Source organism: Planktothrix sp. PLAVEN19ND, assembly GCF_057220675.1.
Genome location: NZ_CM170132.1, coordinates 4288332 through 4403674, shown reverse-complemented (window position 1 = coordinate 4403674; position 115343 = coordinate 4288332). Strand labels below are relative to the sequence as shown.

Annotated in this window: 98 protein-coding genes, 1 tRNA gene, 2 rRNA genes and 4 pseudogenes (2 of these 105 cut by a window edge); 34 read left to right on the top strand and 71 right to left on the bottom strand. The window is 40.9% G+C overall.

Annotated features, from left to right (window positions below; translation table 11 throughout):
• The 3 genes in view from AC2D3N_RS18760 to yidD are tightly spaced (at most 44 nt apart) and all read left to right on the top strand, a layout consistent with a single transcriptional unit that may run on beyond the window.
• Window positions 1-595, top strand: the 3' portion of a protein-coding gene (locus AC2D3N_RS18760) for a calcium-binding protein (protein WP_484691781.1). It extends 257 nt beyond the left edge of the window; only the last 595 of its 852 coding nucleotides appear in the window; its start codon lies beyond the left edge, outside the window; the stop codon is at window positions 593-595.
• Window positions 596-639: 44 nt separating this feature from the next.
• Complete coding sequence (gene truB / locus AC2D3N_RS18755) at window positions 640-1533, top strand: tRNA pseudouridine(55) synthase TruB (RefSeq protein ID WP_484691780.1); 894 nt, start codon at window positions 640-642, stop codon at window positions 1531-1533.
• A gap of 13 nt (window positions 1534-1546) precedes the next feature.
• Window positions 1547-1774 (top strand): membrane protein insertion efficiency factor YidD, encoded by a 228-nt coding sequence (gene yidD / locus AC2D3N_RS18750; protein WP_369821821.1) that lies wholly within the window; start codon window positions 1547-1549, stop codon window positions 1772-1774.
• Window positions 1775-1844: 70 nt separating this feature from the next.
• Here the strand turns inward: yidD and AC2D3N_RS18745 are convergent, their stop codons facing one another.
• Window positions 1845-2750 carry a calcium-binding protein gene (locus tag AC2D3N_RS18745; protein WP_484691779.1) on the bottom strand — a complete coding sequence of 302 codons (906 nt, stop codon included), beginning with the start codon at window positions 2748-2750 and terminating at the stop codon, window positions 1845-1847.
• A gap of 688 nt (window positions 2751-3438) precedes the next feature.
• Here AC2D3N_RS18745 and AC2D3N_RS18740 point away from each other — a divergent pair.
• Window positions 3439-4503, top strand: a complete 1065-nt coding sequence (locus tag AC2D3N_RS18740) for a DUF1565 domain-containing protein (protein ID WP_200816676.1) — start codon at window positions 3439-3441, stop codon at window positions 4501-4503.
• A gap of 264 nt (window positions 4504-4767) precedes the next feature.
• On the opposite strand, the gene AC2D3N_RS18735 is transcribed toward AC2D3N_RS18740, so the two are convergent.
• The 7 genes and pseudogenes from AC2D3N_RS18735 to AC2D3N_RS18705 form a co-directional block, all read right to left on the bottom strand.
• A complete protein-coding gene (locus AC2D3N_RS18735) occupies window positions 4768-5064 on the bottom strand; it encodes a DUF3493 domain-containing protein (RefSeq protein ID WP_079676797.1) in 297 nt (98 codons plus the stop codon).
• A gap of 37 nt (window positions 5065-5101) precedes the next feature.
• Window positions 5102-6334 (bottom strand): DUF445 domain-containing protein, encoded by a 1233-nt coding sequence (locus tag AC2D3N_RS18730; protein ID WP_079676761.1) that lies wholly within the window; start codon window positions 6332-6334, stop codon window positions 5102-5104.
• A complete protein-coding gene (gene ubiE / locus AC2D3N_RS18725) occupies window positions 6318-7094 on the bottom strand; it encodes a bifunctional demethylmenaquinone methyltransferase/2-methoxy-6-polyprenyl-1,4-benzoquinol methylase UbiE (RefSeq protein WP_079676762.1) in 777 nt (258 codons plus the stop codon). Before ubiE ends, AC2D3N_RS18730 begins: the two co-directional genes overlap by 17 nt.
• 72 nt (window positions 7095-7166) lie before the next feature.
• A complete protein-coding gene (locus AC2D3N_RS18720) occupies window positions 7167-8108 on the bottom strand; it encodes a response regulator (protein WP_079676763.1) in 942 nt (313 codons plus the stop codon).
• Between the two features lie 222 nt (window positions 8109-8330).
• Window positions 8331-8858 carry a hypothetical protein gene (locus AC2D3N_RS18715; protein WP_484691778.1) on the bottom strand — a complete coding sequence of 176 codons (528 nt, stop codon included), beginning with the start codon at window positions 8856-8858 and terminating at the stop codon, window positions 8331-8333.
• Between the two features lie 12 nt (window positions 8859-8870).
• Window positions 8871-9167, bottom strand: a pseudogene (ssb, locus tag AC2D3N_RS18710) (single-stranded DNA-binding protein); the annotation flags it as partial.
• A gap of 108 nt (window positions 9168-9275) precedes the next feature.
• Window positions 9276-10703, bottom strand: coding sequence for a reverse transcriptase N-terminal domain-containing protein (locus AC2D3N_RS18705; RefSeq protein WP_484691777.1), 1428 nt, complete (start codon window positions 10701-10703; stop codon window positions 9276-9278).
• Window positions 10704-11688: 985 nt separating this feature from the next.
• Between AC2D3N_RS18705 and AC2D3N_RS18700 the strand changes: the two genes are divergently transcribed.
• Window positions 11689-13725, top strand: a complete 2037-nt coding sequence (locus AC2D3N_RS18700; RefSeq protein WP_079676767.1) for a serine/threonine-protein kinase — start codon at window positions 11689-11691, stop codon at window positions 13723-13725.
• 111 nt (window positions 13726-13836) lie between these two features.
• Here the strand turns inward: AC2D3N_RS18700 and AC2D3N_RS18695 are convergent, their stop codons facing one another.
• Window positions 13837-15783 carry an iron uptake porin gene (locus tag AC2D3N_RS18695; protein WP_484693775.1) on the bottom strand — a complete coding sequence of 649 codons (1947 nt, stop codon included), beginning with the start codon at window positions 15781-15783 and terminating at the stop codon, window positions 13837-13839.
• A 163-nt stretch (window positions 15784-15946) separates the two neighbouring features.
• Window positions 15947-16345, bottom strand: a pseudogene (locus tag AC2D3N_RS18690) (phosphatase); the annotation flags it as partial.
• Between AC2D3N_RS18690 and AC2D3N_RS18685 the strand changes: the two are divergent.
• Both AC2D3N_RS18685 and AC2D3N_RS18680 read left to right on the top strand, forming a co-directional pair.
• Window positions 16345-16482, top strand: a pseudogene (locus AC2D3N_RS18685) (IS701 family transposase); the annotation flags it as partial. The pseudogenes AC2D3N_RS18690 and AC2D3N_RS18685 overlap by 1 nt on opposite strands.
• 170 nt (window positions 16483-16652) lie before the next feature.
• Complete coding sequence (locus tag AC2D3N_RS18680) at window positions 16653-17114, top strand: pentapeptide repeat-containing protein (protein WP_484691776.1); 462 nt, start codon at window positions 16653-16655, stop codon at window positions 17112-17114.
• Between the two features lie 157 nt (window positions 17115-17271).
• On the opposite strand, the gene AC2D3N_RS18675 is transcribed toward AC2D3N_RS18680, so the two are convergent.
• The 12 genes from AC2D3N_RS18675 to AC2D3N_RS18620 all read right to left on the bottom strand — a co-directional run bounded on the left by AC2D3N_RS18675 (window position 17272) and on the right by AC2D3N_RS18620 (window position 30385).
• Window positions 17272-17625, bottom strand: a complete 354-nt coding sequence (locus tag AC2D3N_RS18675; RefSeq protein WP_484691775.1) for a hypothetical protein — start codon at window positions 17623-17625, stop codon at window positions 17272-17274.
• Between the two features lie 88 nt (window positions 17626-17713).
• Window positions 17714-18205, bottom strand: a complete 492-nt coding sequence (locus tag AC2D3N_RS18670) for a phosphoribulokinase (protein ID WP_484691774.1) — start codon at window positions 18203-18205, stop codon at window positions 17714-17716.
• A 139-nt stretch (window positions 18206-18344) separates the two neighbouring features.
• Window positions 18345-20138, bottom strand: a complete 1794-nt coding sequence (locus AC2D3N_RS18665; protein ID WP_484691773.1) for a sensor histidine kinase — start codon at window positions 20136-20138, stop codon at window positions 18345-18347.
• A 482-nt stretch (window positions 20139-20620) separates the two neighbouring features.
• On the bottom strand, window positions 20621-21880 hold the full coding sequence (metK, locus tag AC2D3N_RS18660) for a methionine adenosyltransferase (RefSeq protein ID WP_484691772.1): 1260 nt from the start codon (window positions 21878-21880) through the stop codon (window positions 20621-20623).
• 303 nt (window positions 21881-22183) lie between these two features.
• Complete coding sequence (locus AC2D3N_RS18655; protein ID WP_484691771.1) at window positions 22184-22513, bottom strand: hypothetical protein; 330 nt, start codon at window positions 22511-22513, stop codon at window positions 22184-22186.
• A gap of 235 nt (window positions 22514-22748) precedes the next feature.
• On the bottom strand, window positions 22749-23708 hold the full coding sequence (locus AC2D3N_RS18650; protein ID WP_079676778.1) for an orange carotenoid-binding protein: 960 nt from the start codon (window positions 23706-23708) through the stop codon (window positions 22749-22751).
• A 256-nt stretch (window positions 23709-23964) separates the two neighbouring features.
• Window positions 23965-24732, bottom strand: a complete 768-nt coding sequence (locus tag AC2D3N_RS18645) for an HAD family hydrolase (RefSeq protein WP_079676779.1) — start codon at window positions 24730-24732, stop codon at window positions 23965-23967.
• 202 nt (window positions 24733-24934) lie between these two features.
• On the bottom strand, window positions 24935-25981 hold the full coding sequence (locus AC2D3N_RS18640; protein WP_079676780.1) for a 30S ribosomal protein S1: 1047 nt from the start codon (window positions 25979-25981) through the stop codon (window positions 24935-24937).
• Window positions 25982-26739: 758 nt separating this feature from the next.
• Window positions 26740-27312 carry a transcriptional regulator NrdR gene (nrdR, locus tag AC2D3N_RS18635; protein ID WP_079676781.1) on the bottom strand — a complete coding sequence of 191 codons (573 nt, stop codon included), beginning with the start codon at window positions 27310-27312 and terminating at the stop codon, window positions 26740-26742.
• A 250-nt stretch (window positions 27313-27562) separates the two neighbouring features.
• Window positions 27563-27658, bottom strand: coding sequence for a photosystem II reaction center protein T (locus AC2D3N_RS18630; RefSeq protein WP_006619121.1), 96 nt, complete (start codon window positions 27656-27658; stop codon window positions 27563-27565).
• 228 nt (window positions 27659-27886) lie between these two features.
• Window positions 27887-29416 carry a photosystem II chlorophyll-binding protein CP47 gene (psbB, locus tag AC2D3N_RS18625; protein ID WP_079676782.1) on the bottom strand — a complete coding sequence of 510 codons (1530 nt, stop codon included), beginning with the start codon at window positions 29414-29416 and terminating at the stop codon, window positions 27887-27889.
• Between the two features lie 642 nt (window positions 29417-30058).
• On the bottom strand, window positions 30059-30385 hold the full coding sequence (locus tag AC2D3N_RS18620; RefSeq protein WP_079676784.1) for a hypothetical protein: 327 nt from the start codon (window positions 30383-30385) through the stop codon (window positions 30059-30061).
• A gap of 239 nt (window positions 30386-30624) precedes the next feature.
• Here AC2D3N_RS18620 and AC2D3N_RS18615 point away from each other — a divergent pair, with 239 nt between their 5' ends.
• Window positions 30625-31296 carry a retropepsin-like aspartic protease family protein gene (locus AC2D3N_RS18615; protein ID WP_234996586.1) on the top strand — a complete coding sequence of 224 codons (672 nt, stop codon included), beginning with the start codon at window positions 30625-30627 and terminating at the stop codon, window positions 31294-31296.
• Between the two features lie 112 nt (window positions 31297-31408).
• On the opposite strand, the gene AC2D3N_RS18610 is transcribed toward AC2D3N_RS18615, so the two are convergent.
• On the bottom strand, window positions 31409-32152 hold the full coding sequence (locus AC2D3N_RS18610; protein WP_484691770.1) for a creatininase family protein: 744 nt from the start codon (window positions 32150-32152) through the stop codon (window positions 31409-31411).
• A gap of 514 nt (window positions 32153-32666) precedes the next feature.
• Here AC2D3N_RS18610 and AC2D3N_RS18605 point away from each other — a divergent pair.
• On the top strand, window positions 32667-33407 hold the full coding sequence (locus AC2D3N_RS18605; RefSeq protein ID WP_079676787.1) for a winged helix-turn-helix domain-containing protein: 741 nt from the start codon (window positions 32667-32669) through the stop codon (window positions 33405-33407).
• A gap of 458 nt (window positions 33408-33865) precedes the next feature.
• Complete coding sequence (locus AC2D3N_RS18600) at window positions 33866-34225, top strand: phage holin family protein (protein WP_484691769.1); 360 nt, start codon at window positions 33866-33868, stop codon at window positions 34223-34225.
• 147 nt (window positions 34226-34372) lie between these two features.
• Here the strand turns inward: AC2D3N_RS18600 and AC2D3N_RS18595 are convergent.
• A tRNA-His gene (locus AC2D3N_RS18595) sits at window positions 34373-34445 on the bottom strand.
• Window positions 34446-34542: 97 nt separating this feature from the next.
• The gene (locus AC2D3N_RS18590) at window positions 34543-35136 is read right to left on the bottom strand and encodes a BAR domain-containing protein (RefSeq protein WP_484691768.1); all 594 of its coding nucleotides are present in this window, start codon (window positions 35134-35136) and stop codon (window positions 34543-34545) included.
• A 556-nt stretch (window positions 35137-35692) separates the two neighbouring features.
• On the opposite strand from AC2D3N_RS18590, the gene AC2D3N_RS18585 reads away from it, so the two are divergent.
• Together AC2D3N_RS18585 and AC2D3N_RS18580 are read left to right on the top strand one after the other, a co-directional pair.
• Window positions 35693-37183 (top strand): 16S ribosomal RNA (locus AC2D3N_RS18585).
• 331 nt (window positions 37184-37514) lie between these two features.
• A 23S ribosomal RNA gene (locus AC2D3N_RS18580) occupies window positions 37515-40401 on the top strand.
• The 16S and 23S rRNA genes sit together here, the layout of an rRNA operon.
• 256 nt (window positions 40402-40657) lie before the next feature.
• Here AC2D3N_RS18580 and AC2D3N_RS18575 read toward each other — a convergent pair.
• Complete coding sequence (locus AC2D3N_RS18575; protein WP_079680858.1) at window positions 40658-41413, bottom strand: ABC transporter ATP-binding protein; 756 nt, start codon at window positions 41411-41413, stop codon at window positions 40658-40660.
• Between the two features lie 220 nt (window positions 41414-41633).
• Window positions 41634-42887: an FtsX-like permease family protein gene (locus AC2D3N_RS18570; protein ID WP_079680859.1), complete on the bottom strand. Its 1254-nt coding sequence runs from the start codon at window positions 42885-42887 to the stop codon at window positions 41634-41636.
• A gap of 195 nt (window positions 42888-43082) precedes the next feature.
• Between AC2D3N_RS18570 and AC2D3N_RS18565 the strand changes: the two genes are divergently transcribed.
• Window positions 43083-45314, top strand: coding sequence for an AAA family ATPase (locus AC2D3N_RS18565; RefSeq protein WP_484691767.1), 2232 nt, complete (start codon window positions 43083-43085; stop codon window positions 45312-45314).
• A gap of 83 nt (window positions 45315-45397) precedes the next feature.
• On the opposite strand, the gene AC2D3N_RS18560 is transcribed toward AC2D3N_RS18565, so the two are convergent.
• Window positions 45398-47245 (bottom strand): ABC transporter ATP-binding protein, encoded by a 1848-nt coding sequence (locus AC2D3N_RS18560; protein WP_484691766.1) that lies wholly within the window; start codon window positions 47243-47245, stop codon window positions 45398-45400.
• Window positions 47246-47815: 570 nt separating this feature from the next.
• Here AC2D3N_RS18560 and AC2D3N_RS18555 point away from each other — a divergent pair.
• On the top strand, window positions 47816-49564 hold the full coding sequence (locus tag AC2D3N_RS18555) for a two-component system response regulator (RefSeq protein ID WP_484691765.1): 1749 nt from the start codon (window positions 47816-47818) through the stop codon (window positions 49562-49564).
• An 11-nt stretch (window positions 49565-49575) separates the two neighbouring features.
• Here AC2D3N_RS18555 and hisG read toward each other — a convergent pair whose 3' ends face one another.
• Complete coding sequence (gene hisG, locus AC2D3N_RS18550; RefSeq protein ID WP_079680863.1) at window positions 49576-50220, bottom strand: ATP phosphoribosyltransferase; 645 nt, start codon at window positions 50218-50220, stop codon at window positions 49576-49578.
• Window positions 50221-50254: 34 nt separating this feature from the next.
• Here hisG and AC2D3N_RS18545 point away from each other — a divergent pair, with 34 nt between their 5' ends.
• On the top strand, window positions 50255-50965 hold the full coding sequence (locus AC2D3N_RS18545) for a glutathione S-transferase family protein (RefSeq protein ID WP_234996793.1): 711 nt from the start codon (window positions 50255-50257) through the stop codon (window positions 50963-50965).
• Window positions 50966-51209: 244 nt separating this feature from the next.
• Window positions 51210-51890 carry a two-component system response regulator RppA gene (rppA, locus tag AC2D3N_RS18540; protein ID WP_484691764.1) on the top strand — a complete coding sequence of 227 codons (681 nt, stop codon included), beginning with the start codon at window positions 51210-51212 and terminating at the stop codon, window positions 51888-51890.
• 152 nt (window positions 51891-52042) lie between these two features.
• Here rppA and AC2D3N_RS18535 read toward each other — a convergent pair whose 3' ends face one another.
• The 16 genes from AC2D3N_RS18535 to AC2D3N_RS18460 form a co-directional block, all read right to left on the bottom strand.
• The gene (locus AC2D3N_RS18535; RefSeq protein ID WP_484693774.1) at window positions 52043-52345 is read right to left on the bottom strand and encodes a PIN domain-containing protein; all 303 of its coding nucleotides are present in this window, start codon (window positions 52343-52345) and stop codon (window positions 52043-52045) included.
• A 105-nt stretch (window positions 52346-52450) separates the two neighbouring features.
• Window positions 52451-52690 carry a ribbon-helix-helix domain-containing protein gene (locus tag AC2D3N_RS18530; RefSeq protein ID WP_079680865.1) on the bottom strand — a complete coding sequence of 80 codons (240 nt, stop codon included), beginning with the start codon at window positions 52688-52690 and terminating at the stop codon, window positions 52451-52453.
• A gap of 43 nt (window positions 52691-52733) precedes the next feature.
• Window positions 52734-52988 (bottom strand): addiction module protein, encoded by a 255-nt coding sequence (locus AC2D3N_RS18525; protein WP_079680866.1) that lies wholly within the window; start codon window positions 52986-52988, stop codon window positions 52734-52736.
• Window positions 52967-53272 (bottom strand): hypothetical protein, encoded by a 306-nt coding sequence (locus tag AC2D3N_RS18520; RefSeq protein ID WP_079680867.1) that lies wholly within the window; start codon window positions 53270-53272, stop codon window positions 52967-52969. The genes AC2D3N_RS18525 and AC2D3N_RS18520 overlap by 22 nt, the downstream gene beginning before the upstream one ends.
• 77 nt (window positions 53273-53349) lie before the next feature.
• Complete coding sequence (locus AC2D3N_RS18515) at window positions 53350-53685, bottom strand: GIY-YIG nuclease family protein (RefSeq protein ID WP_079680868.1); 336 nt, start codon at window positions 53683-53685, stop codon at window positions 53350-53352.
• 3 nt (window positions 53686-53688) lie between these two features.
• Window positions 53689-54603: a hypothetical protein gene (locus AC2D3N_RS18510; protein ID WP_079680869.1), complete on the bottom strand. Its 915-nt coding sequence runs from the start codon at window positions 54601-54603 to the stop codon at window positions 53689-53691.
• A gap of 181 nt (window positions 54604-54784) precedes the next feature.
• Complete coding sequence (locus AC2D3N_RS18505; protein ID WP_159451567.1) at window positions 54785-54961, bottom strand: hypothetical protein; 177 nt, start codon at window positions 54959-54961, stop codon at window positions 54785-54787.
• A 138-nt stretch (window positions 54962-55099) separates the two neighbouring features.
• The gene (locus AC2D3N_RS18500) at window positions 55100-56335 is read right to left on the bottom strand and encodes an LL-diaminopimelate aminotransferase (RefSeq protein ID WP_484691763.1); all 1236 of its coding nucleotides are present in this window, start codon (window positions 56333-56335) and stop codon (window positions 55100-55102) included.
• A gap of 89 nt (window positions 56336-56424) precedes the next feature.
• Window positions 56425-57039, bottom strand: a complete 615-nt coding sequence (locus AC2D3N_RS18495) for a hypothetical protein (protein WP_484691762.1) — start codon at window positions 57037-57039, stop codon at window positions 56425-56427.
• 58 nt (window positions 57040-57097) lie between these two features.
• Entirely contained in the window at window positions 57098-58576 is a 1479-nt protein-coding gene (locus AC2D3N_RS18490; RefSeq protein ID WP_484691761.1) for an MFS transporter, read from the bottom strand.
• Window positions 58577-58681: 105 nt separating this feature from the next.
• Window positions 58682-59614, bottom strand: coding sequence for a DNA repair protein RecO (gene recO, locus AC2D3N_RS18485; RefSeq protein ID WP_484691760.1), 933 nt, complete (start codon window positions 59612-59614; stop codon window positions 58682-58684).
• 13 nt (window positions 59615-59627) lie between these two features.
• Window positions 59628-60308: a deoxyribose-phosphate aldolase gene (gene deoC / locus AC2D3N_RS18480; RefSeq protein ID WP_484691759.1), complete on the bottom strand. Its 681-nt coding sequence runs from the start codon at window positions 60306-60308 to the stop codon at window positions 59628-59630.
• A gap of 72 nt (window positions 60309-60380) precedes the next feature.
• Complete coding sequence (locus AC2D3N_RS18475) at window positions 60381-61184, bottom strand: endonuclease (RefSeq protein WP_484691758.1); 804 nt, start codon at window positions 61182-61184, stop codon at window positions 60381-60383.
• Between the two features lie 3 nt (window positions 61185-61187).
• Entirely contained in the window at window positions 61188-62486 is a 1299-nt protein-coding gene (locus tag AC2D3N_RS18470; protein ID WP_484691757.1) for a DNA cytosine methyltransferase, read from the bottom strand.
• 68 nt (window positions 62487-62554) lie between these two features.
• A complete protein-coding gene (locus AC2D3N_RS18465; RefSeq protein ID WP_484691756.1) occupies window positions 62555-63901 on the bottom strand; it encodes a dihydroorotase in 1347 nt (448 codons plus the stop codon).
• A 243-nt stretch (window positions 63902-64144) separates the two neighbouring features.
• The gene (locus AC2D3N_RS18460) at window positions 64145-65503 is read right to left on the bottom strand and encodes a histidine phosphatase family protein (protein ID WP_484691755.1); all 1359 of its coding nucleotides are present in this window, start codon (window positions 65501-65503) and stop codon (window positions 64145-64147) included.
• Window positions 65504-65650: 147 nt separating this feature from the next.
• Here AC2D3N_RS18460 and AC2D3N_RS18455 point away from each other — a divergent pair, with 147 nt between their 5' ends.
• A complete protein-coding gene (locus AC2D3N_RS18455) occupies window positions 65651-67153 on the top strand; it encodes a CPBP family intramembrane glutamic endopeptidase (RefSeq protein ID WP_079681060.1) in 1503 nt (500 codons plus the stop codon).
• A 137-nt stretch (window positions 67154-67290) separates the two neighbouring features.
• On the opposite strand, the gene AC2D3N_RS18450 is transcribed toward AC2D3N_RS18455, so the two are convergent.
• The 4 genes from AC2D3N_RS18450 to AC2D3N_RS18435 form a co-directional block, all read right to left on the bottom strand.
• Window positions 67291-68487, bottom strand: coding sequence for a hypothetical protein (locus tag AC2D3N_RS18450; protein ID WP_484691754.1), 1197 nt, complete (start codon window positions 68485-68487; stop codon window positions 67291-67293).
• Between the two features lie 159 nt (window positions 68488-68646).
• On the bottom strand, window positions 68647-69270 hold the full coding sequence (locus AC2D3N_RS18445) for a cytochrome c oxidase subunit 3 (protein WP_484691753.1): 624 nt from the start codon (window positions 69268-69270) through the stop codon (window positions 68647-68649).
• Window positions 69271-69366: 96 nt separating this feature from the next.
• Window positions 69367-71136: a cytochrome c oxidase subunit I gene (gene ctaD / locus AC2D3N_RS18440; RefSeq protein ID WP_484691752.1), complete on the bottom strand. Its 1770-nt coding sequence runs from the start codon at window positions 71134-71136 to the stop codon at window positions 69367-69369.
• Between the two features lie 189 nt (window positions 71137-71325).
• Window positions 71326-72309: a cytochrome c oxidase subunit II gene (locus tag AC2D3N_RS18435; RefSeq protein ID WP_484691751.1), complete on the bottom strand. Its 984-nt coding sequence runs from the start codon at window positions 72307-72309 to the stop codon at window positions 71326-71328.
• A 358-nt stretch (window positions 72310-72667) separates the two neighbouring features.
• Here AC2D3N_RS18435 and AC2D3N_RS18430 point away from each other — a divergent pair, with 358 nt between their 5' ends.
• From AC2D3N_RS18430 to AC2D3N_RS18420, 3 genes and pseudogenes are all read left to right on the top strand, one after another.
• On the top strand, window positions 72668-73594 hold the full coding sequence (locus tag AC2D3N_RS18430; protein ID WP_079680882.1) for a COX15/CtaA family protein: 927 nt from the start codon (window positions 72668-72670) through the stop codon (window positions 73592-73594).
• 99 nt (window positions 73595-73693) lie between these two features.
• Window positions 73694-74660: pseudogene (locus tag AC2D3N_RS18425) on the top strand (heme o synthase).
• A 281-nt stretch (window positions 74661-74941) separates the two neighbouring features.
• Window positions 74942-75487 (top strand): DUF456 domain-containing protein, encoded by a 546-nt coding sequence (locus AC2D3N_RS18420; RefSeq protein ID WP_079680884.1) that lies wholly within the window; start codon window positions 74942-74944, stop codon window positions 75485-75487.
• A gap of 54 nt (window positions 75488-75541) precedes the next feature.
• Here AC2D3N_RS18420 and AC2D3N_RS18415 read toward each other — a convergent pair whose 3' ends face one another.
• Window positions 75542-76300: an LmeA family phospholipid-binding protein gene (locus AC2D3N_RS18415; protein WP_484691750.1), complete on the bottom strand. Its 759-nt coding sequence runs from the start codon at window positions 76298-76300 to the stop codon at window positions 75542-75544.
• Window positions 76301-76464: 164 nt separating this feature from the next.
• Between AC2D3N_RS18415 and AC2D3N_RS18410 the strand changes: the two genes are divergently transcribed.
• Window positions 76465-77259, top strand: coding sequence for a pseudouridine synthase (locus AC2D3N_RS18410; RefSeq protein WP_079681061.1), 795 nt, complete (start codon window positions 76465-76467; stop codon window positions 77257-77259).
• A gap of 6 nt (window positions 77260-77265) precedes the next feature.
• Window positions 77266-78183, top strand: a complete 918-nt coding sequence (locus tag AC2D3N_RS18405) for a helix-turn-helix domain-containing protein (protein WP_079681062.1) — start codon at window positions 77266-77268, stop codon at window positions 78181-78183.
• Between the two features lie 126 nt (window positions 78184-78309).
• Here the strand turns inward: AC2D3N_RS18405 and malQ are convergent, their stop codons facing one another.
• Window positions 78310-79806, bottom strand: a complete 1497-nt coding sequence (gene malQ / locus AC2D3N_RS18400) for a 4-alpha-glucanotransferase (RefSeq protein ID WP_484691749.1) — start codon at window positions 79804-79806, stop codon at window positions 78310-78312.
• Window positions 79807-79986: 180 nt separating this feature from the next.
• On the opposite strand from malQ, the gene AC2D3N_RS18395 reads away from it, so the two are divergent.
• Together AC2D3N_RS18395 and AC2D3N_RS18390 are read left to right on the top strand one after the other, a co-directional pair.
• Entirely contained in the window at window positions 79987-81198 is a 1212-nt protein-coding gene (locus AC2D3N_RS18395) for an RNA-guided endonuclease TnpB family protein (RefSeq protein ID WP_079681063.1), read from the top strand.
• A gap of 429 nt (window positions 81199-81627) precedes the next feature.
• On the top strand, window positions 81628-82263 hold the full coding sequence (locus tag AC2D3N_RS18390) for a TMEM165/GDT1 family protein (protein ID WP_079680887.1): 636 nt from the start codon (window positions 81628-81630) through the stop codon (window positions 82261-82263).
• A gap of 115 nt (window positions 82264-82378) precedes the next feature.
• On the opposite strand, the gene AC2D3N_RS18385 is transcribed toward AC2D3N_RS18390, so the two are convergent.
• Both AC2D3N_RS18385 and AC2D3N_RS18380 read right to left on the bottom strand, forming a co-directional pair.
• Window positions 82379-83593 carry a hypothetical protein gene (locus tag AC2D3N_RS18385; RefSeq protein WP_484691748.1) on the bottom strand — a complete coding sequence of 405 codons (1215 nt, stop codon included), beginning with the start codon at window positions 83591-83593 and terminating at the stop codon, window positions 82379-82381.
• Window positions 83594-83651: 58 nt separating this feature from the next.
• The gene (locus AC2D3N_RS18380) at window positions 83652-84575 is read right to left on the bottom strand and encodes a restriction endonuclease (RefSeq protein ID WP_484691747.1); all 924 of its coding nucleotides are present in this window, start codon (window positions 84573-84575) and stop codon (window positions 83652-83654) included.
• A gap of 120 nt (window positions 84576-84695) precedes the next feature.
• Between AC2D3N_RS18380 and AC2D3N_RS18375 the strand changes: the two genes are divergently transcribed.
• Window positions 84696-86645: an ATP-dependent nuclease gene (locus AC2D3N_RS18375; RefSeq protein WP_079680889.1), complete on the top strand. Its 1950-nt coding sequence runs from the start codon at window positions 84696-84698 to the stop codon at window positions 86643-86645.
• Between the two features lie 212 nt (window positions 86646-86857).
• Here AC2D3N_RS18375 and gcvP read toward each other — a convergent pair whose 3' ends face one another.
• Window positions 86858-89776: an aminomethyl-transferring glycine dehydrogenase gene (gene gcvP, locus AC2D3N_RS18370; protein WP_484691746.1), complete on the bottom strand. Its 2919-nt coding sequence runs from the start codon at window positions 89774-89776 to the stop codon at window positions 86858-86860.
• A 186-nt stretch (window positions 89777-89962) separates the two neighbouring features.
• The gene (locus AC2D3N_RS18365) at window positions 89963-90457 is read right to left on the bottom strand and encodes a DUF29 domain-containing protein (RefSeq protein WP_484691745.1); all 495 of its coding nucleotides are present in this window, start codon (window positions 90455-90457) and stop codon (window positions 89963-89965) included.
• A 186-nt stretch (window positions 90458-90643) separates the two neighbouring features.
• Here AC2D3N_RS18365 and AC2D3N_RS18360 point away from each other — a divergent pair, with 186 nt between their 5' ends.
• Both AC2D3N_RS18360 and AC2D3N_RS18355 read left to right on the top strand, forming a co-directional pair.
• Window positions 90644-90874, top strand: a complete 231-nt coding sequence (locus AC2D3N_RS18360; protein WP_234996795.1) for a type II toxin-antitoxin system Phd/YefM family antitoxin — start codon at window positions 90644-90646, stop codon at window positions 90872-90874.
• A 2-nt stretch (window positions 90875-90876) separates the two neighbouring features.
• Window positions 90877-91263, top strand: coding sequence for a type II toxin-antitoxin system VapC family toxin (locus AC2D3N_RS18355; protein WP_079680892.1), 387 nt, complete (start codon window positions 90877-90879; stop codon window positions 91261-91263).
• A 179-nt stretch (window positions 91264-91442) separates the two neighbouring features.
• On the opposite strand, the gene AC2D3N_RS18350 is transcribed toward AC2D3N_RS18355, so the two are convergent.
• Window positions 91443-93044, bottom strand: a complete 1602-nt coding sequence (locus tag AC2D3N_RS18350; protein WP_484691744.1) for a tetratricopeptide repeat protein — start codon at window positions 93042-93044, stop codon at window positions 91443-91445.
• 83 nt (window positions 93045-93127) lie between these two features.
• Window positions 93128-93724 carry a hypothetical protein gene (locus tag AC2D3N_RS18345; protein ID WP_079680894.1) on the bottom strand — a complete coding sequence of 199 codons (597 nt, stop codon included), beginning with the start codon at window positions 93722-93724 and terminating at the stop codon, window positions 93128-93130.
• 626 nt (window positions 93725-94350) lie between these two features.
• Here AC2D3N_RS18345 and AC2D3N_RS18340 point away from each other — a divergent pair.
• On the top strand, window positions 94351-94620 hold the full coding sequence (locus AC2D3N_RS18340) for an FmdB family zinc ribbon protein (RefSeq protein ID WP_484691743.1): 270 nt from the start codon (window positions 94351-94353) through the stop codon (window positions 94618-94620).
• On the opposite strand, the gene AC2D3N_RS18335 is transcribed toward AC2D3N_RS18340, so the two are convergent.
• The 6 genes from AC2D3N_RS18335 to AC2D3N_RS18310 form a co-directional block, all read right to left on the bottom strand.
• A complete protein-coding gene (locus tag AC2D3N_RS18335) occupies window positions 94604-95098 on the bottom strand; it encodes a hypothetical protein (RefSeq protein ID WP_484691742.1) in 495 nt (164 codons plus the stop codon). The genes AC2D3N_RS18340 and AC2D3N_RS18335 overlap by 17 nt on opposite strands.
• A gap of 161 nt (window positions 95099-95259) precedes the next feature.
• Window positions 95260-95484 (bottom strand): type II toxin-antitoxin system HicA family toxin, encoded by a 225-nt coding sequence (locus AC2D3N_RS18330; RefSeq protein ID WP_484691741.1) that lies wholly within the window; start codon window positions 95482-95484, stop codon window positions 95260-95262.
• The gene (locus AC2D3N_RS18325) at window positions 95481-95684 is read right to left on the bottom strand and encodes a type II toxin-antitoxin system HicB family antitoxin (RefSeq protein WP_484691740.1); all 204 of its coding nucleotides are present in this window, start codon (window positions 95682-95684) and stop codon (window positions 95481-95483) included. Before AC2D3N_RS18325 ends, AC2D3N_RS18330 begins: the two co-directional genes overlap by 4 nt.
• Before the next feature lie 101 nt (window positions 95685-95785).
• Complete coding sequence (locus AC2D3N_RS18320; RefSeq protein WP_484691739.1) at window positions 95786-97036, bottom strand: type ISP restriction/modification enzyme; 1251 nt, start codon at window positions 97034-97036, stop codon at window positions 95786-95788.
• A gap of 9 nt (window positions 97037-97045) precedes the next feature.
• Window positions 97046-97240, bottom strand: a complete 195-nt coding sequence (locus tag AC2D3N_RS18315) for a type II toxin-antitoxin system HicB family antitoxin (RefSeq protein ID WP_484691738.1) — start codon at window positions 97238-97240, stop codon at window positions 97046-97048.
• Complete coding sequence (locus tag AC2D3N_RS18310; protein WP_484691737.1) at window positions 97237-99087, bottom strand: N-6 DNA methylase; 1851 nt, start codon at window positions 99085-99087, stop codon at window positions 97237-97239. Before AC2D3N_RS18310 ends, AC2D3N_RS18315 begins: the two co-directional genes overlap by 4 nt.
• A gap of 388 nt (window positions 99088-99475) precedes the next feature.
• On the opposite strand from AC2D3N_RS18310, the gene AC2D3N_RS18305 reads away from it, so the two are divergent.
• Complete coding sequence (locus tag AC2D3N_RS18305; RefSeq protein ID WP_484691736.1) at window positions 99476-100360, top strand: M10 family metallopeptidase C-terminal domain-containing protein; 885 nt, start codon at window positions 99476-99478, stop codon at window positions 100358-100360.
• A gap of 185 nt (window positions 100361-100545) precedes the next feature.
• On the opposite strand, the gene cpcF is transcribed toward AC2D3N_RS18305, so the two are convergent.
• The 7 genes from cpcF to cpcB form a co-directional block, all read right to left on the bottom strand.
• Window positions 100546-101172, bottom strand: coding sequence for a C-phycocyanin alpha-cysteine-84 phycocyanobilin lyase subunit CpcF (cpcF, locus tag AC2D3N_RS18300; RefSeq protein WP_079680901.1), 627 nt, complete (start codon window positions 101170-101172; stop codon window positions 100546-100548).
• Between the two features lie 24 nt (window positions 101173-101196).
• Complete coding sequence (cpcE, locus tag AC2D3N_RS18295) at window positions 101197-102033, bottom strand: C-phycocyanin alpha-cysteine-84 phycocyanobilin lyase subunit CpcE (RefSeq protein WP_484691735.1); 837 nt, start codon at window positions 102031-102033, stop codon at window positions 101197-101199.
• A gap of 174 nt (window positions 102034-102207) precedes the next feature.
• Entirely contained in the window at window positions 102208-102453 is a 246-nt protein-coding gene (gene cpcD, locus AC2D3N_RS18290; RefSeq protein ID WP_484691734.1) for a rod-capping linker protein CpcD, read from the bottom strand.
• 81 nt (window positions 102454-102534) lie between these two features.
• Complete coding sequence (locus tag AC2D3N_RS18285; protein WP_079680904.1) at window positions 102535-103404, bottom strand: phycobilisome linker polypeptide; 870 nt, start codon at window positions 103402-103404, stop codon at window positions 102535-102537.
• Between the two features lie 182 nt (window positions 103405-103586).
• Window positions 103587-104402, bottom strand: a complete 816-nt coding sequence (locus AC2D3N_RS18280; RefSeq protein WP_484691733.1) for a phycobilisome rod-core linker polypeptide — start codon at window positions 104400-104402, stop codon at window positions 103587-103589.
• A 162-nt stretch (window positions 104403-104564) separates the two neighbouring features.
• On the bottom strand, window positions 104565-105053 hold the full coding sequence (cpcA, locus tag AC2D3N_RS18275) for a C-phycocyanin subunit alpha (RefSeq protein WP_484691732.1): 489 nt from the start codon (window positions 105051-105053) through the stop codon (window positions 104565-104567).
• 99 nt (window positions 105054-105152) lie between these two features.
• Window positions 105153-105671 (bottom strand): C-phycocyanin subunit beta, encoded by a 519-nt coding sequence (cpcB, locus tag AC2D3N_RS18270; protein ID WP_079680907.1) that lies wholly within the window; start codon window positions 105669-105671, stop codon window positions 105153-105155.
• A gap of 800 nt (window positions 105672-106471) precedes the next feature.
• Here cpcB and smc point away from each other — a divergent pair.
• From smc to AC2D3N_RS18245, 5 genes are all read left to right on the top strand, one after another.
• Window positions 106472-110125 carry a chromosome segregation protein SMC gene (gene smc, locus AC2D3N_RS18265; RefSeq protein ID WP_484691731.1) on the top strand — a complete coding sequence of 1218 codons (3654 nt, stop codon included), beginning with the start codon at window positions 106472-106474 and terminating at the stop codon, window positions 110123-110125.
• Between the two features lie 211 nt (window positions 110126-110336).
• Complete coding sequence (locus AC2D3N_RS18260; protein ID WP_484691730.1) at window positions 110337-111728, top strand: PIN domain-containing protein; 1392 nt, start codon at window positions 110337-110339, stop codon at window positions 111726-111728.
• Between the two features lie 219 nt (window positions 111729-111947).
• Window positions 111948-112655 carry an SDR family oxidoreductase gene (locus tag AC2D3N_RS18255; protein WP_484691729.1) on the top strand — a complete coding sequence of 236 codons (708 nt, stop codon included), beginning with the start codon at window positions 111948-111950 and terminating at the stop codon, window positions 112653-112655.
• A 36-nt stretch (window positions 112656-112691) separates the two neighbouring features.
• Complete coding sequence (gene hppD / locus AC2D3N_RS18250) at window positions 112692-113780, top strand: 4-hydroxyphenylpyruvate dioxygenase (RefSeq protein ID WP_079680911.1); 1089 nt, start codon at window positions 112692-112694, stop codon at window positions 113778-113780.
• A 248-nt stretch (window positions 113781-114028) separates the two neighbouring features.
• A complete protein-coding gene (locus AC2D3N_RS18245; RefSeq protein ID WP_484691728.1) occupies window positions 114029-114625 on the top strand; it encodes a CHAP domain-containing protein in 597 nt (198 codons plus the stop codon).
• A gap of 99 nt (window positions 114626-114724) precedes the next feature.
• Here AC2D3N_RS18245 and queA read toward each other — a convergent pair whose 3' ends face one another.
• Window positions 114725-115343, bottom strand: the 3' portion of a protein-coding gene (gene queA, locus AC2D3N_RS18240; RefSeq protein WP_079680913.1) for a tRNA preQ1(34) S-adenosylmethionine ribosyltransferase-isomerase QueA. It continues 509 nt past the right edge of the window; 619 of the gene's 1128 nt are visible here — the last part of the coding sequence; its start codon lies beyond the right edge, outside the window; the stop codon is at window positions 114725-114727.

Genomic DNA, 115343 nt, shown 5'->3' with positions numbered 1-115343 from the left:
TGGAGACACAATTTTTGGTGATGACGGCGAAGATTTAATCGATGGGGAAGCTGGAAATGATTATATTAATGGGAATCAAGGTCGGGATTCTATTCTCGGTAGTGATGGGGATGATACCCTGTTTGGAGGGAGAGGAGCAGATACTTTAGAAGGTGGCAATGGCAAAGATTTACTATCGGGAAATAACGATAATGATCTGTTGACCGGAGGGGATGATAATAATAATACCCTGTATGGTGGAGCCGGAGATGATTGTCTGGTTGGAGGAAATAAAGATGATTTTTTATCCGGCGATCGCGGTCAAGATATTTTAGTCGGGGGTGACGGAAAAGATACTTTCTTTATTTCGGTTAATTCTGGCAGTGGAAATCCGGCTTTAGCTGATATTATTTTAGACTATAATCAAAATGATGATGTCATTTTACTACCCAACGATTTGACCTTTAGTAAATTAAAATTTGAAACAGACAGCTTGAATGGAGTTAACGGTTTATTAATTCGGACAGATGATCGAGATAACCCTACTTACCTAGCGTTTATTCCTGGTTTTACAGGCAATTTAACATCGGGAAATTTTAAATCTCTACCGCAATAAATCCCAGGATAAAACCACCTTTTAGGACAGGAAATTTAATAACAATGTACGGGTTTCTCAACCTTAATAAATCTGCCGGATTCACCTCCCATGACTGTGTGGCGCGAGTGCGTCGAATCTTAAAATTAAAACGGGTCGGACACGCGGGAACCCTCGATCCCGCAGCTACAGGAGTATTACCAATAGCCCTGGGAAAAGCCACTCGTTTATTACAATTTCTCCCCTCTAATAAGGCCTATCACGCTAAAATTAAATTCGGTGTCACAACAACCACCGATGACTTAGAAGGAGAAACCTTAACCGTTCAATCTGTACCCGATTTACAACTTGAACAAATTCAAGCAATTCTCCCTCAATTTATTGGTAAAATTGAACAGATTCCCCCTATTTACAGTGCAATTCAGGTTCAAGGAAAACGCCTATATGATTTAGCTAGAAAAGGAGAAATTATTGAAGTTCCCAGTCGAACAGTAGAAGTTTTTGATCTGAAAATTCTTAACTGGTATCCGGGAGAATTTCCCGAATTAGAAATTGCGATCGCCTGTGGTTCAGGAACCTATATTCGCTCCATCGCTCGGGATTTAGGAGCTATACTTAATACCGGAGCCACCTTAGCTAATTTAATTAGAACCCAAAGCAGTGGTTTTGATTTAGAAAATAGTCTAACCTTGGAAACCTTAGAAACTCAGGTTCAGGAGCAAACTTTTTCTCCCCTATCCCCCACAATTGCCTTAAATCATTTAACAACAATTATCCTCAGTTCTGAATCAACAAAACGTTGGTTTCAAGGACAATCTATTGTTATGGATAATTATATAATAGAAGACCATCCCGTAAGTGTCTATGATCAAAATAACCAACTCTTAGGAATAGGAAAATTAATCGAAACTTCTGATCAAATTCTCCTGGCTCCTCAAGTTGTTCTCACTGAAAACTAACCATTTTTTTAATATGATTAAAACCCTATTTATTACCCTAATTAGAGGCTACAAACTTTTAATTTCTCCCCTATTTCCCCCCGCTTGTCGCTTCCACCCCACCTGTTCCCAATATGCCATTGAAGCCATAGAAACCTTTGGAGTTATTCCAGGAAGTTGGTTAGCTCTCAAGCGAATTTTACGCTGTCATCCCTACCATCCAGGGGGGTATGATCCCATTCCTCCTAAACCCGAAGATTAGATTAGGCCGTTAAATAAATAAAAAAAGGGTAGTTGTCTACCCCTAATTCTGAATTACTACAAGTCAAGACTTAGAATAGTTCAAAGTCACTGGCTTTCAGAGCAGGATTATTGACAAATGTAGCTACTTCTTGTGCAACACCACCAGTGACGAAGTATAACTTTCCGGTGTTGGTGTCATACTGCAGTTTAGTTGCACTGCCAGGATTAGCAGGATTGAAGCCAGGAAGGGTGTCGAATTCAGTGGCTTCTACAGTGACACCCAGGGCAGAGAACACACTAGAAGATAAGGCAATCTTGTCTGATCCCGATACGAAATCAACCACTACGTCAGCATTAGCACTGCCAACTTGAGTAAAGGCGAAGGTATCACTTCCGGCATTACCAGATAGGTTGTCATTGCCTTTGTCTCCAGTAATGAAGTCATTACCGTCTCCACCAGCAATTACATCATTTCCTTGACCACCATAGATGGTATCGTTTCCGGCACCACCATAGAGGCTGTCATTACCCTCTTCACCCCAGATGATATCATTGCCTTCACCACCATCAATTAGGTCATTGCCTTCACCACCACCAAGGATATCATTGCCAGCACCACCGGAAATCGTATCGCTTCCTAGGTCACCAAAGACGGTATCATCTCCATCACCACCATAGATCAGGTCATTGCCAGCACCTCCAGCAATGAAGTCTTTGCCTCCTAGACCATAGATGGTGTCATTTCCTGGGTTCCCGTAAAGTTCATCGGTATCGGTGTTGCTACCATAGATTAGGTCATCGCCATCGAAACCATAAATAACAACAGGAGCTGCGGCTCCAGCCGATAGAGTATCGCTAAGGCCAGCACCTTGAATTAACTTGGTGTCAGCCGTACCTGAAATGCTATTAGCCTTACCTGGTACACCATTTTGGGCAACTCCGCCCCCTGCTAGTGTTACTGATGTTACGCCGCTGGATGTTACTACTTCAGACATTTAAGTGCTCCTCACTTGAGTTAAATAATGTTAGCGTTTTGATTTTTTGGGGATTCTACAATAGGAACTTAGTTACTGGTAGCTTTAGAATTAAACTTCAAATTACCAGAGATTCCAGTCGTTCAATGAACACCACGCTCAGTTTATCCTAAAGAGAACAAACAATCCAGTGCATTTTAACAGAAAAAGGGACGATGTTGGAAATTGAACAAAGTCCATCTCTTGTAGGTGCAAACAATGGTTTGACACCACCGACTAGAACCCATTGGAGTGAAGCCAAGCACCCGTCAGTAATGAGTAAAAAAATATCGTATCAGCTTAACAGAAGTGTCAAGAAAATAGCAAGAGATTGAAAAATTTCTATTTTGGCGTTAAATGCACACAACCGGAATATGCCCTGATCTCACATCCGTTCTTGGGTTCGGCTAAACTACCTATCGCTTGATGTGAAATGATTGACCGCCCGACGGTAGCAAAGGAGTCGTGGATACAAGGGTTTTTTGACACCCCTGTTTAGAACTGTCTTCCTGGCACCGACCTAGAACCGGACGTAAGAACAATCTGGCTTCTCTGACTCACCTGGCGATTGAGAAGTTCCCAACAGAATCACCATTTTATTTAGGAAAACCGAATTGATTGATCTGAATCGGCTAAAATGCTTGAAGTTAAACGAATCCCAGCGATATCTATGTCACATCAACAGGAGCCGATGCAACGATTAATTTTACTCTACCAAGGGAATCGACACCCCAGCCCCCAGGGGTTAAGAGGATGGGCAACGATCATTTTAGGATTAGGGCTGATATCAGGAATGGGAAGTCCTGTTTTGGCTCATATCCCAGGGACTAGGCCCAATCCCCCATTAATGTCCCAAAATTTGGCTCAAAATTCAATTATTTATATCGATCCCAATACTGGACGTGATAGCGAAACTTCTACGGGAAGTCAAACTGGCCCCTATCGTTCGATTACCTATGCGCTGCAAAGGGTTCAATCAGGTACAGTGATTCAACTTAACCCAGGTACCTACAGTCAGGAAACCGGAGAAGTGTTTCCGATATCCCTGAAAGATGGGGTGACATTGCAAGGAGATGAAGCCACCAATGGACAAAATACGGTGATTATGGGTGGAGGAAATTTCGTTAGCCCTACTTTTGCACGACAAAATGCTACAATTAAAACCCAAGGAAATAGTCAAATTATCGGGGTCACAGTTACTAATCCCAATACTAGAGGAACGGGTTTATGGATAGAATCTTCTAGTCCTGTAGTCAGTGGCTGTACGTTTATTGAGAGTAAGCGGGATGGGATTTTTATTACTTCTGAAAGTAATCCTAAAATCCAGAGTAATATATTCACTCAAAATGCTGGAAATGGGATTTCAATTGCCCGTTCAGGAGCGGGAGAAATTCGGAATAATGTTTTTCAAAATACCGGATTTGGGATTTCAATTAATGATGATGCTTCTCCTACTATTATCGAAAATAAAATTATCGAAAATCGAGATGGAATTGTGATTTCTCACCAGGCTAAACCTATTTTACGAAATAATTTAATTGAAAATAATGAACGAGATGGAGTGGTTGCGATCTCTCAAGCTCAACCAGATTTAGGCACAACCGCCAGTCCTGGTCAAAATATTATTCGGACTAATGGTCGCTATGATGTCTATAATGCCACCCGCGGTTATACTATCACCGTGATTGGAAATGAAATCGATCAAACCCGGGTCTCCGGTGCAGTAGAGTTCTGAAAACAAAAAGCCAGCTTCCAACTGAGGGAAGCTGACCTTCATATTTTTATATGTAGATTTGTTATGTTTAGGGTCTTTATAAAAGCTGACCCCATTTGAGCGATTAAATCGGATTTATGCTTAAGGTCTGATAAAAGCTGACCTCAATTGATTAACTATATATAATCATGCCAGGGATCAAGGCAAAACCTTGATTTCTTAATATTTTTTTTATTTTCTTTTGTTTGCGTCTTGTGTCGGTAGATTGAGAAATATGTAGTTGTGTTACTTTGGGCCTGATGGACGGCGACTGGCCTTTTGTTCCCAACGAAATAAGCCCACCATCAGGGCTACCACTCCCACCTGTAGGGCCAGGTTTGGTAAGGCCGAGGCAACATTCCGTCCGGCTAACAGTTGGGCGAAAAACACCACCGCACCAATAACACCCGAGGCTCCAAAACCAATATAAATAAATTGTCGTAAACCCCGATAAGGAGCCACGGCTTCCGCCTTCAAACGGGCATATTGTTCAGGACTCAGTTGGGAGTTTTGTTGAGAAGGATTTGATTTAGGAGTTGTCATATCAGTTGTCAGTTTATTACCCATTACCTATTTTTATCTATCTTAATATTAACAAAATTGTCTGAAATAACCCGATTATAACACCTAAAATTCCCCCTAAATTAACAATCGCCTGTAATTCACTTTTGACGATACCATTAATAGCAGCTTCCATATTTTCAGGAGAAGTTTCCTTGACTCGATTAATAATCACCTGATCGATGTTCAAAATCGGAATAACTTGAGCCATAATTTTTTCTATATCTCGTTCTAAATACCGTTCTAAAATTAAAGCTAATTCCTGACTGACTAATTCTAAAGATGTATTCATCACGGGAGAACTTTGTAGCCGTTTTAAAATCCAATTTGAAACATTATCCCAATCGATCGATTGACTTAACTCTTGAATCACATCAATACCTTGTTCTTGAATATAGGTTCTCACGGCATCTCCCATAGTTTTTCTTAACTGTTTGACGGTGGAAACAGGTAAATTTTGTAACGATATATTTTGTAACCACTCTTGTAGTCTTCCTCGTAATCCTAACGATTTAATTAATTCGGTTAATCGTCGATTAGTTTCCTCCTTTTCATCTAAACAAAAAGTTCTTAAACGAGTTAAACTATTTCTTAATCCCAATAAATTTGCTACCACCCAATAGGTGCCAGTGCTTTGTTCACGGAATCCTTCATCAATAATTGAAATATTTTTATCCGTGAGGAAATCAATTAAAGCCTGTCGCAATATTTCTGGAGTTAATACCACCTCTAAAAGCCATTTAGATAACTGTTGTGATTGTTGATCATTTAATTGAAATTCTAATAAAACTTGGTCAAAAATTTGATTAATTTGAGGAGCTAAAAAGTCATCTTTTCTGGCTAAAACCCTTAAAATTCTAGGTAAAGACTCTCCAATAAAATCGCGTAAAATTCCCGCTAAAATTTTAGCGGTTTTGGGTTCTGTATCCGCTTTAATTTGATCTAAAGCCAGTCTCAGAAACCAACTAATAGCGGCTTGCATCCGTTCAGTTTCGAGCAAACGACGCGCTAATTTTTGCAATTCTTCGGGAGTCAATAAAGACCCCATAATGGTATCAGAAATTCGTTTAGCTAAACGCTCTTGATTTCTAGGGATCAAACCGGGTGTAAACGGAACCCTTCGGCCATAAATCTGTATAGATCGATAGGGACGAAATAACATTTTAATGGCTAAATCATTGGTAAAATAGCCAATAATTCCACCCACTATTGGAGGCGTAATTAAAACCCACTGTTCAGAAAAATTGACCATTCTTATCGTAGCAGCCCACTAGGAAACCATTTGGCGCATTATTGCCTATTGCAGTGTTCCCTTTAGTTATTACTAATACCCCCATCATACCGCTTGCAATTGGGTAATGTGTTGCGGTTGAAAAGCCTGCTTGCTGTGCTAACCGAACTTGTTCTGTGCCGATCGGAAATTGATCTAAACTGGGGTTAATATAAGCATATTCTTCTCGAAGCCCGAATTGTTCAGCCGTCCGAACCACAAACTGCTGTAAATACCAATGTTGAAAAGTACGCAAGAGGGAACCCGCAGGGCGGTGAAAATCCAAAATCGCAGCTTTTGCCCCGGGTTTGAGTACCCGATGGAGTTCTTGAAGACTGCGGGGAATATCTACAACATTCCTTAAACCGTACCCCATGGTGGCACAGTCAAAGGTGTTGTCTGGAAACGGCAATCCCAATACATCCGCTTCTATCCAGGAAATCCCAGCTGTTGGAATGGTAAAAGGTCGGGGTCGATGCTGGGCAATTTCCAATTGACAACTGGAAAAATCGATCCCAAACACCTGTCCCGGCTCTCCCACCTGTTGTGCTAATAACAGCGCTAAATCTCCACTTCCACAACATAAATCCAAAGCGGTGTCTCCGGGTTTAGCCCCACTCCAGCCCACGGCCATTTTTTTCCAGATCCGATGTTGGCCTAAACTTAACCAATCATTTAACTGATCATAGACCGGGGCGATGCGATTAAAAATCTCTTGAATCGGGTTATTTTCCTGAACCATTCCTCTAGTTACCTGTTACCTGATGCCACAATTGGCCATTGTCTGTTCCCTGCTTCAAATTGAGTTTAGAGATTAATGTCCTAGGCTAATTAAAGCCAAAGCGATTTGTTGAGCCACTAAATGAACCGTTATCAAATCATCAGGACTCATCTGACAAGGCTGTTTCCATTGTACTGATAATAGACCGATTAGTTGTTCCCGATAGGTAATGGGAATATTGATATGGGCTTGAATTCCCGAACTTTGATAGTGAGCCAGAGTAGCTAAGGCGGGATCGATTGTAATATTAATCGATGCTTGTACCGTTCCGGTGGTTATGGTTTCCTGAACTAAAGGATCAATCTCTAACCAGTTTTCCACAACACCCGTGGAACTATAATGACCTTCTGTAGAAGTTAAGCGATTGTCTTTAATTTGTTGCAAAATACAAACATCGGCTCGGAACTGGGATGCGACGGCTGTACATAAGGTAGTGAATAAACTTTCTAAGGTCGTCGCCACTTGGGCAGCTGCCATAATCGTTGCTAACAGTTGGGTTTGAGCCTGAGCACGATTGAGTTCGGCGGTGCGTTGGTTCAGCAATTCATAGGTTTGGGCTGCTCTTTCTACAACGGCTTTGAGTTCATTGGGATCCCAGGGCTTGGTAATATATTTGTAGACCTGTCCCGAATTGATGGCATCCACCAAGTCCTCAATATCTGTAAATCCGGTCAAAATAATTCGCACGGTATTGGGGAACTCCGGTACAGTTTTGCTAAGAAACTCCGTACCTTTCATTTCTGGCATTCGCTGGTCGGAGATAATCACCGCCACTTCGCCTTCGGCCGCCAAAATTTCTAAAGCCTGACCCCCGCTTTCCGCCTTAAATACATTAAAGTTACGTCGAAATGTACGATAGAGCAGATCTAAATTATCCGGCTCATCGTCAACAACCAACATCTTAGGCTTTTTGGGTCTCTGATGGTTCATGAGTTGGCGCTTAACACTTTCTAGTTGGGGAATTTCAACTTCCATCTATACCGATACTTTTTGAAGAACGTTTAATAAATGTCAGACACAAAGCCCCATTACTTTAGGGGCAACGGTGCTACCTGCCTATTTTTCAAGTGTGTTCGGGTGCAGACCGATAAATTTGCCCCCTTTTCTAAGTGGGATATCAGGTTGGTTAATCCATTTTTTGTAAGAGCGAGGCACGCCTCGCCCCCACAGAGTTTATAGCAGGGGAAGACATTCTGGTTATAAAGAACCGAACCACACTAACCCGCCACTGATTAACAGTACGATGATTAAAGCAATCTCCAAAAATTGATTGTCCTGGCTCTTGACTCCATCCAAGTTATTTATAACCGGCGGAACCGAGGACTTGGGAATAGACCGAACGGTCGCAGGCGAATTGTTTTGAGATCGGGAATCTCCTTGGACATCCAGATGATCCAAATCAGGAATTTTTACAAATCCCTCTGGATCAATATAGAGTTTAGGAGCTTCTAGGACTTCGAGTAAACGACGAGCCTGTTGACGAGTGCCAGTATTCGGATGACGAGTCAACTGTTTGCATAGAGCAATCGCATCTTGCCTAAGACCCGAGGCTTCCAAGGCGGTGACTAACCACATTTGGATCTCTCCACCCAGACGGGAATTGGGTTCCACAGCCCGACTAGCCTGTTCTAAATATTGAACTGACTCTCGATAACGCCCCCGTTCAAAGGCAAACTGACCCGCTTGATATGCAATTTTAACCTGGTCTAAGGGTTCTTGAGCCACGGTTTTCCTTACTTAAAACTCATCATAGGTATTCCGAGGTGCGCCCTCATCCGAATCGCGCTTAGAACCCAATAAATCCAACTCATCAACCCGAATGACGGGTTTTGATCGTTGAGTTCCGGTATTACGATCTTGCCAATACTCAAACTTTAACACCCCTTTAATCCCAATTAAACTACCCTTACGGACATAGTTCGCTGCAACTTCTGCTGTTTTTCCCCAAATTTCCAAGTTAAACCAATCGGGCTGATCCGTTTTTCTCGTCCGACGGTTAACCGCCAAAGTTAAATTACAGACAACACTACCGGACTATTACAGTCGATAGAAACGTCACCGTTTCCACCTCTGGTTCAGAACCGTGCGTGAAAGTTTCCCCTCACACGGCTCCTCAATGACTTGGCTAGTTACAGTACCTATTTATGTGTTCAATGTCGCAACAGTTTTGATTTTACTTTTTTGGTGTTTCTCCAGAATAGACTTGTTATCCTGGGTACAGAATATCCAGCCTAATCCTCTGTTGACCCCCCAGTATTTCGAGACGACTTCGGTGTTATTTTGTCCGCGCCCCCTTCTGCTTTTTGCCCATCCTAATAATTTATGAAAGATGATGCTATCTATTTTATTGAAAGTTTCCTTGCTTGTTACCGTTGAGTAATATGCTGCCCATTCCCTGATTAGAGGATTGAGTGCGTTAATTACTTGTTCTTGGCTTGAAGTATGGTTCCTTTCCAATAAGTCATCAATCTTCCGTAGATGTTTTTGAATAGCTTCTTTACTGGGTTTTATGAGCGTTTTATATCCCCTTTTTCCTTCAGTCTCACCAACTGACCCACTTTGTTTATCACTACATGGGTATTGTCGGATATTAAAACCGAGGAAATCAAATCCCGTATTTCCTTCATGTGATTTGAAGGTGTGAGTAATTCGGGTTTTACTGGCGGTTATTCCCATTTCAGACAACCATTCTTCTATAACTGTTTTGGCTTCTAAAATTACTTCCAAGTCTTCATCCATGATCACAAAATCGTTAGCGTACCTGACAAAACTGATTGCTCGTTTTTGACTGGTTTTTCCGATTCTTCTGGAGAATTTGTTAGTAAGAATTTCTTCTAGGCCATGTAGGGCAATATTGGCTAATAATGGCGATATTACCCGATCTTGGGGAGTTCCTTCTTCCGTCGGAAATAGGTTATTACCGTCCATTACTCCAGATTTTAACCAGGCTTTCACCTGTCTTCTGAAGGTTGAGGAGGTTTGTAATTTCTCCAACAGTTTTGAATGGTTGATTGGGTCTGAACACTTTTCAATATCAGCATCTAGCACATACTTGGGTTTTTGTGCGATGTCATTGAAAATTGTCGCTATAGCGTCGCGTGCCGACCAACGGGGTCTGAATCCATAAGAGTTTGGCTCAAATTTTGCTTCCCACTCTGGTTCTAGTGCCAGTTTCATTAGGGCTTGTTTTGCTCTTTCTTTCATCGTAGGTATGCCCAGAGGTCTTTTTTCCTCTTTGCCCGGTTTTGGTATCCTTACCCGGTTTTTGGGTTGGGATGCGTCATTAAATCGCAACTCCTGGGCTAATTTTGTTTTCTGGTAATTACGAAGACGTTTTACCCCGTCTGCCCCAGATTTATTGTTACCCTGATTATCTTGAGTTACTTTTCTGACAGCCAAAATTTTGCCATACCACGAATGGGTCAACAGCCTTTGTAACCTATGGACTGCTTTGACATCACCACGTTCAGAGGCTTGATAGATTCTCTTTTGGAGCTTGAAAACGGATCTCTTGGCTTTTGCCCAGTTTATCGTTTCCCATTCATACATCGGTTGATTAACCGTGTCCATGACTTTTGTACCCTGACTTGATTGTCTATCTCCAAATCATTGTGATTCCGTCAGCATATCCTTTAGCTTTCCTAAAGGCGTTAGCTTCTGAATCAATCTCCCTTCTCGGTATCATGCGGCTGACTACCTGCTCAACCTTCGACCTTCGGTGAGAGATTACCGAGAAGTTATCTCGTTCCTAATTCCTGCTTTGCGATGAGGTTAGAGTCCTGCTATCCATCGGGTTTCTGTGGGGATGCCTCTGGGTCAAATTTCGAGTTGCCCAGCCCAAATCCCTTGCCTTTTGGCCCAGCCGATAACCTATGTAGGCTGTTATCAATAACGGTGGTTCAGTCACAGGTTCAGTTCCCTTACTCATGCTCATCTGGGCTAGAAGGGATTCCCTAATAGGTTTAGAGTTACCTCCGTTATGCCCCGCTTCACCAGTTTGGTAGTCATCCTCCCCAGTGGGGGCATTGCTTCGTCTTGCATCTAAACGGTGGGAATTGAATTGGTGAAGATTTTGTTAAGATTTGGATTGTACTTAACATTTCTTCAATATCTCACCCACTCAGGAATTAAGTTGTCAAGGTTCTGTAGTTACCTACGTTTCCTTGCAAGCGTCACACCATCAGGGTTTGATGGCTTTCCCACTTAACGAGTCGCACCGAAATATTTGACTTCTGGGTCGCCACCAGCGCGACCAACCAATGAAACAATATTTAGGCTCATAAGACAATGATCATGGAATAGTGGAAACTGAAGGTCTTCAGACCTTGGATGAAACCCAGGAATTAATGGAAGTAAATTCCTAGTATCTTTAAATTAATAACACAGTTGCCTACACCCAAGCACCGAATATTACTGAAGCTTTTTGGGTAGGGAGACCCCGCCCCTACAGGGATTTTATTTTTATGAGCCTCTATTTTTGTTGCTTTCGTGTCTGGAGTGCTATTATTATCACAGGTTTTCAAATTTTCAACCTAGATCTGGGTTCTCGATCAATGTGAGTTATTGCCTTAATCCTAAGTGTCCAAATCCAACTGATCCGGCAAACGAGAATCGGCGCACTTGCTGTCAATGTGGCTCAGAACTTTTGCTGGAAGGACGGTATCGTGTGATCAAACAACTGGGAGGAGGAGGTTTTGGCAAAACATTTGAAATTGATGATCAAGGCAAATGTAAGGTTGTAAAAGTTTTATTAAAAAACCATCCTAAAGCTGTCGCTTTGTTCAAACAAGAAGCGAAAGTTTTGAGTCAGCTTAATCATCCAGGAATTCCTAAAGTTGATCCCGATGGCTATTTTACCTATCTTCCCAAAGGGAGTGACGAAGCCCTTCACTGTTTAGTGATGGAGAAAATTGAAGGGCTAAATTTACAGGACTGGATGAAGGAACGAAAAAAAGAACCCATCAGTCAAGAACACGCTTTGGAATGGTTAAGACAACTAACTGAGATCCTGGAGCAAGTTCATAATTTGCAATACTTCCATCGGGATATTAAGCCTCAGAATATTATGCGGAAACCCAATGGACAATTAGTATTGATTGATTTTGGAACCGCCAGGGAAGTTTCGGGAACCTATATCGCTAAGGTAGAACAGGGGCAAAATGTAACTGGGATTGTTTCCCCTGGATATACACCCCCAGAACAAACGAATGGGAAAGCTGTTCCTCAATCCGATTTTTTTGCCCTGGGACGAACTTTTATTTATTTATTAACGGGAAAACCTCCCACTGCTTATCCAGAAAATCCTCGAACTGGAAAGTTATTATGGCGAAAGGGCGCGCCCAATCTTTCTGATCAATTTGCGGGAACTATTGATTTTTTGATGGCTCCTTTTCCGGGTAATCGCCCTCAGACTCCACAAGCAATCTTGAAATGTTTAGAAGATATTAGACCTCTAGGTGAGGAAAAAGAAGTTCCCCCGTCTTCCCCCACGGGCAAAAAGCAAGTCGAGCAAAACTGGAATAGTTGGTTTAATTTTTCTATTCCTAGACTGACATTTCCTAAAATTCAGCTTAAATATTTCTGGGTTTTGGGAACATCCTTAATGGTATTAACCGGAATTTATACACAGGTTGATGGTTATATCCGTTATGGATTTATTCCGGCTAATCCAATTTTAATTTTGAAAGGGTTGCCAGGCAGTATTTTTTTAGAGAGCTACGAACGAGCCGTTGGTGAAATTTATGCTATTGTCATTAGCCCCGATAATAAAACCCTGGCTGTGGGGAGTTTTGGGGCAATTAAAATTTGGGATTTAACAACAGATGTCAAACCACGAACAATTCCAGCCCATTCCAGTTGGGTCAAAGCCTTGGCTATTAGTCCCGACGGTAAAATTATAGCCAGTGGTAGTAATGATAAAACGATTCGTCTGTGGGGTTTGAAGAATGGAAATAGAATCCGAACGATTGAAGGACATACTGAAGGTGTAAATATAGTTATTTTTAGTCCTGACGGTCAGACCTTAGCTAGTGGCAGTGACGATAAAACGATTCTCCTTTCGCCTTTAAACACAGGATCTCGACAATTCAAATTTGCGGGTCATGAAGGCGCAATTCAGGCCCTGGCATTTAGTCCCGATGGTCAAACCCTAGCCAGTGGAGGTTCAGACCAAACAATTCGGTTATGGAATTTGGAAACAGGAACTCGCAAGCGGAGTATCTCAGGTCATGAAGGTACTGTTAATGCCCTGGTTTATCATCCAGACGGTAAAACCCTAATCAGCGCTGGTGATGATGGCACTATTCGGCTATGGAAACCAGATACGGGGGAACAAAAACAGGTCTGGAGAGCTAATAATAATCCTGTGAAGTCATTGGCGATCACCAAGGATGGTAAAACTTTGGTTAGTGGAGGTGATAGTGTGATTATTTGGGATCTAAAAACGGGCAAAAAACTGGCAACCCTATGGGGTCATGACAAGCCAATTAATGCTTTAGCAGTCAGTTCAAATGGCGAAGTTGTTGTTAGTGGCAGTGAAGATAAAACTATTAAAATTTGGCGCATGCCTCAGTCAGTTATTAGTAAAAAGTAACCCGCGTAAGAGTTTATATGATTATTAACCAATATATGCAATAAAAAAAATAGAGAGAAAACCAGAGTTTCTCCCTATTTTTGGTTGATGAATCGATTAAGTTATAACCTTTTAGAAACGGAATTGAGTCCGCAAAGTTCCGACCACGATTGTATTGTTGTTGCTATTGTGATCGGGGTTGGTTACGACATAAAAACCAGGAGTAATGGCGATGTAGTCGTTGATGGGATAGCGGTAGAAACCTTCAATGTGAATGGAGGTATCTTTATCTTCCAAAGCACTGATATCATGGCTGGTTACTTGAGGAGGCATACCGACAATTAAGCCACCTAAGCCACCTTCTTTCAGGATATCAGGGAATGCCAAAGAAACGGCCCAGTTAATAATGGTCGCACTGTCATTACCACCATTCTTTTGGTTAGCCCAGGTGGAACCAAACCAGCCACCCAACTCAAAGTTTTTGGAAATCCGCCAGTTGCCTTGTAACCCTACGTTTTCGCTGGTTGTAGCATTCTCACCAAAAGGTTTATTGGCAATCCAACTTCCTGTGCCTCCAGAGACAAACACACTACCATTGGTGAAGTAGCGGTGGTTATACTCTAAACCGATACCAATATTAGGATTGGGTTTAAACACCAATTGCAGACCTGTGGTATAGCCACCATTGAAGACACCATTTCCTTGGCTGGCAAACTCGGCTCGATCCGTGAGGTAGCCTAAATTGACTTTAAACTGATCACTGAAGGCATATTTCAGACCAACCCCAGTTCCATCTGGGCCACGGAAGGTTGTCGGGTTATACCGACCAAAGCGGGAAAGCGCCCCATCCCCAGAACCACCAAAAGGTGTTATGGAGTCATAGATATCATCACCGTTAAGACCCTTAGCTCCAATAAAGACATTGCCTTTACCATTACTGATAGGGTAGCGGTAGTACAATTCATCCAATACGACACCATTGTCGACACCATCGATGGCGGTACGACTCATCAAGGTATTGGTGATGTTGAAAGCAGACAGGTTAGGAATAGATTGAGCCTGTAAACGAGTTCTCAACAAATCCTGACCCGTGAAGCTGGTATCAAAGTTTAAACGAGCGCGGTAGCCAAAATAGGCTTCCGTTGGATCACTATCCTGGTGAGCGAACTGACCCACTACGTTATAAGTAGCCCGATCTCCGGCGGCGTCTCCACCCCAGAAGATGACTTCTCCACGCAGTTTAGTAGTGGTAGAGAATTGATTAGCTTCTAATTCGGCGGTTCTAGCTTCTAAGGCATAAACACGACCGCGCAGAGTGGCTAATTCCGCCGCAAATTCTTCTTGTAACCGTTGCAGAACGGCTAAATCTTCCCGGGTGACTAAATTGGCTACAGACGCCGCAATTAGTTCGTTAACCCGTTCTAAACAGGCATTTAAACCCGCCGCAAACTCAAAACGAGTCATGGCCCGGTTGCCTTTGAAGGTTCCATCGGGATAACCCGCGATACAACCATAGCGTTCAACCAAGGATTGCAAAGCCTGGAATGCCCAGTCTGTGGGTTGAACGTCCGATAATTGAGAAACTGAAGTGACTTGCTCTAGGGCATCGGCAGCTTCAGAATATTCGTTAATTTTTTCTAAGCCTGAGACGCTGGTTTCGCTCGGCTCGGTCGATGACATCTGAGCCACTTGGAACTCAGAAGCTTGAGCAGTTTGTAGTGGGGCCGAAGCCTCTGAAGTTGAGCTGTTTAACTGTTGAGCCGTGGCAACAGTCTGCGGTTTGTTTTCGTTTGTAGCCTCACCATTGACTAAATTGGTGGCTTCAACCGGAACATCAGGGGTCAAAGACAGGGCGAGTTGCTCTGTCTTTGACTCGGAATTGGCTTGATCTTGCAACTGAGTATCATGTCCAGAGGTCGAAACTGCACGGGCAGCTTCGACGGTGACGGTTGCCATATCTGTAGCATTTGCCAATTTCTCCGATGGAGCCTCAGTTGCTAAGGCTGCATTAGTTAAGAGAATAGCCGCTCCCAGAATGCCTGGACTATGCTTTAGAGTGTTCAATAAAACTTTGTTCATCATCTCAATTCTCACACCGACACTTAAAATACCACAAAGCAAGGGAGTCCCCAGCTCGACTGAACCAATAGTATCATATCTTAACTAGAGTTTTTCCAGAGTCAAGTGGGGGAACAAAAGTTAAGACTGGTTTTTTACCGGATTCAATCGGTATAACCCAGACTTAGAGAGGGTTTGGCTTTTCCAAAATAGGTTGATAATTTATCCGTCGAATTGCGACTAATGAGGGTTTAGGGGGATCGTTGGGTTGCTTACCGGGCCAGTTTGAACCCAAAGGAACTTGACGAGTTTGGATAAATTCTTCCCTTTGGGTGGTTTGTACAGCAAAGGAGAAACCAAAGGGAATTATTGCCATACAGACCCAATAAATCTGTGCCATCTAAGGGTTGTTGGTTGTCGCTTAGACGGCCTGGGGCAACGGGCTGATGCTGTTGGCTGGTGGCAATATCCGAACCATCCATAAATTCCCGAGCGCATCAAGGGCTAAATTATCGGGGTTGGAAAATCCTAAACCCCCTTGGGTGACTTCTCCTCCGGTGGCGACCATTTCCCATCGAAAGGTCATCAATCGAACAAAAACCGGGAAAGCTAATCAAAATAAATAAATTTCCCTCCTATAAAAAGGTCAAACTATTTCGGGTTACTGTTTCTGCCAACAGAACGGAATATGTAGCCACAAATGCTTTAAATCAGTCTTCAATAGATGAAGTCATCTTTCACTTGATTACTTCTTTGATATACACTGAAAATTAGAATAAAAAGCCGTCGCTCAACGACGGGGTTTTAAACCCATTTTTCTGATAAAGGATTTGATTGTAAAGTGGAGCGGTAAACAGATGATCAGACTTGGGAAATTCATGGTTTTAATAGTGGCTACAGTGCTATTGGCTTTTCCTGTTCCCTCCTGGGCGACAAACAATCCAGCCCATCTGTTTTTTAGTCATAGTTTGCTACAGGGACGAGATTTTTCTAATCAGTCTTTACCTGCGGCTGAATTCGCTAATTCCAATATGGAGTTAGCTAAATTTGATCATTCAGATTTAGAAGGTGCTATTTTTAGTAAAGGGCTTCTAACGAAAGCCAGCTTAAAACAAGCAAATTTAACTTATGCAATGTTAGATCAAGCTGATTTTACCGAAGCTGATTTAAGTGATGCGGTATTAGTTGAAGCATTATTTTTAGGATCAACCTTTCGTCATACAAAAATTACGGGCGCTGATTTTAGCGATGCCATACTAGATCGAGAACAAATTCGACAATTGTGTGAAGTTGCCAGTGGGGTAAACTCAACTACTGGGGTAGCAACTCGTTCCTCTTTGGGATGTCGATAAACCTGATAAAACTCAGGGAAATAATCCTATTGTGATTAAGAATTTTTGGGTTATTTCCCCTAATTTCAAACTCAATATAAACTCACTGTATTTTGATATAATCAATAATAATTTCTCCTGTTAAAGAAATTTTACTCAACTCAAAATTACAGTTTAACTAAACTAATTTAGTCGCTTTAATCATGTGATAGGCAATTAATAATTGGGTTAAAGCTAGGGGATAACTTTGTATGATTTCTCCGGTTGTACCCGCTAAAATTCCCAAATTTTGATTACCTCCAGAACTACAGAAATTTTTCAAACTTGGTAATTCATTACAAAGCATCATTTCTAATGCGTTGACTTGTTCTAGGGTGGCGTGACTATCAATTTCTAGGACATCTACTGGTTTACCCATATCTCGATCTAATCCCAGACGCACAGTTTCAATATGATGACCACTTTGTTGATCTAAAATTTCACTAAAATCTGGATGGGGAATGGTCGGACGCAAAACTAAACGCACGTTCAAATTAATTCCATTTTCATCACCATCTGGATGATAAAAGGTAACAACTACATCGGCTGATTTTCGTTGAGGACGAATAAATGCTTCTGAGTCAGGTTTCTCTTTGTTTTAAGGCAAGAATTACATCTTCTTCGCTGTAACCCCGTTTCATTGTATCTCGTTTAATTTTCCATTGAGATCGTAGGGATTCAGGAGGAGCTAAATAGACTTTAACATCATAATTATCCCGAATTCCACGGGTAGAATAACCCAGTAAACCTTCCACGATTACAAACCGATTGGGTTTAATATATTCAGGAGGTTCAAAAGTTCCATGATGATGATTATAAATCGGTTTTAGAATCGGTTGTCCTGTTCTTAATAAAGTTAGATGTTGCTGCATAATATCCAGATAGTTACAATCTGGATTTAAAGCCGTGATATCCATTTCGGCACGTTGTTTACGATCATAACGATGATAGTCGTCAGTACAAATTACCGTTACATTTTCTTCACCCAAGACTTGAGCAATTCCTCGTGTCAAGGTTGTTTTTCCGGCGGCACTGTCTCCAACAATACCTAAAATAATCGGGCGATGTGTCATCTCAAACCTCATGCAAAAATTGACGGCAGAAACTCGACTCAAAGTTTTAAACTACTTCCCAAAAAATGGGAATTAATATAAATTAGACTCATACTAACATGATAGATGCGACTTGATAAAATCGGGTGTCTTGATTTCTCTATATTTTCTCAGGGGATATTTCTGGTGATGAGCCTAGGTCAACGGTCAGTGAAGATCGCAAAGAAGCATTAAAAGTTGACCCATATCCAACCTGACTTTTCAGTAATTTTAAATCCCCTCCCATCATTTTGCAAAAATGACGACTAATGGCTAAACCTAATCCCGTCCCTCCGTATCTGCGGGCTGTTGAATTATCCGCTTGAATAAAAGCCTCAAAAACATATTTTTGTTGCTCTTCAGGAATCCCAATCCCCGTATCTTGAATACAAAAATTAATCTGATAATGTTGTAAAGAATTAGAAGTTAAATCTCCGGGATTTAAATAATCTAAAGGGGGATCAATTACTTCACGGGTTATAGTTAATGTAATTTGACCTTGCTGTGTAAATTTTGCCGCATTGCTAAGTAAATTAAATAAAACTTGCCTCACCTTTGTTGAGTCAGAATAAATAAGATTTAAACCAGGATCGTAATTGAGAATTAAAACATTATCATTCTGATTAACTAAGGGTTTAACCGTAGAAACAACACTTTCAATTAAATCTTTTAGATCAAAAGTTTCTAAATACAATTCCATGCGTCCGGCTTCAATTTTTGATAAATCCAAAATATCATTAATTAAAGACAGTAAATGTTTCCCTGCTGTATTGATCATTTCTAAATCCGTGACGAATTCATCCTGACCTAAATCTTTTGCGTCTTCAGCCAGCATTTCACTATAGCCTAAAATAGCGTTTAAAGGTGTTCTTAACTCATGACTCATATTAGCTAAGAATTGGCTTTTTGCCAGGTTAGCAGATTCGGCTGAATTCTTTGATTGTTCTAACTGCTGAGTGCGTTGGTCAACTTGTTCAATTAAGTAGTTAACTGAGTTAGCTAAGGAATAGATTTCATGAATATTAGTCTGGGAAGAAACTCGAAGATTATAGTTAGACTCCTGGGCAACTTGTTCCGCTACTTGCTGTGTCAAACTTAAAGGCTGAGTAATTGAATGGGTGGTTTTTATAGCTGTGAGTACAGAAATCAAAACTGATAAAAATGCACTAATTACAATAATTAAATTTTGTAAATTTCGAGCATTTTTCATCGAAATTTCACTCATTTTTTCCTGTTTTTGAGCTTCTTTTAACCAATCTTTTAGCTGATTATTTAGCTTTTCCAAAGTTTGAATAGATTGCTGATTAGATAATAATTTTAATGATTCATAAACTCCTTGATTTTTTGAATTTTCCGATAAATTAGGTGAAATTTGTTTTAAGGTATTAACGGTTTTAACATAAGTTTTTAAACTATCTTTATAGGTTATGAAAAATGATTTTACAACCGTTGGTTTCGCCACTAACCAGCTGGGATTTTGATCGATAAAATCTTCAATTTGAACCACAAGCTGTTCAATTTCAGTTAAGTTATGGCGGATATTTTTTTGCTCCTGATTCCAAATTTTAGCCTGATCTGCAGAAGATATTAAGTGATAACTTTGCAATTGTATATTGAGAACTGCTGTATTAAAGTGATTGAAAAGTTGTGCTTGTCGGTGAGCATCAGATAATTGGTAGTAGGCTTGTTTTTGGTAAATATCCGCTAGTAGTAATCCCGTAATTGAACCGATAAAACCAATAGCAATGGCTAAAAAATAGCCATACCCAATTTTTTGATAAATAAACCAACGATACCCCGAATGCTTATTCCATCGAAAGGGATTATGTTGTCTGATATAATCCTTGAAAGAATTGGCTACAAAGATTTTAGTATCTTGGTTCGTTGCGTTAGATTTTAAGTCTTCAGATGGCATCAGCCTATACTCCCATTCCCTCCCATGTTACGTTTGACTAAAGAACATTTTCTTGGTTCATCTTGTTAAACCTTAACCCTTAGATTTTCAAGTCATATAACCTTATCTGGGTTTGACAGAACCCATTTTGAGTTTAGGGTTTGACCCCCTAACTACAATTGTGACATGGGTTTGTTATTGTTACTACTGTTCTCAGTCATTAAATATAGCAACCGTCAAGGTAGTTAGGACAATTTAGAAGCTGTCATCCAGCCAGAAAGCAGCGAATCCATATCCTAAGTGTGATGGCGACTGCTTTAATTCAATAAAAATGTGAAAAACCCTCCAGATTTTACTGAAGGGTGATAAGACAGCAATATTAAATACTTTAGTGGGTTTAAAAATCAGTAGCGGTTTTCCCGAACCCGACGGGGGCAATTTTTTTGGCAAACCGACCCCTGGCTGTCACCATCATTAACCTCAGCCACAAAAAATGGTAACTACTATCCAAGGGCAGCAACAGGTTGCAGTAAGGCTGCTTTGAGTAATTCCGCCTTATCGGTTTTCTCCCAGGGTAAATCTAAGTCTATCCGACCTAAATGACCATAAGCAGCCAAATCTTGAAAGAAACGACCCTTCCGCAGACCAGGTAATTTTTGTAAATTAAACTCTTGAATCATTCCCGCCGGACGAAGTTCAAAGTTGGCTTGTACAGCTTCAAGCAATTTGTTTTCATCCACCTTAGAAGTTCCAAAGGTTTCAATCAAAATGCTCACCGGTCGAGCCACCCCAATTGCATAGCTCAACTGAACTTCACACTTATCAGCTAACCCCGCAGCCACAATATTTTTCGCCACATAACGGCAAGCATAAGCCGCGCTGCGGTCTACTTTCGTGGGATCTTTACCTGAAAACGCGCCACCACCATGACGGGAATAGCCACCATAGGTATCGACAATAATTTTGCGACCCGTTAACCCAGAGTCCCCTTGAGGGCCACCAATTACAAATTTACCCGTTGGGTTCACCAAAAAGCGAGTTTGGTCATCGGGTTTGACGGCAATATCCTCAAATACAGGTTGAACAACAGCAGACCAGAGATCGGCTTTGATTTTTTCTTGTACTGCCGCTGCATCGGTAATATCCCCAATCGTCTCGGTATGTTGAGTCGAGACTAGAATAGTATCAATTCCCACGGGACGATCATCTTCATAGATCACGGTCACTTGGGTTTTACCATCAGGACGTAAATAGGGAAGTGTCCCGTTTTTCCGTACCGCTGCCAATTGCCGAGCAATCCGATGGGCTAAACTGATCGGCATGGGCATCAGTTCTGGGGTTTCATTGCAGGCAAAACCGAACATAATCCCCTGATCCCCGGCACCAATCGCATCAAGTTCTTGGTCGCTTAACAGTTCTCTGGCTTCGTGGGCTTGGTTTACCCCCTGGGCAATATCGGGAGACTGTTTATCTAGGGCAATTAGAACGGAGCAGCTACTCGCAGAAAAGCCGTTATCTGCATCAACATAACCAATTTCCGCAATTTTTTTCCGAGCTAAATCAATATAGTTAATTTGCGCGTTGGTGGTAATTTCACCGGTGATCAACACTAAGCCCGTATTGACAACCACTTCTGCGGCCACACGGCTTTTAGGATCGACCGTTAATAAGGCATCTAAAATCGTATCGGAAATTTGATCGCAGATTTTATCGGGATGGCCTTCAGTAACGGATTCAGACGTAAACAGGTAACGGCGAGACAATAATCATTCCTCCTTATCTTCGAGTGAGATTGATTCAGTAGAACCGGATTGAAATTACACTACTACAGGATCATCTCTTAATTCTCATCAAATCCGCAATTTCACTTTCACCGATCAGACGGATTATATTATAGAAAGTTGCGACGATCAGCAAGTATACAGGGGTTATTCCCAATTTACCGAAAATTATGGGTTTAAAGCCCCGCCCTTTAGCCGAGCGGAGGGCAGCTTTGGTAGCCAGATTGTCAATGTTAAAACTCAAATTGTTTTAAGAATCCCCGCCGCGATATTTGCTCTTGTGTATCAAATACGGGAAATCGCGGCTATCTTAGTTAGCTTATTTGTGTTGAGTCCATCTAGTTCATTAAGATGTAGCCAACCCTCTTTAACCAAACTGGCAAAAATAAAAATTAGTCCTGAATATTCATAATCATATTTGCCATCTATATTGTGTCTTCTAGCACTTAAAAAGTCGTGCAAACGCCAGATATCATCAATTTCTACAATCGCACTTGATTGTTGACGAACTTCGTCTATCAAAGCCTTTATTTCTCGTTTATAAGCCGTATCAAAGGCGGCTTTAGCTACTTCTTTTTCTGCCTCAGACCATTCAATCTCATTTACTTGCATCATTACTAAAGTTAAAAGGTTTATTAATCAGAACTTACACAGCCACAATTAGGCTTATGTTTGTTAAATCGCACCAACAGGGAAAATAAAAACTATTTATTATCTTCCACTTTAAACCACAAGTTAAAATATACTATTTATTAAAAAATAGACTCTAAAAAAACCACACAATTAGGGTTCTGTCTGGGTGGCAACGGGTTTAAACCCGTTGCTATATTAAATCAGATTCGTTTATTAATTAACGAACTAAATTTAACAACTCTTTAGGTGATGCTAACAAGTCAATTGCCACAAAGAAAATTTTATTTTCAGGACTTAGCAAAAATCTCCAAGCCATATTCATGCCCACACCAGCACCAAACCAAGGAGTTTGCACTTTACCAGTTACTTTGATTTGGGTATAACCACCATCTGCGGGTTCTGTTACGCCTCGCTCTGGAATCAACTTGAGATTCTGACACTCTTCTCGGAAAAATCGAAGAACAGCATCTTTCCCCACAATTGGTTTCTGAAAAGGAGGTTGAAGCGCGCCATCGGGGGTGAATAACTCAATCAGCACCTCAAAGTCATTGGCGTTCATGTTATTCATGTAGTTGAGAACCGTGGGATTATCAACGCCTTCGATAGTAACTTGAGTCCGTTGTGCCATATCTTTAGGAACAACCACAGGTTCAGAAACTCTCTGAAAACTATCAGACTTACTTGTATCAAATCCCATGTCAACAACGCAATTGCGTAAAACAGTGATTTGTTGACCTGATTCTAGTGCTTGAATTGCTTGCAGTACAGAAGCTGCATTAGCTGATAGCTTATATCCTGATGGAATTGGAGCGACAATTCCTTGAGCCATCCATTCCCCAAGCTGATACCAAAAACCTAGCTTAATGTTGGCAGTCCAACTACCGTAAGCCCGTGAAATTGGTGTATCGGTTCGGTTTGCCAAATCACACATGACCTGTGTTTGTTCTTGGAAAGACATTTGCCGAATTTGATTCATCGTTATTTCAGCAAACTGCATATTAGCCGCGCCTAAAGCAGCAACGGTAATTGTTTTACCCATTTCCAGGTAAGCAAACCAGATTAATGCCAGTTGATCTTCAGCATTAAGTTGATTGAAGCGGGCGATGGTAGCGGGTACTACGTCAGCAGTTAAAGTATTTGGAAAAATCCCACGGGCTGAATCGACTGTAAATGACATAAAGTAAATTCCAGACTAAAATTTGGACAAAAACCAATTCTGAGTTTCAAAACAGGGGATGAACTTTAACAGAACATGATCTTAAAATTGCTCATGTTTTGACTATAGCACACAAATCTTAAAGAAAGTACAAAAATCTTTACATAAATTTTCAGACAACATTACGATCTTTGCGAAAAGTAGTCGCAAAATTAGGGTTAGATCCTAGTCGAGTGGGTAGAGGCGTTTTGATATCGCCGTTAAAAGTCCAATTGTTTTAAGAATCCCCGAATACTCCTGGGAATGTCAAGCTCTTAATTTTCAATTGATCCCAATCGGAGATCACCACCGTCGCCCGATTTAGGTGTTTAGGGTTGGATTGGTTCCAAAAAACCCCGACACAACCCGCAGCCCCAGCCCCGAGCGCCATATCAATATCTCCTTGAGCATCCCCGACCATTAAAGTATGGGCGGGATCAACCCCAAGGGCTTGACAAGCATTCAGGAATAAAATCGGATCGGGTTTTGTCGGGCCGCCATCTACCCCCTGATGAAATTTAATATAGGGTTCTAGCTGATGGTGGGTGACAAATTTTTGGACTTCAGCCGTTGGAGCCGCCGACACAATGCCTAGCTTTAACCCTGCATCGGATAGGGATTTGAGGGTTTCTAAACCCCCGACAAATAAGGTCGAAGGGGGGCTAGATTTCAAATATTGATCCGCATCGGCAAAAGCACGATGGGCAATATTGACCGACTCTAACCATCCTCGTCCAGTTTCCGCAATATAGGCCGCCGCCGCAATTTCATTTTCCCGTCGGCTACCCACGGCCATTAATCCTGTAGGGTCAAGGGTATCTCCTTGAACACCAAACGCCATTAATAAAGGTTCTCCGACGCCTGGAATTTGAGCATCAATTAAACGTGATCGCTTTTGAGCTAAATTTCTTAAGAAATCCGCAGAATCCTCTAAGGTTCCATCCTTATCGAAAATAACTGCTTCAATATTCTTAAAGGTAATATTCTGAACTTCTAGGGTGACCAAACTCAAAAACTCCTGATTCAATTTTTATAGCAAGAGGCAATAGGGAATGGGCAATGGGCAATAGGTAAATACTTACTATAAGTAGCTTTTAGCTTTCAAGAATGTCCTAATAGATGTGGCAACTGCTATAATAGGATTTCTAATTTGTTTATGATAAAAAAAAAGAGGGATAATCCCCCTTTTTGTCTTGATGGGTTGAAACCTATACCCCGTCAGCCACAGGTTCAACATCTTCTTCAATCGCAGAAGGAATATCTTCTTCAATCGCAGAAGGAATATCTTCCTCAATCGCAGAAGGAATATCAGCTTCATCGAGTTCCGTTGAAACTTCTTCCGTCGTGGCTCCCTGGCCCGCCGCCAAAAGTTTTTCCCGGAATTTGGCTGCCATTTCCTCGGCTTTCTCATAAACAAGCTGAGGGTTTTTAACCATAGCTCCTGGTTCGGGTTCCAGTTGTTTTGTCGAAAGGGAAATCCGACCTCGATCTGCATCTAGGTCAATAATCATGACTTTGACTTCATCGTTGACATTGAAAACACTATGGGGTGTGTCAATGTGATCGTGAGAAATCTCTGAGATGTGGAGCAGACCACTCACGCCACCAATATCAATAAACGCCCCGTAAGGTTTAATTCCTCTAACGGTTCCTGTTACCACTTCACCCACTTCTAAGCGGTTCATCTTCCGCTCAACTAAAGCCCGACGATGGCTTAAGACAAGACGATTGCGATCCTCATCAACCTCTAGGAATTTTAAGGGTAATTCTTCAGCAACGAGTTCTTCTTTAGGTTTGCGCGTACTAATATGGGAGCCTGGAATAAAGCCCCGCAATCCTTCAATGCGAACTAAAGCGCCGCCTCGGTTTGTGGCAAAGACTTGAGAACGGACGGTAGCATCTTCGGCTTGCAGTTGGCGAACACGCTCCCAAGCCCGCATATACTCAATGCGACGAATGGAAAGAGTTAATTGCCCATCTTCGTTTTCATCGGTGAGGATGAAAAACTCACGGGTCTCATTAGACTGTAATACTTCATCAGGACTTTCCACCCGATTAATTGACATTTCTTGTAGTGGAATGTATGCTGCGGTCTTAGCGCCAATGTCAATCAGAGCGCCCCTTGGCTCCAGACTAAAAACTGTCCCCGCCACTACGTCACCGGGACTAAAGTGATAGTCGTATTTATCGAGTAAGGCGGCAAAATCTTCGTGGGTGAAGCCCACATCTTTTGGTTTTGTTTTCTGATTGATCATGCGAGTTTTATCCTAAAGTTGCTCCTATTAAATGGTTGTTTTGCAGTAAGCGCTCTTGTTTTTGATCATGACCGATAGGGTCAATATTTCGCTTTTTCGATCAAAACTACTGCTGACTCGACATCGTTAGTACCACTGAATACCTGTCCAAGACAGAAAAAACGAGCATTACCACGTCCAGTCAATTTTACACTCCCACTCTTACATCGCGATTGACGCAAAAGGAGAGTCTTGTTTCAAAGGGTCTGTCTAGTCTTAGATCATCTCTGCCCTAAAAACCGCATCCAGATTCTTTTACACAAGCATTTGTCTAAAGCCCACTGACTGTCCGACAGCAGACCCAAAAACCTTAACTATACTCCGACTTCTCGTTTATCAATTGTGTCGCCCCTGTGATCAGGTATTTATATTTCGGCTGGACATTTTTTGAATACCGAGAATCGCTAATCTTGCCGATCTTGGCACAGTTTGGTAGATTAGCTTTCCTATCCTATCATTTTTTTTCGATTTTGGATCATTTTTTAGGTCGCAACGCACCTGCCGTTAAGTCGATCAACTGCAACGGGAGTCAGGAAAGCTCCGACCGAAACAAAATTAGTGCTGATCTCTAGGTCATTAACTGGATATCAGACGAATGCCGATACTTCTTCGTTAACTTTTGTTTTTTTGTTTTGATATGTAGGCAATATATATAATACCGTCCCTGAGTTATAGCATAAACTAGAGACTGTTAGCAAACTAACGACAGGTGATTGATCTTAATGTTGAGATCCGAGTAGGGATGCAGAACACAGAGAAGCGGAGGCATCCATTGATGAATTCTCACAGGCACAGACAGAATCTTCTTCTGCAACGAGTTCTAACTCTTGAGCATGATCATTACCCGTTTCAAAGTGATTCAAAGCTTCTGCAAAGTCTCGAATCCCTTGAAATTGTCGATAAACCGAAGCAAATCGGACATAAGCCACTTCACTCAAGGATTTAAGTCGGTGCAAAACCAATTCTCCAATTTCCTGGGTGGGAATTTCTCGTTGGGAACGTTGTTGCAGTTCCGCTTCAATTTCATCAATAATTGATTCTAAATCCGTAGCAGAAAGTCCTGTTTTTTCACAAGCTCGAACCATTCCTCGCAATAACTTGGAACGGTCAAAGGACTCCCGTTTTCCATCCCGCTTCATCACCGTAATCGGAACAAATTCAATCCGTTCATAGGTGGTGAAGCGATGCTGACACTGAAGACATTCTCGCCGTCGCCGAATGCTTTTACCCGATTCAGCAGCACGGGACTCAAGAACTCGACTATTCGTATATTGGCAAACTGGACACTGCATAATTAACGTCCTTTGAGCGGTTGTTTCACTGAACAGTTGTTTTCCGATCAGCGATTACAAAGCACAGCCTTTAACTCTTTAACATTCCAATACCGAGTTATGGGTACTCAGGGTTTTTATTTAAACTGATGAACACCCGAATCCCTGGGAAAAATTTAGGGGTATCTGGTTTCCCCCTGTGTAAAAAGCATTAAACCAACCTTAAACCCCATAACTCAGTATTGGAGTGGACGAAGATGCTCTAATTTAGTTATTTACCAATCCGAGGCGGTTCCCGGAAGGCAATTGCAAAAAAGAGAACTCCCAAAGCCAATGTCAAAACTAAGATGTAAGCAACACTTTCCATGTCAATTTTCCCTAAACCTATTGTTTTATAACAGTCTACCATTGAGAGAGTGAACTACCCACTGGATTTAAACCCACATTACCAGTTTTAGAACTTAGAAAAAAATGATCAACTTCGATCAATCAATTCCACATAAAGAAAGAGTTGGAAACTTCATGAATTAAAGTTCCAACTCTGTTGAAAATTAGGGTTTACAAAAATACCCCACAAGCTCGAACTAGAAATATCCTAGACGGTCTTTTTAACACGAGTGGTTTTGTCACCCACTTTCTGGAATAGACCCCACTCCACTTGTTCTTCGAGATCGGCTTCTACCCCAGCAAACACATCCCGGAAGATCGTCCGAGAACCGTGCCAAATATGACCAAAGAAGAACAATAATGCAAAGCAAGCGTGAGCGTAGGTGAACCAGCCCCGGGTACTCGTCCGAAACACACCGTCCGATCCCAAGGTTTCCCGATCAAACTCGAAGGGTTCCCCTTGTTGGGCTAAACGAGCGTATTTCTTGACGGTAGGCGAATCCTTAAAGGTTTTGCCATCTAAGTCGCCACCATAGAAACTAACCGTTACCCCAGCTTGTTCAAAGCTGTAGCGAGATTCAGCCCGACGGAAGGGAATATCAGCCCGAATCACACCGTCTTTATCCGTGAGAACCACGGGGAAGGTTTCAAAGAAGTTAGGAAGACGACGAACGGATAATTCCCGTCCTTCAGAATCTTTGAATACGGGATGACCCAACCAAGCTTTCGCAATACCATCGCCGTTATTCATCGGGCCGACCCGGAATAAACCGCCTTTAGCGGGGCTATTGCCCACATAGTCATAGAAGGCAAGTTTTTCAGGAATTTTTTCCCAAGCTTGAGCGTAGCTATCCCCACGGGCAACACTAGACTGTACCCGGCGTTGAATTTCCTGTTGGAAATAACCACTATCCCATTGATATCGGGTAGGGCCAAACAGTTCAATGGGGGTAGCAGCAGAACCGTACCACATGGTTCCCGCCACGACAAAAGCCGAGAAGAACACGGCGGCAATACTACTGGATAAGACGGTTTCAATGTTCCCCATCCGCAGGGCTTTGTATAACCTTTGGGGCGGACGAACAGACAGATGGAACAGACCCGCAATAATCCCCACAACTCCAGCTGCAATATGGTGAGCCACAATTCCCCCCGCATTGAACGGGTTAAATCCTTCTGGCCCCCAAGCGGGTGCAACGGGTTGAATACTGCCTGTAATGCCGTAGGGATCGGATACCCACATTCCCGGGCCAAATAAACCCGTTAAGTGGAATGCTCCGAAACCAAAGCAAAGCAGACCAGATAAAAACAGGTGAATCCCAAACATTTTGGGCAAATCCAAAGCGGGTTCGCCTGTTCGGGGGTCGGTAAACAGTTCCAAATCCCAAAAGACCCAATGCCACACGGCAGCGAGGAACAGTAAACCAGACAGAATGATATGAGTAGCTGCTACTCCTTCAAAAGACCAAATCCCCGGGTTAGTTACTGCTTCTCCGGTGAGGCTCCAGCCTCCCCAAGATTGAGTGACTCCTAAGCGGGCCATGAAGGGCATGACGAACATCCCTTGACGCCACATCGGGTTGAGGACGGGATCAGAAGGATCATAAATTGCGAGTTCATAAAGGGCCATAGATCCAGCCCAACCTGCCACCAAAGCGGTGTGCATCAGGTGTACAGAAATCAACCGTCCCGGATCATTGAGAACGACTGTGTGTACACGATACCAGGGTAGTCCCATTGACTACGCTCCTTCTAGTTGATAATGGTTACTTTTTTTGACAATCCCCGCTCTAAAGAGACGAGGATTCTTAATTGAGCGACTGACCTTTAAGCACTATGTCCTTGTGGCAGTTCTTAAACCTCCTAACCGTACTACTGTACTAATTACAAAGTCTAAGTCACAGCTACCCCAGAGGGTCTATCTCTACTCATCTTACTACGATACAAGCCTAGAGTTCGGGCCTGTGTCGCCCTACTAAATTAATTGAACCAAATTATTTATTTTCTGGTATAGAGAATTAAGTTGATTCTCTAGTTGTTTTAAGAGTTTTTGCTCCTCTTTGTCCAGTGCTTTTTGACATTTTCATGTCTAAAGGGACTGAGATTTTCAAGAGAGCAGTAATTTTGACATCCTCACCGTCCTAAAAGTGCGGCGATTCCTAAACCTCACGATTTAGGTTTCTGCTTCTTTGCAACTGCCTCCACCCTCAAAAAGTCTTGGTCTTACGTTCGCTCCACAGACTATCCCCGCAAGTCCTGCGGTTCTTAGTGACCATCTATATTCTAATATGAAAGATGTCCAGGAAGTTAGGGGTTTTAGACCCAATTTTTCGATAATATCACGAACGCTGACTACAATTAATCCCACACGGACTATAGACTATAGGCTTTGGTTGGTTTGACATTCAGTTGTAGCACTGGCTAAACGTTCTAGGACTTGTTCCGCCGTAATTAAGCGGGTGAGAACCACTTGACCAATGGTGTTGGAGGAGTCGGTAATTGTGGCGATGTCTGGCCTAACTTCTAACATCAAGACAGAATCTTCCACCCGATACAGCCACATCTTTTCTTGTTGATTCTGATCCCAAAGACACAGATCCATTCTTTGAATTTCTGGTGGACGGCGACGCAGAGCTTGATCCCACAGACCCCCTACTCCCCAGACTCGTCCAATTGTCCATCCATCGGTTAAAAAAAAGTATTTCACAGACTTCCTTAAACGAACTGACTTTGGTTCCGATTTTTTAGAATACCGCGAAAAGATATATCGTTCTCAATTCAGGGGTAAAATTTTCCTAGGTCAAGATCTTAGATCGGTAGATGCCGAATCAATCAAACAGTTTTTCTGTTTTGACGTTTTTAGTTTGAGGCTGATATTTTTTCTACTAAATTGACAGCTTCAAATATCTCTGTAAGAATTTAATTAACTATTTACCTATTTTAATCATGAAAAATTCCTATTATTTAGTTCGGTTATACCAATTGTCGGGTTCTGCAACTATGATGTCCTATTTTTTGAAGTTTGTTAATCATCAAGTTCCAAATCAAAGTTTATCTCGGTTAATCTTCCTGGTTTCGATTTTATTATCAACCACAGGATTAATATTAATTGATAGTATAGGAGCTTTATCTCAAGAACATCCGGGTTGTTTTCTAAAAACAAAAGCTGGACAGGTTATATCTTTAAATGAAGTTTGTGTTTTTCCGCAAATCGATCCAAAAACTGCGGTCTCTCCCCTGTCAACACCGGGGGTTCATCAGGCCAAAATTATTAGAAGACAAGGTGGAATTCCTGTCATACAAGTAATTTTTAATGATCAAATTCCTTTTGAAATGTTGGTAGATACTGGAGCAAGTGGCACGGTTATTACTTCTGCGATGGCGGAACTCCTAGGGGTGATTCCCATCGGGCGAGGTAAAGCGGATACACCTAGTCAAAAGGGAGTTGAATTTGAAATAGGTTCAATTCAGACTCTTAATGTTGCTGGAGCTATCAAAAATAATCTGACCGTTGCGATCGCTCCAGCTTTGGATGTGGGTTTACTGGGTCAAAATTTCTTGAGTGGATATGATGTGACTATTAAGGAAGACGTTGTTGAATTTCGATCCAGAACTTAATCTATTAGTCATCAGTTATTAGTCATTAATTAATAGTCATTAATTAATAGTTGTCAGTGGCAGAAATAGCCGTCAACTTCTAAACAGTTAACTGATGACTGTTAACTGTTTGCTAATTATTCAGGAAATCTAAATAGGTTTTACTTAATTCCTTGACAGCTAATTCATAAAATTGTTGACCATGTTCCGGGGTAGCTAAGGCGGGGTTAGATCCCATCCGACCATCGGGATAGTGTTGGCGAAAATCCTCTGAGCCATAGATAGGATATCCAGAAGCCACTTCTGGTGTCAGGAAACCCTGTTTAATCGAATCAGGATAAACATATTGTGTCAGAGCTACTTCGCTGGGCGTGGCGTGGGAACCTTCTTGATCGCCATAGAGTTCTTTTGCTAATTTATAAACTGAGCCACACATAAACCAATTGCCGATTTGACATTTGACTTGATGGGCTTTGGGTATATTAATATCAGCTAAATTGCTATAGGTTTCAGAAAAAGCTGCTTTCAGGGTAGCAATATTTCCCCCATGTCCGTTAATAAAAAAGTAGTGAGTGAACCCAACTTTAGCTAAACTTGTGATATAATCATTGATTACCTGAATTAAAGTTGTCGGTCGCAGACTGATAGTACCTGGAAAAGCCGTGTGGTGTAATGCCATGCCAACATTGATAGTCGGGCTAACTAAGGCATTGGTTGCTTCTCCTACTCCCTTGGCGATTGCTTCGGCGCAAATCGCATCAGTGCCGATCAATCCGGTTGGCCCATGTTGTTCTGTGGAACCAATAGGAATGATAATACCGCCGGAGTGGGTTAGGTAAACTTCTACTTCTTGCCAGGTACTCAGATGTAGTAACATTATGTTAAGTTAAGTTAAACAACTTTAAAATTTCAGATTTGCTCTTATTGTATCTGAGTCGTCTGTTCACCAAATAAAAACAAAAGTTAAACCGATTATATAAATTGACCCCTTGGTAACCCAAAAGACGACCCGTTCAAAATTTTGATTTGATTAGAATAATTTAACCATAAGATTACCCTGGCTTTACCTTGTGTTAACCTTCTCCTAATACTATGAAGCTGTCGACCATATTCAGATTTCCAACAACCAGGCAAATTGAGCGTGAACAATGCTTAAAAACCTAGAACCGAGGCTAAATCAGGATGAGTCTAGCGACCCCCCAACAAAATCGGGGGTTGGATTTCCCTTCGCAGTCCGATATCGGTCGTCTCTATGTGAAGGGATTCGTAACGGAGAACATAATTACGTTGGATGGTTGACACTGGACTAACTCCTCAGAATGTCGAGTTGCTCGTGGCGACAATAGCCAGTTTCAACAACTTATACTCATCCAACCCACAAAAAATTTTTTATGTTTTCTCCTGAATTAAGCAAGAGTCCTTACCGTTCTGATGTAAGACAAAATGGCCATATCTTACTTTTGGAAAACGAACAGCCTTGGCGAGAAATGCTTTCCCTAGCTCTGGAAGAACAGGGTTATCGGGTTACGGTGACATCTGATGGGCGGGATGCCCTCCCCTCAATCCAAAACCATAATTATCCCGTCGGTGATTTTCCATTTAACCTTTTAATTATGGACTCGATCAACGGTTTAGATCTGTGTCGTATGTTACGACATCAGGGAAATTCCGTAGCCATTTTAATTATTGGGTTGCGGGAGAGCGCGAATAATTCGGCTTTTTATTTAGAAGCAGGAGCCGACGACTATTTAACTAAACCCTTTGGAATGCGGGAGTTTATGGCGCGTTGTCGGGCTTTAATGCGACGAAGACGCTATTGTCAACTGCCAGAGCCAGTCATGCTGCAATATAAAGAAGTAATTTTGTATCAAGAAGAATGTCGGGTTCTGGTTCGTGGTCAAGAGGTGAAACTATCTCCTAAACAGTTTCGTTTACTAGAGTTATTTCTGAGTTATCCGCGGCGAGTTTGGTCACGGGAACAATTATTAGACATAATTTGGGGACAAGATTTCATCGGGGATAGCAAAACTGTTGATGTTCATATTCGCTGGTTACGCGAAAACCTAGAATTAGATCCTAGCAAACCCGAATATGTGATTACTGTTCGGGGGTTTGGCTATCGATTTGGATAAAGTTGGATGAATTTTTAGACCGTTTAATTTTCCTGATCAATATATTTTGAATATATCCCCTAACCCTCTATACTCTGAGTATAGAGGGAATGTTTTTTGATGTTAAATATATACTCTTTAAACAAAGGCAAAAATCGCTATAGGGTTTAAAAGCAGGGGTATTGATCAAAATTAAATAGCCCTAATCTCAATACCTCAGTCAAGAGCTTAAATATCCATCTTTAAAGCTCAAATTTATTGAGATTTAAACTCATGAATTGAGACTAATTTAATCCGGGTGTCTGACGATTCTCTGGGCTAAATCGCCGAAAATCGCCAGATTTTCTATGCGCTATATATAGCGTAATTGCGTAATTCCTGATAATCATGTAAAATTAATTATCGATACGGGTGTTGTTTTAGAATAACAAGTTTCTAAAAACAACCTAGACCTTAATTCTCATTTTTAGGAAAAATCTATGCTCAATTTTTTTATTACTTGGGTAATCTCGGCAATTTCACTCGGAATAACAGCCTATATTGTTCCTGGTTTTAACATTAGCAGTTGGCAAGCTGCCGCCGTTGCCGTGGTTGTGATGGCTTTAGTAAATGCCATTATTAAACCCATTATTACCATTTTTACTCTGCCTTTAACGATTCTAACTTTAGGTTTGTTTTTATTAGTTGTCAATGCCATTTCTATTTCCTTAGTGGCTTATTTTACTCCCGGATTTTCAATTTCTAGCTTCTGGGCAGCATTATTTGGTTCAATTGTGCTTTCTTTGGTTTCCAGTTTCTTTAATCAAATTTTAGCTCAATCTAACGATTTATTAGATTAAGCTAGATATAACACTTTTGTAGTTTGTTTTTTGTCGCTATCCACCCCGCGCCCCTATCAGGCAGGATGTCGTACTTCCCACTGCGATTGAGTTAAATCGGGAAAAAACCTGTCCTGACCCAGTTTTAACAGATCATATTACTTTAAGGGCGAACGATGGGACTCGAACCCACGAGTGGAGGAACCACAATCCTCTGCCTTAACCACTTGGCTACGCTCGCCGTACAATTTTTAAATTTAGCACAGGATCAGAAAAATGGCTAGGGGGTTGAGCAAAAAAAATAAAATTTGCTGATCCTAAGCTGACCAAGAGCCACCTCAAGAGGCTTCCTGATCAGAAAAAACCCCCAATAAAGCATACCGAGCGATCACCAAGCAAGTTCTGGCTTGTTCAATCTCGGATAACTCAGACCAACTCGCTCCTTCCAGGATAGTCGAATTCGATCCTGCTCCATCCGGTTCTGCTCCTCGCATCGCATAAGCAAAAGGACGGGCTAAAACCTGCAAATCATCTTCTGGCCATTCGGGTAATAGTTCCTGAACACACTCAACTAATTGATCAGCTAGGGACAAACTTTGGGAAGAAACCTGTTCAGTCATACGGGTGACCACTTGTACCAAACGATTTAACAACTCATCAGGTATTTTTTCTGCAAAGCGTTTTAATAAAGATGTTTGTAAATGGGTCGCTGACCACAATTGATTAATTTGGCTCATTAACCGTTGAGATCTTTGCGCCAGTTCCGCTTCAGTAAACACCGCCACAATAGAATTCCCCGCCTCCTGCTCTACAAAATAGGCTTCAGCCTCTATTGTATAAGGATTCCAGGGATATAGTAGATCATGGGGAAATAGATCATTGAGTAAATCCCATTCCGCTTGAATTTCTGGATTGTTAGCATCGTTAATCATAACCGTGGCCTTGATTGATCAAAATATCCGTTAGTTTAGCCTCAATTTTGCCCCGGAGAAATAGAGCATCATCTGCTAAACCTATATATAAGTCCAACACCGATCACCTATTCATCGAAGCCTTTGTCTCAAACGGCTTCTCCCTCAGCAATCAACGCAAAATTGATATCTGCTTCCCCCAGCTACAGTAACACCTATAAAAATTCCGTAAGCCACCAAAAACCCGTAAAAAACCCAATTAGGGATTTATCTTTGACTAATCTCCAGGGAAAAGAGGCTCAAACGCCTAAATAGCAAGGGTATGCAAAGTCGAAAAAAAAATTCCCAAAAAGGGTTGACATCTTGAGAAAAGACTGATAGATTTATAAAAGTGTCGAAAAACAAAGACACACCGAACCTGGACAACTAAAGAGTTTGAAAGCCAAGTTAAAACATTCTTAATCTCGTTATTAAAGAATTGATTCTTAATCAGGGAGTTTAACACAAACTTTCTGAAAAAGCAAAAAATTCTAAAACTTTGAGAAACAAGTTTTAGAGCCAAAACAACAGATTCTTCAAAATGGAGAGTTTGATCCTGGCTCAGGATGAACGCTGGCGGTCTGCTTAACACATGCAAGTCGAACGGAATCCTTCGGGATTTAGTGGCGGACGGGTGAGTAACACGTAAGAACCTGCCTCTAGGACGGGGACAACAGTTGGAAACGACTGCTAAACCCGGATGAGCCGAAAGGTAAAAGATTTATCGCCTAGAGAGGGGCTTGCGTCTGATTAGCTAGTTGGTAAGGTAAAGGCTTACCAAGGCGACGATCAGTAGCTGGTCTGAGAGGATGATCAGCCACACTGGGACTGAGACACGGCCCAGACTCCTACGGGAGGCAGCAGTGGGGAATTTTCCGCAATGGGCGAAAGCCTGACGGAGCAAGACCGCGTGGGGGAGGAAGGTTCTTGGATTGTCAACCCCTTTTCTCAGGGAAGAACACAATGACGGTACCTGAGGAAAAAGCATCGGCTAACTCCGTGCCAGCAGCCGCGGTAATACGGGGGATGCAAGCGTTATCCGGAATGATTGGGCGTAAAGAGTCCGTAGGTAGTCAATCAAGTCTGCTGTTAAAGAGCGAGGCTTAACTTCGTAAAGGCAGTGGAAACTGTAAGACTAGAGTGTAGTAGGGGCAGAGGGAATTCCTGGTGTAGCGGTGAAATGCGTAGAGATCAGGAAGAACACCGGTGGCGAAGGCGCTCTGCTGGGCTATAACTGACACTGAGGGACGAAAGCTAGGGGAGCGAATGGGATTAGATACCCCAGTAGTCCTAGCGGTAAACGATGGAAACTAGGTGTGGCCTGTATCGACCCGGGCCGTGCCGAAGCTAACGCGTTAAGTTTCCCGCCTGGGGAGTACGCACGCAAGTGTGAAACTCAAAGGAATTGACGGGGGCCCGCACAAGCGGTGGAGTATGTGGTTTAATTCGATGCAACGCGAAGAACCTTACCAGGACTTGACATCTCTGGAATCCTGCTGAAAGGTGGGAGTGCCGAAAGGAACCAGAAGACAGGTGCTGCATGGCTGTCGTCAGCTCGTGTCGTGAGATGTTGGGTTAAGTCCCGCAACGAGCGCAACCCTCGTCGTTAGTTGCCATCATTAAGTTGGGAACTCTAGCGAGACTGCCGGTGACAAACCGGAGGAAGGTGAGGATGACGTCAAGTCAGCATGGCCCTTACGTCCTGGGCGACACACGTACTACAATGCGAGGGACAGAGAGCAGCCAACCCGCGAGGGAGAGCGAACCTCTTAAACCCTGGCACAGTTCAGATTGCAGGCTGCAACTCGCCTGCATGAAGGAGGAATCGCTAGTAATCGCAGGTCAGCATACTGCGGTGAATCCGTTCCCGGGCCTTGTACACACCGCCCGTCACACCATGGAAGTGAGCCACGCCCGAAGTCATTACTCTAACCCGTAAGGGGGGAGGGTGCCGAAGGCGGGGTTGATGACTGGGGTGAAGTCGTAACAAGGTAGCCGTACCGGAAGGTGTGGCTGGATCACCTCCTTTTAGGGAGACCTACTTTTGAGTTGAGTGTTGAATCCAACAAATATAGCACCCTCAAAAGTCATCCCAAGGTCGTTACGAGAAGAATGAAAAACAAACAGACGCTTTCAAACTCCGAAGTCCGGTTCCAAACCTAGGACAATTCAGCACCTAGCTTCTCTGAAAAGAAGCCAGAATGCTGGACTACCAAGTCCAGACAGAACCTTGAAAATTGCAGAGAAACAAAAACTGGCAGTAGTTCGTAGTTAGAACTTCCAGCCGAGGGAAAGGAAACTAACCCCAGGTTGAGAGAACTAATCACAAAAGAACAGAAAATCTCTGAAAAAGAGAAAGTGGTCAAGATAGAAAGGGCTGACGGTGGAAACCTTGGCACACAGAGGCGAAGAAGGACGTGGCGACCGACGATAAACTCCGGGGAGCTGGAAGCGAGCAATGAGCCGGAGGTGTCCGAATGGGGCAACCCAAAAACAGCCCACCGAATCAAATAAGTGGGTATGAGCGAACCGGGCGAACTGAAACATCTTAGTAGCCCGAGGAAAAGAAAGCAAAAGCGATTTCCCGAGTAGTGGTGAGCGAAAGGGAAACAGCCTAAACCAACAGGTTTACCTGTTGGGGTAGTGGGACAGCGACACTGGACTTAGAGAGTTAGACAAAGCAGATGAAACCTGCACCAGAGAGGGTGAAAGTCCCGTAGTCGAAAACTCAAAGAGCCTAGCTGAATCCCGAGTAGCACGGAGCCCGTGAAAGTCCGTGTGAATCCGCCTCGACCACGAGGTAAGGCTAAATACTCCTGTGTGACCGATAGAGAAACAGTACCGTGAGGGAAAGGTGAAAAGAACCCCGGAAGGGGAGTGAAATAGAACCTGAAACCGTCAGCTTACAAGCAGTGGGAGTCCGATTTAACGGATGACCGCGTGCCTGTTGAAGCATGAGCCGGCGAGTTAAAGGCAATGGCAGGTTAAGACAGAAAATGTCGCAGCCCAAGCGAAAGCGAGTCTGAAGAGGGCGAAGAAGTCATTGTTTTTAGACCCGAACCCGGGTGATCTAACCATGTCCAGGATGAAGCTTGGGTAAAACCAATTGAAGGTCCGAACCGACCGATGTTGAAAAATCGGCGGATGAGGTGTGGTTAGGGGTGAAATGCCAATCGAACCCGGAGCTAGCTGGTTCTCCCCGAAATGTGTTGAGGCACAGCGGTTGTGGAAAAATCTGGGGGGTAAAGCACTGTTTCGGTGCGGGCTGCGAGAGCGGTACCAAATCGAGACAAACTCTGAATACCCAGAGGAAGAACAACCAGTCAGACGGTGGGGGATAAGCTCCATCGTCAAGAGGGAAACAGCCCAGACCACCAGCTAAGGTCCCCAAATCACCACTAAGTGAGAAAGGAGGTGGGAATGCTTAGACAACCAGGAGGTTTGCCTAGAAGCAGCCAACCTTAAAAGAGTGCGTAATAGCTCACTGGTCAAGCGTTGCCGCGCCGAAAATGAACGGGGCTAAGTGGTGTACCGAAGCTGTGGAATATGATTTATTGTATTGGTAGGGGAGCGTTCTGGCGTAGGGAGAAGCACTAGCGGAAGCAGGTGTGGACGAACCAGAAGTGAGAATGTCGGCTTGAGTAGCGAAAATGTAGGTGAGAATCCTACACCCCGAAACCCTAAGGGTTCCTCCGCACGGCTCGTCCGCGGAGGGTGAGTCAGGGCCTAAGGCGAGGCTGAAGAGCGTAGTCGATGGACAACGGGCGAAGAATCCCGTACCGGTGGTAAATTGGTCAGGGGAACGGAGAAGGTGTGTGCTAGCCGGAAGATGGTTACCGGTGCAACCGTACGAGGTGATGAGGTCTGGAGAAAACAGACTGAGCTAAGGCGGGAGTCCGACCCTTTACGAAGGGGAAGTAGAGAGCATCAAGCTTCCAAGAAAAGCCCTAAAACCGTTAATTTACCAACGCCTGTACCCGAAACCGACACAGGTAGGGAGGTTGAGAAAACTCAGGGGCGCGAGATAACTCTCTCTAAGGAACTCGGCAAAATGGCTCCGTAACTTCGGGAGAAGGAGTGCTTACGCAAGTAAGCCGCAGTGAAGAGGCCCAGGCGACTGTTTACCAAAAACACAGGTCTCCGCCAACTCGTAAGAGGAAGTATGGGGGCTGACGCCTGCCCAGTGCCGGAAGGTTAAGGAAGTCGGTCAGGCGCAAGCTAAAGCTGATGACTGAAGCCCCGGTGAACGGCGGCCGTAACTATAACGGTCCTAAGGTAGCGAAATTCCTTGTCGGGTAAGTTCCGACCCGCACGAAAGGCGTAACGATCTGGGCACTGTCTCGGAGAGAGACTCGGCGAAATAGAATTGTCTGTGAAGATACGGACTACCTGCACCTGGACAGAAAGACCCTATGAAGCTTTACTGTATCCTGGAATTGGGTTCGGGCTTTGCTTGCGCAGAATAGGTGGGAGGCGTGGAAGTCATCCTTGTGGGGATGATGGAGCCATCGGTGAGATACCACTCTAGTAGAGCTAGAATTCTAACTCTGACCCGTGAATCCGGGTCGAAGACAGTTTCAGGGGGGCAGTTTGACTGGGGCGGTCGCCTCCTAAAAGGTAACGGAGGCGCGCAAAGGTTCCCTCAGAATGGTTGGAAATCATTCGCAGAGTGTAAAGGCAGAAGGGAGCTTGACTGTGAGACCTACAAGTCGAACAGGGTGGAAACACGGCCTTAGTGATCCGACGGTACTGTGTGGAAAGGCCGTCGCTCAACGGATAAAAGTTACTCTAGGGATAACAGGCTGATCTCCCCCAAGAGTTCACATCGACGGGGAGGTTTGGCACCTCGATGTCGGCTCATCGCAACCTGGGGCGGAAGTACGTCCCAAGGGTTGGGCTGTTCGCCCATTAAAGCGGTACGTGAGCTGGGTTCAGAACGTCGTGAGACAGTTCGGTCCATATCCGGTGCAGGCGTAAGAGCATTGAGAGGAGCCTTCCCTAGTACGAGAGGACCGGGAAGGACGCACCGCTGGTGTACCTGTTATCGTGCCAACGGTAAACGCAGGGTAGCTATGTGCGGAGTGGATAACCGCTGAAAGCATCTAAGTGGGAAGCCCACCTCAAGATGATTGCTCTCACCACTTTTTGTGGGTAAGGTCACGGGCAGAACACCCGTTGATAGGTGTTAGGTCGAAGTCCAGTGATGGATGTAGCCAAGACACACTAACAGACCGAGGGCTTGACCTCATTATTTACACTACTCCAGTTTCTCTGCAATCTTCAGTGTTTCTGATTTAATATTAAAAGTAAAAGGGCAGTTTATTTATTTAAAAGCTGCTCTTTTTTGGTATTTAGATTAATAATAAATAAGCTGATGTGTTTTTCGGAAGTATCAAGTCTCAAAAACACCCTCTATAACCCCTGTGACAAATGATCAAAAACCTCTTAGCAGATGAGCCACTAAGGGAAAATTAAGTTAATACTACTATATTACCTTTGCATTTTAATTTTTAATCTTGCCATCTTCTAAAGTCAAAATACTATCAGCTACATCCATAATTCGGGGATCATGAGTCACCATTAATACCGTAGTATTTTCTTGTTTTGCTAAGGTTTTTAACAGATCAATAACAGCCCGACCACTGGTAGAATCTAAGGCGGCTGTGGGTTCATCAGCCATAATTAATGGTGGCTCCCCAGCTAAGGCGCGCGCTACTGCTACCCGTTGTTTTTGACCCCCGGATAAATCCTGGGGTAATAAATTTATTTTATCCTGTAAACCAACTTGTTCTAAACGGGTTTTTGCTTCTTCTCTCGCATTTCTTCCCCTAATTCCTTTAAGATGAAGGGCTAATTCCACGTTTTCCAAAGCGGTTAAAGCGGGGAATAAATTAAATCCTTGAAAAATAAACCCAATATTATGTAAACGAAATTCTGCCAACTGAGTCCGAGACAATTTGGTAATTTCTTCGCCCAATAAAAAGACTTGTCCCGCCGTCGGGGTTAAAAGTCCGGCGATAATTGACAGTAATGTGGTTTTACCCGATCCACTTGGCCCCATCAACAGTTGAATATCACCCTGTTCGACTTCTAAATTAATATTTTGCAGGACTTGAACCCTTTGTCGTCCAGATTGATAAGCCATTTCCACACTACAAGTTTGAATTCCAATCGGCTTAACTTTGGCATTGGCTGAATAATATTCAGTCTGATTGGGGAGTATAGTAGATTTTGCCTCGTTAACTTTAGTGGGTATCATCGTTCCAAATTAATTATGATGTGGGCTGATAACGGGAATTGACAGATCTAATGGATTAAATTACAAGGGCTTATTATCAGTTTACTGAAGAAATCAGGGATTGTCCGAGAAGGAATGGGGAACATGAACTATCCTGTACAGTTTAGTATTACCATTCTAAACTCAAACGTTCTCAATTGCTTGTGATCTGACTCAACGGAGAAACAAAAGCTCAACCCTATCACGCTTTGAACACAATCGCCGGGTCAACTTTGGTGACTTTCTGAATAGCAAAAAACGCCGACCCGGTACACATCACCACCGTTAACCCAAATACCCCCAAAGCCGATAGAGGAGTAATTAAAATCAAGATTCCCTGGGTCGCACCTGCCCAGTACGCAACACCAAAACACAGAGCCATACCTGGGATATAACCTAAAACCGCCATCCAGAGAGCCTGTTCTAAAATAATTCCATAAATCACCCAGTCGGACGCTCCCATTGCCTTCAGAGTCCCAAATTCTTTTAAGTGGTCACTGACGGAGGAATAAAGAATTTGTCCGACTACCACCATTCCCACTAACACTCCGACCGCCGCCCCCAAACTGAGAACAAATCCAACTCCTGTGCGTTTTTGCCAAAAGGTTCGCATGATTATCGACATTTCTTCCCGGGTCAAAACTTGCACATCATTAGGTAAAGTTTCTTGGAGTTTTTGCTTGAGTTGGGCTAAGTCTTGATCGGGTTTAGCTTTAATTAAAACATAGGTAATGGGATCAGCTAGATTTAATTGTCTTGGGGGCGGAGAATTCAGGGGTTTTTGATTAGAGGATTGATCTTCATAACTTTGAGTACATTGTAGATCATCATTTTGAAGTTGACAAAGGGTTTGAGTTTTTACGGGGCTATTCACATAAGCATTAGCATTTTTTAAAGAAGTAAAGATAAAACTATTACTGACAATTGATTGGGTTCCCTGGGTAATTCCTCCTAATTTGGCTTCTAATCCTCCGAGTTTAGCAATATCACCAATATTTTTAATTTTCAGAGCATTTAATTTGCTCTCATCGACCATAATTGTATAGGGATTTTTTAAAGCATTAGCATCTCCTTGAATAATATTCCAAGGGGAAAATAATTCTCCATTGGGGTCGGAACCTACCACGGTAACGGCATGAATTTTATTCTCTAGGGGATCACGCCAACGGGCATTTCTAAAAATAAAGGCTTCTGCTCGTTCAACGCCATTAACAGCCTGAGCTTGGGTCATCCGTTCCAAAGAAATTGGCATGGTTAACTCTAAGTGAATCATGTCCTTAGAAGCGATCCAAAAATCTGCTTTCGAGTGATCAATTAGGATGGAAGAAGAACGAATAAACCCGGTTAAAATCCCATTTTGAATTGTCACTAAACTAACAGCAAACATAATCCCAGCTTGAGCGACCAAAAAACGGGGAATGTCTTCAAATAGGTTTTTTCGAGCAAGGGAAGCCATAGGTTAGAGGGCAGGGACAGGGCTATTATATAAGGATAACAGTCGTTACCTGTAACCCTGCCCTCCTTCCCTCCCTTGATCCCCTTGCTGTTTGAGTCTCCGTAATGCTATAACACCCAAGAACCCTCTTGTGTCCCCCTGGCGTTGAATGGGTTTAGAATCTTAGTCTGCTTCAAGCTGTTTGAGTTAATTGTGATGAGCGAAAACCAACAAGAACAAAGTCAAAGCCAATCTTCTAACAAGACTGCTTCAGGGAGTTCACCCCAAATTCCCATTCGTTCCCTGGTGAGAAAAAGTCGTGCCCAATGGCTCAAAGAACTTTGCACGAGTTTGGAAACTGGTAATACCCAACCCGCAACGGTCGATGAAACTCCCAGTTCCCCTGAATTAACCGAAACAGCCAACCAGATTGTTCTTTATCAGCCGTCTCAAGGGTCATCTTCTCCTCAACCCGAAAAACGCCAACGCTTTGTTCTACCCAAAACCATTCCAGTTAATCTAGTTCCCCTGGTCTTAGCCCTGTTGATTTTAGTTCCGGGGGGAATTGGGGTTTTAGCGATGAGTCTGTTGTTCCGTTTGCCCGCTTTACCCAATTGTCCCAAAATTTTCTGGCCCATAGCCTCGGCTTCCCTGCGGTTATATTGTGCAGAATCCGCCGCCAATAAACAAACCGTTCAAGACCTATTAGTTGCCATTGATTTAGTGGATAGTCTATCAAAAGATCATCCCCTACGTCCTGAAATTAATCGCCAAATTGAAAAATGGTCAATGGATATTTTGAATTTGGCAGAGGAGATGTTTCAAGCTGGACAACTTTCAGAAGCCATTGCCGCCGCCGAAAAAACCCCCGAACATACCCCAGCGGCCGCCCAAGTTTCCAAACGCATTGACCAATGGCGTTCTATTTGGGATGAAGCGGAACAAACCTATCAAAAATCCGAGGAATTAATGCGCCAAGAAAAGTTAAATTTGGCGTTTAAAGAAGCAACATTATTATTGAATTTAGGAAATAATTATTGGGCAACCACTAAATATCAAGCACTAACAGATTTGATTGCTATTACCCGTGAAGATAGCCAAAAATTAGCCAAAGCTAGAAGTTTGATTGCCCAAAGCAGTTTAGAGAAATGGATAGAGGCAGCCGGGTTAATTGAAAAACTTTCTCCTGAGAGTTATTTAAAAGATGCTGGACAAAAAGAAATTACCACTATAGGTAATAAAATCATGACTTTAGCCGAAGAAACCCTAAAAAATGGCAATTGGCAAGAAGCGATTAATATTGCGAATAAAATTCCAGGTAGTGCCAATTTACAAGAAAATGTTAAGGATTTTACGGTCTTAGCAAAAGCCAATGTTCCGGCTTTATTAGATACGGTTGTGGGCTTGAGAAATGCGATCGCCCAAGCTCAAAAAATCGGTCAAGATCGGCCCCTGTATCAAAAAGCCCAATCCTATATCCGCAATTGGCAAGAATCAATCGCTGATGTTGCTACCCTAGAACGGGCGCGACAATTAGCTCAACCTGGGGGCGTGAGTGACCTGCGGGCGGCTATTGCCCAAGTCCAAACCATCCCCGCCTCGAACCCGAGGGGCACCGAAGCCAAAACCGAAATGGTCAGTTGGACAAGGCGGATAGAAGAAATTGAAGATAGACCCCTGTTAGAGACGGCGGAACAATTGGCCAGTTTTGGTGATACCGATTCCCTGAAACAAGCGATCGCCCAGGCCAAAAAAATTGGTCGTGGACGAACATTATATGAAAATGCTCAAAATCAGATTGCTCAATGGACGGATCGCAGTCAACGACTACAATATCAACCCATCTTAGATCGGGCGGAACAGTTAGCATCCGAAGGTAGTTATGCCGAGGCGATCGCCCAGGCCCAACAAATTAGTTCGGGTGTAGTCTTATACAACACAGCCAAAACCAAAATTAGCCAATGGAATAGTCAACTCCGGGATGCCGAAAATCTCCGCAATTCAGAAGTTCTGGCTTCCCCTGGCACACCTGACTCCTACGCTGCGGCGATCAAAATGGCGAATCAAGTCTCCAATTCCAGTAAATTAAGAGGTCGGGTTGAGCAACTAATTGATCAATGGGGTCAAAATCTATTGCAACTGGGTTTAGATCAATCTACCTATGATGTTCCCGGTGCCATTGGCATCTTAAAGAAAATTCCCCCTCAAAGCACCGCCTATTCCCAAGCTCAGACCCAAATCCAAGATTGGCAACAATGGTTAAATCCTCCCGCACCGCCACCGGAATATCAACCCCCCGTGGACACCTACGAACCTCCGGTAGAACGGGCACAGCCCCCCGTTGAACCCGATCAACCTTCCCCCGCGCCGACCCCCACCCCAGAGGCAGCAGAGCAACCTCCGATTGAGTTAAATAAACCCCTCACCACTCCATCAACGGGCATATAAATCAGTTATCAGTCATCAGTTATCAATCATCAGTTTATTACCCATTCGTAATTCGTAATTCGTAATTCGTAATTAACCATTACCTATTCCTGTATTGTTAACATTTGCAAGTTATATAAACTCGCATATAACCCATTTTGTGCCAGGAGTTCGTCGTGACTTCCCGACTCAACCAATTGCCCTCGTTTTAATACTAAAATCCGATCCACATTTCTAATCGTTGAAAGACGGTGAGCAATAATAATAGCGGTACGTTCTTTTAACAGACGTTCTAAGGCTTCTTGAATTAAAACTTCCGTTCCCACATCTAAATTAGCCGTTGCTTCATCTAAAACTAAAATTTGAGGATTCCGAATTGCTGCTCTGGCAAAGGCTAACAGTTGTTTTTGACCACTGGATAAATTCGTTCCCCGTTCTCGAAGTTCGGTATTATATCCTTGGGGTAACTGTTCAATAAAACGATTTATATTGGTTTTTTCCGCAGCCTGTTTAATTTCTGCCAAACTATAGGATTCTCCTAGGGTAATATTACTTTTAACATCTCCAGCAAATAAAAAACCATCCTGTAAAATCACCCCAATATGACGTCTAAGTTCGGTTTGACGTAACTCTCGAATATCAATGCCATCGACTAAAATTCGTCCTTGAGTGGGTTCATATAATCGACACAAGAGTCGAATAATCGTACTTTTTCCGGCGCCCGTTGGCCCGACTAAGGCGACTTTTTCCCCAGGACGAATGGTTAAATCGAGGTTTTTGATCACATAGTCATCTTCTTTATAGGCAAACCAAACATTTTCAAACCGAATTTCTCCCATTTGCACCCAATTTTGATCATCAGAATCTAGGGTAGAAAGATGGGCAGTAACTTGATCAAGATCCTGAATTTCTATCGGTTCATTCAAAATATTATTAATCCGTTCAATGGCGGTTAATCCTGATTGAATGGCGGTGAATTTTTCGGCAAATTGTCGTAGGGGATCAAACAATCGTTGGGCATATAAAATGAAAGCTGATAACGTCCCAAAACTCAATTCATTTTCCACAACTTGTCGGCCGCCAAACCACAAAACAACGCCAATGGCAATTAAGGCAATCCATTCTAAGGTTGCGGATACCGCCGAATCATAAAAAATAGTTTGATCAACGGCTTTAATATATCGAAGATTAGTAGCTCGAAATAATTCAGAATTAAATCTTTCTCGACGGAATAATTGTACAACCCCAATTCCCACCATATTTTCTTGAAATTGGGAATTAAGATTAGAAAGTTCGTCTCTTGATTTATAGTTAGCCTTCCGGTATTGTTGTTGAAAATAAACAATTATAGCCGTTACCGGAACCATCATTAAAACCAAAATTAAGGCTAATTTCCATTGCATCATAAACATCAAAATGGCAATGACTAAAATGGAAAATAAATCATTAACAATCCCAATTGCACCCGTAGAAAATACATCACCCAAGGCATCAACATCACTAGTTAAACGGGTAATTAATCGTCCCACTGGAGTGCGGTCAAAAAATCTCACCGCTAAAGAAGTGACATGATCAAATAAATCATTCCGAATATCCGTCGTAATTTGTTGACCTATTTTTTGCACCCAATATCCTTGAATTGATTGTAATAAAAATCGAGCTAAAATAGTAATTAGAAGGATAATAGCCAAAACATTCAATCCATCCGATAGAGACATTTCTCTGAGTAAGGGATGGGTTGTCGGTTCCTGACGGATGAGAGAAATCGCTTGTCCAATTAAAATGGGTTGAACGGCACCGGAAACCGAGAGGGGAATTAATAAAATCAAGCACAAAATTAATAACCGTCGATTCCGTTTTGCATACTCAGCAATTCGCACAAGTAAGCGCCAATCTGTTTCACGGGAGTTCTGTTCTTGAGGGGTATTGTTAGGAGAAATTAGGGTAGTCATTCCAACTTAAAATTTAAGTGATTTTCACTTCACAAAAGTCTAACACGCCTGATGGTCAGATCCCACCTTGGGGCATCACACCCTCGGTGCAAAATCCGTATCCAGGACATCCAACTCCAAATAACTCCTATAGCTCTACACAGCAAAGTTAAGACACTTCTAAATCCAGCAAACTCATTCCCTATTATCGTTCGACAAGGCTCTCCTGAGCGAAGTCGAAGCCTGTCATGAGCTTGTCGAATGGGGCTCACGACGCGGCCTGTTATACCCCAAAGCCTCAAATTTAGGGAAAAAATGTTTTTTAAACCATTTCAATCCGTGTAAATACGCAAATTGTGATGATTTAGGTCACTTTTTAACGATGCAGATCACATATTCTGGCATAAAATCTCACATAATTGTCGTTTTTATATCACATCAATTCAAGAATTAACGATATATCTTAATGGATATAACGTTCTTTATCTTTTTTAAAGAAACCTATCCAGTTGGGATCGCAGATAATGAATAGCTAAAGGATTTATAGTCTATTAGGAACTATAAATAGAATTTGAGGATAGAGTAGAAACCATGAAAACAATTCTAATTATTGAAGATGATGTTTTATTGCGTAGGAGTTTACTAAAAATTCTCCATGCTGAAGGATTTGAACTTCTCGAAGCCGATAATGGACAAATCGGGATCGAACTGATCCAAAACCAACAACCCGATTTAGTTTTATGTGATTTAATTATGCCGAATTTAGATGGGTATGGAGTCCTAGAACAGTTAAGAAGTAACCCCGATACCCTGTCGATTCCTTTTATTTGTTTAACCGCCCAACATGAACGCAGTAATTTACGCCGGGTGATGGAACTGGGTGCGGATGACTATTTAACTAAACCCTATAGTAAATCTGAACTCTTAGCCGCCATTCAAGCTCAATTTAACAAACAAGAACAAATTCAGAATCCCACCTCAATTTCCGAGTCTGAAACCTTGATTCAATTAGTTGGAAATTTTAATGATGAATCTCATATCAACTTATCAGCACAATTGAATTTGCAGAGTAAATTCAAACAAATTATTAGAGACATTATCTCACCGGATCAGTCGGTTCCAGTATTTATTTTAAGTTTAGATCGCTTAGAACGATTTCAAGATTATTTAGGTACAAATTATGGGGATATTTTAGTCCAGGCGGTGATTAATCGGATTCATGATGAAATACAAAGGGCTGGATTTGTAGTTAAATTAAAAAGTGAAAAAATTGCCTTGGTTTTACCGCCGATTTCCGATGAAAATGAAATCGAAGAAATTGCGATCAAACTTTTAAATTGTTTATCTAAACCAATTAAAATTTCAGACTATAGATTATTATTAGGGTGCTGTTTAGGGGTTTCCTTATATCCCCAACATGATAATGATTTTGATAATCTCCTGATTAAAGCTAATATTGCTTTGCGTCAGGCTCAACAACAGGGAACCCATTCTTATTTTTTATATACTAATGAAATTTGGACAAAAATTCAAGATCGGTTTCACTTAGAAATTGATCTACATCATGCCTTAGAGAAAGAAGAATTTACGATCCATTATCAACCCCAACTTGACTTAAAAACCGGAAAAATTACCGGAGCAGAAGCTCTATTTCGGTGGCGACATCCCCAACGAGGATTAGTTCCTCCGATTGAATGTTTAAGTATTGCGGAAGAAAATGATTTAATTGTAGAAATTGATGAATGGATGATTCGTCAAGTCTGTCAACAGTTAAAACAATGGCAAAATCAGGGATTTCAAATCTCCGTTGCGGTGAATGTTTCGGGAGTAAAATTTCATCAACGGAACTTAGGACGCTATGTGATGCAAGTGCTCAAGCAAACTAATTTAGATCCAAGTTGTTTAGAATTAGAACTAACAGAAAGTGTTTTAGTTAAAAATCCAGAACGTTCCGTTTCGATTCTCAATGAACTCAAAAATTTAGGTATCGGATTGTCCTTAGATGATTTTGGGACGGGTTATTCCTCCTTAAGCTACTTGCAAAAATTCCCCTTTGATACCTTAAAATTAGATCGCTGTTTTGTTCAAGACGTTAACCATCATATTAAAAATGCAGCCATTGTTAAAGCCACCATTGTCATGGCCCATAGTTTAGAGATGAGAGTCATTGCAGAAGGAGTAGAAACCAAAGCCGAACAAGAATTTTTGCGAGATTATGGCTGTGATTGTCTACAAGGATATTGGTTTAGTCGTCCCGTAGAAGCCCAGGTTTTTGAGCAAATGCTGAGGGCAAACGCCCAAGAAACAACGACTAAACCCCTATCAACTTTGGAGCATTAAATCCCCCAAAATTACGCTTTAACAGTTAGTTGTGCTTGGATTTGAGTAATTAAATCTTTCAGTCCGCCCGTATTCAAACGATAACTTAAGGGATGGGCAATTAAGTAGGCTGTACTTTCAAATAACACCTCAATTTCCGTTAATCCATTTTGCTGTAATGTTGCACCCGTAGAAACTAAATCTACAATCGCTTCAGACATTCCCGTAATAGGCCCCAATTCAACGGAGCCATATAATGGTATAATTTCCACTGGTAAATCCAAACTCTCAAAATACTCACTGGCACAGTGGACAAATTTAGAAGCGACCCGACTATGGGGCGGTAACTCTACCGGAATTTGATAGGGACTCGATTGTTTAACCGCAACCGACATCCGGCATTTGCCAAACTTGAGATCAACTAGTGAAGCGACTTGAGGCTTTTTCTCCCGCAGGACATCATAACCGACAATGCCTAACTGGGCTTGACCATATTCCACATAAACCGGGACATCCTGCGCCCGCACTAATAACGCCTTGGCTGTTTGAGTGGGATCATGAATTTGCAGTTGTCGATTGCCGGGATCTAAAAAAGCACTAAAATCAAGTCCAACGGCTTGCAGAAGTCGAATAGTTTCTATCAATAAAGCGCCTTTAGGCAGTGCTACGGTGATCATAGGAATGAGAAATGATAGGATTTAGGATTGATCAGTGCAGTTCGCCGAAAATTCGGTATCTGTTGAAACGGCAATAATTACCCTAACTTTTATTTACCAGATTATGGGACAGTTAACTCTGGTGATTGGCAACAAAAATTATTCTTCTTGGTCATTGCGTCCTTGGTTTCTTCTGAAGCAAGCCGGAATTAATTTTTCTGAAATTTTGATTGATTTAGGTAATCCCAACACCTACAAACAAATCCGGCGCTATTCTCCATCGGGAAAAGTTCCGGTATTATTAGACGGAGATTTAACGGTTTGGGAATCCCTAGCCATTTGTGAATATATTGCTGAAAATTTTATTCCTGATTTATGGCCGCAAAACTTAGAAGCCCGGACTTATGCGCGCTGTATCAGTTATGAAATGCACGCTGGATTTATCAATTTAAGGCAACAAATGCCGATGAATTGTCGGACTCGTTACCCCAGAGAAGGCATGAAACCGGACGTACAAACCGATATTGATCGGATTACGGCAATTTGGCGCGAATGTCGGGAACAATACGGCGCTCACGGTGAATTTTTATTCGGAAATTTTACCATTGCAGATGCGATGTTTGCCCCGGTTATTTCTCGATTTATTACCTATGATGTCAAGTTAGGAGAAATTGAACAGGCTTATGTCGAAAAAATTTGGTCACTTCCAGCCATGCAGGAATGGATTGATGCGGCTTATTTAGAACCAGAAATGATGCACTTTTGAATGGTTTTTATGATCACTTGTAGGGGCGGGTTTTGTAAAAATTTATGTTTCCCAAAAATAACTGTTCAAAACCCGCCCAACCCCTGCTTAATATTCAGTTGATTATAAATTATGTTGAGGGGCGGGTTTAGGTAGGTTATTTGTGGATATTATAGATTTATTTGAACCCGCCCCTACAGACCCTAATTTTGGGAAAATTATTGTTAATTATATTAACTTTATCCTGAGATAATATTACTAAATTATGCGAATTTTATTGGTTGATGATGAAATCGAATTAACAGAACCTTTAAGCCGGGTATTAACCCGTGAAGGTTATACAGTTGATATTGCAACGGATGGCTGTTTTGGCTGTGATTTAGCCCGTCAAAATCATTATGATTTATTAATTTTGGATTGGATGTTACCGCAAAAATCCGGCTTAGAAATTTGTCAGGAATTGCGATCGCATTCAGATCAAACACCGATTCTATTTTTAACCGCAAAAGACACCCTAGATGATCGAGTTCAAGGATTAGATGCCGGGGCAGATGACTATTTAATGAAACCCTTTGAATTACGCGAATTATTAGCTAGGGTTCGTGCCTTATTACGTCGTTATCAAGTTATAGAATCCCCCGTTAATTCTAACCGTTTGCAAGTATTAGACTTAGAATTAGACCTCGATAATCAACTCGCCTATCGAGGTGGACGTATGATTGATTTATCAGAAAAAGAAAGCCAACTTTTAGCTTATTTGATGCGCTTTCCAGGACAATTATTAACCCATGATCAAATTCATCAACATCTCTGGGGAGCGGGTGAACAACCGAGCAGCAATGTATTAGCAGCACAAATTCGCCTGTTAAGAAGAAAAATCGAAACTACCGGGGAAATCCCCCTAATTCACACGGTTTATGGGAAAGGATATCGTTTGGGAGAATAGTTAAAATTAAAGGTTAAATTTCCCCAAATAGTGCTAATTTTTCAATGGTTCGCATAATCCAAGTTCTACCATTAATTGTTCATAATAAATATTATTAATGATGTGATCTAACTCAATTAAAATTATACGAGCTAGTAGGATAGATCAATAAATTATTGTTTTTTGTAAGGAACAATTACAGTATCTAGCATTGGAAAATGTTTTTGATTCAAAGTTACTAAGTGAGCTTGTTTAACTTCAGCAGTAGCAGCAATTAACGCATCAGCCAGTCCTACACCATGACTTTTTCCATAATCTCGGCGATATAATCCTCCTTTAATAGCAATTTCTTCATTAATAGGTACAATTTTAAAGGCAAGAAAAAAGGTATCTAACACCTCTCTTTCTTTCCCTTCCCGAACGCCTGAATAAAGTTCAGCAATAGTAATACTTGAAATTAAAATAGATTCTTCTATTAAATTTTCTAAGTAAGTAACAGCTTGCGATCACCCTCGTAAAAAGTCGATTAAAACATCAGTATCAATTAATAAAATCTTAGGCATATTGACCAATAAAAATTGTTAAAATCTCTGCCATTCCTGACGTAAATGTTGTAAATCAGGGATATCTATATCTTCTCGATCTGCCCATACTCCTTTAGCTTGTTGTATTAATAAATATCGGTTTTGCCGTTGATAGTCTTTAATTAATTGTTCAACTGCTTCGCTAATTAATTGACTTTGAGTTTTTCCCGTTTCTCGTGAAATTTCAGCCAGAGCATTTTGCAGGGGTTCATCTAAACTAATTTTAGTTTCAGGCATAGATTTTAGAAATTGTAAATGGTATTTTAATTATAGATTAACTTTAGGGATAAGAAATTGTACTAGCCAGATAATTTACACTCCTCAAAATCTGACTTAATGCTTCTTCCCCTGGTATCGGTTGCACTACACCAGTCCGAATTTCATCTCGACGCTGTTTTGCTTCTGTTATCCATAGTGTTTGTATAGTTTCATCAACATCAAACTCCAAACTTTCGACTAATTTCTCGACGAGAAGCACTCTCGATGCACTGGGTAAAGATAATGCTTCTGTAATTAATTCCTCAACGGTTCGCATAATCCAAGTTCTGCCATTAACTGTTCATGAGAAATATTATTATGGCGTTCATCATGACGCTTTTTAGTTGTACTAATAGGAATATCGGCTAACGTTAAGAGAGGTAAAGTTAACGCCTCTTGAAAAGCTTCAATATCCCTAGCTAACGTTTCTAAAGATTGACCGATGGGTTCTACTGCATTTTGTGTACAACTGATAATTGTTCCATCTTCGGCATAGAAGACTTCACGAATGATATAGTCACCATTAGGTTCTTGAAAAACACGATAATTCCAGTTCATCATTCTATATATATCCTCCTGTTGACCTGAAAAGAAAAGTTTAGTCTTGGGTTGTATTTTTTTCAACCCAAGTTACTAACTTAAAAATTCTTTGATTGAGGGAGACAAGATAGTAGTTTCTTACGGTATGCCAACACAGTGTAAACAGTGTGGCAATGTTGTTTATTCAAACGAGGTAAGAATTTACGAATTAATTGAGTTTCTAATCCGGGTAAACTACAGTATTCAGCTTCAAAATAAACTATCCTCCAGTTGTAATTTATAAGATGATGATTTTGCCATCGCTGCCTCAAATTTTTGGTTTTACCAATATACAAAACTTCGCCTAATTCGTTGACAACAAAGTAAATTCCTGAAGTTCGAGGTAAAAAATGCCGATCCTTTATTGATACTTGTGGCAAATTTGTAATTTCCATAATTTACTTCTTCTTTTTGTTTTTATTATTATTGTTAGCTGATAAAGCCTTTTTAGCATCAAGTACCCGATGAACATCTTGTCTAGTTATACGGTCTCCTAGTTTAGGTTCTTCCGGTTCAATCATTAAGGCATCAGCAGCAGAAGCAATTGCTTCAATAGGATTCATACCTTTACGCCGTATGTACTTTGCAGCTAAATCCTCTATCTGGGTAATTCGCTGTAGTTGATTAACATGAACATGATCTTTAGGTGTTTTGTAATCTGCTATATCTAGGTGTTTATTGATTTCTTTTTTATATTTACCAAATAAAAATTGATAAATTTTACCAAGAGCAGAAGCATATATTCCCCTAGCTCCACCTCTTATAGAGTATTCTTTAGTATACTCTTGAATTGAACTTTGATTATTTTCAATCCATTCTCCAATTGCTGCCCTTAAATCTATATTGAGCATAATTGACGCATTACGATACTCAAACTTTTGGATGTATTCATCTTCATCTCTTACTACTCCAAAAGCGTGATCTGCTCTACGTTCTAATGTCTCCTGCATCGCAGCCGCCATCAAACTAATTGCAGGTCGGCGCTCTCCTACAAGGACGGCATACATTATAACCGCCATAAAGTCTTCAGTTGAAATCAAATAGCTCTCAATAAAGCCTTGTTCTTGTTGAGATTCATAGTCTCCTTTAAAACCATAGCCTTTCAACCTATGTAAAGCATTACCTTTTGCTCGCAGGGTTTCGCTTAACCATCCTTCATTGAATCCAACTGCTTTACTAGCTTGTCTCATTGACCATCGATATTCACCATTAGGCATCATGGAGATTGGCATAGGAATTCCGCCAATGGTTATCATCTTGTTCTTCCCGTATGAAACTTCTGGCTCTTCAGCGAATTTTTTGAGTTGCGTCATAGGTGCTTCCTTATTTGATAAATTGCTATGGGGTTAACCCTATGGCAATGATAAGCCATTTTTGCCATAGGGTCAACCCCATGAGGTTTTTTCTTTGTTTACTAGATGCAACTATGTATCTAGTAAATTCTGTACCTCAACCTAAGCTAAAAAGCATTACCTTTTGCTCACAGGGTTTCGCTTAACCATCCTTCATTCCTCCATTGAATCCAAGTGCTTTACTAACTTGTCTCATTGACCATCGATATTCACCATTAGGCATCATGTAAACTGTCATAGGAATTCCGCCAATGGTTATCGTCTTGTTTTTCCCGTATGAACCTTCTGGCTCTTCACCGAATTTCTTGGGTTGCGTCATAGGTGCTTCCTTATTTGATAAATTGCTATGGGGTTGACCCTATGGCAATGATAAGTCATTTTTGCCATAGGGTCAACCCCATGAGGTTGTTTCTGGTTTTACTAGATGCAACAAGGTGGGCAATGCCCACCCAACAATTTAAACCTTAAACTTCTCGGTAATTCGACGCATAGCTTCTTCTACATTTTCCCGACTATTGAAAGCAGAAATACGGAAATAACCCTCCCCCGCCGCACCGAAACCAGAACCCGGAGTTCCCACAACATTACAGGTTTGTAACAGCTTATCGAAGAAATCCCAACTCGATAAACCTTGAGGTGTTTTCACCCAAACATAGGGGGCATTTTCTCCCCCATAAACACTTAATCCCGCCGCCGTTAATTGCTCCCGAATAATTTGGGCATTTTCCATATAAAATTGAATTAACGCCTTAACTTGAGCTTTTCCTGCGTCTGAATAAACCGCCTCCGCCGCCCGTTGAATAATATAGGAAACACCGTTAAATTTAGTCGCTTGACGACGATTCCATAACTTCCATAATTCCACATCGGAACCATCTTTAGCTTTAGCGGTTAAGGTTTTTGGAACTACCGTAAACGCACAACGAGTTCCCGTAAATCCGGCGGTTTTGGAGAAAGAACGAAACTCAATCGCACAGTCTTTTGCCCCAGGAATTTCATAGATAGAACGGGGTAAATTCGGGTCAGAAATAAACGCTTCATAAGCCGCATCATATAATATAATAGAACCGTTAGCTTTAGCGTATTCGACCCAGGCGGTTAAGTGTTCTTTAGTTGCCGTTGCCCCCGTGGGATTATTAGGAAAACACAGATAAATTAAATCCACTTTTTGGGTCGGAATAGCAGCAGTAAAATTATTTTCCGCCGTAATTGGAATATAAACTAAACCCCCATATTCTCCATTTTCATTAGCATCTCCCGTGTGTCCTGCCATCACATTTGTATCGACATAAACGGGATAAACCGGGTCAGTGACGGCGATAATATTATCATCTCCAAAAATATCTAAAATATTTCCGGTATCGCATTTTGAACCGTCGGAAATGAAGATTTCATCGGCGGAAATATCGCAACCTCTAGCTTGGAAATCGTGGGCGGCAATTTTTTCGCGTAACCAACCATAACCCTGTTCCGGGCCGTAACCTTTGAAGGTGTCACGGTTGCCCATGTCTTCGACGGCCTGAAGCATGGCTTGACGGCAGGCTGCGGGTAAGGGTTCGGTGACGTCCCCAATGCCTAAACGGATGATTTTGGCGTCGGGGTTGGCTTCTGCAAAAGCATTCACCCGGCGGGCAATTTCGGGAAATAGATATCCGGCTTTGAGTTTGAGGTAGTTATTGTTCAGGGTTGCCATAGTTGATTACCAATGCAAAATTTAGGGTGTAATTTCAGTGTTCAAAAGTAACTGAACCTTCTATCATACAAGGGTTTGGGATCGCTTTTTCAAACTTTTGTCCACAGGGCAAGACCACCGCCTCGACCCCTAGCGGCAATTAGATTGGGAGTAATCACAAAAAAGGCAAAAAAGGCTTGATTCTTAATAGAATCTTGATAAAATTTTTCAGAATTGCTGGCGGTTCCGGGCATTTTACCGTCATAAAGATTTAAGCCGAAAAGTTTGGAGGTAACATAGGTAAAATCGAAGGCGAGAATATTCTTTTTATCTAAAAACTTTGCGGGGCCAGTGAGGGTTAAATTAAACTGATTTAATTTGACACAATTTTGAATCATTCCTGCGTCTATTTCTGGGGGTGTTTCTATTCTTAATAATGGATGGGGATATCGAGAATAGATAATTTGTAAATTCAAAAAACTAGGAATATAAAGTCCGCCGCCTTTAACAAATCCGGCTTGTTTACGGATTTTCTGGGTTCCACTCACCCAACAGAGTCGCCAGTTTCCAATCAAGGATTCAAAGCTATGTTTTTCTTTAGTTTTTTTGGCTTGATTTTCACATCGAATTAAGGTTTCAGCGACAATAGAAGAATTGGGCTTTTCTCCATTCCCTGTTAATACAAATTGAGCGACTTTTTCTAACAGCAGAAGATCATTTTCCATAGGATTTTAGGGTTGTTGATGATTGGCTGTGGGTGCGTGCAAAGAATGCTTACATACCCTAGAATTTTTCCCCCTCTCCTTCCGTAATATGGGGCGCATTTCGAGAGATTAACCAAGTAATAAAACCCCCGGCGATCGCTAATCCTGCTAAACTCAAAAACACATTAGATAACCCAATTAAGGTTTCCGCAAATCCCGCTAAAGCTAAGGGTAAACTCAAGGCAATATTAATCGCATTATTCTGAAGACCAAAGACTTTTCCTCGCATTGCTTCCGGGGTTTCCGCTTGAATTGTGGTTTGCATGGGAATTGCTACAATTGCCCCAAAAATTCCTAAGCCGAAAATTAAGATTAAAGTCGGCCACAATCTTTCATTAAATAGGGATAATCCCCCCAATGATCCGGCGACTCCAAAAGAACCCATTAACGCCAATTGAAAATGGGTAAATCGATGCCCCAGATGCCCCAGAAGCGTTGCTCCAAGACCCATTCCCGCCCCTCCAGCAGCTAATAGAAAGCCAAACTGGGAGGAACTAATCTCGGGAATAATTTCCGCCAAACGCACGGCTAAAACCGCTAGGGCGGCAAAAATTGAAAACAGAATAATTAATTGGAGTAAAGCATTTCTAATCAAAGTATGATTACTTAGATAGCGAATCCCATCGCGTAAATCTTCTAAAATATGGGGTTGTTCATGGTCAGAATTATTATTTTTTTCTTGGGTGTTTAAAAGCATTAGAATCAACCCGGCAATTACATATTCTCCCCCAACAATTAATTCTTTTCCGATGGATTGTAAACCGATTTGATTAGCAATTAAATCCGCCAGAGCTAATAGGGGTTCTCCCACCGCAAACCCTACAATCACCGAAGCCATCATGGTTGTAGTATACAGAGAATTCGCGGATAATAAATGACGTTTTTCCACGACTAAAGGAATAGCTGATTGTTCCGCTGGGGCAAAGAATTGAGTCAGGGTAGAGACTAAAAAAGTAGTGATTAATAAAATATAAAATCCCACGGGTAATTGGCCGAAATATTGATCTTGAAATAGCCATAAAATGAGGGGTAAAGCCATAACTAAACCCCCGCGTAATAGATTCGTAATCACTAAAACCGCTTTTTTTGACCATCGATCAACAAATACTCCCGCACCCGCTCCAAACAAAATTGCAGGAATAGTAAACGCCATCATAATGGCTGATACCCAACCGCTAATGGTTTGATCAGCCTGTTGAAATCGAGTCGAAATAATGGCAATCATTAATACTAAATAAACTTTATCCGCCAGTTGAGAAAACAATTGTCCACTCCAAAGGGCGAGGAAATTTTTGTTTCTCAGGACGGGTAAAAATCCCCTTTCTTCTTCCCCTGGGGGTTCGGGCACAGGGCTATTGTGATCGTAATTATTTTTTCCATTGTCCAATTCTGCGGAACTAGACGGGGTAATTTCTATCAAGGAGTCAGTCTCCCAATCTTTCATAATGGCCAAGGGTGGATGGAATTTAAAGTTTTTTTCTAAATCTGGCGATCGCATCTTATAATTTTAAATTGGTATTCTAAGAGCAGTCAGGCTTGAGCGAAAATTGACACTCTCTCCCTAACATTTTAATGATTAATTGGATCGGTGGCATGACTAATATTAAAACGGGGGATCAATAATAAATTGGTGGGTAAAGGTATCAATCAGCGACGCGGAACGGATACAACACCCTAAATGATATTCTGTATATTGCCGTAATGTCCGTTCTACGGTCATCCAGTCCCAAGCCAGAATCAGTTCAGATCGGGATGACACCTCTGGGTCAAGGAGTTCAGGTTGGGCTAAGTGTTGCAGAATTGCTAACTGTCCGGCGGTCAGTTTTGTATTGATTTTCAGTTGAGGTTGAGGCACACTCTCTATGGTGTAAAGGTTGCCAGACTCCTTAAGTATAGGGGTTTTTGAGGCAACGGTAATCGGTTTTTTCTGTTTTAGAGCGGATGGAGTCCACTCCGATAAATTAATAATTCCCCCGGTCTCAATACTAAACCCAACCCGCCAATGTTCATCGGTAAAATTAGGCTGAAGTCGTCGTTGAGTTAAACAACATAATTGGACTTGAGGTGCGGTTCCCGCTAGGGCGAGAAGATGGAAAATTCCTTGGGTTAAACAGGCAATAATTTGAGTAGAATTAGCAACTAAATGGGAATTAGAAAGAGTTTGTAAACGGTTTAAATGTTCATTCAGGAGGATAAATAAATCCTCTTGCTGATGGTCGCCGAGGGCTTGACTGAGGACTAATTCTGCTAAATATTGACTAGCGGCTAATTTACCTAAATTTTTACTTAAACCTCCATAGGTGGTGACGGTTTCGGCTTGGGTTATTTTATCAAGCGATCGCCCTTTAGCAATTAATAATTGATTGACAACAAATAATTCACTCCGTCCTCCTAGGGAAGATTTTGCTTTTCTAGCTCCGGGGGCAATGGCTTTAATTAAGCCAAATTCCCGGGTTAAAATGGTTAAAAGTCGATCGGATTCTCCAAAGGGTTGGGCTTTTAAATTAATCCCCGTAGCACTATAGGTTTTACTCATTGAATCTTGTCTATTAACTCTCTTTTTTAGTTTCTGTTTTCAAAATATCAACGGCGCGAGAAGTGCCTAAACGAGTGGCTCCTGCTACAATTAAATCAACCGCTTGTTGGTAGGTACTAATGCCACCGGAGGCTTTAATTCCGATGCGTCCTTTGGTCACGGATTTAATCAATTCAATATCGGCAACGGTCGCCCCCCCATACCATCCCGTACTGGTTTTAATATAGGCAATTCCCGTATCCATTAACACCTCAACGGCTAAACATTTTTCCTCATCTGTCAGTACACTGGTTTCAATAATTGCCTTAACCGTTTGTCCAGTTTCTTCACAAATTTCGGCAATTTCTCGATACAATTCCTCGGTTTTTCCAGTTTTCAACCAACTTAAATTAATTACCACATCTAACTCCGTCGCGCCATTTTCAACCGCTTCCTGGGCTTCATAGAGTTTAACCTTAGAAGTTGTCGCTCCGGTGGGAAATCCGATCACAGTACAGACCTGGGGTGATTTTCCTTGCAGAAATTCTTTCACGAATTTAACATAACTGGGAAACACACAAACACTGGCAAATTTATATCTTTCTGCTTCATAACAATACTGTTGAATTTGTTCTGGTGTTGCCGTTTGATTCAGTAAGGTATGGTCAATATAGGGAGTAATATCTAATCCTTTAGGATTAATAGATTTAGCCATAGAATTTATAGTAATTCAGTGAGAGATTAATTCTATTATAGAGCAATTTTGGCTCGTTTATCTGTGCTCAAATTATTCCCATACTTTATATTGTTCCAAGTCATTTTTTAAAATATCTTTACTCAAAACTAACTGGTAATGTTTTTCTCTAACAATCCTAACTTGATCATTTTCTAGGGTTAATTCAAACATAGCAATAACATTATCTGGCATAAATTGAGTAGATACAGGACGACAAATCAAATCAGGAAATTTAGTGATACAACAGCTTATATCCTGTTTTGTTTGAACAACACCAAGTTGATCAGATCCTCCCTTAGCTTGAACTGGAATGACATACTGTGCGCCGTTTTGATTGACTCCTACATAAATTTCATCTATTTCAATTTGTCCAATATTAGGCACTGTAGTTCTTAGATGATTTTGTAAAGAATACGTTGTAATTCCTAGAAAGATATCTATTAATCGATTATAGCGTACCTTTGCTAGTAATGCTTGTTCATCACTTAAAGCGTACTGACTGATGATTTCAGGTGTCGAGTCAGGAATTTTTATACAAATTAGATTGGGGTTAGGAGTAATTCGATTAATTGGACTTAGTTTAAATCTATAAACCGCTTGTCCTGCCAACTCAATAACCCATTCTAAACCATCGGGTGCAGTATCAGATATTAACGTTGGAAACTTTCGCCTAAAACGATAAGAATATAAAACATCACCTAAATTTTTAGGAGATGGAATATTGAGACTTTGAGCTACTTCGGTAAATTCAGAACGACTGAATTCAAAATTAGTTATACCTGCTTGATAATGCTGTCTAAATATTTCAGCAATAATTGCATCATATCTTCCTGATTTTTTGCCTTTATCTGCCATAAATTATTCACCCTTATTTCCTCTTTTTCTAGGCTCAATTACATGGGGATCAACATTATAGAGTTTTGCAGCTTGGGACATATTCAAATATAATAACGCATCATCACCTAATTTTTTCTTTTCCGTTGGTTGACTGGGAATTATCCCCAAAAGTTTGATAATTTCCCCCGCCACTGCTTTAGCTAATAAGGGCGGAACAGAATTTCCTACCTGTCGAAAACCGTGCCATTTTGTCCCTTGAAATCTAAACCAGTCGGGATAGGAATGTAAGCGGGCGGCTTCTCTAACCGTAATACAACGGGGGGTATAGGGATGAATTGGACGGGGGGAAGTAAAGGCGCCTCGGTTGCTAGGTGTTCCGGCTCTTAAAGTGTTACATAAACCTTGGGGATGGAGTTTATGAAATCGACTAATTTTTTCCGTTTTTCCCCATTCCGTGGCTTCAAATCGTGCCGTAGAGGTGGAAGAATGGCGCGATCGCAAACTACAGGTTAACAGATTTTGATCAAAAATTCTCGGATAGGAAAAATCATCCTTAACTGGGAATAATCCTCGCAATAGTTGAGCATAAAAACTTGATTTTTGATATTCAGCTAGGGTATAATCTCTTAGGAATAATTCAGAATATTGTTCAATAGTGGGTAAATCTCCAATGGCATCCCAAACCGTCGGACAGGGAGATAAGTTATTCAATTTATTATCAATTTTAGGATTAACTTTTGGCGGTTTTGTGATGGGTTGAGGATAACCAGGTAAGGGTAAATCTTGGCGAGATCCTAAAATAAATAAACGCGATCGATCTTGAGGTACACCATAATAGGAAGCATTTAAGACTTGATAGTTTTCTATGACTTGATAACCCTGACTTTGCAGCTTATCAATAATCTCAGTAATAAATTGTCGATGTTTTCCCACCGTTAAACCGGGAACATTTTCCAAAACAAAATATTTCGGTTGTAATTCATCAACTAACCGAATAAAATGAAACATTAAACTATTTCTCGGATCATCAAAAGCCCGTTTTCCAATTAATGAAAAACCCTGACAAGGTGGCCCCCCAAACACCACATCAATCTCCCGATCTCCAATCTCAGAATTCTGTCTAATTTCTAATCCCGTGAGGGTTTCAATACCTTGACAAAACACCTGCCAAAAAGGAAAATTATATTCATGGGTTGCACAATGAATCGGGTCAATTTCCACAGCAGCTAAAACATCAAATCCCGCCTGTTCAAAACCCAGGGTCATGCCTCCCGCACCCGCAAACAAATCTACAGCAATCGGTCGTTTTTGAGTCTTCACAGTTAATTATTTTTACTGAAAAATGTTAAATTAGAGTCTAAGTTGTTGTGATCACGGACTAGGATATACTAACATACAGGCGACCAAGTTTTGATCACCCGCCCAGTAATTTCTTGCCCCAACCAGGGAGTATTAATAGAGCGAGATTTTAGGGTATTTGCATTAACAACCCAAGAATTTTTAGGATCAAATAATATCATTTCTGCGGGTCGATCCGGTTGAATAGAATAGGGAGTTTGTTGTAAACAAATAGCCGGGTTACTACTTAAAAATCTCCATAAATCTAAGGCTGACCATCGCCCCGACTCAACAAAGGTTTCCCATAATAGGGGTAATGCTAATTCTAACCCAATCACACCCGGGGGCGCGTCAGCAAAAGCAACGGTTTTTTCTTCATAACAATAGGGGGTATGATCAATGGCGATCGCATCAATAATTCCCGTTTCCAGTCCTTGAATTAAAGCCTGTTGATCCGATGGATTTCCCAAGGGAGGATCAACTCTTAAATTAGGGTTATAGGGGAGAGGAATATAAGTAAGAATTGTTGGGTCGTCATCTTCTAAGGGTCGATTCCAAATCCGATTAATAGATGCGGTATTTAATAATAAGTGTATCCAACTTATACTGGCGGTAATCGGTAAATTACGGGCCTTAGCTTGGGCAATTAATTCTACACTTCGCGCCGTAGAAACCCGCATAATATGAACCGGAGTTGCCGTTACTTCTACTAATTCTAATATCGCGGCTAAGGCTGCGGTTTCCGCAAATTGGGGGATTCCGGGCAAACCACATAAGATGGAATCATGCCCCTCTCGCATGACTCCATTAACGGCTAATTGGCTATTAAACGGATATAAGGCTAAGGGTTTATTTAAAGGTTTTAAATATTCTAATATTCTTCTTAATAAGGCTAAATTTTCCAGAGGTTTACCCTCAGTAAAACCCACAATATCCGCATCTGCTAATTCACTCAATTCCGTCATTTGTTGACCTGCAACATCTTGGGTTAATGCACCCCAAAGATATAATTTTGGACGCTGAAACTCATAATTGAGAATAGCAATTTTTTCCGATCGTTGTTGTAATAATGTCACCGTTGCTGGGTTATCAATGGCTGGAATAGTATTCGGTAAAACTGCTAACCGAGTAAATCCGCCAGCAGCAGCAGCATTCAATAAAGAATTTAAGTTTTCCCTTTCTTCAAATCCCGGCTCCCCACTCTGACTATATAAATCAACTAATCCCGGCCCTAAAATCAAGCCTTCCCTATTAATAATTAGGGTATTTTCTGGATAATCATTAATTTCAGATTCAATGGTTTTAATATAACCATCAATCACCAAAATATCAGCAATTTGATCTCGTTTAGAAACCGGATCAATTACACGAACTTGCTTTAAAAGTTGACAATTCATATTCCAGTATCAGGTGTTGGTTTTAGGGTGCAGTAGAGACGTGCCACGCATTAGTGTCAACTTCAGGCTAAAAGTAGGCGATCAAACCAGAATTTCCTTGATCTGATCCCAAGTCAATGATCCCCCCTAACCCCCCTTAACAAGGGGGGAACAGGAGATCCAAGTCCCCCTTTTTAAGGGGGATTTAGGGGGATCTAAATCTCGGCTATAATCAAGAGTTTTTAGCTAAAATTCCACCGTCAACTATAACGCTCCAGCCGCCGTTTTATCGAGAATACTACCCGATAAATGACTGGTAATATTATCCGCTTGTAACACAGGTAAACCCTCAATTCCTTGGGGATAATCAATCACCGTCACCGCACCATTGCCCTGTTTAAAGTTCCAAAAATGATCGGGAGGCAGATTAAATAATTGACATAAGAGTGCCTTATTAATCGCATCATGGGCAACCACTAATATTGTGACATTTTGGTGATTATAGGTTTCAACAATTTGCTTCCAGGCGATTAAAGAACGTTGCCAAACCTGTTGTAAATTTTCGCCTTCAGGCATTTGAACCGTTTGGGGTGCTGTCTTCCATTCCCCTAATAATCCGGGGTAAGATTGTTCGATTTCCGCTTCAAATTTACCTTCCCATAAACCATGACTAATTTCACAAAATTCCGGTTCTAATTGTAACTCTATCCCCGGATGATTTTGTAATATAATTTCTGCGGTTTCCTTGGGACGAGCCATGGGACTTGTTACCGCAAAATCAATTTTAATTTCTTTGAGAAATTCCGCCGCTTTCCGAGCTTGTTCTCGACCATTATCATTCAACGGCACATCAATTTGTCCCTGGAATTGACCCATGCGGTTCCATTCCGTTTCCCCATGTCTAACTAATAATAACCGTGGCCCTTGATGACCCGGACGTACAGAAGGGACTTTATGACCAACATGAGTTGTTAAGTTCATTGACTCCAACTGGACATCCGCAGGTTTTGGCAATTCTCCGGGGATAATATTAGTAAAATTCAAAATACTAATCCCACAGTTAGACTGTTGTACGCTTTGATAAAATTGCGGTTGAATTCCTAAAGCCGTCGCAATTAAACTTCGATTAATTCCATTATGAGCCACTAATAAAACCGTTTGATTTTGATGACGGGCTAAGATTTCCCGCCAAAATTGTTTCGCCTGTTCAAATAATGCTAAGACCGGAAAATATTGTTTTTCTCCTTCCGGTGTGGGAATCTGCATTGAGAACTCATGGGGCGAGTCGTGCCACCTCTGATACTCTTGGGGAAACTGTTCCATCACCGCTTGACGTTCCATCCCCGCCCACAGGGGGAGATCAATTTCCATTAACAGGTCGCTAGGTTGAACCTTTGGGGGGTCAGACAGGTGGGTGATGATGATTTGGGCCGTTTGTTTCGCCCGTTGCAAAGGACTGCAATAGAGAGCATCAAACCTTAAACCATTCAAGGCGTCACCGACTTTCTGGGCGGCCACAGAACCTTTCTCTGTCAAAACAGAGGCATCCAAGCGACCTTGAATTCGACTTTGGGCATTATAGGTACTTTGACCATGACGGACAAGAATTACACGGGTCGTCATTGTTAAATTGAGGAGTGGGAATTTTGGACTCTGGACTGAACCGAATTTAAGCCAGATGTCATTGTACCTTGTTTGGAACAGTATCAGTTAGAATGTTGGGTTTCACCGCTCAAACTCGGCAATATTTTATTCTTACGTTTTGAAATCATGACACCCAAACGCTGGATTTTAGCAATTTTAACCTTATTAGCCATTAGCTTTTTGGGTTTATCGTTACTCAATAGTTGGACTCAACCCCAAATTCAAAGCCGTTTAGAATTGTATCAAACCAATTTACTGCTTCATGCTTCCCAATGGCAAGGGAAAGGGACAGAAGCCGGTAATTTAATCACATTACGCGATAATTTAATTGGTAAAACTCCGGTACAGGAAGCCCTAAAACAATATCAACAGGTAGAAGAATCTGTTACCAAAAATTTAACTAAATTCCAAGAAAATCAGGAACAAATAACAGCTAGTTCTTTACAGGAATTAGAACAACTGAATCGAGATTTAAAACTGAGAATCGGGATTTTAAAAACACAAATTGGATCTGCTGATCAAGCTATAGAAACTTGGAAAAGTTTAGTTGAATCAGAACCAGAAAGTCCGGTTAAAACCGCAAAAACAGCACAGGTGTTAATCGGATTATGGCAAACTCCCGCCCGATTATTGCCCGATGCTGAACCCATTGTCCAAAACTATTTAGAGGGTTGGTTTCGTTATCAATCTTTAGTTAAACTCTATACTTTACAACAGCGTCCAGAAGCCTTGGTGACCCTGGAAACGCAACAACAGCAACGCTCGGAACAAGCGATTTTTAAGTTAATGGTTGTCAGTGCTATTCCGGGGCTAGGATTAGTCATGGGATTATTATTAGCCATTGTTTTAGGCATTCAATTAATTTTTAAAGGCAAGGATTCTGTTTTAGCAACCAATATGGATGTAGCCTGGTTAATTCCTTGGAATGGGGAAATTATTTTACAGGTTTTTGTAGTGGGTTTTTCCCTATTAGGGCAATTCTTTATTCCCCTAACTTTAAGGGCTGTTTTTCAAGGATTAAATCTTCAGCCCAGTAGTTTTGATGTTAGGACTCAGGCGGTTTATATTTTAATCACCTATTTATTATTAATGCTGGGAGGCTTTTCGGTTTTGTATTTTTCGATTAAGCCCTATTTTCCCTTACCCGAAGGTTGGTTTACTTTCAAACTCAAAGATAATTGGTTTGTTTGGGGTTTGGGTGGATATTTAGTTGCTTTACCGTTAGTGATTTTAGTGTCTTTAATTAATCAGAAATTTTGGGACGGACAAGGAGGCAGTAATCCTTTATTACCCATTGCTTTAGAAAGTCAAGATAGTGTAGCTTTAGGGATATTTTTTATCACCGCATCCATCGCGGCGCCGATCTTTGAAGAAATGATGTTTCGAGGATTTTTATTACCGTCTTTAACCCGTTATCTTCCCCTGGGAAGTGCGATTCTTTTAAGTGGATTTCTCTTTGCCGTGGCGCATTTTAATGTGTCGGAAATTTTGCCATTAATGACGTTAGGAATTGTTCTAGGGTTTGTGTATACGCGATCGCGCAATTTATTAGCACCAATGTTCATGCACGGATTATGGAATAGTGGCACTTTATTGAGTTTATATGTTTTGGGCAGTGGTGGAAGTTAGAGGGATTAATCGGACAAGAAATTGATACTCTCAGGTCTGAAGCACACCCCCGTGAAAACCTTCCATGAAAGAGGGGAGAGGAACACCCTAGTTTCCACACTCCCATCCCTCTCCTCTGAACAACTAAGGGGAATCAGCTATAGTTTATCTAAACTTTCTACAACAACACGACGAAAGATTTCCGTGACTTCTGCCGCCATTCTGGCATCTAACTCCAATGCTTGTTGAGTAAAATCCTCCTTATTATTAATAGGAATTACACCCCTTAAAGTAAGTGCTAAGGTTCGGAATTCCGAGGGTTTTTGATTAGCATTGGGTAAGGGGTCAATAAATTGTACAAACGCCACATAGCAGAGTTCTACCGTTTGCCGAACTGTACTATCTCCATAACCCATTTTAGAAAGAATAACTGGAGACGTAATCAACTGTTCAATTCCCAAAGTTTTTAACGCGACATCCACATAACGAGCAGGGTCTTGACCCAGGGCTTTAACCAAACAATTGAAGTTTCTTTCTGGAAGGTTAGGAAGTTGAGATTGGGCGGGTAAATAATTATGCCATCCAATTAAAGAAATGAGACGAGTTAAATCATAAGCCGAAACAAAATTATCTCCTTTGGTAGTATCTAAAACCGCTTTTAAAATAGTAGTTTTAGTATCAGGATCAACAATTTCAGGATTTAAAAATACTGGATTTTCTCCATAATCACCTTGAAAATTTGAAGTTGAATTTCCCGTGATTTTTTGCAGCCATTTCTCTAAATTAGAGCGGGTTTCAAATCTTTTAAATAGAGCAGCTAAAGCGTTAGAACTAGCAACTTTGTGTTTATAATTAACTATATCTTCAATCGCAGTTTTTAGGCAAAAGTTTGCAGTCCGGTTATCGGAATTTTGTAATTTTAAATTGTTGACATCATATTTAGGAAATTTTTGATCAATTTGAATTAAGGTATTCAGCACCGGAATAATTTTAGTGGTACTCCAAAATTGTGTGGTTTTTAGGGGATTTCTTCCCAGCCAAATCGTGTGAAGTTCTCCCGCTTCAAATTTCCCCAAACTAACACAGGCTTCTTCTATTTGAGGATGGAGAAAAGCCAAACTTTCTTGATCAATATAAGGAATTTTTCCCAGGGCAGGATAGGGACTATATTGTAAAGGTTTACGGTTTAAATATTGGGAATAATTTTGAATATGATTTTGATAGGGAGACTTCTCCAATCCTTGATCTAAAAAAGCAAATTTATCTAAATTCGCCCCAATTTCATACTCAATTTTTTGGAAATTATCAAATACTTGTTCCCTGTTTTTAGCCTGTTCTAAACTATCGCTATTCATTGAGGATATTTCCTAAGTTAAATGATCAAACTGATAACGGGTAAGGGCGGGTTCATCGAGATGCACGGTATAACAAAGATTTAAAAGTAAGGGCGGGTTCATCGAGATACACGGTATAACAAAGATTTAAAAGAACCCGCCCCTACAACTGATTGCTATTTACAACAAATACAACAAAATGAACAGAATAATCCAAACCACATCAACAAAGTGCCAATATAATTCGGCAGCTTCGGGGCCAAAATGGGATTCTTTGCTGTAATGGTCAGCCTTGCGCCCACGCCAGAGAACCGCTAAAATTAATACGACTCCAAAGGTAACGTGTAACCCGTGAAACCCGGTTAAAACATAGAAGCAACTGGCGTATAAATTGCTGGTTAATCCAAACCCTAACTGACTATATTCATAGGCTTGACCGGCCAAAAAGGTTAACCCCATAATGACCGTGGCAATAAACCAATTTCGCAACCCCGCAGGGTCATTTTTCTTAATAGCAATTGCCCCCTGGTTCATGACAAAACTACTAGAAATCAGAACCACCGTGTTAATGGCCGGAAGTAGTAATTCCCGTTCTGTTCCTTCGGGCGGCCAAACCGGGGACATAGCCCGATAAATTAAATAGGCAGAGAATAAACCCAAAAAGATCATACTCTCGGCCACCAGAAAAACCACCACCCCCAACATTCGCAAATCGGGATGTTCTGCGTGTTCATGGGTTGAGGCAGTGGCCTCTTGTGCATATCCCACAACGGTTTGAGAGTCGTTAATGGCTGAACCTTGCATGAATTAACTCAGTGAAGTTTACAGAGAAATAATTAGGAATTACGAATTAATTTGTAATTCACAATTCCTAATTCATGGGAGAGGTTAACCCCAACCCTAACTGTGATTATCGATATCCTTTTCCCCTTCTAACACCGTAGTTGCACCGGAGTCTGTAAATAAAGTGGAAGATTTCGCTTGAGATAGGGGAACTCCAACTTCTTTGGGACGATCTCCAGTCATTTGTTTTAACCGTTGACGAATCGCCAAGGTTTTGCGACTACCGTAGTCATAGGGCCCAGTTTTGAGCACGGGGGTGACTAGGAAATTTTCAATCGGAGGGGGAGAAGACGTCATCCATTCTAGGGTTAGGGCTTCCCAGGGATTATCGGGGGCTTTGGGCCCTTTGAACCAACTCCAAGCCGCATTAATCAGGAAGGGGAAGGTAGAAACGGCCAGGATATAACTACCCAGGGTACAGACCTGATTCAGCGTGGTGAATTGGGGGTCATACATGGCCACCCGGCGGGGCATTCCCTGTAACCCTAAAGCGTGCATGGGCATAAAGGTTAAGTTCGTCCCCACAAAGGTGAGAACAAAGTGAACGATTCCCCAGGGTTCATTCATCATCCGTCCCGTCATTTTCGGGAACCAATGATAAATGGCTGCAAACACCCCAAACACCGCCCCACCAAACAGAACATAGTGGAAGTGCGCCACGACAAAATAGGTATCGTGAACGTGAATATCAAAGGGAACCGACGCCACCATAATTCCGGTGACACCGCCCATGACAAAGGTAGCCAGAAACCCCATGGCAAAGAGCATGGCGCTATTCAGGCGCAGTTTTCCGCCCCAAATCGTGGCTAACCAGCCAAAGACCTTAATACCCGTGGGTACGGCAATGATCATCGTGGTGATCATAAAGAACATCCGTAACCAACCTGGGGTTCCACTGGTGAACATATGGTGCGCCCAGACAATTAGGCCTAAAAAACTAATGGCTAAACTGGAATAGGCGATCGCTTGATAACCAAAAATCGGTTTACGGGCATGAACCGGCAGCACATCGGAAATTACCCCAAAAAAGGGCAAGACCATGATGTACACCGCTGGATGGGAATAAAACCAGAATAAGTGCTGATAAACCACCGGATCACCGCCCCCGGTGGGGTTAAAGAAACTGGTTCCGGCAATTAAATCAAAGGAGAGGAGAATTAAAGCTGCGGCTAAAACCGGAGTCGATAACAGCACCAAAGCGGACGTAGCGATCATGGCCCAACAAAACAGGGGCATATCGTTTAATCCCATGGTGGGAATCCGCATTTTAAAAATGGTGACGGAGAAATTTAACGCCCCCAAAATCGAAGAAGTTCCCAACAATAAAACACTGAGAATCCAAACTTCCTCTCCCACCTGGCCCGATAATAGACTTAACGGTGGGTAAGACGTCCAACCCGCTTGGGGGGCTTCCACCAAGAAACTGGCTAACAGTAAAATTCCCCCCGGAGGAATTAACCAAAAACCCACGGTATTCAAACGGGGAAAGGCCATATCCTTGGCCCCCACCATTAAGGGAATCAAATAGTTAGCCAATCCGCCACCTGCCGGAACAATCCACAGGAAGATCATCACCGTGCCATGAACCGTAAATAGGCTGTTGTAGACTTCCGGGGTGACAAAATCGGGATCGGGGGTAGCCAGTTCCGTCCGAACGGCCGTAGCCAAGGCGCCACCGACTAAATAAAAGAAAAATGCCGTAACGAGATATTGAATCCCGATGACTTTGTGATCCGTACTAAAACCAAAAAAATCTTGCCAACGCCGTTCCTCCTCATGATGAGGTTGGGGAACATGGGTTGGGAGATCAAGTTGTGCTTGTGCCATAGGTTTCTGAGGGAATAGGGAATAGGGAGCAGGGGGGCAGGGGAGGCAGGGGAGGCAGGGGAGGCAGGGGGGGCAGGGGAGGCAGGGGAGGCAGGGGAGCAGGGGGAGCAGGGGAGGCAGAATTAGTTTCTGGCTGCTGACTCCTACTCCTGATTGCTGTACTGCTTAATTGCACTTTGCTCTGCTGTCTCAAGAGTGATGATCAATTTGGGTAATCACATCAGAATTGATCCCCATTTCGTTGGCATACGGGGCTAAGAATTCGCCCTCGCTAAGTTCTGTGGGATTAATAGCGATGGCTTTTTGCAGGTCAGGCTTACTCGCCACCAGATTTTCTGCCACCCAGGCTTGATAATCCTCCGGGGTATCGACAATCATTTGCGATCGCATCGCCCCATGATAACTACCACACAATTCGGCGCAGACAATCGGATAGGTTCCCAGTTTGTTGGGGGTAAACCGGAGTTCTGTGATCCGACCGGGGATGGTATCTTGCTTTAACCGCAATTGGGGAATCCAGAAGGCATGGATCACATCTTGGGCGCTCATATTTAACTGCACTTCTTGACCCACGGGGACATGAAGTTCCCCGGCGTTAATCCCTGTTTCTTTGTAATTAAAAATCCAGGCAAACTGTAATCCGGTAACATCCACATTCACGGCCGCGGCTTTCCCTTCTTGGCTGGGAGAGGCCCCAATTCCCAAGGCAATTTGGGTGAGTTCTGGGGGGTTTTGACCGTCGATTAGGGGGGCTGCGATCGCCGATCCCTTCATGTTGCCGTGGGCGTGCATGGAATGTTGACCCGAGGCCATCGGATCAAGTCCCCCCATATTGTTATAGATTTCAAAACTATAAATACCAATTCCCAACACGATCACCGCCGGAATTGCTGTCCAGACGATTTCTAGGGGAATATTCCCGTGAATCGGAGCCGCGTCGGTGTTGTCATCGGGGCGACGACGAAACTTAATCGCCGCGACCACCAGCACTCCTTCTACCAGCAGCACTAGGCCGAAGCTAATGGTCATCATGATATCAAATAGACCATCGACTTCCGCCGCCTGTTCGGTGGCAGCCACAGGTAATAAATTGTGGTTTTGACCATACCAGAGAGATACGAGAGTAATCCCGATCCCCACCAGTAGGGTCAAAATTGAACTCGGAATTTTCACGTTGATTCCTCCTTATTGACCATCCCCAACACCGATATCGGATGGGAAGATACTGCTATATACATACAGGTAATTTTAATGGCTGGTTGAGAAACCTGAACATTAGGGTTGATTGTCGATCGAAAGTCCCGCCTCTACGGTAAAACAGATCACAAAACTCACAGAATGAGATTGAGTAATATTCATAGATTTTCTTTAGAATTGGGCTGTCGGATCAACGGTCAACCCCTAACAAACCGCCCCAAATCGGAAAACTGATCTTAAGTCTGTTCATCTGCATACCACATTTTCGACTGAGATAGGTAGAATTAACCATCATGTTTCAATTAGCATTAGTCAAGTTAAATCGCTAGAACCCATGACCCATACTGTCCTTCATGATGCCAGTTTATCAACCCCCCAGACCCAACAGAACGGCTCTAAGGCCCAGGATCGAATCCGCCGTCTGGTCTGGAAACTGAGTATTGCTACCTTACTCTTGATGGCCGTTGGCAGTGCAACCCGAGTGATGAATGCTGGATTAGCCTGTCCTGACTGGCCCTTGTGTTACGGGAAGTTAGTGCCCACCGCCCAAATGAATCTACAAGTCTTTTTAGAATGGTTTCACCGTTTGGATGCGGCCGTAATTGGACTGGGTGCGATCGCTCTGGTGGGATTATCCTGGTGGGATCGACAGCACTTACCTAAATGGTTACCTTGGGCTGCCCTATTTGCCCTGGCTTTAATTCTGTTTCAAGGGGTTTTAGGAGGGCTGACGGTGACCCAACTCCTGCGGTTTGATATTGTGACCGCCCATCTAGGAACCGCTTTACTATTTTTCTCCACTCTGCTGATTATCGGTTGTTTGCTCCTGCCCTATCAAGGCACCCGAACCGTGGGAAAGCTACCCTGGATCAGTCTTACCGCAGCAATTTTAGTCTATTTACAAAGTATTTTAGGAGCCTTAGTGGGTTCTCAATGGGCTTTACATCAATGTTTGGGAACCTCCCAACTCTGTACGGTGATGAATAGTCATATTTTCGGAGTGGTTCCCCCCACCCTGGCCACCCTAACCCTGATTGTCGGGGTTTGGCGAACTTCTGCCTTACATCCTAAACTGAGAACTTTGGGAAATATCGCCGGAATTTGTTTAGTGGCTCAAATTGTTTTGGGGGTCGCTACCTATAAAATGCGGTTACAGGTGGAACCCCTGACTGTTGCTCATCAAGCGATGGGTGCTACACTTCTGGGAACTTTAGTTTGTTTTAGTATTCTCGCCCTCCGGGATCGTCAGTTATCAGTGTAGAGACGTACCATGGTACGTCTCTACTCTATCCATGGTACGTCTCTACCCTCCACGAGTCATCAGTTTTTAGTTTTTAGTGAACAATTTAGGTCATAATTCATGCAAGAAGTGATTCAAACCCAGGTCTCCCGACACCACGAGAATATTTTGCAAGTGCTTCAAAGTTATTATCAACTGACCAAGCCTAGAATTATTCTGTTGTTATTAATTACTACCTCCGCCGGAATGTGGTTAGCTTCAAAAGGAGAAGTTGATCCCCTATTGTTATTAGTAACATTAACCGGGGGGGCTTTAGCGTCGGGTTCTGCCAATACAATTAACTGTTTGTATGACCGAGATATTGATTACATTATGGAACGGACTCGTTGGCGGCCGATTCCTTCGGGTCGAGTTAAACCCCTTGATGCCCTAATTTTTGCGATCGCTCTGGCTATTACTTCTTTTACCTTGCTGACGGTTTTTGCTAACTTATTAACGGCCTGTCTCGCCCTATCAGGAATTGTTTTTTATGTCCTGATCTATACCCATTGGTTAAAACGTCATAGTGTTCAAAATATCGTGATTGGGGGCGCCGCTGGAGCGATTCCTCCTTTAGTCGGATGGGCGGCTGTCACCGGGGATTTAAGTTGGGCAGCGTGGCTATTATTTGCAATCATTTTCCTCTGGACACCGCCTCATTTTTGGGCTTTAGCCATGATGATCCGAGATGAATATCAGGAAGTTGGGGTTTCCGATGTTACCTGTAATTGAAGGGGATGAAGTTACAGCCAAACAAATTTGGATTTATAGCTTAATTATGGTTCCCTCAACCCTATTGTTAGTTTATCCTTTGCATACCAGTGGTTTTGTTTATGCCGCGATCGCTTTAATCTTAGGGGGGATTTTCCTACAGAAAGCTTGGCAATTATTACAATCTCCCTCAGAAAGAGATGTAGCGCGATCGCTGTTTAAATATTCCATTTTTTATTTAATGCTATTGTGTTTGGCAATGGTTGTAGATAGTTTACCGGTTACGAATGACATGGTGATGGCATTGAGTGAATCTTTGCCCCTGGGATTGCTATAAACCCTACATTTGTAGGGTGGGTAAGATCAGAAAGATAACTATAGCCATCCTAAATATAGCCAGTCTAATGATTTAGGCTGGCTATATAGCAGTTGCCACATCTATTAGGACATTCTTGAAAGCTAAAAGCTACTTATAGTAAGTATTTACCTATTGCCCATTGCCCATTCCCTATTGCCTCTTGCTATATCAGTATTTTTGTTTAAGTCCCACTATGCGATCGCATCGGTTAATCTTAAGTATAGTTGTGCATATTAATTACTCGCTTGGGGTTTGAATTTATGAACTATTGGGTTTTGTATTGGATTGTGATTGCTTGTATGATGGTCGGGATTATTGGAATTGTTGTTCCTTTATTACCTGGAACCAGTTTAATTTTAGGAGCTATTTTAGTTTGGGGAATTGCCACAAAATTCACGGGAATTGTAGCACCGATGATTGTGGTAATTTCGATTTTAATTGTGAGTATGGTGATTGTCTATTTAGCGACAATTTTGGGATTACAACAGTTTGGGGCGAGTAAATGGGCGCAGTTTGGTGCAATTATTGGATTGGTTGTGGGATTATTTGGACTTTTACCCGCTTTACCCTTTGGAGGGCCGTTATTAGGGGTTTTAATTGGGCCGATTTTGGGGGCTTTTATTGGAGAATTTTTCTATCAACGGGAGGTTAAATTAACGGAACGAATTAAGCCTGCTTTTAAGGCTAGTATTGGTGTTTTTATCGGTTCAATTTTAGGTAATGTGATCGAATTGGTATTAGGAATTGTTGCGGTTATTATTTTTATTATTAAGACTTGGCCGTTGGTTTCCACATTGCAGCCTTAAAGAATGGGGAATGGGGAATGGACTGATAACTGATAACTGATAACTGATAACTGATTAGGGATTGACTTTGAGTGTGGCTTGAATTTCAAGTAATTCATGGGATAAAATTAAGTTTTGAATTTTGATATCAGAACCCAAATCAATGATATAATTATCTAGGTGTAGTTCGGTATTAATGTCATAAATTTGGACTTGGGGCTGAACCAACATCAGTTCACGGAAATTAGCAATTTCTAATCCGGTTTTTAATTGAAAAGATAATAGTTCGCCTGAGTCAAAAAGCAGTTGGGAGTTTAAAATTAGATGATCGGTTTCTAGGGTGATTTGGGGGTCTTGAATCCGTTGAACCGATTGCACCCAAGAATCATTTTCCGACCGTCGGGGATTATAGAAAGACTGGGATGGGGGTTGGGTAAGAGCGATCAACAGGGACAAAACAAACTCGTTTAATGCCTGGACTAACATCGGAGCCTGTAAAGATTGATTTAGATCCGATTGATTCAAGTGTAGATTTCCTGTCACAAAAAAAGCGTCTAACAGGTGCAAAGGTTGACCTTTTAAAATTTGACCCAGATTAAACCGAATATTTGACCCTTGTAATTGGACTTGAGTCAGATGTAAACCCTGATAGATGGCATTCTCCGCTGCGACAGACACCCCTGGAATATCCCCGGAGAGTAAAGCACGATTACTTCCTTCGATATTGAGGTGCAGGTGATCAATTTTGTCAACTTGCGATCGCAACCAAAGCCCAACTGCCGTTGATAATAGACTTCCAATTAAGGGTTTACCCCCGGTCTGAATAAATGCCATAGCCACTCCAGAATCACTTCCACATTATTTCACACCGAACTCAGATTGATAGTAGGATTAATTGCGGATTGTTGTAATATTTGTACATAGTCTCCCGACTTATGACAAAACCCAACCGTGGTTTTAACCCATCCACCCGTAGTCAACGACAGTCACCGATCAGCATGGACGAAAGGCTACAAAAAATTATGGCTCAATGGGGCATTGCCTCCCGGCGTCGCGCTGAAGAAATGATTCAAGCGGGACGGGTACGGGTGAATGGCAATTTAGCCCAGTTGGGACAAAAAGCCGATCCGAATTGCGATCAAATTGAGGTTGATGGGAAGCCAATTAAACCTTCCTACCGACCTGCGCCAGTCTACTTATTACTCAATAAACCGATAGGAGTTGTATCGACTTGTTTAGACCCCAACGGACGACCTGTCGTTTTGGATCTACTTCCGCGCCAAATGCGTGTGGGTCAAGGGATTCATCCGGTGGGACGATTGGATGTGGATTCTACAGGGGCATTATTACTTACCAACGATGGAGAATTAACCTTTCGTTTAACTCATCCTCGTCATTTCATTCCTAAAACTTATCAAGTCTGGGTTGCTGGAAATCCATCGGATTCAATATTACAGGCTTGGCGTCAGGGTGTCCTATTAGCAGGGAGAAAAACACTACCTGCTCAAGTTCGGTGTATCCAACAAAATCCAGATCACCAGACCTTGTTAGAAGTGATTTTATATGAGGGGAGAAATCGGCAAATTCGCCGAGTTGCCGAACAGTTGGGTTATCCAGTGATTAAATTACACCGAACTGCCATTGGCTCAATTCAACTCCAACCTCCTGGACAGTCCCTATTGCTAGAAGGTGAGTATCGTTCTCTGAGTGCCTGGGAAATTGAGTTTTTACGAAATCCCATTTCATCCCCATTGGTTAGTGTGCCCGTTCACCCTGTAGATATCAAGGAGTAAATGATTATGAAAACTGATTTATTTGTCTTACCGTTTAAAATGGCTAAAAATCCTAGCCCAACCCTTAATTCTTATGATGCTGAACTGATTCAGCGATTAGTAGAAATTGGAGAACAACTCAGGGAAACTCGTCTGGGTCATTCCCTCTCTTTGGATATGGTAGCGGCTTACACTCGAATCCGTTCCCATTTATTACAATCTTTGGAAGAAGCTAGGACAGAACAACTACCAGAACCCGTTTATACCCAAGGGTTAATCCGTACCTATGCCGATGCTTTGGGTTTAAATGGAGTAGAACTAGCTAACTTTTTCCTCCCCGAACCTCAACAAGTGGGGATGAAATCAAAACTTAATTTGTTGACCCTTCCCCAATTAAGACCTACCCATCTTTACTTAACTTATATTCTATTAATTATTTGTGCGATTAATGGGGTTTCTTATCTGAATAAAACAGCTAATTTTGCGGGTGTATCGGGTGAACCCATTGCCACACCCAACCCACCAGAAACTAATCCCCAACTCCGTCAGGCCGTCGTTCCACCGAAAACTCAACCCCCGAGTCAATTAGTTTCTGCTACTCCAGCGACGACTCCAAAAGCAACAACAACCCAGGTCACAACAACGGAAAAAGTGCCAGAAACCAAGCCCCCTAACCAGTCAACAACGAATAAAGCTGTAGAGGTAGGCATTGTGGTTAAAGATACCTCCTGGGTTTTGATTGAGGTCGATGGGAAAACGGAATTTGAAGGGACGTTACAAGGAGGAACAGAACGTCGATGGAAAGCGAAAGATAATGTAGTTGTCGTCGCGGGAAATGCTGGAGGGGTTCTAGTAACTGTTAATAACGGAGAGGCCAAACGTCTTGGTGAACCCGGTCGGGTGGAAGAAGTAGTCTTCAAAGCCGAAGATTTATCTAAACTATAGCAATCCTTGTAGGATTTGTGATCTAAACCTGTGGGGGTTTGGTCTCCAAACCCAGGCGCAAAGAGGGTTTGGAGACCAAACCCCTACGAATAAACTTGCTTCTTTCACTGATAACTGATAACTGATTTAACGGCCGTAGGTTTCAGTCAGGAATTTGAGGCGTTCTCCGATTTCTTCGGTTAATACTCCTGGTTGAAAACGCCAAGCCCAGTTTCCCTCGGCTTCCCCGGGCATATTCATTTTAGCTTCACTCCCTAAACCCAAAATATCCTGGAGGGGGAAAATCGCTTGATTCGCCACACAGGACATCGCTAACCGAATTAAATCCCAATGAATTCCATAACCGGAGGTACAGCCTAAATAACGGGTGACTCGGGCTTGTTCTTGTAAGCTCCGACGGTTAAACCAACCCACCGTTGTATCGTTATCATGGGTTCCGGTATAAACTACCCAATTAGCTGAACCGTAATTATAGGGTAAATAGGGATTGCCTGAACCGGAATCAAAGGCAAAATGTAGGATTTTCATGCCGGGTAAACCATATTTATCCCGCAATTCTTCCACTTCTGGGGTGATAATTCCCAAATCTTCGGCGATAATCGGTAATTCGCCTAATTTCTCATTTAATAAGCTAAAAAAGGCATTTCCCGGTGCGTCTACCCATTGACCATTCATAGCTGTTGTTTCCCCTTGAGGAACAGCCCAAAAGGATTCTAAACCGCGAAAATGATCAATTCTAACTAAATCTAAATAGCTTAATAAAGATTCAATTCGTTGTAGCCACCAATAGAATCCGTCCTGTTGTAAACGTTCCCAATTATAAACTGGATTTCCCCACAATTGACCTGTTTGGCTAAAATAATCCGGTGGAACTCCAGCCATTAATGCTGCTTCTCCGGTTTCTTCATCTAAACAAAAGATTTCAGGATGTGACCAGACATCGGCACTATCATGGGCAACGTAAATTGCTAAATCTCCAAAAATTTGGATGCCTTGTTCATTGGCATACTGTTTGAGTTTTGACCATTGTTTGAAAAATTGAAATTGGAGGAATTTATGATAATAAATGGGTTTAGCTAACTTTTCTCCCCATTTATGTAAATATTCCTGTTTTCGCAGGGCAATTCCTGCTTCCCATTGATTCCAACTTTCTCCATTAAATGCCTCTTTCAGTGACATGAAAATGGCGTAATCATCTAACCAATAGTTACTGCGAGAACAAAATTGATTAAATTCTTCTTCCTGTTCCTTTGTGGCATTGGCTTTAAAGGTAACACAAGCTTGATGAAACAGTTTTTCTTTAAAGGCTTTAACCGCGTCAAAATTAACAATATGTTTGGGGAAATCCGGCGGATTTGCTAAGTCTTCATCGGTTAATAATTCATCCTCTTTTAAGAGTTCTAAACTAATTAATAAGGGATTTCCCGCAAAAGCAGAATAGGATAAATAAGGAGAATTACCAAATCCAGTCGGGCCAAGGGGTAAGACTTGCCAAAGTTTTTGGGCACTTTGTTTTAAAAAGTTAACGAATTGATAGGCGACCGGGCCAATATCTCCAACGCCAAAGGGACTTGGTAAGGATGTGGGATGTAGTAGGATACCGCTAGAACGGGGAAATGACATAGGGATTAACGATAAGGGTTATACAAATTTGCCAGGGATCAAGTCAAGTTGCCATTGAATATTAAATCAATGTTTAAGATCCATCTTCTGATCTTACAATAACCGTATTCAAAGCCCACGTCTTTTAAGCGTGGGATGTAGAATACCCGCCTTTAGGCGGAGTGAAGGTTAATGAGAGTCATGACTAAGATAACTCGGACTATCAAATTAAAATTCGTGGATCTCAACCGTTGTAAAGCTCAAATGTTTGAGCAAATGACGGTAGAAAACACACGGATTGCTAATAAGTTGTTGTCATTGCCAATCAAAGAACGGCGTAAAATGACAACAGCTAAAATCATGTCCGAGTTAAAATCTGCCCTGGTTAACCAAGTAATCCGACATACCACATCCCCTACGGGTCGTAAAACTAAACAATATAAAGTTCTTCCGGTAGAAGTTAACAACCAAAACTGGAAGTTAACCCAGAAAGGAAATACTTATTCAATTAGCTTCCCCACTCTCAAGGGTGAAAAAAGAATCCCCATTGAAGTTGCATCCGCTCACTGGCAAACCATTTTAGATGGATTATTAGAGGAAACAATTCAAGGAGGATCTTTTAAGTTAATTAAACATAGAAATAAGTGGTATGTCTATCTGTCAATCACTGAGGATGTTCCAGAAGTTAAGACAGAGAAAAGATTGGGATGTGACCGAGGGCAAAATAACTTAGCGGTAGTTGCACCTAAACAGGGTTTTGGCAAGTTCTTTAAAGGTCACAGTGTCAAGCATCGGAGACGTTATTTTCAACAAAGAAGACAACAACTTCAAGAAGCTAAAAAGTTTCGAGCTTTAAAGAAATGGAACAAAAAAGAGCGACGATGGATGGATGCAATTAACCATACTATTAGTCGCCGAATTGTTCGTTTTGCTGAATTTCATAACGCTGATGTTGTGATTGAGGATTTGGAAGGTTGTCGTAAAACCATGAAGCAGAGCAAAAAATCTCGTTCTGATTCTGGTCAATCTCGACATAATTGGTCTTATTATTCTTTGGAGCAAAAACTTAATTATAAGTTAGCTCTGAAAGGATTGAAATTAATTAAAAGACCTGCACCATACACATCTAAATCTTGTTCAACCTGTGGTGTTATTGGTAAAAGAAATCGACACGATTTTAATTGCCCTAATGGTCACTACCATAATTCTGATTTGAATGCAGCACGAAATCTATCTCAATGGGATAGTTTTTCATGTGATTTAAACCTACAGAGAGATGCTTCTGTAATGGATTCATCCGGTTTAAATTATGGGGTGTTTGGCACACCCCTGAACTCGGTGAATACAGTCAAACAAGAGTACATTCAACTGTCTCTATTTGACTGGGCTAGATGCGAGAATCCCACCCCTTAGCGTAGCGTAGGGGTGGGAGTGTCAAGACTAAGGGGAATATCCGGTTGGATAAATTTTGTCAAGTAGGACTTACGCAGAAACCGGGTTTCTGAAAGAGAAATCTCGATTTCATCAGCAAAATTAGGGCCAGAAACCCGGTTTCTTTGGTCTTGTGCGTAAGTCCTGTCAAGGAAAGGATGGATTTGTGCTGGTTTTAGCCAACTCTAGGGATAAAGGATTTAAGGATTGAATTTTTAAAAGATTTTTATGAAAATTTTATGGGCTAAATAAAAATGAATTGATTATGAAAATATTGTGATTCATTTATGAATAAAATCAGAATTTTAAATCTATAAAAATACTTAAATATTCAGGGATTTTCTGATAAACTAATTAGAATGAAAGCCCAATCTTGCGCTTTCATCTATTCTATTTCTTGATATTAAAATTATGCTCACTGCTTTTACGGCTGCACTCTTACTGATTACTATTTCTGAACTTGGGGATAAAACATTTTTTATTGCGGTTATTTTATCATTAAAAAATGATAGGAAATTGGTTTTTATCGGGGTAGTAGCTGCATTGGCAACAATGACAGTTCTTTCGGTTTGTGTGGGGCGGATATTTGCTTTCTTACCTCAGATTTATATTCATTATGCCGAGATTATTTTGTTCGCCTTATTTGGGTTTAAGTTATTATATGATGCCAGTAAAATGCCGAAAGGTGCGGGGATTAGTGATGAACAAGAAGAAGCCTTAGAAGTAGTAGAAAAAGCCGAAAATCAGTTTCCGAAACGAAAAAGTAAATGGGGGGTTTTATTAGAAGCTTTTGTGTTAACTTTTGTGGCAGAATGGGGCGATCGCACTCAAATTGCGACGATTGCATTAGCTACATTTTATAACCCTGTAGGGGTGATTATGGGGGGAATTGTTGGACATACAATTTGTGCGGCTATTGCGGTATTAGGAGGGAAATTAATTGAGGGAAAAATTTCAGAACGGACTATTACAGCTATTGGAGGTTTTCTATTCCTTATTTTCAGTGCGGTGGCATTATTTGAAGGGGTGAGAATTACTGCCACTTGATATTAAGTGTAGTGCGTTGGTGTAGCCTGTAGTTAGCCAGCGAGGACGCTGGCACTACAGATGATCTGATAGACATGAGTTCTGATCATCATTTTATCCATTAAAATTAGATAAATTAACGGTTAATCATCAAAGCCTTTATTAACTCTAGTTTTTTCATTAACCCGTCCTGATCCATCCAACCCACATAGCCCCCGAATTGAAGTTCATCATCACTATCTAATACATAAACATGATGCACGTTAATAGCATTAACAAATAAATAAATTTTCCCACTTTTATCAGGAAATTTCAAATAAAGATCTCCCTTTGAAATATTATAGTTATGATAATTGCGTTGAATTCCCATCACTTGAGGTATAGGGGTCATCCCCTTAACTTGAGATAAATGGTAAATTACGGTTTTTAATAAATTGGGAAAAATCGCTTTTTGTTGATTTAAAATATTATTAGTAATTAATCGAGCAGTTTCACGACAATTCCAATAACTACTATGGGCATCACTAGAACCTAAAACCATTGCTAAGTCAGTTTGACCTAAACTTCTAGCTGTTTTTTCAGCCAAGTTAACATCCTCTAATAAATACTCATCTGTAAATTTCAGACAACTATTTTCAGCCAGATGTAAACTCGCTTTTAAAGGATAAGCAATTAAGTCCGAAGCATGAATTAAATTGAGCCATCTTAAAGGCTGTTCAGAAGAATAGGAATGAGCAAATTGATGGACTTTTTCGGGACGCACATCTAACATCATGTTAATCAATAAAATGGGCGAACCCATGAGCGTGATACTCTTCAAATTAACCTGATGTTTAAGTTTCACATCTGTCTGATTTTGTAATTCTCGAATCATAGCTCGAATAGATAAAGCGGGATCTTTCGCTGAAAATCGATCTGAAAATAAAATATCCCATAGAATCACAGTTCCTAACGAATGGGCAACAATATGAATTTCAGAATCATTGGGGTTTTCCTTAATAAAATTATAGAGTTGTTGAGCGATTGTTTTGCGAATTTCTCGACCCTTATCAGGATTCATATAGGTAAAGAAATCCCCCAGAAATTGAGAAAAAAAGCCTTCTCTAAAGGTTCGATATCGAAAAATATCTTCACTAGCAATTTTAGGATATTTCTTTTTAACGGCTGCTAAATCTTCATCAATACCATTCCATATTTTCCCTATATCTGTTAAGGCAGAACCCCAAAAACTAGCATAAAAATGAGGATTCTTTTCTTCCCGGTGACTAAATTCTGTTTTGATAAGTTGTTGTAAATTTGATGAGTAGCAAGCATCCCTTGTGGCGACACCATGAATAAAAAATACAAGCATAATCGAGAATAGGTAAAGTGTTTTGGGGTTGAGTTAGTATTTAATTATAATATAGCAATTATAAATGATTAAACCAATTTTGATCAATTTCAACCACTTCAATCATTTTTGTTTCGACTCCTAAATTCAAATCTTTGAGAATTTGACAAAGTTGTTCCCCATCAATTAAATCCAATACGGGCGCGCCGTCACGGGTTGCTTCTTGTTTGGCTGAACTGGTAAAAGTTCCTGTGGTTAGAAATAAACCTTTATCGCTTCTTCCTACCATAGCACCTCGAAAATCTCGAATTTCAGAAGGGCCAACGGAACCCGTATAACGTTTACATTGAAAGAATACTTGAAAACTCAAAAGGGCAATTTTTAAGACTCCAATTCCATCAATTCCTCCATCTCCTTTTCTTCCGGTTACTTCAACTTTAATAAAGCCCGATTCTCTTAAAATTCGTTGACATAAGCGTTCAAAAATATCGGGAGGAATTTGTTGTAAAATTTTTAATAGTTTTTCTGTCCAAATATCCGAGTCAATAGGAATTTGATCGTTAATTTTTATAAACTCATGCTCTGACGTATTATTCGTAAAATCAATATTAGAGGGAGTAATTTTTATTTCTTGATCATTTTTATTTCCTGAAATTAATTGAGATTTCTGTTGTGTTGATTTCTGAACAACTTTATTAATTTCTGTAATATCAATTGCTTCGAGGTTACGTCCTTTTTCGGTTAAAGACCAGACCCCTCGACGTACATTTTCTAATGCGCCATAAATTCTTAAGTTAGTTCTAGCCCAAGCTAAACGATAAGCAATTTCTGTATTCGGCCCTTGTTTATGTAGTATATTTTGTTGAACATCTGAAAAATTCCCAAGTTCGCAGACTTTATCATAAATTTCCTGAACAGTTCCAGAACCACCTAAAGTTTTTAGAGCTTTTATGAGTGGTTCTATCAAATCATTAGGGGTTGGAATAATAGGAGATTGATTCATTGTTTGATAAGTTGCGATCGCATCAAATTACTATGTTACACTATAAGTCACAGACATCTATCCTAAAACCGAGGTAAAACGTTAAACAGTAAAAACGATCTACAACTTTACAATAAAAATATGCACATCAAGGAAATTCAGATTAAAAATTTTAAATCTTTTCAAGATACCAAAATTCAATTGAATTCTGATATCAATATTTTTACTGGTAAAAATAATTCCGGTAAAACAACCATTCTGGAAGTCGTTTCTCTGTGGCATGAATGCTTTAATAAATTGATTCGTCAGGCAGGAAGAAAAACTAAAAACTATAGAAAAGGCGATTACATCTTGGGGAATACTCAGGAAAAATATTTTCCTTTTGAAGAAATTCATAGTGTCTGTAATCCGAATTTTGAAGATATTTTTAATCAATGTGACAAAAATAAAAAAATAGAAATTGATGCAGAATTAGAACATGAAAATGAACAGATAAAAATAGGATTTAGAATTAGTTCATCTGGATTAAATTATGTGATTGAACTGATGGATTTTACGACTTATGACTTTGAAAAATTTAATAGATTCTTTAGAAATTTTCCTTTCCCCATCGGATTATATTATGCTTCTCCTGTGTTAGCTATTCGCCAACGCGAGAATTTTGCAACTAATCCTCAAATTCGGGAAGCGATTCAAATGAGAGAGTCGGCAACGGTACTGCGTAATCGTTTATATTCTTTATATAAGCAGCAACAAGATTTATCATTATATAATAATTTTATTTCTGATTTGTCTTATATTTTGTTTAATAATCAAGAACAAATCGAGTTTTTTACTTCCAGCGATATTCAGAAAGATACTAGGGTAATTATCAATTACAAACTCAATAGTAGAGATACTGAAAAAGATATTGCTTTATTGGGAAGTGGTACATTACAGATAATAGAAATTTTGTTAAATTTATATTATTATGAACAGAGAACTGATATGAATCTAGTTTTGCTTGATGAACCGGATAGTCATATTCACAGGGATATTCAACAGCGTTTACTAGAAATACTGACGAGGTTTTCTAACCAAAATCAATTATTAATCACGACCCATAATGAAACCATCATTCGGCATTCATCCCTACATCATTTATTTCATTTAGATCAAAATAGTGCTGAAAATTATTATAAACCCCTGGGTCATACTGAAATCCAGAGGTTGGGCGAGCGTTTTAAGGGTATTTATCCGATTCCGATAAATCCTATCCTCAGTTCTTTAGGAAGTCCTAATGGTTTAGACTTTATTAATGCCATTGAAGCTGATCACTTAATTTTTGTGGAGGGTGAAGATGATGCTAGGGCAATTGATTTGCTTTTGCAAAAAAGTGTATCTCCTAGAAATACGAAAAAATATGTTTTTTTGGTATTAAATGGAATTAACAATATTTTTAAAGAAATACTACACTATAAAACGGTTTTTTCTGCTATTAAAAATACTAGAACTCTCTGGGAAAAATCTGTTTTAATTATAGATAGGGATTTTTTGATAGATGAAGATCGTGTAAAACTTGCTCAAAAAATGGAAGAAAAACTAAGTTTAAAAACCTATATTCCACAAGCTTATACGTTTGAAGCGATTTTGCTGACGGATTTAGATTTACTCAGTCGTTTATTAGTAAAATGGGTTAAAAATAGGTATTCCCAGGATATTGATCAAGAAGAACTGTTGGGCTCTTTGAATACTGCATATCAGAATATAAGACAGAATTTAGTAGAAAAATATTTGAATGATAACTGTCTTAAAGAAACAACGTACAGATATATAGCGATCCAAGAAAGTCTATATACAATATTCAAATATAAATTTATTAATAAAACTGATGTTGATCTCACTATTTCATGTAAGAATCATATCAATAATACTCTGGAAAGTGGAGCGTTTTTTAAACTCACTAGAAAAGAAGATGTTAAACAGATATTAGATGAATCTTTACAAGCGTATCATATTTCATTTAATATAGAAAGGGATTTTCTGGATTTACTTAAAGCTGTAGATAGATCAGTATGGTTTGATGAGTGGGACTTTTTAAGACAACTTTGAAATGTCAACCGTTGGAGGATATTAAAGACAGTCTTAGTCTTGCAAAGCTAAAACTATCTGTGATTTAATAACAAATTAATCACGAAGATACAAAAGGTTTTATTGTAAAATTTTTACACTTGAATATCTAGTCCCCTGTTCATCAAAGGAGACTAGATATGTTGCATTTTTTGAATGATTTGGAATTACATTGCCCGGAAAAAAACTAGCCTTTACTCATAGGCATCCATGGGCAAACACGAACAGACAAAATTGCGATCGCCAAAAGCATTATCAATTCGTCCCACAGACGGCCAGAATTTATGTTCTTTTGTCCAGGGGGCGGGATAGGCCGCTTGTTCCCGTGAATAGGGATGATTCCATTCACCACACAGTAATGAAATTGCCGTATGGGGCGCGTTTTTCAACATATTATTAGTGGCATCCATCGCCCCCGATTCTATCTGGGAAATCTCCTGATAAATGGCAATCATCGCATCACAAAACCGATCTAATTCCGGTTTAGATTCGCTTTCCGTCGGTTCGACCATCATGGTTCCCGCTACGGGCCAGGATACCGTCGGGGCATGGAATCCATAGTCCATTAATCGTTTGGCAATATCATCAACTTCAATACCCGCCGATTTCTTCACACCCCGCAAATCTAAAATACATTCATGGGCAACAAATCCCTGATTTCCCTTGTACAAAATCGGGTAATAGTTATTTAAACGATGGGCAATATAATTCGCATTTAAAATTGCCAGTTTGGTCGCTTCTGTTAGTCCCTTTGGCCCCATCATGGCAATATACATCCAAGAAATCACCAAGATACTCGCACTCCCCCAAGGAGCGGCGGAAACGGCCCCGGTTTGACTTCCGGGGATGTCTACGACCCCATGACCGGGGAGAAAAGGAACCAAATGGGTGGCGACCCCAATCGGCCCCATCCCCGGCCCACCGCCCCCGTGGGGAATACAGAAGGTTTTATGTAGGTTGAGGTGGCAGACATCGGCCCCAAAATCCCCGGGGCGACATAACCCGACCTGGGCGTTCATATTTGCCCCATCCATATAAACCTGTCCACCATTGCGGTGAATGATATTACAAATATCTTCAATTCCGGTTTCAAATACACCGTGAGTTGAAGGATAGGTAATCATTAAAGCGGCTAAATTTTCTTGATGTTTTTCGGCTTTGGCTTGCAAGTCATTAATATTAATATTACCTTGATCATCACAGGCAACAGGAACCACCTTAAAGCCACACATCACGGCACTAGCAGGGTTTGTTCCGTGGGCAGATTCGGGAATTAGACAGATATTTCGATGAATTTCTCCTCGACTTTCATGGTAGTGGCGAATAACTAATAATCCGGCATATTCTCCCTGGGAACCTGCATTGGGTTGTAACGAAATTCCGGCAAATCCTGTTATTTCTGCTAACCAGTTTTCTAATTGTTCAAACAGAATTTGATAGCCTTGGGTTTGGTCTTTTGGGGCAAAAGGATGGAGTTTTCCAAATTCTGGCCAAGTCACCGGAATCATTTCCGCAGTAGCGTTAAGTTTCATGGTACAGGAGCCCAAAGGAATCATGGATGTATTTAAGGACAAATCCTTAGTTTCCAAACGATGAATATAGCGCAGAAGTTCGGTTTCTGAATGGTAACTGTTGAAAACCGGATGGGTTAAATAGGCAGATTTTCGGGTAAATGCAGTTAGGTTTTCCGATGTATTTAAAACATCTTCAACCGTAAAAGTTAATTCAGATTCAGCAAAGATTTCCCACAAATCAATTAAATCTTTAGGGGTTGTAGTTTCATCTAAACTAATACCAACGGTTTGATCATCAATGACTCGGAGATTAATCTTTTTAGCTTGGGATGCTGACAGAATTTCCGTTAAGGATTTTTTCCCTAATTTGACTTTAATGGTATCAAAAAAGGGTTCTGTTCCTATTACATACCCTAACCGTTTTAACCCTTCTGCTAAGGTCAAGGTTAACTGATGAATAGTTTGGGCGATTTGTTGTAGTCCAGACGGCCCATGATACACCGCATATAAACTCGCAATGACCGCTAATAAGACCTGGGCGGTACAAATATTACTGGTAGCTTTATCCCGGCGAATATGTTGCTCCCGGGTTTGTAATGCTAACCGCAAGGCGGGGTTTCCTTGGGCATCTTTAGACACACCAACCATCCTACCCGGAACGTTGCGTTTATAGGCTTCTTTGGTGGCAAAATAGGCTGCATGGGGGCCTCCATAACCCAGGGGAACCCCCAGCCGTTGGGTACTTCCAACCGCAATATCTGCTCCTAATTCCCCAGGAGGTGTTAATAGGGTTAAACTTAAAATATCTGCCGCCACGGTAACTAAAGCCTGATGTTTTTGGGCTGTTTCGATAAAGTTTCGATAGTCATAAATTGTCCCATCCGTTGCCGGATATTGCAACAAACAACCAAAAATAGGAGTATTGAAATCAAAGGTATGATGATCTCCAATAATAATCTCAATGCCCAGGGGAATTGCTCGGGTTTTCACCACATCAATGGTTTGGGGGTGACAATCTTGGGAGACAAAAAAGCCCGTAGCTTTGGTTTTAGAAACGGCATAACTCAGACTCATGGCTTCGGCGGCGGCAGTGGCTTCATCCAATAGGGAAGCGTTAGCTATTTCTAATCCGGTTAAGTCAATAATTAGGGTTTGAAAGTTTAATAAAGCTTCTAAGCGACCTTGGGCAATTTCAGCCTGATAGGGGGTATAAGCGGTATACCAACCGGGATTTTCCAGGATATTTCTTTGAATCACTGCGGGTGTGATACAATCGGAGTATCCCATGCCTATAAAAGAACGATAGACTTGGTTTTGAGATGCGATCGCTTTTAATTGATTTAAAGCCGCATATTCACTTAAGGCTTCTGGTAATTTTAGGCTATGATTGAGGCGAATACTAGCAGGAACGGTTTGCTCAATTAAGGTTTCTAAACTCGAAACCCCCAACAATTCTAACATTTGTTGAATCTCAACGGGATTGGGGCCTAGATGCCGTTGGGCAAACCCCTGGGACTGCGGGGGGTTTCCGTTACCCTTGGGGGCGGAAGATAGTATGGTTTCCATCTGGGTGTTCGTTGAGGAAGTAATCTCTAACATGAAGCTCCGATTGATTCAACTATTGACTTTGATTAAAATTAGTCTAGCAAAGTCTGAAGACAAGAGATAGGAATAGTTGATCAATTCAAGGATTTGTTAACAATAACCTGCTTATTTTTATAGATTTAAGCTAAAATTATAGAGTGAGTCTAAATTAGTCTACTCCTATTCCGATATCTTTCAGATCTATTTCTGGTTCTGAAAGTGATCGGAAGGTTCTCCAGGGAAGAAGCTAGTGTCTAAAACTTTGTCTAGGGTATAGGGACATTCTGTGGGAAAATCTTGATCATTCAGGGAGGTTTCGCGTACAGCTAAGTCAATGCCACTTTGATAACCTTTGTGTAATGCTTCAGGAAGATAGGGTTTTAAACTGGGATTTTCTGTTAATAAATAACCAATCTCTCGGCGTTGTTCGCGCAGGGTCACAAACCAACTTTTAGAGCGTTTATTCGGTTGAAACTGCCACTTGAGTAAATGACCGAGTAAAATTCCTAAACGGTTTTTTAACTCTTGGCGTTGTTGTTTTCCCAAAGATTGAATCTCCTCAGCCAAATTAATCATATCAAGGTGATCTAATGCGCCTTCCCGCAGTAGTTTAGCTTGTTGCTGTGTCCATCCATAAAAGTCTTGTTCATAAAGAGAGGAGCTTTTTTGAAAGGATGCGCTCTGTTTTATATCCATAATATTAATTCAGAGGATAGAAGGAATTATATTGTTTTTTAAAATAGGTGTCAAATTGGGCGATCACAACTTCAATAAAAAAGCGAACACATCTTTTTTCACTTCTAGGTTTTACCAGGGAACAAAAAGTACGAGGAGAAAATATAAATTCTCTGCTATAATCAGTAAATAATAGAGTTCGACTAGATGGCTATGTCTTCCATAGAAATTACACAGGCAATTTCCCAAATTTCCGAATTATTTGATTTAGCTTTAAATGGAGAAGAAATTATTATTACAGAAAATAAAAAACCTTTGTTAAAATTGGTTTTATTTCAGCAAAAACAATCTCAACGTCCTGCTTTATTTGGAACAGATAAAGGAATTATTTCTATTACTGATGATTTTGATGATCCTTTAGAAGAATTTCAAGATTAGAAATGCAAGTTTTATTAGATACCCATGCACTAATTTGGTTTTTCTCAGGGAATGAAAAACTCAATGGGAGGGCGCGAAATTTAATTGAAGATATAAACAACATCAAATATATTAGTGTGGCAAGTGTTTGGGAGATGGCAATTAAGCAAAGTCAAGGAAAACTAGCTTTATCGGTATCATTAGAGGACTATATAGCAGAAAAACTCCAGCTAGAAGATTTTAATTTACTAGAAATTAAACTGAGTCATTTAAACTTGGTTTGTCAATTACCTTTTTATCATAAAGATCCCTTTGATCGATTATTAATTGCACAAAGTATTGTTGAAAATATTTCTATTATTAGTCAAGATTCTATATTTAATTTATACCCAATTCACAGATTAGAGTAGGCATTTGTGCATAGCGATCACTTTTCTATAAATTAAATTAAAAAAGAGCGATCGCCCTTTTTCAACGATTAATAGAAGAAAGGCGATCGCAATTTTTAATTCAATAATTGTACGGAGTTACTCTCTCAAATCTAAACTCGGAAAATTGTGAGTTTGTAGGGGCGAGTTTTCCTGTTTCCTCATTTCTGAATAATTAATTGATAGGCTTGATACAGAATTTTGACGGGTTGAGAGATGGTTTTAAGAAATTGATCAATTCCTTTACCCGTATCTTCTTCAGGGTGTTCAGGATCTCGATATTCATAATCATCAAAAATCATAATTCCTCCCGGTTTAAGTAAATTCCAAGAAAGCAAAGCATCCTGTAAGACCACCGAGGCTAAATGACAGCCATCAATATAAACAAAATTGTAGGTATTAGGAGTTAGAGTTGCTAAGATTTCTTGGGAATATCCTTCTAATTTGGCAACTTTTTTAGCCACTCCGGTTTTAGTGATATTTAGATCAAATTCCGGTTTAAAACTTAAATCGATACAGGTTATTTTTGCCGTAGCATGGGTTAAAATATGATCAAGTAACCAACAAGCTGACATCCCTTGAAAACTACCGATTTCTAAGCCTTGAATTTCAGGACAGTCAGCAAAAGCAGATAGGGCTTTTTCCCAGTTGGGAATATTAACGCTAAACCAATCTTTGGTAAAACGATAATCTTTCTCCAGACTAGAATTCCATCCCCTTAAATGATGGGATTTTTGATGGGCTTGGATGGCGGTTTCTAATTCCCCGATTTCCGATAAAAAGTTACCTAAATGGGTATGAGCATGGGGTAAATTAGGACTTAATAGTAGGGCTTTTTGAGAAGCTGCGATCGCTTCTTCCCATTGTTTTTGATAACTATAAGCTCGACTTAAAGATAAGTAGATAAACGGATTTTTATATTCTAATTTTAACGCATCTTGATAACAAGCGATCGCCTCATCCCATTGTTGTAATTTAAGCTTAATTTCCGCAATTTGAAAACGGGGTAAATAGGCTGTGGGATTTAATTCTATGGCTCGCTGGTAACAATGAATTGCATTTTCCCATTTGTTTAATTGTTTATTCGCATTCCCTAAACCCAGATAGGAAGCAAACATTTGATTATTCCTCTCCACAGCTTGACTATAAAATTGAATAGCCTTATCCCACTGTTGGAGTTGCATATAAACCTCTCCTAAATTATGATAGGGTTCATACCCATTTGGGTTAGATTGAATGGCATTTTGATAACAAAAAATTGCTGGATTGATTTCCCGTTTTTGAAACATTCGATTTCCCAGGTTTAAATAGTCAGTAAATGTCCCTAAACTTGGTTCTAAATGCAAGGCTTTATACCAGAGTTCCTCCCCTTCATACTGTTGATCAATTCCCATCAAAACCTTGGCTAAATTTAGATAAACTACCGCCAGATTAGGATTACATTCTATCGCTTTTCGATAATTAAAAATTGCCGTTTCCCAGTCTTGTTTTTGACTATAAATATCTCCTAAATTTCCATAAACTTCTGCATAGTTTGGCTGTAGTTTCAGGGCTTTCCGATACCAAAATTCCGCCTGTTCAAAATCCTCTTGCACTTGCCAAATCACCCCTAACATTTTAGAAATGGGTGCATAGTCTGGATCTAAATTAAGAGCCGCCAAACAAACAGAAAGTGCTTGATCAACCTGTTGATGTGCTAAATAATAATTAGCCTGTTGATATAAATATTTAACAAAAGTCTTGGGATTTAAAGATGAGTCCATTGGGTCAGTTTGAGTCAAGGGTTGAGGGTTTGGGTTGAAGGTTAAGGGTTAACCATCAACCTAAACTACTATCTACTTTCTAATCAACCTAAACGGTGATTACTTTCCATTTGAACGGTGCTTTCTTCAGGGGAAGGAGAGGTTAATAAAGGACTGTTTTTCGGTTTTAATACCGCTTGAATAGTTCTTAAAAAACGATTGGGTTTAGGTACTTGACCATTTAATAATTGACGTTCTTTGACTTTTTTCGCCAGATGACGCATTACGGATAAGTCTAATTCGTCAATGAAGTGATCTGCAATCTTTTCCCCCATGAATTCTATGGCTTCAGAATACTGTTCCATTAAGGATTCTACGGCCTGCGAAGCGTCGGTTATGATCTGATCAGAAACGGGATTTTGATCAATAATAGGTGGCTGAACTTCTACCGTAGCTTGGACTCGATTGAGACGATGATTTAAGAAATTTTGATACTCGTCAATGGTCATTCCCAAATTATAAATATGATGATGAACATGATCAATTAAATTGACTTCTGCAGGAGCAAATAGATCATCCTGTTGACAAATTCCATGCAAACTTGCCCAAGTTTTTAGGGTATTCGCATCATGGAGTTGATAGCGGTCTAAAAGTTGAGTAGTTGTCATATTTGTTTCGGGAGTTGGTTTAAAATCACTCATGGATTAATCCTCATTTACAGCTATATCTGACAGTTTGTTTAACACTTTTGATTGCAGTTAATATGGTATACTAAATTAATACTAATTCAAGGCAATAGGCAATGGGCAATAGGCAATAGTAATTTATTTTTCAATGTTTATAACAAAAGCAATAATCCTTTTATGATAACAGCAAAATGCTATCTGAAGAAAAATACCCAATCAGCTTGAATTAGTCAAGGCTTAAGGACTCCGACTAAAGAAACCGGGTTTTTTACCGAATCTGCGGGTATCGAATGAAGTATAGCGCCACAACAGACTCCACTAAACCAAAGTCAATGCTATTAGCCGTGATCGCAGTATTCACATCCCGCCCTGAGTCAAAGTAGTGGCTCTCCCTAAGTCCTGCTGCTCCAACTTCAGTTCCCACAAATTGCGATCGCCTAAAGCCTGACATTCTTTGGAATCTATGAGACGGTCTACATAGTAAAATAATCCTACCAACTTACCGTACTATATACGGCATCCCTGTACTCTCAGTTATGACGGGTACAGAAAGGCTGTATATATAGTTTAATTACAATTAGATAGAGATCAAGTCATTAAAAGTCAAATATTTCCACCCTTATTTTTGTTTAAGTCCCACTATGCCAATCTACGATTATTTCTGTCCCAGCAACAACCAAACAGTAGAAGTGATGCACTCCTTGACCCAAGAGATCACTACCTGGGGTGAAGTTTGTCAGTTAGCCAACTGTGACCTGGGAGATACTCCTAAAGATGCTCAAGTTCGTCGGTTGCTGAGTGCGCCGATGCTATCTATTCCTACTTCTAATGCTGATTACAAAAACGCCGGATTTACGAAGTTAGTCAAACGAGATCAGGGAGTTTATGAAAATGTCACGGCTTCGGATTAACTGAACTAGATTGATGTTTACCTTTTTCCTTTTCTGTATCATCCATGAATCCCTTTAACTTCTTGTAAAAATCAGGATGTTTTAGGGATAATTTATCGGTTTGATTCGGTTCTAATTCATTGTTTTCAGATAGTTTAAGGTTTTGCTCTGTTATTGATGTATCTTTATTTTGACTCCCTAGTAATAAATTTGGGGGAAAACGATGACAAATTAAACGTTCAAATTCTGGAGTAAAATGATAAATTTTTTGTCCTCGTCTTTGCCAATAAACTAAGATATGTTCCACAGAAATAGCTTTATAGCGTCCCTGATATAAAGATTCTAAAATAGCGGGTAAAAACCAATCTGGATCATATTTTTTTTGCCACCGATCAATAATTTGTTCCGGGGTCTGGTCTGCTAATTCAAAGCCATAATATTTGAGTAAATCAGCAGGTTTGACCGAGCTAGAAAGGCTCCAAGGATCTTCTATCGGCATTATGACCTGAGATTTACGCGGTTCTTCATCCCTAAAGGGAAAGTCTACAGCAAACAGAAAAATCACCTCCTTGGTATCAATATTGTAGCAGGCAATCTTGCTATCTTGCTATAGGGAGGAAAAGGAATTCACCGCAAGCGGTTTACTGCATCAAAATTATTCTACTCAGTTTTCCATTCTGTTTCTGGAATATCAGCATTGATCATAATATTGCGTAAGGTACCGAGAGGTAAATTCCGCCCCTTATGATAGGGTACAATTGTTTGGAGTTGGCGATCTAAATTGCGCCATTTGCGATGACTACCTTTCTGTGAAACTAACTCAAAACCATAATTTTTTAAGATATTTTCAACTTCATCTGCATTCATTCTGCGGATACGAGTCATGTCACAGAAACCTCTCGCATGAGAGATCCTGCTGTTAATGTAATCGTATCAGGTTCGAGATAAAGTGCGATCGCTTCTCGAATATTTTCTAAAGCTTCTGCTTCCGTTTCACCTGCGGAAACACAACCGGGTAACTCTGGACACCAAACAGCCCAATCTCCGGTTTCAGGGTCAGGTTCTAAAATAACACGCCATTTCATAAGGTTTTTTCCTGGTGATATTTAACCATCAAAAATGTTGAGTTAGAGGGAATTGTTTAACTCATTAGTTATTATAGATCGGATTTTGAATTAAATCAGTTTTATTGAATCGGCCATTCAGGAATAATTTGATCAATCTCTTTCATAATAGTTAAAGTTGCTGTTAACGCGATCACAATTTTTTGATAATGCAAAACATCATCAAAGGATAAACTACGATTAGCTTTTTTACGATCTTTTAACCATTTATCTAACACTTGATACCCGCCGATTTTGAATTGCCAAATTTCCGGCGGTATTCCTTCAAAATAACGGGTTTTATTAATATAAACTCGTTGCTGTTGCGGTTTATAGGTTACTTCTGTAACGCTATTATCTCCTTCACCTTGATATTTGGTAATTAAACGATTAAGTTGTTGAGATTCCATTAAGTGTAATTTAACTAATTCTTCGCCTTTTTGGGCTAAATTTTTAAATAATTGCTCATTGCTAGTTAGGGGTAAGCGAGGAAAATCTATTTTTAAATATTCTGCATATCGTTGACGATAGGTGGGACTATGGAAAATGGCATAAGCATAATAAAATATCTGTTCCGGGGTGGGAATATATCCTAATTTTGCTTTAATTTCACTCAGGAAGTTAGGAGAAAAGTTAGAATTACGTTCTGTAAATAAGTTGTATTGATTTTTTTCGATATCGGGGTAAATGTAGAGAGGAAAAATATTAACACCGCCACGTCTAAAGATGTTTGTATCTACAGAGGTTTTGGAAACTGTAACTAAACTCCATTTTGGATCATCTACTGCTTGTCCTTGACGACCTATAGCTATAGCTAAATTTTGATGATTTATATTAATTAGATGTCGCATTACTTCATTTCTAGGTCTTTCTGATATATTTTGATGATGATAATAATTTCTCCAATCAAAAGGGCGATAAAGACAATGGGTAAAATATTTTTCCCATTCACAATTATTTGCCAATAAATATCTACTTTCTTTTATTTTCCATTCATTGGTATCATTGATATTATATTTTTGAGCAATAACATCATCGGTAATATTTAAGTTTATAAAATCTTCTATCCGTTTTTGAAGTACATCAGCATCAAAATCTAAAGCAAAGTGATCTCGATGGGTCTTAATACCACTTGAATTAACAGGCATTATATCAGTAATTTTCCAGCCTTGGTTATATTCTAATAATAAATCCTTATTTTGAGGGATAAAAAGATAAAAAGGTGAAGTAGGAAAAATTTCTTTCCACTCAATTGTAGTAAAATCATTTTCGTTAAGATAACGATATTTATCTTCCCGTGAACCCCAGATATCAACATGATAATATTTAGTCATTAGATAACCTCAATTTAAACGTAAGCGATTTTGTATTTCTGAAGGAGCAGCAACTTCAAAAAACAATTCTAAAGCTTCAATCAAATTATTTCTTGCATCTTCAATAGAATCACCTTGACTAGCAATATCTAGTTCTGGGCATAAAGCAACATAACCATCACCTTCACGCTCAATGATAGCTGTAAATTTTGGGGCTCGGATCATCTTGTTTTCTCCTGGGCATATTTAATCATAAAACAAACTGCAACACCCTGCTGAATATCAAATACATTTTTATCGGGTAAACCATTGGGAGTCACTTCTTTTTTATTACTATTACCATGTAAATCTATTATATAGATTTCATCAAAGGTTTTCTCTAAACTTTGTCTCATCCCTCGAAAAGTAGGATTATCCAGATAACCATGATTGGTAATAAATGCTAAAATTCCCGAACCTGTACGGTCAATTCGCCATTGTCCAAACCGAATAAACTTAACATAATCATCTTGTAAGTATTTCGGGTTACGTTCTCCCAATGGTACACCATCTACATAATAATAGTCTTTAATTAATCCTGATATCCATTCACTGTTATTGGCGGAATGCCCAGAATAAGGGGGATTACCTATTACTATCATAACCGGAAAATCTCGCTTAATTGCTGCGGCTTCATTGGCTTCTTGGGCAACATATTGACCAAATAATATATCGGATTTTTTTAACGCTTCATCTAAGGTATTAGTTAAATAAATTCCTAACCGTTGTTTATCTTTAAATTGATAACCATAATTTTGCAATTGTAATCCTAATTTTAAGTGGGCGATCGCATAGGGAGCCATTAACAATTCAAATCCATATAAACGATTAAATAAATGATCCTTAACATAATCATTCCAACTACTTCCTAACCCCATTTCCTCTAAATTTTGGTAAATTTGATTCACCACAGTATAGAGAAATGTTCCGGTTCCCGTTGCCGGATCAAGAATTTGTACCCTCGGCTGCTGGGTGGTTTTATCTTTACTATAATCTGCCAAACCTAACGCTAAATTAAACCGATTTTTCAGAATTAAATCCACTGAACGCACGATAAAAGATACCACAGGTTCCGGTGTATAATAAACTCCTCGACTTTTCCGCAATCCGGCATCATAGGCGGCGAGAAAGGTTTCATAAAAATGCACAACCGGGTCTTCCTGTCGGGTGTTTTTCCCGAAATCTTCTAAAATATTCGTCATATTAACTTGAGCTAAAAGCTGAACTAAATCATCAACAGCCCAATTAATTTGAGAAAGGGCATCGGTATCAACAACCGTATTAAATAACCGCTTTAAAAACGGGTTGGTATCGGGAATATATAACCCGGCTGTGCGCCGTTCAAACGCATAATTTTGAGGGTTTTGAGCATGACTAACTCTAGCTGTAAATAAACCATAGGCGACAGTTTGAGCATACATATCCGCAAAAGTAGATTGTTCTAAATTCGGTAATAAAACCTCTTGAAATCCCTTTTGGAGTTGATGGAGTTGTCCGGTTTCTGTTTCTAATTTTAAGGCTTCTATAACTGCATAACGAATGGCTTTTGTCAATCGTGCCATCTGTTTTGCTAAGTCTTCAGGGTTATTAATCATTTCACCCTGATAGCTCAGAAATCCTTGAATTAATTGATTTGTTTGTTCAGATTCAATTAATTGAATCTGATGATTAACCTGTTCTCCTAAAACTGTTTTTAAGCGCAGTTTCCCGTTAATATACCAACGAAATTCTAAATAATTGGTTAAAATTAAATTAGCCCCAATATGGGATTCTCGATAACGTTCTAACTGTTCTGTTTTTTCGACGATTGATAAATCTATTCCTAAATCTTTGGCTTCTACATATCCAATTAATAACTCTCTTTTTCTAACCGTAAAATCAGGTATTCCAGCTTTATTTCCTTTTTCTTCAATACTGGCTTCAATTTGTTCTGAAGGATGATCTAATAAGGTTTTTAAAGTAGGATAGTGGGTGCGTTCACTTCCTCGTTGTAAATTTTTGTGAAGCGATCGCAAATAAGTTTCAAAATTCATGCCGATCATTTCCAAATTCATCCTAGTTTTTATATGTTCTCATAAAATTTCCATTCTTTCGATAAAATGATCTATAATAGAAAGAAGAACTAATTAGCATCGGGTTGGGAAGAAACTATCGCAATTATTGGTTTAACTATTGAGGTGGAAAGTCATTGTATTTGGCAAGGGAATGGCCAAAAGCTGTAAAATTACAAAATTGTAATCCAAACAGCATTATTCTTGTAATTTTCATAACCGTTAATATTACACAAGGTAAGTTGTTAGTTAGAGCTAACCCAAAATTTCAAAGTAGCAATCCCTGGATTTGGGGGTGTTGTTCAAGTGGTTCAAATAAAAAAAGTAACTAGCAACTTAACTCAAAAACTTAATTAAGGGAGATTTTACTATGGCTATCGACACAGAATCAACACTTCTCAAAAATCCCCAAAATTCGCCGATTCAGGGAAATGTTCCCAATAATCAAGGGAATAACAAACCAGCTAATAATCCGCCATTACCTCCGAATCAGGGAACTAACGAACAACCTAATAATCCACTATTGCCTCCAAATCAGGAAACTAACGAACAAACTAATAATCTGCCATTGCCTCCCAATCAAGGGAATAACAAACCAGCTAATAATCCCCTATTGCCTCCGAATCAGGAAACTAACGAACAACCTAATAATCCGCCATTGCCTCCAAATCAGGAAACTAACGAACAAACTAATAATCTGCCATTGCCTCCCAATCAAGGGAATAACGGACAAACTAATAATCCGCTATTGCCTCCCAATCAAGGGAATAACGGACAAACTAATAATCCGCTATTGCCTCCCAATCAAGATGATATTTTGACGGGAACTACCGGAAATGATTATTTAACAGGTTATCGAGGAAATGATGTCCTTGTGGGAAATTCTGGGGACGATATCCTGTTAGGAGGACGAGGACTTGATTCCTTAGATGGTGGCGACGGTAATGATTTATTAGATGGGGGTGGTGGGAAAGATATTCTCACTGGTGGCGCTGGCGTTGACACCTTTGTATTGACAGGTAAATTTAGCTATCCTAACGCTGATTTTGCAGATGTTATTATGGATTTTCAGCCAGGAACTGATCGTATTTTGCTCAAAGGTATTGAGAATATTTCTAATGTAAATATTGTTCAAGGTACTGGTGTTTATGCTAATGATACTATCGTCAATATTGGGGATACGGGAAAAGTTTTAGCTATCTTTAAAGGAGCGGTATCTACAAGCATTAATCTTTCCGATTTTACTCTGGGTTAACTATTTTTATCTCCCGATGTTCAGACCTCTTGCAACACTAACTAAAACCTGCATTATTCCGTTTATTCTAATGATGGTTTGAATAACTTTTGCAAGAGGTCTAATATGCAATTCGTAAATGTTGGCTACATATTCCCGATTAAAAAGGGGATCTAGGGGGTCATCTAATATTTAAAATATTCATGTTATGCTAATTTTTGAATTGCCCATTTTGCCCTAGCTCTAACTGCTAGAACTTCATCAATATTTTCTAATTGTTGTAACTGTTCTTGAATTTTATTAAACCATTCTGGTTGCGTTTTCTGAATAGCTATTGCTAAACCCTCTAACCCAAAAATACCCGCATATCTAACAATCCATTCGGGATCTTCTACGGTTTTTTGTAATATTTTTAAAGTTTCAAATTGAGCATCAGCAAGTTGTTCAGAAGGTAATTTATCCCAGCGAATAGTCCCTAATCCTCTGGTGGCAGCCCGACGAACACTCAAAGCAAAATCACTTCCGGCGGATTCTAATAAAACCTCTAAACCACGAGGATCACCAATCCCTGATAAGGCACGAACAGCCCAAGCCCTTGCCCCATAATTGTAACCATCTAATTGTTCTAATAAAGGGATAACCGCAGGTTCACCCAACTGAGTTAATCCATCCACCGCAGCCACCGCAGCCCCAGGATTATTATAGCCTAAAACCGTAATTAATGTCGGAATTGCTTCCACAGAATTAGCCTGAGCCAAAGCAGAAACAGCATCTAATAAAGCAGTAGCAGAATCGGCTTTTTCCACATCTTGAATTAATGTTTGTACAGTCATATTTTTACTATTAGCTAATATTTTTTATAACAAAGAATCCATTAATTCCATGACTTCAATTGCTGATTCAGACAAAATTAAATCATAAGTATCGCTTAATTGATGTTCTAAAACTCCTTTTAAGGCTATTAATTTTAAACTATTTTCTGCTAAGGTTTGGGCGATCGCTTTTGCCCCGGGTAAATATCCAATTGCCCCTAAGTCCATTAAAGCGGTGCGACGTAAGGTTAAATCCTTCCCTTTTAAAGCCTCTATTAACTGTTCTCCATAGCCCCGTTCTCCGGTTAATTGATACATTGCCCTCAATGCCGCATACTTAACTTTAGGAACAAAATGCTCTACAAAGGGTTGAACAAACGGAATTGCAACGGTGGCTTTTAAACTGCCTAATGCTTCTAAAATAGCATCATAGGGTTGAACTAAATAGGGTTTTCCCTGCACAAATTGAGCGACTTCTAATCCCCCGGCTAATAATTTTATTAAAGCCGGAATACAACGCTCATCCCCTAATTGTTCTAAGGATTGTGCTGCGGCTTCTCGCACATAAACATCAGCACAGTCTAAACATTCAATTAATGCCGAAACTGCTCGCCTATCTCCTAGTTTTCCTAAAGCTCTAGCCGCATTTCTGCGTAGGGGATAACCGCCTTCTTCGGTGCGATCGGATTCATCCTTTAAAGCTAAAATCAAGGCATCTACCGCCGCAGGTTCATTAACTCGAAAACGTCCTAACCACCAAGCCGCATAATAGCGACGTCCGAGTTCTTCATGGCAAAGATTGGCGATCGCCTGTTCAATGGTTAAAGATTCTTCCTCTTGAGTGGTATTGTTTTCTGTTGATTCAGAACCAAAATCTGGCATTATGTCAAAGTCTATTATTGTCAACCTTATTGATCATAGCAGTTAGCAATCAATCCGAGAATAAAAAAAGCCAAGTATTTTAGATATAAAATACTTGGCTACAAATCTTCATGTTTGAATTAAATACAGGTTTGTCGTATCGTTAAATTCTGTTTTGAATTTCGATAAACCTAATTATTCTTCTGCATCAGAAGTTAAAGGTTGAATGCTGACAATTTTCGCGCCCAGCCGCGTTAAACGCTGCATTTCTAGGTTCATGCGGTTGTAAGGAACAATAATGAATTGGCTGGCGCTAGAACGAATAGAATAGTCGGTTTTGTCGGTTTCATCTGATTGACGTAAACCCACAACTTCATAACGAAAAAAGCGACTTCCCGATGGAGACGCGGAGGATTGTCCTACTGCAACTTGACCTAACATTATTTTGAATTAATTTAATAAAGTTGTACAAAAACAATAAACAGGGATTGCTGATCAGCGCCCCCTGTTTAAAAAAACGTCCTAAACAGGCGTAATACTGGCGACTTTACCACCTTGGCGTTGAATTTCCTGAAGTAGAGGAGATAAGCGTTCGTAAGGAACAATAAAGGACTTGCTGCTGCGACGCACTTTAGGATATCGACGCTGATTAATTCCAGCCACTTCAACCCGATAGCTACGATCAGATTGTCCTAACACTCCACCTGTGCTGAATCCCGTAGTGGGAACCACACCTTGACCGGAGGAACGATAAGACCAACCTCCACTACCACCCGAGGGGCCAACAATTGGAGAAGTGCTGTTTTCACCCAGTTCTTTAGCCAAGCGAGAGCTATTACCCTCTATTTGAGAGCGATCGCTATTGGCGTAACCGCGATATAACCGGAAAATCCGAGTAAAGCCAACGGTTCTTTGTCCCCGTTCAACTTCAAAAGCGCGATAGTAGGGAACCACATTTTCCCCAAAGTTTTCCAGGTATTCGACTGAATCAATATAGGAATCAATATCAGCGTCATAGCCTTGGTTTTGGTATAAATCCAAGTGGAAAATCACTTCGGATTCATCATAGGGAGCACGACCCAGTAAATGTTTGTGATTGAGTTCAATCACACGGGTTTGGAAATTCGGGTAGAAAAACTTGGTTTTGTACAGTTCTGATTTAGCAACGGAACGGACAAACTCCCGCACGCTGATGCTACCATCGGTCAACAGAGATTCAGCACTTTTCAGGCGCTCAGAACTCATTAAATAATCGTTACCCAGCAGTTGGCGATAAACGGCACGAATTACCCGTTGAGCATCGTCCCGAGTCCAATCTGGTCGCAGTTCAACACGAGGCGTTTCTTGGAACGCAGTAGTTCCTAGCCTAGATGCTGCTGTTGTAATGGCCACCTAAAATCCTCCTCTTACATTTAAGAACATGACCGAGAATCAAGTTGCGATTGTAGCGTGCATTGATTCGCTATTAAAGGTTTGTTAGTCAGAGGAATCAAGTCTAGGGGTCTCGGGTTAAGAATCCGCCCAAACTCCAACTCCTCTGACACAAACTGGCATTAAGGTTAAAATTAATGAGATTATGCCAAAGTAATTCTCATTACCCGCCCCCCGGCGCGATGAATTCGCTGCAACTGAGTAGACAGTTGGTCATAGGGTACGGTATATTCAGTTTGGGTACGGCGCACTTGAGGCAGAGACTGTGTTGCTTTTTGCATCACGCTCAGGCGGTAGAGTTGTCCACGACTCCCGCCCGTCGTACCTGCTAGACTTTGACTATTCTCCGAGGTTTGAATCGGAGAAGACAAGTTTCGGCCCAATTCCCAAGTTAAGCGACTTTGCTTTTGGTTTTGAGCGCGATCGCTGCTGGCATACCCACGATAGAGGGTAAACAAGCGGTTGAAACCCACGGTTTTCTGTCCATCCTGGGTAGAAAAGCCCCGATAATACGGAACAATATTTTCCCCAAAATTATCCAGATATTCTTGGGAGTCTAGGTAAGAGTTGATTTCTGCTTCATAGCCCTGACGATTATAGAGATCGACATGAAACGCAATCTCCGACTCATCGTAAGGGGCGCGACCGAGCAGATGTTTGTAATTTAACTCAATAAACCGAGTTTGAGAATTAGAGTAAAAAAACTTAGTCCGGTAAACCTCGGATAAAGCAATAGCTCTGACAAAATCCCGAACGGTAATTTGTCCTTGGCGCAGTAAAGATTCCGCGCTAGTGAGCCGTTCCCGCGACATCAGGTGTTCGTTGCCCATCACCTGACGATATGCTGCCACAATCACGGTTTGCACGTCTGCTTCCGTGTAGTTGGGCCGTAGTTCTACGGGTTTTGTTTCTTCAAAGGCCCGGATACCAAGTCGGCTACCTTCAAGCAAGCCAACCATATCCTTATGCTCCGTAAGAGATTTTCAAAACAGACAAAAAAGAAAAACTTTGTTAATTTCAGACACCGACGGTAATAACTAAAGATGCCCCTAAGCGTTAAACAACCGTTAACCCAGTTGCTAACAGCTATTTACCGCTTAGGAGCATCAAGCGCGCTAAGTCTAGCTCAGAGCGTTGATAGCATAGTCGATGTAGGAGTTGGCTTCAACACCTGCGTCGCCAGTCAGACCATGGTTAGCTTTGATATATTTCAGAGCTTCCACATACCAGCTAGGAGACAGTTCAAAAGTCCGGTTGATTTCATCAACACCAGCAATCAGGTACTCATCCAAAGGCCCTGTACCACCAGCAATTAAACAGTAGGTGACTTGACGGAGGTAGTAACCGATGTCACGAGCGCATTTGGCTTTACCACGCTCGGTAGAAGCGTAGTTAGGCCCTTGCAATGAGGTGGTGTAGGGAAATTTGTTATACACTGCTTGGGCAGCACCGCTGATCAGGCTGTCAGATTTGGCGGTCAGAGCTTTGGCAGCTTCTAAACCAGCTTTGGCTTGACGGAAACGTCCGAAAGCGATTTGCAGTTCAGTGCTGCTCAGGAAACGGCCTTGAGAATCGGCGGTTGTTACTGCTTCAGTCAGGGGGGTTTTCATTCTTGAGTTATCTCCCTATGGGTTTACAAAGTTGAGGTACAGATTGAAGCCTTTTAATTCGGACTTCTATGGAGTTATGAAAATCTAATTTCTGAAAAATTAGGCGACAGCAGCGGCGGCGCGGTCGAAGTAGCTGGCGATTTCAGAAGCCAGGGCACTACAATCTCCAGGAGTAACTCCTGCGGGATCTTTCACGATAGCCAAAGCTGCATCTTTCATTTTGCCAACGCCAACGGCAACGGAAGCACCGGGAACGCCCAAGGCTAAGTAGGTTTCACGCAGACCGTTCAAGCAACGATCATCAAGAACGCTAGCATCTCCAGCAAAAATTGCGTAGGTGACATAACGTAAAATAATTTCCATGTCGCGTAAGCAAGCAGCCATACGACGGTTGGTGTAAGCATTACCACCAGGAGCAATCAACTGGGATTGCTCATCAAACAAAGCACGAGCAGCATTGGTAACAATGGCGGAAGCGTTACCTGTGATCCGGTTAACGGCATCTAAACGCTTGTTGCTTTCGGCAACCATTTGGCTCAGAGCATCGATTTGGCCGGTGCTTAACATTTCGCCGCGGGTATCAGCTTGAGAAACCACCTTGGTAAAGGCATCAAACATGGATTAATCTCCTACTTGACTTGCTTAACTTTGTTTTTGCTTTAGAGTGAAATGATGGGTCTCCCCGATCCTGACTCCTGAGAGTCTCTCTTGTTTGGCTACCGTTACCCTTTTGGGAATAACCTTAGCCTGACTTAGAGGAACCTTAGAAATTCTACATCATTGTATGAAAGGACATTAAACTTTTTTAATCAAATGTTAATCAATTTTCGGCAGACTAACATTTGGCTGTTGTCTTCGCCCTTCAGATATTAGTTATACAACGCTATCGCAATTTGTTGCGTTAAAATTTGTTAAGAACTGTATCTTTCATTAAGATTGCCATCAGAACTCCTTGATTTTATTTAAGTAAAAATACTCATTTTTATGAAAATATTCACCTTACTAGAACCTGGAATCACTGAATACAATAGCCTTTAGGAGATCATAGTCTAGGCTGGTGATGGATTTTGCTTAACCGTAACAGTTCTAATTTTCCCAGAATAGAAATAAGTATTTTTACTTAAATAACTAATGATTTTGAATACTTGAATTCTGAGTCACAGACCACTGAATATTTTGGAGATTTTGACAACCCTGCGTAGTATTTCTTTACAGTTCATAATCCAGTTAAATGTTGAGGTAATCAAGACTTAAGATGGCTTGATCTCCACCTTTGACTTGTGATCGAATACTGAGCGTGGTTGAACCATCCCCCTATCCTTGCTTGATCCAGGCTAAACTGTTAATATTGTTGATTCTTGAGACAACTATGTCGTGTGAGTCTCCCCACTCACATTATCCGTCCTAAATTCGTCCCAATGGTTCATATCAAGCGCGTCGAACTCACTAACTTTAAATCCTTTGGTGGTACAACAGCCGTGCCATTACTACCCGGGTTTACGGTCGTTTCTGGGCCGAATGGTTCCGGCAAATCTAATATTCTCGATGCGTTATTATTTGCCCTGGGGTTATCGTCCTCCAAGGGAATGCGGGCGGAACGTTTACCCGATCTGGTTAATAACGCCCAAAGCCGGAAGGGAACGGTTGAAACCCTCGTTACCGTTACCTTTGACCTCTCCGACTACGACGGTGAACCCTTGGGGAGTGATAGCAAAGAAATTGATAATAGTTTATCCCCAGAAACTGAAACTGAAACCTCTGAGACGCGCCATGGCACGTCTCTACCGGGGGATGACCTATCGATCCCAAATTATGAACCCCCATCAGAATGGACGGTTGCCCGAAAACTGCGGGTAACGAAACAGGGAACCTATACCTCGACTTATTATATTAATGGGGAAGCCTGTACCCAAACCGAACTCCACGAACAGTTAAACAAACTGCGAATTTATCCCGAAGGCTATAACGTGGTTTTACAGGGGGATGTTACGGGTATTATTACGATGAAACCCCGGGAACGTCGAGAAATTATTGATGAGTTGGCGGGGGTAGCTTCCTTTGACCGGAAAATTACCTTAGCCAAGGAAAAATTAGATGCGGTGAAGGATCGAGAAGAACGGAGCCGGATCGTAGAACAAGAATTAATAGCCCAACGCGATCGCTTAGACAAAGATCGGGCAAAGGCGGAAAAATATCAACAACTGCGAGAAGAATTTCAACAAAAAAGCCAGTGGGAAACGGTTCTCAATTATCAGACCCTCCAACAACAACAGGGACGACTGCGGGAACAAATAGAAGCTGATGATCGCACCTTAACGGATCTCAACGAACAGCGTCAACACCAAGATCAGCAAATTCAAACCACATCTGTTCAACTAGAAAAACTCAACGCCCTAGTTAAAGCTATGGGTGAAGAAGAACTAATTGCCCTCCAGTCTAGTTTGGCCACCCAAGAAGCACAACAGAGTCAACTGCAAACCCGGTCTGCGGAACTGGAAACCGCCATCCAACAGACGATCACCCAAATTCATCAAACCGAACAGGAACTGCGCCAACATTATCAAGCCCTCGATGGTCTAGCCATTGAAAAGGATCAGGAAACCCTGAATTTGGGTCAAAGGCAACGGGAACGGGATAGTCTACAAACAACGGTAGAACGAGGTCGCGAAGCCACCTCAGAAGTCGCACAACAGGCGGAAAGCTGGATGGTGCAACAGACAGAACTACATCGCCAAATTGAAACGCTCCAGAAAACCCTTGACCCCCATCGGACTGAACAAGCGCGACTGCGGGAGCGAGTTGAACAACTGCAACGCCAACTTTCAGAACAGCAACAGTCTGTTACCACCTTAGCTCAGGAGTTATCGCAAAAAACGATAGAGTTGCAAACCGCCACAAATCAACGGGATGGGACGGCTCAACGGGTAGCGACCCTGACCCAACAGGTAACGGAAGTGGAAACGGAGTTACAGGTGCAGCAGGAAACCCAAACCCGTCTATTACAGGAACAACGGGAACGTCAGCGCAAACTGGATAAGTCCGAAGCGCAACATCAGGCGCAGCAAGAAGCAACGGGCAGTTATGCCACTAAAATCATCTCTCAGTCGGGAATTTCGGGCATTTGTGGGTTGGTTTGTCAGTTGGGACAGGTGGAACCCCAATATCAGTTAGCCCTGGAAACTTCCGCCGGGGCGAGGTTGGGTAATATTGTGGTGGAAGATGATAGTGTGGCGGCGGCGGCAATTGAATTTTTGAAGCGTCAACAAGCGGGACGGGCGACATTTTTACCCTTAAATAAAATTAAGGGAAATCGTTCTAATTTGCCTAATTTAGCCACGATGAGAAATGTGTCGGGGTTAATTGATTTAGCGGTGAATTTAATTGAATATGAACCCCGTTATCAAGATATTTTTGCCTATGTTTTTGGCAATACTTTAGTATTTAATAATCTCTCTAATGCTCGAAAAGTATTAGGACAATATCGGATAGTGACCTTAGAAGGCGAATTATTAGAAACCACCGGAGCCATGACCGGGGGAAGTGTAGCTTCTCGGTCTAGCTTACATTTTGGTACGGATCAAGGGTCAGCCGAAGCCCGAAATATTGCGGCATTAAAGGAAAGATTAGAAGAAATTGAACGAATTTTAGAACGCTGTAACCGGAGTATTATAGAAGCGAGTCAAACGGTGAAAGAGCGAGCGTTAGAACTGAATGAAGCTCGACAAACGTTGCGAGATCATCAACAACAAGTTTCCCTATTAGAGTCAGAAATTAGAACCTTAAATAATCAACAAGAACAACTGCGATCGCAATTAGAAAAAAATACCCAAGAATTCAATACCGCCCAAATTCGCTTAAAGAATTTAGAGGCAGAAATTCCCAATTTAGAAACAAAATTACAACAGGATCGGGAACTCCTAGCCCAACTTGAAGACACCCATAGCCATAGTGAATGGCAACAACTCCAAGGGGTATTAAGAACCCAAGAAACCGAGCTACAACAAAAAGAGAATGCCCTGAGAACCGTGCAACAACGGTTAACGGAAATTGAAAATCAACAAACCCGTTTACAAGAAAAAAATCAAGCCGGAAATCAGAAATTAGAAGCCACTCGTCAGGAACAAAAGTTTTTAACCCAAAAGTTAGAAACTGTCAAGAATCAGTTAGCAGAAATTCACACAACCATTCAACAAATTCGGGGGAATATATCCAAAGTAGAAGCCAAATTGGGAGAAGAAAAAAGACAACGGGATCAGGTAGAAACTAATTTAGGAGAATTGCGTTTAGCTAAACAACAATTAGACTGGCAAATTGAAAAATTACAAGAAACTCAAGCTGGAAGACGAGAACAATTAACGATTAAATTAGAACAAATTGCCGCAATTAAAATTGAACTCCCCGAACCCTTACCCAATATACCGAATAACTTAGATTTAGCGGCTTTGCAACGGGATTTGCGATCGCTGCAAAAACGCATGGAAGCCTTAGAACCCGTAAATATGTTAGCCCTAGAAGAATTTGAACGCACCCAAACCCGCTTAGAAGAATTAACCCAAAAACTGACAACCTTAGAAGGAGAACGAACCGAATTATTACTGCGAATTGAGAACTTTACTACCCTCCGTCGTCGAGCCTTTCAAGAAGCCTTTGATGCCGTGAATGAAAACTTTCAAACCATTTTTGCTCAACTTTCCGAAGGCGATGGTTACTTAGAAATAGATAACCCAGAAGATCCTTTTACCAGTGGTTTAAACTTAATTGCCCATCCCAAAGGTAAACCCGTCCAACGATTAACTTCCATGTCCGGGGGTGAAAAATCCCTAACCGCTTTAAGCTTTATTTTCGCCCTACAAAAATATCGTCCCTCACCCTTCTATGCCTTCGATGAAGTCGATATGTTTTTAGATGGTTCTAACGTGGAAAGATTGGCTAGAATGATTAAAAGTCAAACCGAACAAGCTCAATTTCTTGTTGTTAGTTTGCGTCGTCCGATGATGGAAGCCTCCCAACGCACCATCGGCGTCACCCAAGCTAGAGGCGCTTACACCCAAGTCCTCGGAATTAAACTCTAAAAACCGCTATAAATTTTATTGAATACCCCCTTGACATCCTTCTGTCTTTCTTAGTGCCTTAGTGTCTTTGTGTTTCCTTAAAAACCTGATAACACTAAAAACCGCAATTTTCTTGCTCAGTGATTTTTTTAGATGAAAGTTGACATTTTGAGGTAAAATGTCACCATGCTACTAGGATTCAAGACAGAATTGTTAGCATTTTGTATCGGTTATGTTTAAGCAAGCCAGCACAATTCAAGAGAATGGAACCCTGGTTGTTCCTGCCATTAGTCACTATGTTTGTCGAACATTAGTGAACGTTCAATATCCTGACTGGATTAATCCCCGTTATCGCCATATTCCTTGGCAACAATCTGAACATCAATCCTCACTGATTCGTCAACTGAATCAGGGATTAGGTCAAGCTCGAAATCGAGAGGAACTATTAACAAAACTTAAAGCCTATTTAAGCCGATTGTTTAGTATTGAATTTCTACATTCTCCTGAATATAAAGTCTTAATTGCTAAACTCGAACAACTGACAGACCCCAATGTGGCTGCCCTATTTGCTCATTATCCTTTAGTTGATCATTCTTCTTCTCAATTATTAAATGGTAGAAATCCCAGGGAAAGCGGAATTAGTATTTTATTATTAGATGTTGAAAATCTGACTTTAGATATAGAAACGGAAAAATTTTTAGAGACTATTTGCTTATATCCCATGCAAATTAAAGTTGCCTTTGCTAACTGGCGGAGTATGGGAAAAAAAGATTTAGAATATCATCAAAGAAGTTATCAACTCATTCATGTTCCCCCGGGAAAAGATAGTGCGGATTTAAAAATGTCAACGGTGGGGTCATCTATTTTTGTACATTATCCCACGGCAAAAGAGGTTCTAGTTTGTTCTTCTGACCGCGGCTTAACCCATTTGTGTAATGCCCTACAAACCCATGGATTAACTGTTTATCAAGTCACTAAAAATAAAACTAATCTTACAGTGCTGAATACCCGCACCAGTCAAGTGAATACCTATTCTTTGAAAACCGCTCCTCAAATTCCTACTTTAGATCAATTTATTCTACAATTACAGGAGATTATCAAACTAGAACAAAAACACTCTCACTGTCAATGGATTAAACTGAATCGAGTTGATATTGTATATAAAGATGCCTACGATTTAACCATTAGTCAAGTGGTAGCTGCCCATTTTTCGGATTATCAAGCCCGAGATATATTTGTTAAAAATCCCCATATTTTTGTAGTCCATAAATCTTCAGAAAAATCTCCTAGCTATGTGACTCTATTTGAGATTCAATCTTCTGTAACCGAACCTGTTGCGTTATTAAATACGGAGTTATCTCAAAAAATTCTGATTGAATCTTTGGAAGATTTAGAAACCGCTTTAATTAAAATTATCCAAGAACTTACTTTAAATTCATCAGAAGATAATGTTTCATTGTCTATTTTAGGAACCCAATTTCATCAAAAGTATGGGATTTCTATTACTAAAATTATCAAAAAATTAAGATTGGGAGGCAATTTTCAAAAGCTATTAAATTTAAGCACCGCCTTTAATTTAGAAAAAACTGATAAAGATTGGAGAGTTAAGTTAAATTCTCCGTAGAGACGTGCCATGGCGCGTCTGTATCATGGCGCGTCTGTGCCATGGCGTGTATGTGTCATAGCGTGTATGTGTCATGGCGCGTCTGTGCCAGAACTCCAACTGCGGTAAATTGTTACAAAGGCCTAACCCAGAAAGAGAGACGCGCCGTGGCTCGTCTCTACGGGGGGAACGATAATTTGTTATACTAATAAAGATGATTGTTAAGAAATATAAAGGAAAATGAACAATAAAGTCGCTATCATTGTGGGCGCCACAGGAGGAATTGGATCAGCCGTCGCCAGAAAATTGGCCCAAATGGGAACAAAACTGGTCTTAGTCGCGAGGAATAGCAGTCAATTGGAAGCTTTAGCAACGGAGTTAGACCCAACGGAATTGTTAATTGTCCCAACGGATATTACTGACCCCCAACAGGTCGAGGGTTTAATGCAAAAAACCGTCGATTATTTCGGTCAAATTGATATTTTAGTCAATGCGGCGGGGGCGGGAATTTTAAAACAATGGAATAAAATTGAACCGACTGATTTAGATGCCATGTTAGATCTAAATTTAAAAGGATCAGCCTATACCTGTCAGGCTGCTGCTAATATTATGAAGCAACAAAAATCAGGACATATCTGTAATGTTGTGGGAATTTTAGGAAAACATTCTATGGCAATGTCTAGCGCCTATTGTGCCTCTAAATTTGGTTTAGTAGGTTTTAGTAAATGTTTTGCCGATGAAGTCAGACGCTATGGAATTAAAGTTACCCTATTTTATTTTGGCGGTGTCGATACCTCTTTTTGGGATAATGTGAGCTTAAAAGTTGATCGCTCAAAAATGTTGAGTGCAGAAACTGCTGCTAATTCTATTATGTTTGCCTTAGCAGCCGAACCCCAAGCGGTTCCCATGGAAATTAATATTCAACCGGAAAGCCATTTATTTTTCTAAATTTATATTATATGATTGCTTATTGAACGGAGAATTATGGAGTTTGATCATATCCATTTCTATGTTCAAGATGCCAAACGAACACGGAACTGGTTTATAAACAATTTAGGATTTCAAGGCATTAAGAGTCGGAACTTTGGTCATACCCAAACAGAAATTGTGTGCCAAGGTTCAGTTTATTTCCTCCTATCTTCACCTCTAACGGTTGAGAGTCCTGTTACTAAATTTTTGCGATTTCATCCGTCGGGAGTTGCAGACATCGCCTTTCAAGTTCAAGATTTAGAATTAAGACTTGAACAGCTTGTTAAACAAGGAGTTCAGATAATTTATCCCTTAAAATATCAGGAATATTCGGGGGGAAAATTAAAATGGTTAACCCTAGAAGGATGGCAGGGTTTACGTCATACTTTAGTTGAACAAATAGGAACAATACCCGGCAAAGCTATTCCTGGTTTTTTCGATATTATTCCTATGTCTACCCCCGAGATACTTACTATTGATCATGTTGTTTTAAATGTAGAATCTGGAGACTTAAAAACAGCAATTTCTTGGTATCAAGATTATTTAGGATTTCAGCCTAAACAAAGTTTTGATATTCAAACGGAACGTTCAGGACTCCAAAGTCAAGTCCTGGTTCATGCTCAAGGTCAAGTTCAGTTTCCCATTAACGAACCCGTATCCAGCAATTCTCAAATTCAAGAATTTTTAGACATTAATCGAGGTTCGGGGATTCAACATATTGCCCTGAGAACCTTAGATTTAGTACAACAAGTCAAGAATTTAAAACAAAAAGGATTATCTTTTTTAACGGTTCCTGATGAATATTATCTGCAATCCAAAAACCGTTGGGAAAATCAAAACCCATCGGTGAATTGGGAAGAATTAAAAGTCAACCAAATCTTAGCAGATTGGGAAGCATTAAACCCGGAAGCAATGCTATTACAAATTTTTAGCCAACCTATTTTTGAAAAACCGACATTTTTCTTGGAATTTATTGAACGAAAGTTTTTTACAATTAAAGGTGAATTTAGACAGGCTCAAGGGTTTGGAGAAGGTAATTTTAGAGCCTTATTTGAAGCCATAGAGCGGGAACAAATTAAACGCACCAATCAAAATTATTCCTGATTTTAGAATTAATTCGGATTACCCATAAATTTCCCTGAACATAAAATATGGACTAGGAATTCAGATGTTATCTTTTTTTAAAGAAACTTAAGAATAATTTAAGATATCAAAACCTTGATTCCCTATGTTAGAAAGAAAAAGAGTAAAATATGGGTAGTAAAGGCGGAAAATCTCGTCCCAAAATCTACAGGTAGCGCACTGATCAGCCTACTCTATCCCGAATCAATTTAAAATTTTGGAGAATTCTTATGACAACTGTAGGTAATTTAATTAATGTTGCTGCGGGTGAAATTGGATATACCGAATATCCCCCGGGTAGTAATGGTAATAAGTACGGTGAATGGTACGGCATGAATTACGTTCCTTGGTGTGCAATTTTTATCTCCTATTGTTTTGATAAAATTAGTTTACCCCTGCCCATTAGAAGTTCCAAGGGGTTCGCCTACTGTCCCGATGGGGTGTCCTGGTTTAGACAACGGGGTCAATGGTTTCAAGAGCCGAAAGCAGGGGATGTGGTCTTTTTCTGTTGGCGGGGGGATGGAATTGCCGATCATGTTGGGATCGTAGAATCGGTTAAATCCGATGGCAGTATTATCAGTATTGAGGGAAATACGGGAGTGGGTAATGATGCTAATGGGGGCGAAGTTATGCGCCGAAACCGAACTCGGGGGATCATTTTAGGCTTCGGACGTCCCCCCTATACTAATTCCGTCCCGACTCAAGTTCAAGCCTCCCGTCCCGCCACCCCAGCCCCCACCCCACCCCACCGTGAAGTGGTTAAAGTTCCACCGAATTACCACAAAAATTTAGTTGATCAATTAATTGGGAAAAAAAATAAGTCCTGATTTTATAGCAGGGAACACACCAATAGGGTGAAGTATTTTCCTCCTATTACCCATTACCCATTACCCATTACCCATTACCTGTTCCCTGTTACCTGTTCCCTATTCCATCACACTTTCTGGAGAGATAAACATGGCATCTCCAAAGGAATAAAACCGATATTGTTGTCCGAACTCGTTAGGAGGTTGTTCTAAGATCTGTTGATACAAATTGAGTAAACGTTTCCGTCCAATAAGTGCCGAAACCAACATTAATAAACTGGATTTAGGTAAGTGAAAATTAGTAATTAATCCATCAATAATCCGCCATTGATACCCAGGATAAATAAAAATATCAGTCTTCCCACAATAGCCTGTAACCCTTGATTCTTGGGAGGTTTCTGTGGCGATCGCAGCCCCTTCTAATGCCCGTGCAGAAGTTGTTCCAACGGCAATCACTCTGCCCCCAGATGCTTTGGTTTTTTCGATTTTTCTAAAGGTTTCCGCCGGGACTTCAATCCATTCTCCGTGCATTTGATGGTCAATAATATGATCGGCTTCAACAGGTCGAAAAGTTCCAACTCCAACGTGCAAAGTTAAAAAAGCTTGATCAATTCCCTTTAATTGTAAACGCTGAAATAATTCTTCCGTGAAATGTAACCCCGCAGTCGGTGCAGCGACAGCCCCGGAACGTTCTGCATAAATCGTTTGATATTGTTCCGGTAAAGCTTCGGTTTCCGTC

Bases quoted from the DNA above. Each gene is read 5' to 3' on its own strand.
- truB (WP_484691780.1), top strand. From the start codon at position 640: ATGTACGGGTTTCTCAACCTTAATAAATCTGCCGGATTCACCTCCCAT.
- yidD (WP_369821821.1), top strand. From the start codon at position 1,547: ATGATTAAAACCCTATTTATTACCCTAATTAGAGGCTACAAACTTTTA.
- AC2D3N_RS18745 (WP_484691779.1), bottom strand. From the start codon at position 2,750: ATGTCTGAAGTAGTAACATCCAGCGGCGTAACATCAGTAACACTAGCA.
- AC2D3N_RS18740 (WP_200816676.1), top strand. From the start codon at position 3,439: ATGTCACATCAACAGGAGCCGATGCAACGATTAATTTTACTCTACCAA.
- AC2D3N_RS18735 (WP_079676797.1), bottom strand. From the start codon at position 5,064: ATGACAACTCCTAAATCAAATCCTTCTCAACAAAACTCCCAACTGAGT.
- AC2D3N_RS18730 (WP_079676761.1), bottom strand. From the start codon at position 6,334: ATGGTCAATTTTTCTGAACAGTGGGTTTTAATTACGCCTCCAATAGTG.
- ubiE (WP_079676762.1), bottom strand. From the start codon at position 7,094: ATGGTTCAGGAAAATAACCCGATTCAAGAGATTTTTAATCGCATCGCC.
- AC2D3N_RS18720 (WP_079676763.1), bottom strand. From the start codon at position 8,108: ATGGAAGTTGAAATTCCCCAACTAGAAAGTGTTAAGCGCCAACTCATG.
- AC2D3N_RS18705 (WP_484691777.1), bottom strand. From the start codon at position 10,703: ATGGACACGGTTAATCAACCGATGTATGAATGGGAAACGATAAACTGG.
- AC2D3N_RS18695 (WP_484693775.1), bottom strand. From the start codon at position 15,783: ATGAACAAAGTTTTATTGAACACTCTAAAGCATAGTCCAGGCATTCTG.
- AC2D3N_RS18670 (WP_484691774.1), bottom strand. From the start codon at position 18,205: ATGACACATCGCCCGATTATTTTAGGTATTGTTGGAGACAGTGCCGCC.
- AC2D3N_RS18665 (WP_484691773.1), bottom strand. From the start codon at position 20,138: ATGCCATCTGAAGACTTAAAATCTAACGCAACGAACCAAGATACTAAA.
- AC2D3N_RS18655 (WP_484691771.1), bottom strand. From the start codon at position 22,513: ATGATGCAAGTAAATGAGATTGAATGGTCTGAGGCAGAAAAAGAAGTA.
- AC2D3N_RS18650 (WP_079676778.1), bottom strand. From the start codon at position 23,708: ATGTCATTTACAGTCGATTCAGCCCGTGGGATTTTTCCAAATACTTTA.
- AC2D3N_RS18640 (WP_079676780.1), bottom strand. From the start codon at position 25,981: ATGATCAATCAGAAAACAAAACCAAAAGATGTGGGCTTCACCCACGAA.
- nrdR (WP_079676781.1), bottom strand. From the start codon at position 27,312: ATGCAGTGTCCAGTTTGCCAATATACGAATAGTCGAGTTCTTGAGTCC.
- AC2D3N_RS18630 (WP_006619121.1), bottom strand. From the start codon at position 27,658: ATGGAAAGTGTTGCTTACATCTTAGTTTTGACATTGGCTTTGGGAGTT.
- psbB (WP_079676782.1), bottom strand. From the start codon at position 29,416: ATGGGACTACCCTGGTATCGTGTACACACAGTCGTTCTCAATGATCCG.
- AC2D3N_RS18615 (WP_234996586.1), top strand. From the start codon at position 30,625: ATGAAAAATTCCTATTATTTAGTTCGGTTATACCAATTGTCGGGTTCT.
- AC2D3N_RS18610 (WP_484691770.1), bottom strand. From the start codon at position 32,152: ATGTTACTACATCTGAGTACCTGGCAAGAAGTAGAAGTTTACCTAACC.
- AC2D3N_RS18605 (WP_079676787.1), top strand. From the start codon at position 32,667: ATGTTTTCTCCTGAATTAAGCAAGAGTCCTTACCGTTCTGATGTAAGA.
- AC2D3N_RS18600 (WP_484691769.1), top strand. From the start codon at position 33,866: ATGCTCAATTTTTTTATTACTTGGGTAATCTCGGCAATTTCACTCGGA.
- AC2D3N_RS18590 (WP_484691768.1), bottom strand. From the start codon at position 35,136: ATGATTAACGATGCTAACAATCCAGAAATTCAAGCGGAATGGGATTTA.
- AC2D3N_RS18575 (WP_079680858.1), bottom strand. From the start codon at position 41,413: ATGATACCCACTAAAGTTAACGAGGCAAAATCTACTATACTCCCCAAT.
- AC2D3N_RS18570 (WP_079680859.1), bottom strand. From the start codon at position 42,887: ATGGCTTCCCTTGCTCGAAAAAACCTATTTGAAGACATTCCCCGTTTT.
- AC2D3N_RS18565 (WP_484691767.1), top strand. From the start codon at position 43,083: ATGAGCGAAAACCAACAAGAACAAAGTCAAAGCCAATCTTCTAACAAG.
- AC2D3N_RS18560 (WP_484691766.1), bottom strand. From the start codon at position 47,245: ATGACTACCCTAATTTCTCCTAACAATACCCCTCAAGAACAGAACTCC.
- AC2D3N_RS18555 (WP_484691765.1), top strand. From the start codon at position 47,816: ATGAAAACAATTCTAATTATTGAAGATGATGTTTTATTGCGTAGGAGT.
- hisG (WP_079680863.1), bottom strand. From the start codon at position 50,220: ATGATCACCGTAGCACTGCCTAAAGGCGCTTTATTGATAGAAACTATT.
- rppA (WP_484691764.1), top strand. From the start codon at position 51,210: ATGCGAATTTTATTGGTTGATGATGAAATCGAATTAACAGAACCTTTA.
- AC2D3N_RS18530 (WP_079680865.1), bottom strand. From the start codon at position 52,690: ATGCCTGAAACTAAAATTAGTTTAGATGAACCCCTGCAAAATGCTCTG.
- AC2D3N_RS18525 (WP_079680866.1), bottom strand. From the start codon at position 52,988: ATGCGAACCGTTGAGGAATTAATTACAGAAGCATTATCTTTACCCAGT.
- AC2D3N_RS18520 (WP_079680867.1), bottom strand. From the start codon at position 53,272: ATGATGAACTGGAATTATCGTGTTTTTCAAGAACCTAATGGTGACTAT.
- AC2D3N_RS18515 (WP_079680868.1), bottom strand. From the start codon at position 53,685: ATGGAAATTACAAATTTGCCACAAGTATCAATAAAGGATCGGCATTTT.
- AC2D3N_RS18510 (WP_079680869.1), bottom strand. From the start codon at position 54,603: ATGACGCAACTCAAAAAATTCGCTGAAGAGCCAGAAGTTTCATACGGG.
- AC2D3N_RS18505 (WP_159451567.1), bottom strand. From the start codon at position 54,961: ATGACGCAACCCAAGAAATTCGGTGAAGAGCCAGAAGGTTCATACGGG.
- AC2D3N_RS18500 (WP_484691763.1), bottom strand. From the start codon at position 56,335: ATGGCAACCCTGAACAATAACTACCTCAAACTCAAAGCCGGATATCTA.
- AC2D3N_RS18495 (WP_484691762.1), bottom strand. From the start codon at position 57,039: ATGGAAAATGATCTTCTGCTGTTAGAAAAAGTCGCTCAATTTGTATTA.
- AC2D3N_RS18490 (WP_484691761.1), bottom strand. From the start codon at position 58,576: ATGCGATCGCCAGATTTAGAAAAAAACTTTAAATTCCATCCACCCTTG.
- recO (WP_484691760.1), bottom strand. From the start codon at position 59,614: ATGAGTAAAACCTATAGTGCTACGGGGATTAATTTAAAAGCCCAACCC.
- deoC (WP_484691759.1), bottom strand. From the start codon at position 60,308: ATGGCTAAATCTATTAATCCTAAAGGATTAGATATTACTCCCTATATT.
- AC2D3N_RS18475 (WP_484691758.1), bottom strand. From the start codon at position 61,184: ATGGCAGATAAAGGCAAAAAATCAGGAAGATATGATGCAATTATTGCT.
- AC2D3N_RS18465 (WP_484691756.1), bottom strand. From the start codon at position 63,901: ATGAATTGTCAACTTTTAAAGCAAGTTCGTGTAATTGATCCGGTTTCT.
- AC2D3N_RS18460 (WP_484691755.1), bottom strand. From the start codon at position 65,503: ATGACGACCCGTGTAATTCTTGTCCGTCATGGTCAAAGTACCTATAAT.
- AC2D3N_RS18455 (WP_079681060.1), top strand. From the start codon at position 65,651: ATGACACCCAAACGCTGGATTTTAGCAATTTTAACCTTATTAGCCATT.
- AC2D3N_RS18450 (WP_484691754.1), bottom strand. From the start codon at position 68,487: ATGAATAGCGATAGTTTAGAACAGGCTAAAAACAGGGAACAAGTATTT.
- AC2D3N_RS18445 (WP_484691753.1), bottom strand. From the start codon at position 69,270: ATGCAAGGTTCAGCCATTAACGACTCTCAAACCGTTGTGGGATATGCA.
- ctaD (WP_484691752.1), bottom strand. From the start codon at position 71,136: ATGGCACAAGCACAACTTGATCTCCCAACCCATGTTCCCCAACCTCAT.
- AC2D3N_RS18430 (WP_079680882.1), top strand. From the start codon at position 72,668: ATGACCCATACTGTCCTTCATGATGCCAGTTTATCAACCCCCCAGACC.
- AC2D3N_RS18420 (WP_079680884.1), top strand. From the start codon at position 74,942: ATGAACTATTGGGTTTTGTATTGGATTGTGATTGCTTGTATGATGGTC.
- AC2D3N_RS18415 (WP_484691750.1), bottom strand. From the start codon at position 76,300: ATGGCATTTATTCAGACCGGGGGTAAACCCTTAATTGGAAGTCTATTA.
- AC2D3N_RS18410 (WP_079681061.1), top strand. From the start codon at position 76,465: ATGGACGAAAGGCTACAAAAAATTATGGCTCAATGGGGCATTGCCTCC.
- AC2D3N_RS18405 (WP_079681062.1), top strand. From the start codon at position 77,266: ATGAAAACTGATTTATTTGTCTTACCGTTTAAAATGGCTAAAAATCCT.
- malQ (WP_484691749.1), bottom strand. From the start codon at position 79,806: ATGTCATTTCCCCGTTCTAGCGGTATCCTACTACATCCCACATCCTTA.
- AC2D3N_RS18395 (WP_079681063.1), top strand. From the start codon at position 79,987: ATGACTAAGATAACTCGGACTATCAAATTAAAATTCGTGGATCTCAAC.
- AC2D3N_RS18390 (WP_079680887.1), top strand. From the start codon at position 81,628: ATGCTCACTGCTTTTACGGCTGCACTCTTACTGATTACTATTTCTGAA.
- AC2D3N_RS18385 (WP_484691748.1), bottom strand. From the start codon at position 83,593: ATGCTTGTATTTTTTATTCATGGTGTCGCCACAAGGGATGCTTGCTAC.
- AC2D3N_RS18380 (WP_484691747.1), bottom strand. From the start codon at position 84,575: ATGAATCAATCTCCTATTATTCCAACCCCTAATGATTTGATAGAACCA.
- AC2D3N_RS18375 (WP_079680889.1), top strand. From the start codon at position 84,696: ATGCACATCAAGGAAATTCAGATTAAAAATTTTAAATCTTTTCAAGAT.
- gcvP (WP_484691746.1), bottom strand. From the start codon at position 89,776: ATGTTAGAGATTACTTCCTCAACGAACACCCAGATGGAAACCATACTA.
- AC2D3N_RS18365 (WP_484691745.1), bottom strand. From the start codon at position 90,457: ATGGATATAAAACAGAGCGCATCCTTTCAAAAAAGCTCCTCTCTTTAT.
- AC2D3N_RS18360 (WP_234996795.1), top strand. From the start codon at position 90,644: ATGGCTATGTCTTCCATAGAAATTACACAGGCAATTTCCCAAATTTCC.
- AC2D3N_RS18355 (WP_079680892.1), top strand. From the start codon at position 90,877: ATGCAAGTTTTATTAGATACCCATGCACTAATTTGGTTTTTCTCAGGG.
- AC2D3N_RS18350 (WP_484691744.1), bottom strand. From the start codon at position 93,044: ATGGACTCATCTTTAAATCCCAAGACTTTTGTTAAATATTTATATCAA.
- AC2D3N_RS18345 (WP_079680894.1), bottom strand. From the start codon at position 93,724: ATGAGTGATTTTAAACCAACTCCCGAAACAAATATGACAACTACTCAA.
- AC2D3N_RS18340 (WP_484691743.1), top strand. From the start codon at position 94,351: ATGCCAATCTACGATTATTTCTGTCCCAGCAACAACCAAACAGTAGAA.
- AC2D3N_RS18335 (WP_484691742.1), bottom strand. From the start codon at position 95,098: ATGCCGATAGAAGATCCTTGGAGCCTTTCTAGCTCGGTCAAACCTGCT.
- AC2D3N_RS18330 (WP_484691741.1), bottom strand. From the start codon at position 95,484: ATGACTCGTATCCGCAGAATGAATGCAGATGAAGTTGAAAATATCTTA.
- AC2D3N_RS18325 (WP_484691740.1), bottom strand. From the start codon at position 95,684: ATGAAATGGCGTGTTATTTTAGAACCTGACCCTGAAACCGGAGATTGG.
- AC2D3N_RS18320 (WP_484691739.1), bottom strand. From the start codon at position 97,036: ATGACTAAATATTATCATGTTGATATCTGGGGTTCACGGGAAGATAAA.
- AC2D3N_RS18315 (WP_484691738.1), bottom strand. From the start codon at position 97,240: ATGATCCGAGCCCCAAAATTTACAGCTATCATTGAGCGTGAAGGTGAT.
- AC2D3N_RS18310 (WP_484691737.1), bottom strand. From the start codon at position 99,087: ATGAATTTTGAAACTTATTTGCGATCGCTTCACAAAAATTTACAACGA.
- AC2D3N_RS18305 (WP_484691736.1), top strand. From the start codon at position 99,476: ATGGCTATCGACACAGAATCAACACTTCTCAAAAATCCCCAAAATTCG.
- cpcF (WP_079680901.1), bottom strand. From the start codon at position 101,172: ATGACTGTACAAACATTAATTCAAGATGTGGAAAAAGCCGATTCTGCT.
- cpcE (WP_484691735.1), bottom strand. From the start codon at position 102,033: ATGCCAGATTTTGGTTCTGAATCAACAGAAAACAATACCACTCAAGAG.
- cpcD (WP_484691734.1), bottom strand. From the start codon at position 102,453: ATGTTAGGTCAAGTTGCAGTAGGACAATCCTCCGCGTCTCCATCGGGA.
- AC2D3N_RS18280 (WP_484691733.1), bottom strand. From the start codon at position 104,402: ATGGTTGGCTTGCTTGAAGGTAGCCGACTTGGTATCCGGGCCTTTGAA.
- cpcA (WP_484691732.1), bottom strand. From the start codon at position 105,053: ATGAAAACCCCCCTGACTGAAGCAGTAACAACCGCCGATTCTCAAGGC.
- cpcB (WP_079680907.1), bottom strand. From the start codon at position 105,671: ATGTTTGATGCCTTTACCAAGGTGGTTTCTCAAGCTGATACCCGCGGC.
- smc (WP_484691731.1), top strand. From the start codon at position 106,472: ATGGTTCATATCAAGCGCGTCGAACTCACTAACTTTAAATCCTTTGGT.
- AC2D3N_RS18260 (WP_484691730.1), top strand. From the start codon at position 110,337: ATGTTTAAGCAAGCCAGCACAATTCAAGAGAATGGAACCCTGGTTGTT.
- AC2D3N_RS18255 (WP_484691729.1), top strand. From the start codon at position 111,948: ATGAACAATAAAGTCGCTATCATTGTGGGCGCCACAGGAGGAATTGGA.
- hppD (WP_079680911.1), top strand. From the start codon at position 112,692: ATGGAGTTTGATCATATCCATTTCTATGTTCAAGATGCCAAACGAACA.
- AC2D3N_RS18245 (WP_484691728.1), top strand. From the start codon at position 114,029: ATGACAACTGTAGGTAATTTAATTAATGTTGCTGCGGGTGAAATTGGA.